The 111,445-nt window shown below is 73.1% G+C and carries 109 protein-coding genes and 1 pseudogene (2 of these 110 cut by a window edge); 63 read left to right on the top strand and 47 right to left on the bottom strand.

Annotated features, from left to right (window positions below):
• Positions 1-1,143: the 3' portion of an NAD(P)/FAD-dependent oxidoreductase gene (locus ACTWO6_RS18660; RefSeq protein ID WP_446215112.1), read on the top strand. The gene continues 102 nt to the left of window position 1, outside the view; 1,143 of the gene's 1,245 nt are visible here — the last part of the coding sequence; its start codon lies beyond the left edge, outside the window; its stop codon occupies positions 1,141-1,143.
• Positions 1,144-1,183: 40 nt separating this feature from the next.
• Here the strand turns inward: ACTWO6_RS18660 and ACTWO6_RS18655 are convergent, their stop codons facing one another.
• The 9 genes from ACTWO6_RS18655 to ACTWO6_RS18615 form a co-directional block, all read right to left on the bottom strand.
• Positions 1,184-1,828, bottom strand: a complete 645-nt coding sequence (locus ACTWO6_RS18655) for a helix-turn-helix transcriptional regulator (protein ID WP_446215111.1) — start codon at positions 1,826-1,828, stop codon at positions 1,184-1,186.
• Positions 1,801-2,373 carry an N-acetyltransferase family protein gene (locus ACTWO6_RS18650; RefSeq protein WP_446215110.1) on the bottom strand — a complete coding sequence of 191 codons (573 nt, stop codon included), beginning with the start codon at positions 2,371-2,373 and terminating at the stop codon, positions 1,801-1,803. The genes ACTWO6_RS18655 and ACTWO6_RS18650 overlap by 28 nt, the downstream gene beginning before the upstream one ends.
• Positions 2,370-3,359, bottom strand: coding sequence for an ABC transporter ATP-binding protein (locus ACTWO6_RS18645; protein WP_446215109.1), 990 nt, complete (start codon positions 3,357-3,359; stop codon positions 2,370-2,372). The genes ACTWO6_RS18650 and ACTWO6_RS18645 overlap by 4 nt, the downstream gene beginning before the upstream one ends.
• The gene (locus ACTWO6_RS18640) at positions 3,359-4,330 is read right to left on the bottom strand and encodes an ABC transporter ATP-binding protein (RefSeq protein WP_446215108.1); all 972 of its coding nucleotides are present in this window, start codon (positions 4,328-4,330) and stop codon (positions 3,359-3,361) included. Before ACTWO6_RS18640 ends, ACTWO6_RS18645 begins: the two co-directional genes overlap by 1 nt.
• Positions 4,330-5,490 (bottom strand): anhydro-N-acetylmuramic acid kinase, encoded by a 1,161-nt coding sequence (locus ACTWO6_RS18635; RefSeq protein WP_446215107.1) that lies wholly within the window; start codon positions 5,488-5,490, stop codon positions 4,330-4,332. The genes ACTWO6_RS18640 and ACTWO6_RS18635 overlap by 1 nt, the downstream gene beginning before the upstream one ends.
• An 11-nt stretch (positions 5,491-5,501) precedes the next feature.
• A complete protein-coding gene (gene murQ, locus ACTWO6_RS18630) occupies positions 5,502-6,404 on the bottom strand; it encodes an N-acetylmuramic acid 6-phosphate etherase (protein WP_446215106.1) in 903 nt (300 codons plus the stop codon).
• Positions 6,401-7,291: an ABC transporter permease gene (locus tag ACTWO6_RS18625; RefSeq protein WP_446215105.1), complete on the bottom strand. Its 891-nt coding sequence runs from the start codon at positions 7,289-7,291 to the stop codon at positions 6,401-6,403. Before ACTWO6_RS18625 ends, murQ begins: the two co-directional genes overlap by 4 nt.
• Before the next feature lie 34 nt (positions 7,292-7,325).
• Entirely contained in the window at positions 7,326-8,294 is a 969-nt protein-coding gene (locus ACTWO6_RS18620) for an ABC transporter permease (RefSeq protein ID WP_446215104.1), read from the bottom strand.
• A gap of 62 nt (positions 8,295-8,356) precedes the next feature.
• Complete coding sequence (locus ACTWO6_RS18615; protein WP_446215103.1) at positions 8,357-9,904, bottom strand: ABC transporter substrate-binding protein; 1,548 nt, start codon at positions 9,902-9,904, stop codon at positions 8,357-8,359.
• Positions 9,905-10,088: 184 nt separating this feature from the next.
• Between ACTWO6_RS18615 and ACTWO6_RS18610 the strand changes: the two genes are divergently transcribed.
• Positions 10,089-11,249 carry a serine hydrolase domain-containing protein gene (locus tag ACTWO6_RS18610; RefSeq protein ID WP_446215102.1) on the top strand — a complete coding sequence of 387 codons (1,161 nt, stop codon included), beginning with the start codon at positions 10,089-10,091 and terminating at the stop codon, positions 11,247-11,249.
• A 344-nt stretch (positions 11,250-11,593) separates the two neighbouring features.
• On the opposite strand, the gene ACTWO6_RS18605 is transcribed toward ACTWO6_RS18610, so the two are convergent.
• A complete protein-coding gene (locus ACTWO6_RS18605; protein WP_446215101.1) occupies positions 11,594-12,514 on the bottom strand; it encodes an NADP-dependent oxidoreductase in 921 nt (306 codons plus the stop codon).
• 430 nt (positions 12,515-12,944) lie between these two features.
• Positions 12,945-13,637, bottom strand: coding sequence for a L,D-transpeptidase family protein (locus tag ACTWO6_RS18600; protein WP_446215100.1), 693 nt, complete (start codon positions 13,635-13,637; stop codon positions 12,945-12,947).
• A 229-nt stretch (positions 13,638-13,866) separates the two neighbouring features.
• On the opposite strand from ACTWO6_RS18600, the gene ACTWO6_RS18595 reads away from it, so the two are divergent.
• Positions 13,867-14,796: a diacylglycerol/lipid kinase family protein gene (locus ACTWO6_RS18595; protein WP_446215099.1), complete on the top strand. Its 930-nt coding sequence runs from the start codon at positions 13,867-13,869 to the stop codon at positions 14,794-14,796.
• A gap of 49 nt (positions 14,797-14,845) precedes the next feature.
• Here the strand turns inward: ACTWO6_RS18595 and ACTWO6_RS18590 are convergent, their stop codons facing one another.
• On the bottom strand, positions 14,846-15,775 hold the full coding sequence (locus ACTWO6_RS18590) for a LysR family transcriptional regulator (RefSeq protein ID WP_446215098.1): 930 nt from the start codon (positions 15,773-15,775) through the stop codon (positions 14,846-14,848).
• Here ACTWO6_RS18590 and ACTWO6_RS18585 point away from each other — a divergent pair.
• Positions 15,753-17,162: an MFS transporter gene (locus ACTWO6_RS18585; RefSeq protein WP_446215097.1), complete on the top strand. Its 1,410-nt coding sequence runs from the start codon at positions 15,753-15,755 to the stop codon at positions 17,160-17,162. The two genes, ACTWO6_RS18590 and ACTWO6_RS18585, sit on opposite strands and share 23 nt — an antisense overlap.
• Before the next feature lie 118 nt (positions 17,163-17,280).
• Here ACTWO6_RS18585 and ACTWO6_RS18580 read toward each other — a convergent pair whose 3' ends face one another.
• Together ACTWO6_RS18580 and ACTWO6_RS18575 are read right to left on the bottom strand one after the other, a co-directional pair.
• The gene (locus ACTWO6_RS18580; RefSeq protein WP_446215096.1) at positions 17,281-18,069 is read right to left on the bottom strand and encodes a DUF427 domain-containing protein; all 789 of its coding nucleotides are present in this window, start codon (positions 18,067-18,069) and stop codon (positions 17,281-17,283) included.
• Positions 18,070-18,122: 53 nt separating this feature from the next.
• On the bottom strand, positions 18,123-18,524 hold the full coding sequence (locus ACTWO6_RS18575) for a DUF2267 domain-containing protein (protein ID WP_130335672.1): 402 nt from the start codon (positions 18,522-18,524) through the stop codon (positions 18,123-18,125).
• 196 nt (positions 18,525-18,720) lie between these two features.
• On the opposite strand from ACTWO6_RS18575, the gene ACTWO6_RS18570 reads away from it, so the two are divergent.
• On the top strand, positions 18,721-19,908 hold the full coding sequence (locus ACTWO6_RS18570) for a CaiB/BaiF CoA transferase family protein (RefSeq protein ID WP_446215095.1): 1,188 nt from the start codon (positions 18,721-18,723) through the stop codon (positions 19,906-19,908).
• Here ACTWO6_RS18570 and ACTWO6_RS18565 read toward each other — a convergent pair.
• Positions 19,895-20,683 (bottom strand): enoyl-CoA hydratase/isomerase family protein, encoded by a 789-nt coding sequence (locus ACTWO6_RS18565; RefSeq protein WP_446215094.1) that lies wholly within the window; start codon positions 20,681-20,683, stop codon positions 19,895-19,897. The genes ACTWO6_RS18570 and ACTWO6_RS18565 overlap by 14 nt on opposite strands.
• 74 nt (positions 20,684-20,757) lie before the next feature.
• On the opposite strand from ACTWO6_RS18565, the gene ACTWO6_RS18560 reads away from it, so the two are divergent.
• Entirely contained in the window at positions 20,758-21,726 is a 969-nt protein-coding gene (locus ACTWO6_RS18560; protein WP_446215093.1) for a GNAT family N-acetyltransferase, read from the top strand.
• Positions 21,727-21,730: 4 nt separating this feature from the next.
• On the opposite strand, the gene ACTWO6_RS18555 is transcribed toward ACTWO6_RS18560, so the two are convergent.
• Positions 21,731-22,144, bottom strand: a complete 414-nt coding sequence (locus ACTWO6_RS18555; protein ID WP_446215092.1) for a ribosomal maturation YjgA family protein — start codon at positions 22,142-22,144, stop codon at positions 21,731-21,733.
• 31 nt (positions 22,145-22,175) lie between these two features.
• On the opposite strand from ACTWO6_RS18555, the gene ACTWO6_RS18550 reads away from it, so the two are divergent.
• Positions 22,176-22,307, top strand: coding sequence for a hypothetical protein (locus ACTWO6_RS18550; protein WP_446215091.1), 132 nt, complete (start codon positions 22,176-22,178; stop codon positions 22,305-22,307).
• 39 nt (positions 22,308-22,346) lie between these two features.
• Here the strand turns inward: ACTWO6_RS18550 and ACTWO6_RS18545 are convergent, their stop codons facing one another.
• The 3 genes from ACTWO6_RS18545 to ACTWO6_RS18535 form a co-directional block, all read right to left on the bottom strand.
• Entirely contained in the window at positions 22,347-22,718 is a 372-nt protein-coding gene (locus ACTWO6_RS18545) for a hypothetical protein (protein ID WP_446215090.1), read from the bottom strand.
• 82 nt (positions 22,719-22,800) lie between these two features.
• Positions 22,801-23,325, bottom strand: coding sequence for a GNAT family N-acetyltransferase (locus ACTWO6_RS18540; protein ID WP_446215089.1), 525 nt, complete (start codon positions 23,323-23,325; stop codon positions 22,801-22,803).
• An 88-nt stretch (positions 23,326-23,413) separates the two neighbouring features.
• Positions 23,414-23,683 carry an SRPBCC family protein gene (locus ACTWO6_RS18535; RefSeq protein WP_446215088.1) on the bottom strand — a complete coding sequence of 90 codons (270 nt, stop codon included), beginning with the start codon at positions 23,681-23,683 and terminating at the stop codon, positions 23,414-23,416.
• 121 nt (positions 23,684-23,804) lie between these two features.
• On the opposite strand from ACTWO6_RS18535, the gene ACTWO6_RS18530 reads away from it, so the two are divergent.
• The 3 genes from ACTWO6_RS18530 (at position 23,805) to ACTWO6_RS18520 (ending at position 26,712) form a co-directional block, all read left to right on the top strand.
• Positions 23,805-24,557, top strand: coding sequence for a dienelactone hydrolase family protein (locus ACTWO6_RS18530; RefSeq protein WP_446215087.1), 753 nt, complete (start codon positions 23,805-23,807; stop codon positions 24,555-24,557).
• Positions 24,558-24,639: 82 nt separating this feature from the next.
• Positions 24,640-25,953 (top strand): FUSC family protein, encoded by a 1,314-nt coding sequence (locus tag ACTWO6_RS18525; RefSeq protein WP_446215086.1) that lies wholly within the window; start codon positions 24,640-24,642, stop codon positions 25,951-25,953.
• Between the two features lie 45 nt (positions 25,954-25,998).
• Positions 25,999-26,712 (top strand): RraA family protein, encoded by a 714-nt coding sequence (locus ACTWO6_RS18520; protein ID WP_446215085.1) that lies wholly within the window; start codon positions 25,999-26,001, stop codon positions 26,710-26,712.
• 4 nt (positions 26,713-26,716) lie between these two features.
• Here the strand turns inward: ACTWO6_RS18520 and ACTWO6_RS18515 are convergent, their stop codons facing one another.
• Both ACTWO6_RS18515 and ACTWO6_RS18510 read right to left on the bottom strand, forming a co-directional pair.
• A complete protein-coding gene (locus tag ACTWO6_RS18515; protein WP_446215084.1) occupies positions 26,717-28,291 on the bottom strand; it encodes an FMN-binding glutamate synthase family protein in 1,575 nt (524 codons plus the stop codon).
• A 35-nt stretch (positions 28,292-28,326) separates the two neighbouring features.
• Complete coding sequence (locus ACTWO6_RS18510; protein ID WP_446215083.1) at positions 28,327-28,563, bottom strand: hypothetical protein; 237 nt, start codon at positions 28,561-28,563, stop codon at positions 28,327-28,329.
• A gap of 141 nt (positions 28,564-28,704) precedes the next feature.
• Here ACTWO6_RS18510 and fdh point away from each other — a divergent pair, with 141 nt between their 5' ends.
• Positions 28,705-31,980 (top strand): formate dehydrogenase, encoded by a 3,276-nt coding sequence (gene fdh / locus ACTWO6_RS18505; RefSeq protein WP_446215082.1) that lies wholly within the window; start codon positions 28,705-28,707, stop codon positions 31,978-31,980.
• Between the two features lie 151 nt (positions 31,981-32,131).
• Here fdh and ACTWO6_RS18500 read toward each other — a convergent pair whose 3' ends face one another.
• From ACTWO6_RS18500 to dinB, 3 genes are read right to left on the bottom strand one after another with little or no spacing between them, the layout of a single operon-like run.
• Positions 32,132-32,974, bottom strand: a complete 843-nt coding sequence (locus ACTWO6_RS18500) for a TIGR02452 family protein (RefSeq protein WP_446215081.1) — start codon at positions 32,972-32,974, stop codon at positions 32,132-32,134.
• Between the two features lie 42 nt (positions 32,975-33,016).
• Positions 33,017-33,406, bottom strand: coding sequence for a VOC family protein (locus tag ACTWO6_RS18495; RefSeq protein WP_446220696.1), 390 nt, complete (start codon positions 33,404-33,406; stop codon positions 33,017-33,019).
• Positions 33,407-33,442: 36 nt separating this feature from the next.
• Positions 33,443-34,630, bottom strand: a complete 1,188-nt coding sequence (dinB, locus tag ACTWO6_RS18490; protein ID WP_446215080.1) for a DNA polymerase IV — start codon at positions 34,628-34,630, stop codon at positions 33,443-33,445.
• 133 nt (positions 34,631-34,763) lie between these two features.
• Here dinB and ACTWO6_RS18485 point away from each other — a divergent pair, with 133 nt between their 5' ends.
• The 4 genes from ACTWO6_RS18485 to ACTWO6_RS18470 all read left to right on the top strand — a co-directional run bounded on the left by ACTWO6_RS18485 (position 34,764) and on the right by ACTWO6_RS18470 (position 39,310).
• Complete coding sequence (locus ACTWO6_RS18485; protein ID WP_446215079.1) at positions 34,764-35,063, top strand: hypothetical protein; 300 nt, start codon at positions 34,764-34,766, stop codon at positions 35,061-35,063.
• A 184-nt stretch (positions 35,064-35,247) separates the two neighbouring features.
• The gene (locus tag ACTWO6_RS18480) at positions 35,248-36,588 is read left to right on the top strand and encodes a nicotinate phosphoribosyltransferase (protein WP_446215078.1); all 1,341 of its coding nucleotides are present in this window, start codon (positions 35,248-35,250) and stop codon (positions 36,586-36,588) included.
• A gap of 82 nt (positions 36,589-36,670) precedes the next feature.
• Positions 36,671-38,272, top strand: a complete 1,602-nt coding sequence (locus ACTWO6_RS18475) for an FAD-dependent monooxygenase (RefSeq protein WP_446215077.1) — start codon at positions 36,671-36,673, stop codon at positions 38,270-38,272.
• A gap of 99 nt (positions 38,273-38,371) precedes the next feature.
• Positions 38,372-39,310 carry a MerR family transcriptional regulator gene (locus tag ACTWO6_RS18470; protein ID WP_446215076.1) on the top strand — a complete coding sequence of 313 codons (939 nt, stop codon included), beginning with the start codon at positions 38,372-38,374 and terminating at the stop codon, positions 39,308-39,310.
• 34 nt (positions 39,311-39,344) lie between these two features.
• Here ACTWO6_RS18470 and ACTWO6_RS18465 read toward each other — a convergent pair whose 3' ends face one another.
• The 7 genes from ACTWO6_RS18465 to ACTWO6_RS18435 all read right to left on the bottom strand — a co-directional run bounded on the left by ACTWO6_RS18465 (position 39,345) and on the right by ACTWO6_RS18435 (position 47,684).
• Complete coding sequence (locus ACTWO6_RS18465) at positions 39,345-39,851, bottom strand: DUF2231 domain-containing protein (protein ID WP_130335707.1); 507 nt, start codon at positions 39,849-39,851, stop codon at positions 39,345-39,347.
• A gap of 94 nt (positions 39,852-39,945) precedes the next feature.
• A complete protein-coding gene (locus ACTWO6_RS18460; RefSeq protein WP_446215075.1) occupies positions 39,946-42,096 on the bottom strand; it encodes an amylo-alpha-1,6-glucosidase in 2,151 nt (716 codons plus the stop codon).
• 78 nt (positions 42,097-42,174) lie between these two features.
• Entirely contained in the window at positions 42,175-42,921 is a 747-nt protein-coding gene (locus tag ACTWO6_RS18455) for an ABC transporter permease (RefSeq protein WP_446215074.1), read from the bottom strand.
• 143 nt (positions 42,922-43,064) lie between these two features.
• Positions 43,065-44,147, bottom strand: a complete 1,083-nt coding sequence (locus ACTWO6_RS18450) for an endonuclease/exonuclease/phosphatase family protein (protein WP_446215073.1) — start codon at positions 44,145-44,147, stop codon at positions 43,065-43,067.
• A gap of 114 nt (positions 44,148-44,261) precedes the next feature.
• Positions 44,262-44,675, bottom strand: coding sequence for a VOC family protein (locus tag ACTWO6_RS18445; protein ID WP_446215072.1), 414 nt, complete (start codon positions 44,673-44,675; stop codon positions 44,262-44,264).
• 185 nt (positions 44,676-44,860) lie between these two features.
• The gene (locus ACTWO6_RS18440; protein ID WP_446215071.1) at positions 44,861-45,994 is read right to left on the bottom strand and encodes a peptidoglycan recognition protein family protein; all 1,134 of its coding nucleotides are present in this window, start codon (positions 45,992-45,994) and stop codon (positions 44,861-44,863) included.
• A 307-nt stretch (positions 45,995-46,301) separates the two neighbouring features.
• On the bottom strand, positions 46,302-47,684 hold the full coding sequence (locus tag ACTWO6_RS18435; RefSeq protein WP_446215070.1) for an RNA-guided endonuclease InsQ/TnpB family protein: 1,383 nt from the start codon (positions 47,682-47,684) through the stop codon (positions 46,302-46,304).
• A gap of 130 nt (positions 47,685-47,814) precedes the next feature.
• Between ACTWO6_RS18435 and ACTWO6_RS18430 the strand changes: the two genes are divergently transcribed.
• Positions 47,815-47,991: a hypothetical protein gene (locus ACTWO6_RS18430; RefSeq protein ID WP_446215069.1), complete on the top strand. Its 177-nt coding sequence runs from the start codon at positions 47,815-47,817 to the stop codon at positions 47,989-47,991.
• Positions 47,992-48,018: 27 nt separating this feature from the next.
• On the opposite strand, the gene ACTWO6_RS18425 is transcribed toward ACTWO6_RS18430, so the two are convergent.
• Positions 48,019-48,444: an SRPBCC family protein gene (locus ACTWO6_RS18425; RefSeq protein ID WP_446215068.1), complete on the bottom strand. Its 426-nt coding sequence runs from the start codon at positions 48,442-48,444 to the stop codon at positions 48,019-48,021.
• Between the two features lie 73 nt (positions 48,445-48,517).
• Here ACTWO6_RS18425 and ACTWO6_RS18420 point away from each other — a divergent pair, with 73 nt between their 5' ends.
• The 11 genes from ACTWO6_RS18420 (at position 48,518) to ACTWO6_RS18370 (ending at position 61,181) form a co-directional block, all read left to right on the top strand.
• A complete protein-coding gene (locus ACTWO6_RS18420) occupies positions 48,518-49,372 on the top strand; it encodes a sigma-70 family RNA polymerase sigma factor (protein ID WP_446215067.1) in 855 nt (284 codons plus the stop codon).
• Between the two features lie 65 nt (positions 49,373-49,437).
• Positions 49,438-50,601, top strand: coding sequence for a LacI family DNA-binding transcriptional regulator (locus tag ACTWO6_RS18415; RefSeq protein WP_446215066.1), 1,164 nt, complete (start codon positions 49,438-49,440; stop codon positions 50,599-50,601).
• Positions 50,598-51,530 (top strand): carbohydrate ABC transporter permease, encoded by a 933-nt coding sequence (locus tag ACTWO6_RS18410; RefSeq protein ID WP_446215065.1) that lies wholly within the window; start codon positions 50,598-50,600, stop codon positions 51,528-51,530. The genes ACTWO6_RS18415 and ACTWO6_RS18410 overlap by 4 nt, the downstream gene beginning before the upstream one ends.
• Entirely contained in the window at positions 51,530-52,369 is an 840-nt protein-coding gene (locus tag ACTWO6_RS18405) for a carbohydrate ABC transporter permease (RefSeq protein ID WP_446215064.1), read from the top strand. The genes ACTWO6_RS18410 and ACTWO6_RS18405 overlap by 1 nt, the downstream gene beginning before the upstream one ends.
• 43 nt (positions 52,370-52,412) lie before the next feature.
• Positions 52,413-53,711, top strand: coding sequence for an ABC transporter substrate-binding protein (locus ACTWO6_RS18400; RefSeq protein ID WP_446215063.1), 1,299 nt, complete (start codon positions 52,413-52,415; stop codon positions 53,709-53,711).
• 2 nt (positions 53,712-53,713) lie between these two features.
• Positions 53,714-54,847, top strand: coding sequence for an ADP-ribosylglycohydrolase family protein (locus ACTWO6_RS18395; protein ID WP_446215062.1), 1,134 nt, complete (start codon positions 53,714-53,716; stop codon positions 54,845-54,847).
• Positions 54,844-56,298: an ADP-ribosylglycohydrolase family protein gene (locus ACTWO6_RS18390; protein WP_446215061.1), complete on the top strand. Its 1,455-nt coding sequence runs from the start codon at positions 54,844-54,846 to the stop codon at positions 56,296-56,298. The genes ACTWO6_RS18395 and ACTWO6_RS18390 overlap by 4 nt, the downstream gene beginning before the upstream one ends.
• Entirely contained in the window at positions 56,295-57,233 is a 939-nt protein-coding gene (locus ACTWO6_RS18385) for a ribokinase (protein WP_446215060.1), read from the top strand. Before ACTWO6_RS18390 ends, ACTWO6_RS18385 begins: the two co-directional genes overlap by 4 nt.
• Positions 57,230-59,179: an SUMF1/EgtB/PvdO family nonheme iron enzyme gene (locus tag ACTWO6_RS18380; protein ID WP_446215059.1), complete on the top strand. Its 1,950-nt coding sequence runs from the start codon at positions 57,230-57,232 to the stop codon at positions 59,177-59,179. The genes ACTWO6_RS18385 and ACTWO6_RS18380 overlap by 4 nt, the downstream gene beginning before the upstream one ends.
• On the top strand, positions 59,176-60,363 hold the full coding sequence (locus ACTWO6_RS18375; protein WP_446215058.1) for a CaiB/BaiF CoA transferase family protein: 1,188 nt from the start codon (positions 59,176-59,178) through the stop codon (positions 60,361-60,363). Before ACTWO6_RS18380 ends, ACTWO6_RS18375 begins: the two co-directional genes overlap by 4 nt.
• Positions 60,363-61,181, top strand: a complete 819-nt coding sequence (locus ACTWO6_RS18370; RefSeq protein WP_446215057.1) for an HpcH/HpaI aldolase/citrate lyase family protein — start codon at positions 60,363-60,365, stop codon at positions 61,179-61,181. The genes ACTWO6_RS18375 and ACTWO6_RS18370 overlap by 1 nt, the downstream gene beginning before the upstream one ends.
• Before the next feature lie 13 nt (positions 61,182-61,194).
• Here ACTWO6_RS18370 and ACTWO6_RS18365 read toward each other — a convergent pair whose 3' ends face one another.
• Positions 61,195-63,228: an amylo-alpha-1,6-glucosidase gene (locus tag ACTWO6_RS18365; RefSeq protein WP_446215056.1), complete on the bottom strand. Its 2,034-nt coding sequence runs from the start codon at positions 63,226-63,228 to the stop codon at positions 61,195-61,197.
• A complete protein-coding gene (locus ACTWO6_RS18360; protein WP_446215055.1) occupies positions 63,225-63,602 on the bottom strand; it encodes an SCP2 sterol-binding domain-containing protein in 378 nt (125 codons plus the stop codon). The genes ACTWO6_RS18365 and ACTWO6_RS18360 overlap by 4 nt, the downstream gene beginning before the upstream one ends.
• A 189-nt stretch (positions 63,603-63,791) precedes the next feature.
• On the opposite strand from ACTWO6_RS18360, the gene ACTWO6_RS18355 reads away from it, so the two are divergent.
• From ACTWO6_RS18355 to ACTWO6_RS18330, 6 genes are all read left to right on the top strand, one after another.
• Positions 63,792-64,169: an SCP2 sterol-binding domain-containing protein gene (locus tag ACTWO6_RS18355; RefSeq protein WP_446215054.1), complete on the top strand. Its 378-nt coding sequence runs from the start codon at positions 63,792-63,794 to the stop codon at positions 64,167-64,169.
• Entirely contained in the window at positions 64,166-66,199 is a 2,034-nt protein-coding gene (locus tag ACTWO6_RS18350; protein WP_446215053.1) for an amylo-alpha-1,6-glucosidase, read from the top strand. Before ACTWO6_RS18355 ends, ACTWO6_RS18350 begins: the two co-directional genes overlap by 4 nt.
• A 174-nt stretch (positions 66,200-66,373) precedes the next feature.
• Positions 66,374-68,161, top strand: a complete 1,788-nt coding sequence (locus ACTWO6_RS18345) for a hypothetical protein (protein WP_446215052.1) — start codon at positions 66,374-66,376, stop codon at positions 68,159-68,161.
• A 274-nt stretch (positions 68,162-68,435) separates the two neighbouring features.
• Positions 68,436-69,338: an SPFH domain-containing protein gene (locus ACTWO6_RS18340; RefSeq protein ID WP_446215051.1), complete on the top strand. Its 903-nt coding sequence runs from the start codon at positions 68,436-68,438 to the stop codon at positions 69,336-69,338.
• Between the two features lie 42 nt (positions 69,339-69,380).
• Complete coding sequence (locus ACTWO6_RS18335) at positions 69,381-69,728, top strand: PadR family transcriptional regulator (protein ID WP_446215050.1); 348 nt, start codon at positions 69,381-69,383, stop codon at positions 69,726-69,728.
• Entirely contained in the window at positions 69,725-70,807 is a 1,083-nt protein-coding gene (locus ACTWO6_RS18330) for a hypothetical protein (protein ID WP_446215049.1), read from the top strand. The genes ACTWO6_RS18335 and ACTWO6_RS18330 overlap by 4 nt, the downstream gene beginning before the upstream one ends.
• A 208-nt stretch (positions 70,808-71,015) precedes the next feature.
• Here ACTWO6_RS18330 and ACTWO6_RS18325 read toward each other — a convergent pair whose 3' ends face one another.
• Together ACTWO6_RS18325 and shbA are read right to left on the bottom strand one after the other, a co-directional pair.
• Entirely contained in the window at positions 71,016-71,870 is an 855-nt protein-coding gene (locus ACTWO6_RS18325; protein ID WP_446215048.1) for a hypothetical protein, read from the bottom strand.
• A complete protein-coding gene (shbA, locus tag ACTWO6_RS18320) occupies positions 71,867-72,445 on the bottom strand; it encodes an RNA polymerase sigma factor ShbA (RefSeq protein ID WP_446215047.1) in 579 nt (192 codons plus the stop codon). The genes ACTWO6_RS18325 and shbA overlap by 4 nt, the downstream gene beginning before the upstream one ends.
• A gap of 163 nt (positions 72,446-72,608) precedes the next feature.
• Here shbA and ACTWO6_RS18315 point away from each other — a divergent pair, with 163 nt between their 5' ends.
• The 15 genes from ACTWO6_RS18315 to ACTWO6_RS18245 all read left to right on the top strand — a co-directional run bounded on the left by ACTWO6_RS18315 (position 72,609) and on the right by ACTWO6_RS18245 (position 88,685).
• Positions 72,609-73,616, top strand: coding sequence for an ABC transporter ATP-binding protein (locus tag ACTWO6_RS18315; RefSeq protein ID WP_446215046.1), 1,008 nt, complete (start codon positions 72,609-72,611; stop codon positions 73,614-73,616).
• Complete coding sequence (locus ACTWO6_RS18310; protein WP_446215045.1) at positions 73,613-74,383, top strand: MlaE family ABC transporter permease; 771 nt, start codon at positions 73,613-73,615, stop codon at positions 74,381-74,383. Before ACTWO6_RS18315 ends, ACTWO6_RS18310 begins: the two co-directional genes overlap by 4 nt.
• Before the next feature lies 1 nt (position 74,384).
• Positions 74,385-75,188: an MlaE family ABC transporter permease gene (locus ACTWO6_RS18305; protein WP_446215044.1), complete on the top strand. Its 804-nt coding sequence runs from the start codon at positions 74,385-74,387 to the stop codon at positions 75,186-75,188.
• A 2-nt stretch (positions 75,189-75,190) separates the two neighbouring features.
• A complete protein-coding gene (locus ACTWO6_RS18300) occupies positions 75,191-76,477 on the top strand; it encodes an MCE family protein (protein WP_446215043.1) in 1,287 nt (428 codons plus the stop codon).
• A complete protein-coding gene (locus tag ACTWO6_RS18295; protein ID WP_446215042.1) occupies positions 76,474-77,508 on the top strand; it encodes an MCE family protein in 1,035 nt (344 codons plus the stop codon). The genes ACTWO6_RS18300 and ACTWO6_RS18295 overlap by 4 nt, the downstream gene beginning before the upstream one ends.
• A complete protein-coding gene (locus ACTWO6_RS18290; RefSeq protein ID WP_446215041.1) occupies positions 77,505-78,488 on the top strand; it encodes an MCE family protein in 984 nt (327 codons plus the stop codon). Before ACTWO6_RS18295 ends, ACTWO6_RS18290 begins: the two co-directional genes overlap by 4 nt.
• The gene (locus ACTWO6_RS18285) at positions 78,488-79,732 is read left to right on the top strand and encodes an MCE family protein (protein WP_446215040.1); all 1,245 of its coding nucleotides are present in this window, start codon (positions 78,488-78,490) and stop codon (positions 79,730-79,732) included. The genes ACTWO6_RS18290 and ACTWO6_RS18285 overlap by 1 nt, the downstream gene beginning before the upstream one ends.
• The gene (locus ACTWO6_RS18280) at positions 79,729-81,141 is read left to right on the top strand and encodes an MCE family protein (RefSeq protein WP_446215039.1); all 1,413 of its coding nucleotides are present in this window, start codon (positions 79,729-79,731) and stop codon (positions 81,139-81,141) included. The genes ACTWO6_RS18285 and ACTWO6_RS18280 overlap by 4 nt, the downstream gene beginning before the upstream one ends.
• Entirely contained in the window at positions 81,138-82,379 is a 1,242-nt protein-coding gene (locus ACTWO6_RS18275; RefSeq protein ID WP_446215038.1) for an MCE family protein, read from the top strand. The genes ACTWO6_RS18280 and ACTWO6_RS18275 overlap by 4 nt, the downstream gene beginning before the upstream one ends.
• Positions 82,376-83,179 (top strand): hypothetical protein, encoded by an 804-nt coding sequence (locus ACTWO6_RS18270; RefSeq protein ID WP_446215037.1) that lies wholly within the window; start codon positions 82,376-82,378, stop codon positions 83,177-83,179. The genes ACTWO6_RS18275 and ACTWO6_RS18270 overlap by 4 nt, the downstream gene beginning before the upstream one ends.
• A 17-nt stretch (positions 83,180-83,196) precedes the next feature.
• Positions 83,197-83,703, top strand: coding sequence for a hypothetical protein (locus ACTWO6_RS18265; protein WP_446215036.1), 507 nt, complete (start codon positions 83,197-83,199; stop codon positions 83,701-83,703).
• Between the two features lie 108 nt (positions 83,704-83,811).
• Positions 83,812-84,813 carry a mechanosensitive ion channel family protein gene (locus ACTWO6_RS18260; protein WP_446215035.1) on the top strand — a complete coding sequence of 334 codons (1,002 nt, stop codon included), beginning with the start codon at positions 83,812-83,814 and terminating at the stop codon, positions 84,811-84,813.
• Positions 84,814-85,000: 187 nt separating this feature from the next.
• Entirely contained in the window at positions 85,001-86,287 is a 1,287-nt protein-coding gene (locus ACTWO6_RS18255; protein ID WP_446215034.1) for an MFS transporter, read from the top strand.
• Positions 86,288-86,336: 49 nt separating this feature from the next.
• Complete coding sequence (locus ACTWO6_RS18250; protein ID WP_446220695.1) at positions 86,337-88,208, top strand: transketolase; 1,872 nt, start codon at positions 86,337-86,339, stop codon at positions 88,206-88,208.
• A 69-nt stretch (positions 88,209-88,277) separates the two neighbouring features.
• Positions 88,278-88,685 (top strand): DUF2267 domain-containing protein, encoded by a 408-nt coding sequence (locus ACTWO6_RS18245; RefSeq protein ID WP_446215033.1) that lies wholly within the window; start codon positions 88,278-88,280, stop codon positions 88,683-88,685.
• A gap of 11 nt (positions 88,686-88,696) precedes the next feature.
• Here ACTWO6_RS18245 and ligD read toward each other — a convergent pair whose 3' ends face one another.
• Positions 88,697-89,650 (bottom strand): non-homologous end-joining DNA ligase, encoded by a 954-nt coding sequence (ligD, locus tag ACTWO6_RS18240; protein ID WP_446220694.1) that lies wholly within the window; start codon positions 89,648-89,650, stop codon positions 88,697-88,699.
• Between the two features lie 193 nt (positions 89,651-89,843).
• On the opposite strand from ligD, the gene ACTWO6_RS18235 reads away from it, so the two are divergent.
• The gene (locus ACTWO6_RS18235; RefSeq protein ID WP_446215032.1) at positions 89,844-90,233 is read left to right on the top strand and encodes a DUF2267 domain-containing protein; all 390 of its coding nucleotides are present in this window, start codon (positions 89,844-89,846) and stop codon (positions 90,231-90,233) included.
• A gap of 208 nt (positions 90,234-90,441) precedes the next feature.
• Here the strand turns inward: ACTWO6_RS18235 and ACTWO6_RS18230 are convergent, their stop codons facing one another.
• The 3 genes from ACTWO6_RS18230 to ACTWO6_RS18220 form a co-directional block, all read right to left on the bottom strand.
• Complete coding sequence (locus tag ACTWO6_RS18230; protein WP_446215031.1) at positions 90,442-90,828, bottom strand: VOC family protein; 387 nt, start codon at positions 90,826-90,828, stop codon at positions 90,442-90,444.
• Entirely contained in the window at positions 90,825-91,556 is a 732-nt protein-coding gene (locus ACTWO6_RS18225; RefSeq protein ID WP_446215030.1) for a hypothetical protein, read from the bottom strand. Before ACTWO6_RS18225 ends, ACTWO6_RS18230 begins: the two co-directional genes overlap by 4 nt.
• Positions 91,557-91,785: 229 nt before the next feature.
• On the bottom strand, positions 91,786-92,544 hold the full coding sequence (locus tag ACTWO6_RS18220; protein ID WP_446215029.1) for a FadR/GntR family transcriptional regulator: 759 nt from the start codon (positions 92,542-92,544) through the stop codon (positions 91,786-91,788).
• 186 nt (positions 92,545-92,730) lie between these two features.
• On the opposite strand from ACTWO6_RS18220, the gene ACTWO6_RS18215 reads away from it, so the two are divergent.
• The 8 genes from ACTWO6_RS18215 (at position 92,731) to ACTWO6_RS18180 (ending at position 100,324) form a co-directional block, all read left to right on the top strand.
• Complete coding sequence (locus ACTWO6_RS18215; RefSeq protein ID WP_446215028.1) at positions 92,731-93,972, top strand: ABC transporter substrate-binding protein; 1,242 nt, start codon at positions 92,731-92,733, stop codon at positions 93,970-93,972.
• Positions 93,973-94,049: 77 nt separating this feature from the next.
• Complete coding sequence (locus ACTWO6_RS18210) at positions 94,050-94,997, top strand: carbohydrate ABC transporter permease (RefSeq protein ID WP_446215027.1); 948 nt, start codon at positions 94,050-94,052, stop codon at positions 94,995-94,997.
• Positions 94,994-95,809 (top strand): carbohydrate ABC transporter permease, encoded by an 816-nt coding sequence (locus ACTWO6_RS18205; protein ID WP_446215026.1) that lies wholly within the window; start codon positions 94,994-94,996, stop codon positions 95,807-95,809. The genes ACTWO6_RS18210 and ACTWO6_RS18205 overlap by 4 nt, the downstream gene beginning before the upstream one ends.
• 2 nt (positions 95,810-95,811) lie before the next feature.
• Positions 95,812-96,960, top strand: coding sequence for a galactonate dehydratase (gene dgoD / locus ACTWO6_RS18200; protein ID WP_446215025.1), 1,149 nt, complete (start codon positions 95,812-95,814; stop codon positions 96,958-96,960).
• Positions 96,961-96,962: 2 nt separating this feature from the next.
• Positions 96,963-97,586, top strand: coding sequence for a bifunctional 4-hydroxy-2-oxoglutarate aldolase/2-dehydro-3-deoxy-phosphogluconate aldolase (locus ACTWO6_RS18195; RefSeq protein ID WP_446215024.1), 624 nt, complete (start codon positions 96,963-96,965; stop codon positions 97,584-97,586).
• Entirely contained in the window at positions 97,583-98,536 is a 954-nt protein-coding gene (locus ACTWO6_RS18190; RefSeq protein ID WP_446215023.1) for a sugar kinase, read from the top strand. The genes ACTWO6_RS18195 and ACTWO6_RS18190 overlap by 4 nt, the downstream gene beginning before the upstream one ends.
• A 23-nt stretch (positions 98,537-98,559) precedes the next feature.
• Positions 98,560-99,789 carry a D-mannonate dehydratase ManD gene (gene manD, locus ACTWO6_RS18185; protein ID WP_446215022.1) on the top strand — a complete coding sequence of 410 codons (1,230 nt, stop codon included), beginning with the start codon at positions 98,560-98,562 and terminating at the stop codon, positions 99,787-99,789.
• Positions 99,779-100,324 (top strand): gluconokinase, encoded by a 546-nt coding sequence (locus ACTWO6_RS18180; protein WP_446215021.1) that lies wholly within the window; start codon positions 99,779-99,781, stop codon positions 100,322-100,324. Before manD ends, ACTWO6_RS18180 begins: the two co-directional genes overlap by 11 nt.
• Before the next feature lie 44 nt (positions 100,325-100,368).
• On the opposite strand, the gene ACTWO6_RS18175 is transcribed toward ACTWO6_RS18180, so the two are convergent.
• The 3 genes from ACTWO6_RS18175 to ACTWO6_RS18165 all read right to left on the bottom strand — a co-directional run bounded on the left by ACTWO6_RS18175 (position 100,369) and on the right by ACTWO6_RS18165 (position 101,774).
• Positions 100,369-100,788 carry a YchJ family protein gene (locus tag ACTWO6_RS18175; protein WP_446215020.1) on the bottom strand — a complete coding sequence of 140 codons (420 nt, stop codon included), beginning with the start codon at positions 100,786-100,788 and terminating at the stop codon, positions 100,369-100,371.
• A 22-nt stretch (positions 100,789-100,810) separates the two neighbouring features.
• The gene (locus tag ACTWO6_RS18170) at positions 100,811-101,392 is read right to left on the bottom strand and encodes a histone (RefSeq protein WP_446215019.1); all 582 of its coding nucleotides are present in this window, start codon (positions 101,390-101,392) and stop codon (positions 100,811-100,813) included.
• 208 nt (positions 101,393-101,600) lie between these two features.
• Positions 101,601-101,774 (bottom strand): hypothetical protein, encoded by a 174-nt coding sequence (locus ACTWO6_RS18165; RefSeq protein ID WP_446215018.1) that lies wholly within the window; start codon positions 101,772-101,774, stop codon positions 101,601-101,603.
• Between the two features lie 429 nt (positions 101,775-102,203).
• Between ACTWO6_RS18165 and ACTWO6_RS18160 the strand changes: the two genes are divergently transcribed.
• The 4 genes from ACTWO6_RS18160 (at position 102,204) to ACTWO6_RS18145 (ending at position 105,926) form a co-directional block, all read left to right on the top strand.
• Positions 102,204-102,395, top strand: a complete 192-nt coding sequence (locus ACTWO6_RS18160; protein WP_446215017.1) for a hypothetical protein — start codon at positions 102,204-102,206, stop codon at positions 102,393-102,395.
• Between the two features lie 83 nt (positions 102,396-102,478).
• The gene (locus ACTWO6_RS18155; protein ID WP_446215016.1) at positions 102,479-103,096 is read left to right on the top strand and encodes a DsbA family protein; all 618 of its coding nucleotides are present in this window, start codon (positions 102,479-102,481) and stop codon (positions 103,094-103,096) included.
• A gap of 173 nt (positions 103,097-103,269) precedes the next feature.
• The gene (locus tag ACTWO6_RS18150) at positions 103,270-103,761 is read left to right on the top strand and encodes a hypothetical protein (protein ID WP_446215015.1); all 492 of its coding nucleotides are present in this window, start codon (positions 103,270-103,272) and stop codon (positions 103,759-103,761) included.
• Positions 103,761-105,926 carry a bifunctional polysaccharide deacetylase/glycosyltransferase family 2 protein gene (locus tag ACTWO6_RS18145; protein WP_446215014.1) on the top strand — a complete coding sequence of 722 codons (2,166 nt, stop codon included), beginning with the start codon at positions 103,761-103,763 and terminating at the stop codon, positions 105,924-105,926. Before ACTWO6_RS18150 ends, ACTWO6_RS18145 begins: the two co-directional genes overlap by 1 nt.
• Before the next feature lie 7 nt (positions 105,927-105,933).
• Here the strand turns inward: ACTWO6_RS18145 and ACTWO6_RS18140 are convergent, their stop codons facing one another.
• A complete protein-coding gene (locus ACTWO6_RS18140) occupies positions 105,934-106,908 on the bottom strand; it encodes a glycoside hydrolase family 6 protein (protein ID WP_446215013.1) in 975 nt (324 codons plus the stop codon).
• Positions 106,909-106,965: 57 nt separating this feature from the next.
• On the bottom strand, positions 106,966-107,736 hold the full coding sequence (locus ACTWO6_RS18135) for an SGNH/GDSL hydrolase family protein (RefSeq protein WP_446215012.1): 771 nt from the start codon (positions 107,734-107,736) through the stop codon (positions 106,966-106,968).
• Between the two features lie 245 nt (positions 107,737-107,981).
• Here ACTWO6_RS18135 and ACTWO6_RS18130 point away from each other — a divergent pair.
• Both ACTWO6_RS18130 and ACTWO6_RS18125 read left to right on the top strand, forming a co-directional pair.
• A pseudogene (locus ACTWO6_RS18130) lies at positions 107,982-108,752 on the top strand (transposase); the annotation flags it as partial.
• Between the two features lie 325 nt (positions 108,753-109,077).
• Entirely contained in the window at positions 109,078-110,076 is a 999-nt protein-coding gene (locus tag ACTWO6_RS18125) for a phosphotransferase (RefSeq protein ID WP_446215011.1), read from the top strand.
• Positions 110,077-110,095: 19 nt separating this feature from the next.
• On the opposite strand, the gene ACTWO6_RS18120 is transcribed toward ACTWO6_RS18125, so the two are convergent.
• Together ACTWO6_RS18120 and ACTWO6_RS18115 are read right to left on the bottom strand one after the other, a co-directional pair.
• The gene (locus ACTWO6_RS18120) at positions 110,096-111,208 is read right to left on the bottom strand and encodes a magnesium and cobalt transport protein CorA (RefSeq protein ID WP_446215010.1); all 1,113 of its coding nucleotides are present in this window, start codon (positions 111,206-111,208) and stop codon (positions 110,096-110,098) included.
• A 61-nt stretch (positions 111,209-111,269) separates the two neighbouring features.
• Positions 111,270-111,445 carry the 3' portion of a class F sortase gene (locus ACTWO6_RS18115; protein WP_446220693.1) on the bottom strand. It continues 475 nt past the right edge of the window, so 176 of the gene's 651 nt are visible here — the last part of the coding sequence; the start codon falls outside the window, past its right edge; the stop codon is at positions 111,270-111,272.

The raw sequence follows: 111,445 nt of genomic DNA, 5'->3' as shown, positions 1-111,445 counted from the left end.
GAACCCGAACGGCCCTACGAACGGCCACCGCTGTCCAAGGGCCTGCTGCTGGAGACCACGCCGCGGCGTGACGTGTACGTGCACGACGCCGGCTGGTACGAGGCGAACAGCGTCGACCTGCGGACCGCGACCCGGGTCACCGGCATCGACCGCGACGCCCGCCAGGTCGTCCTGGCCGACGGCGAGCGGCTCGGGTACGACAAGCTGCTGCTGACCGCCGGCTCGACGCCCCGCCGCCTGGACGTTCCCGGCGCCGACCTGGACGGCGTGCTGTACCTGCGTACCCTGGCGGACTCCGATCGGATCGCCGAAGCCCTCACCGACCAGGCCCACCTCGTGGTGATCGGTGCCGGCTGGATCGGCCTGGAGATCGCCGCCGCCGCCCGCCGGCACGGCGCCGCGGTGACCGTGGTGGAAACCGCCGACCTGCCGTTGCAGCGGGTCCTCGGCGACGAGGTCGCCCGGGTCTTCGCCGACCTGCACGGCCGCCACGGCGTCACCTTCCACTTCGGCGTCGGGGTCCGGCAACTGCGCGGCACCGGGCGGGTGTCCTCGGTCCTGCTGACCGACGGCACCGAACTGGCCGCCGACACCGTCGTCGTCGGCGTGGGCATCCAGCCCAACGTGCAGTTGGCCGAGACGGCGGGCCTGAAGGTGGAGAACGGCATCCTCACCGACGCCCGGCTGCTCACCTCCGACCCGCACATTTACGCCGCGGGTGACGTGGCCAACGCCTACCACCCGCTGCTTGGCCGGCACATCCGCGTGGAGCACTGGGCGAACGCGCTCAACGGCGGGCCGGCCGCGGCGCGGTCGATGCTGGGCCAGCAGGTCGAGTACGCCCGCCTGCCGTACTTCTTCTCCGACCAGTACGACCTGGGGATGGAGTATTCGGGGTGGGTGGCACCGGACGGCTACGACCGGGTGGTGTTCCGCGGCGATCCGGCCGGGGTGGACGGCAGGGTGCCGGAGTTCATGGCGTTCTGGGTCTCCGACGGTCGGGTCCTGGCCGGGATGAACGCCAACGTGTGGGACGTGACCGACCAGATCCAGACGCTGGTGCGGGCCGGCCATGGGGGCAGGGCCGTCGACCTGGCCAGGCTTGCCGACCCGAGGGTGCCGCTCGGCGATGTGCTGAGCTGAGGAGGCGTGCCGCTGAGCGGGGGAGCGGCGGCGAGCCGGGTCAGGCCGGATGGATCTGTACGCAGCAGGCGCCGGGGCTGGGCGCCAGCCGCGCGTGGAGGTCCGTCCGGCCGAGCCCGTCGAGCAGACCGGCGATGAAGGCCTGGTTCAGGCCGCACACCAGCTCGGTCTGCTGGGCGGCGAGTTCGTGGAAGGGGCAGTTCCGCAGCCGGATCAGCTCGTCGTCGTCGGCCGGTTCGAAGCCGAGCTCGGCCAGCACGGCCGCGACCGGCCCGCCGCCGGCGACCTGACGGCCGATGGTCACGCCCCGGTGCTCCGCCAGGCGGAGCGCCGCCGCCCTGGCGTCGGTGGGATCCTCGGCGACGGCCTGGGCGAGGATCTCGCCGATCAGGTCGTAGCGGCGCTCCGGGATGGTCAGTGCGATGCAGCCCGGCGCCGCCTCGTACACCTTCGGCGTTCGACCACGGCCGCGCGGCTGGTCGGTCGGCGCCTCGTACCGAGCCTGCAGCAGCCCGGCGCCGACCAGCTTGTCCAGGTGAAAGGCCGCCAGGTTGCGCGAGATGTGCTGTGCCTCGGCGGCCTCGTCCCGCGTCACCGGGTGGTCCTGGCTGCGGACGTAGTCATACAGCGCCCGTCGTACCTGGTCGACGAGGGCCGTCACCGCCTGCCAGGGGGCCGTTGCCATGCCGGAAGTTTATCACCAGCAGGTCTTGTTGAAATTACCTCGGCCAGACTCCCGCGCAGCCGCACCTCCGGCTCGCCGTACGCCTCCTCGACCCGGGTACCGCCGTCGGGCCTCCAGCCCTGCACCGCGTAGAAAGCGCGAGCGGCATGGTTTCCGGCGAACACCCACAACGTCGCCGTGGCGTAACCGGCGGCCCGCAGCTCCCGGGATGCGGCGTGCAGCAGCGTTCCACCCAGCCCGAGGCCGTGCGCGTCCGGGTGCACGTACAGGCTGAACACGTGTCCGTGACGCGCGTCGTCCGGGTCCGCGCCGAAGCGCACGACACCGCGAACCCCGTGCCCCGCCACGTCGGCGACCAGCACGCCGTCGGGCGCAGCCGCGAGGATGCGTCGCCACAGCGCCACCGCGCTCGCCTCGTCGTAGCGGGCCCGCACCTGCGGCGGCAGCAGGTCGGCGTACGACCGGTGCCAGCAGGCCAGGAAGACGGCGCCGGCGGTGTCCGCGTCGGCCGCCACCCCGGGCCGGAGCCGCACCGGTGCGGTCACGAGCCGGACGGGGCGAGCTGCGCGGACCGGTCGGTCACCTGCCCGGCGGCCACGTGGCAGGCCACCTCGCGGCCGGTCGCGAGCGGCAGCAACGCCGGGTCGAGCTGACGGCAGGCGTCCTGTGCCAGCGGGCAGCGGGGGTGGAACGGGCAGCCGGACGGCGGGGCGGCCGGGTTGGGCACCTCACCGGAGACGGTGGCCTCGATCGGCTGGGACAGCTCCGGGTTGGGCGCCGGAACCGCGGCGCACAGGGCGGCGGTGTACGGGTGCTGCGGGTTGTCCAGCACCGACTTCCAGTCGCCGATCTCGACGACCCGACCGAGGTACATCACGGCGACCCGGTCGCTGATGTGCCGCACCATGGCCACGTCGTGGCTGATGAACACGTAGCTGAGGCCCAGGTCGCGGCGCAGGTTGACCAGCAGGTTCATGATCTCGGCCCGGACCGACACGTCGAGCGCCGACACCGGCTCGTCGAGCAGCAGCACCTTCGGCTCCACCGCGAGGGCCCGGGCGATGCCGACCCGCTGCCGCTGCCCGCCGGAGAGCTCGTGCGGGTAGCGCGCGGCGAACGCCGCGCCCAGCCCGACCATCTCCAGCAGCTCGCCGACCCGCCGCTCGCGCTGTCGGCCGTCGGCGAGCCGGTGCACGGCCAGCACCTCGCCGAGCGCCTGGCCGACGCGCAGCCGCGGGTTGAGCGAGGAGTACGGGTCCTGGAACAGCATCTGGATGTGCCGGCGCTGCTGGCGCAGCGCCGGGCCCCGCAGCGCGGTCAGGTCCACCCCGTCCAGCTCCACCCGGCCGGACGTCGGATCCTCGAGCCGCACCAGCAGCTTGGCCAGGGTCGACTTGCCGCAGCCGGACTCGCCGACGATGCCGAGGGTCTCGCCGTCCCCGACGGTCAGCGAGACCCCGGCGAGGGCGTGCACGACGGCGTCGCCGCCCCGCACCGGGTAGTCCTTGACCAGGTCGGTCGCCGTGAGCATCAGTCTCTCCACTCGTGCGGGGGCACCCAGCACGCGGCTCGTCCCTGCATCCGCGTCTGCAGGGGAGGGCGGGTCGCGCACGCGTCGACGGCCTGCGAGCACCGTGGCCGGAACGGGCATCCCTCGACCGGGTCGGTGGCGGCCGGCGGCCGTCCGGGGATCTGGGCCAGCGGCGGCCGGTCGTCGTCGCTCGGGTCGGGCAGGGCGGCCAGCAACGCCTTCGTGTACGGGTGCTGCGGAGCGCTGAACACCTGCCGCACGGGCGCGTCCTCGACCACGTGGCCCGCGTACATCACCACCACCCGGTCGACCAGGCGCGCCACCACACCGAGGTCGTGGGTGACCCAGATCGTGGTCATGCCGAGTTCCCGGCGCAGTTCGTCGATCAGCGCCAGGATCTGCTGTTGGATGGTCACGTCCAGCGCGGTGGTGGGCTCGTCGGCGATGAGCAGCCGGGGGCGCATCGCCAGCGCGCAGGCGATCATCACCCGCTGCCGCATCCCGCCGGAGAACTCGTGCGGATAGGCCCGCGCGGTGCGCTTCGGATCGGGGATGCCGACCCGGGCCAGCAGGTCGAGCATCCGCCGGCCCGCCTCGGCCTTCGGCACGCCGTGCGCGGTCATCGCCTCGATGACCTGGTCGCCGACGCGCATCAGCGGGTTGAGCGACGTCATCGGGTCCTGGTAGATCATCGCCGCGTCGTTGCCGCGGATCGCGCGCAGCTCCCGCTCGGACAGCGCGGTCAGGTCGCGGTCAGCGAGCCGCACGGTCCCACCGGAGACGCGCAGCGGCTCGGCGAGCAGGCCCATCACAGCCAGCATGGTCAGGGACTTGCCGGAGCCGCTCTCGCCGACCACGGCGACGGTCTGCCCGGCCTCGACGGTCAGGTCGACCCCGTGCACGATCTCCCGGTCGGCGCCGCCGGACCGGGCCGACACGCGCAGGTCCGCCAGCTCGAGAAGGGCGTTCATCAGGCGGCTCCGGTCAGGCGCAGCCCGGTGGGGGCGGTGGGCAGCGGCTCGGGCAGGCGCAGGGGAGTGGCGCCGGGCACGATGGCGCCGAGCACCCGGGCGCCGGTGGCGCCGGTGCACGACGGGACGGTGCCGGGCAGGCCGTGCGCGGTGTGCCAGCCGATCAGCGCGAAGGCGATGGCCTCCTTGGTGTCGGTCGGCGCGCCGAACTCGGCGGTGGTCGTGACCCGCACCCCGGTCAGCCGCTCCCGCAGCATCGCCATCAGCGTCGGATTGGCGCATCCCCCGCCGGAGGCGACGAGGGTGTCGACCCGGTGGCGGCGAACCTGGTCGGCGACGGTCTGCGCGGTCAGCGCCGTGAGGGTCGCGGCGATGTCCGCGTCCGACAGACCGGGGTGCGTCGTCAGTGCTGTCTCCAGGTAGTCGGCGTGGAAGAGTTCCTTGCCGGTGGTCTTCGGCGGGTCGAGCCGGTAGTACGGCTCGGCGAGCAGCTCGGTGAGCAGGGCGTCGTCCACCCTGCCGCCGGCGGCGAGGCCGCCGTCCTCGTCGTATCGCAGCCGGCCCCGGCTGGCCCGCACGACGGCGGCGTCGATCAGCGCGTTCGCCGGCCCGGTGTCGTAGGCCACCGGGCCGCCACCACTAAGCGGCCGCAGCACGGTCATGTTGGCGATGCCGCCCAGGTTGAGGCCGGCCGGCCGGCCCGGCAGGCCGGACAGCAGCATGACGTCCATCATCGACACCAGCGGCGCGCCCTGACCCCCGGCGACCACGTCCCGCACCCGCACGTCGGCGACGACCGGAACGCGGGTGCGCTCGGCGACCCAGGCCGGCTGCCCGATCTGCAGGGTGCCGCGCACCTGTCGCCCCTCCACCCAGTGATAGACGGTCTGTCCGTGCGAGCAGATCAGGTCGATGCCGCCGGCCCGCTCGGCCGCCTCGGCGGCCACCTCGGCGAACGCCTGACCGATCAGCGTGTCCAGTTCGCACGCCTCGGCGAAGGTCAGCGCCGACGGGGGCAGGGCCCGCATCAGCCGGACGCGCAGGTCCTCCGGGTAGGGCGAACTCCCCGCGTACTCGACGGTGCCGTGCAGCACACCGTCGCGCAGCGTGAAATCGACGGCCGCCACGTCGATGCCGTCGTGGGACGTACCGGAAATCATGCCCAGGACCTTCACGCCCCCGCCTCCAACGCCTCGCGCAGCCGACCGCCGCTCGCCGCCAGCCGCTGCCGTGGATCCGCCCCGGTCGAGCGGTCGAGCATCAGGATCGCCGTCTTCACATCGAGCCCGGCGCGGTCGAGCGCCGCCTCGGCAGCGGCGCGGGAAACCCCGGTGACCCGCCGGATGATGCGGACCGCCCGATCGCGGAGCTTCACGTTGGTCACCCGCAGGTCGACCATCAAATTCCCGTACGTCTTGCCCAGCCGGACCATCGAGATCGTCGAGATCATGTTGAGCACCAGCTTCTGGGCCGTGCCCGCCTTCAGCCGGGTCGAGCCGGCCAGCACCTCGGGGCCGACGAGCACCTCGATCGCCCGGTCGGCGGCGGCGCTCAGCGGCGTGCCGGCATTGCATGACAGCCCGACCGTCAGCGCGCCCCGCGCGCGGGCCGCCCGCACCGCCGCCAGGACATAGGGCGTACGGCCGCTCGCCGAGACACCGACCACCGCGTCGGCGGCCGTGACCTCGCATTCGGCGATCACCGCCGCACCGGCCGCCTCGTCGTCCTCGACGCCCTCCTGCGAGGCGACCAACGCCTGCATGCCGCCGGCGATGACGGCGCGCACCAGTTCCGGCGGGGTGCTGAACGTCGGTGGGCACTCCGACGCGTCGAGCACCCCCATCCGGCCGGCGGTGCCCGCCCCGACGTAGAGCAGCCGACCGCCGGCCGCCAGCCGGTCGGCGACCCCCTCGATGGCCGGCACGATCTGCGGCAGCGCCGCACGCACGGCGCCGGGCACGGTCGCGTCGGCGTCGTTCATGACCACCGCCAACTGCGCGACCGACGCGGTGTCGAGGCCGGCGTACCGGTCGTCGACCTGTTCGGTCAGCAGGTCACCAAGGCGATCCGTCATGCGTTGCGTCCATTTCTCGGGTCGAGTGCGTCGCGCAGCCCGTCGCCGAGCAGATTGAGCCCGACCACGAAGGTCACGATGACGGCGCCCGGCGCCGCCAGGTTCCACCAGGCCGTACCGGCCAGGATCTTGGCGTCGAAGACCATCGACCCCAGCGACGGCGCGGGCGGCGGGCTGCCCAGGCCGAGGAAACTCAACGCGGCCTCGGTGAGCACCGCCCACGACAGCGACAGGGTCACCTGCACGATGACGATGGCGGCGAGGTTCGGCAGCAGATGACGCAGCAGGATCCGCCAGGTCGGGATGCCGAGCACCCGGGCCGCCTTGATGAAGTCGGTCTCGCGCAGCGACAGCACCGGCCCGCGGCTGACCCGGACGAAGATCGGCACGTAGACGATGGCGATCGCGATCGCGATGGTCAGCCAGTTGCGGGTGAACGTGGCCGCGAGAGTCAGCGCCAGCAGCAGCGGCGGGAAGGCGAAGAGCACGTTCGTCACGGCCAGCACCGGCCCGCGTACCCGGCCGCCGTAGAAGCCCGCGCAGATGCCGGCGGTGGTGCCGACGAGGGCGGAGAGGAAGACCGCGACGACGGCGACGCGCAGCGAGTTGCCCACGCCGGCCAGGGAACGGGAGAAGACGTCGCGGCCGAACTGGTCGGTGCCGAACCAGTACTGGGCCGACGGCGGCTGCAGGCGGGCCTGCGGGTGCTGGGCGATCGGGTCGTACGGGGTCATCCCGAGCAGGGCGGTGCCCGCGGCGACGACGACGAGCGCCACCAGCACCGCGCCGACCAGACCGGCGGGGCTGCGCAGCAGTCGCCGCCACGCCGCCGTGCGGGTCGGCGGTGCGGCGACCGGCACCTGCTGCCCGGCGACGGCGGCCGTCATGCCGGCACTCCGCCGCGCCTCGTGCCGGGCTCGTTCATGCGGCACGCACCCGGGGGTCGATGACCCGGTAGAGCAGGTCGGTGAGGAGGTTGACCACGACGAACGTGGTCGCGATCACCAGCACGGTGCTCTGCACCACGGCGTACTCCTTCTGTTGGATGCCCGCGAGGACCTGCCGCCCGAGGCCCGGCACGGAGAAGATCTGCTCGACCACGACGGCGCCGCCGAGGAGGTAGCCGAACTGGATGCCGGTCATGGTGACGATCGGGTTCAGCGCGTTGTGCAGCACGTGGCGCACCCGCAGCCGCCGCGGTGCGACGCCCTTGCCGCGGGCGGTGCGGACGAAGTCCTGGGTCTGCACCTCCAGCAGTGCCGACCGTGCGGTGCGCATGATCGGGGCCGCGAGTCCGAAGCCGAGGACCAGCGCCGGAAAGAGCATCTGCTGCAGGTTCAGCAGCGGGTCCTCGGTGAAGTGGGCGAAACCCTGGGCATTGGGGTTGTAGTGCGCGTACTTGGAGATCAGGGTGAGCAGCGCGGCGCCGAGGAGGAAGTTCGGCACGGACAGGGCCGCCAGGCCGACGACCTGACCGAACCCGTCGCGGATGCCGTTGGGGCGCGACGCGGAGAGCATGGCCAGCGGCACCCCGATCAGCAGACCGATGATGGTGGCCAGGACCGCCAGCTCCATCGTCACCGGCAGAGCGCTCGCGGTCATCTCCAGGACGGAGGCGCCCGCTCGGCGGGAGAAGCCGAGGTTGCCGGTGAGCACGTTGCCCAGCCAGGAGAAGAACTGCAGGATCAGCGGCTGGTCGAGGCCGTAGTACGCGCGCAGGGATGCCTGCTGCTCGGGGCTGAGCCCGGCGGCCTCGGTGCCGAGGGTGGCGGTGATCTCGTCGCCGGGAATCGCCCGCAGAGTGGTGAAGACCAGCACCGCGACCCCGAAGAGGGTGAGCACCGTCTCCACGAGCCTGCGGATCAGCGGGTGACGTGCGATGGACCGCACCGGCACCTCCTTGGGTGAGGGTCCTGCCGGGCGGTGCGTGCACCGCCCGGCAGGTCGTGCGGTCACTGCAGCGAGATCTCGCGCAGGTTCTGCAGGGAGCCGTTCGCCAGGGGGGTGAAGCCCGAGACGCCCTGGGTGGTCGCGGTGTAGCCGTAGCTCGAGAACAGCCACACCCAGACCGCGTTGTCCTCCAGGTGCCGGGAGACCTGGGTGTAGATCTCCTTACGCTTGGCGGGGTCGGTGGTCGCCTTGCCCTCCGCGAGGAGCTTGTCGAGCTCCGGCGAGGAGTAGCCGGCGACCTTGTTCAGGTTGCCGGTGCTGGTGAAGTAGCGCCCGTACATGCCGTCCGGGTCCGGGCGGCCGCCGTTGAGCGCCACGGCCGCGCTGAAGTCGGCGGCGATCCACTTGTCCACGAACGCGCCGGACTCCAGCGTCTGGAGGTCGAGGTTGATGCCGGCCTCCTTGAGCTGGGCCTGCAGGTTCTGCGCCTCGTTGACGGAGGTGGCGTACTCGCCCTGGGAGACGATCGCGGGGATGGTGACGCCGTTGGCGAGGCCGGCGCCGGCCAGCAACTGCTTGGCCTTGGCCACGTCGCGGGTCGCGCAGGGGCGCGCGTTCGGGTCGGACTTGTACGCGGGGGAGGTGATCGGCCCGGTCACCTCGCCCTCACCGAGCGCGGCCGTGTCCAGCACCTGCTTCCGGTCGATCGCGCAGGAGATGGCGAGCCGTACGTCCCGCTTGTCCAGCGGCGCCTTGCGGGCGTTGAGCTGCAGCACGTGGTACGACAGGCTCGGCGTCTTGGTCACCTTGAGCCCGCTGCCCTCGGCCGACCTGGCCACCAGCGGATCGTCGAGCGTGGCGAACTGGACGTTGCCCGACTGCAGGGCCGCGACGACCGAGGTCTGGTCCGGGATGATGCGGAACTCGAGGCCGCCCAGTTTCGGCTTGCCACCCCAGTAGTCGCCGTTGGCGGTCAGCTTCACCGACTGGCCGGCGGTGCGGCTGTCGAACTTGAAGGCGCCGGTGCCGTTGGGCTTCTGGGCGACCGACTCCGAGGTGTCGTCCTTGGACAGCATCGCCAGGTTGGTGGTGGCGAGCCCGGCGAGCAGGCCCGCGTCCGGTGCCGTCAGGTGCAGGACGGCGGTCTGCGGGTCGGGCGCGTCGACCGACTGGATCGACTTGACCGTGGCCGCGGCCACCGCCGCGGTCTCCGGCTTCTGGATGCGCTCGATCGACGACTTGACGTCCGCGGAGGTGAACGGCTTGCCGTCGTGGAACTTCACGCCCTGACGCAGCGTCAGGGTCAGCGTCTTGTTCTCGTCGGCGTACTGCCACTTCTCGGCCAGGCCGGGCTTGACGTTGAGGTCACCGTCGAGCTCGGTGAGCGTGCCGTACATCTGCTCGAGCAGGTGCACCGCCTGGAACTGGGTGGCCTTCCACGGGTCGAGCGTGTTGGGGTCGGCGGTGTAGCCGACCACCAGCGTGCCGCCGCCGGTCGACCCTTCCTTGCCGGGTGTGCCGCTGGAGCAGCCCGTCGCGACGAGGGCGGCGGCCGCGACGGCCACCAGACACCTGGTCGCTGGTGAGCTCAGCGTGCTGGGGAGCTTCACGTTCCTTCCCTCCGGTATGCCACGGCCGCATCGCCGCGAGTGCCACTGGCGCCGCATTTCCGCCGTCGTCGGCAGCCGTACGCCTCGGCGACCGAGTATCAGTCGGTTACGAAAGCGGTGTCAATAGTTTCCGGCGCAACGGTGCAGGATGAAAGAAGTTGCCGGCTACGCTATGGTCATTTCCGTGTCCAGACTGAAGACATTGCTGCTCAGCGGCTTGGATGCCGGACACCGCCCGCTCTACAGCGCGGCCGTCGCACTGATATCGCGAGGCGGCCGGACGGCTGACCTGGTTACTGTCGGTGAGCTGTCCCGGTACGCCGACGCGGACGGCACGCCGGCGCCACCGGAGACCCGCCAGCCCGCGTCGGAATCCACGATCTTCGACCTCGCCTCGCTGACCAAGCTGTTCACCACGACCGTGCTGCTCACCCTCGTCGAGGAGGGCAGGCTGGGCCTCGACGAGCCGATCGCCAGGTGGCTGCCGGCTTTCGGCGACGGCGAGCGCCGGCGGATCACCCTGCGCCACCTGCTCACCCACACCTCCGGGCTGCCGGCCCTGCTGCAGCTGTGGACCGACTGGCCGGACCGCGAGTCCCGGGTGCGGGCGGTCTTGCACGCCCCGCTGGTGAACCCGCCCGGCGCAGCCTTCGAATATTCCTGCGTGGGGTTCATGGTCGCCGGACTGCTGGCCGAGCGGGTCACCGGTAACCGGCTGCCCGACCTGGTGCACGAGCGGGTCTGCCGGCCGCTGGGACTGACCGACACCGGCTTCCGGCCCGACCCCGCACGCGCGGCCCGGGCCGCAGCCACCGAGCACCAGCCGTTCATCGGTCGGGGCATGCTGCGCGGCAGCGTCCACGACGAGAACTCGTGGTCCCTCGGCGGGACGGCGGGCAACGCCGGGTTGTTCGGCACCGCCGCCGACGTCGCCCGTTTCGGCGAGATGCTGCGGCAGGGCGGCGTCCTCGACGGGGTCCGCGTCCTGCGCCCGGACACCGTGGCGGAAATGACCCGCGATCAGCTGCCGCTGGCCATCGACCCGGGCTTCCGGCACGGCCTCGGCGTACGCATCGGCGACCCGCACTGGATGGGCGAGCTGGCGGCGGCCGGGGCCTTCGGCCACACCGGTTTCACCGGCACGTCCCTCCTGGTCGACCCCAGCCGGGACCTCGTGGTGGTCCTGCTCACGAACCGCGTGCACCCCAGCCGCGAATGGTCCGACATCGCGGAGATCCGCCGGGCCGTGGCCGAGTTCGCGGCGGACGAACCAGCGAGGCGGACGAGTCCGGGCTGCCGCAACGGTGGCTGTCCTGGCACTACCGCAGCCACGACGAGTCACTGATCGCCTTCTCCAACCGCTACTACTACGACAGCAAACCCTCCAGCCGGCCCTCGCCGGGCGCCGCCGACTCGGCCGGCATCAGCTGGCGCCGGGTGAACGGCCACTACGCCCGGGGCGGCGCGAGGAGCACCTGTTGCGGGCCGCATTGGAACTCCTGGGCTACCGGCGGCGAACCGAGAAGATCGACAAGCTGCTCCGGTACGGGCTGCACATCGCCGTGACGAGTGGCCGCATCCGGCGAGACAACGGCGGAGGCCTTTCGCTCGGTTGACGTTCGATCGACTCGGTCCCGTAGGCGGTGAGGATTTGGGGCGGCCCGGGCAGATCAGCCAGCGCGTGCCCGTTCAGGGAACGGTGATGCCGAGTTTGCCGAGTGCACCGGAGAAGTCGGCGAGTGCCTGGGGCACCTCGGCGAGGTCATAGCGCTTCGTTACCGGTACGCGCAGTCGACCGGCTACGACGTCGCTGGCGAGCCGGTCGAGGGTTGCCGGTTCCGGGCTGGCCATGATCGAGGTGGCGGCCGGGTGCTGGTCGGGGCCGAAGCCGATGGTGGAGGCGAGGCGCCCGTCGGGGGTGAGCAGCCCGGCCAGCTGCGCGCCGTCGCCGGCCAGGTGCACCACCGCGGGTACGCCGTCCGGGGCGAGCGCCCGGACCTGGCCGCTGAGGTCGGCGGTGTAGTCCACCGCTTCGGCGGCGCCCAGCTGTCGTACGAAGTCGGTGGCGGCGCCGGGGCGAGCGGTGGCGATGACGCGGGCGCCGGCCGCCGCGGCGTACTGGATCGCGAGCGCGCCGACGCCGCCGGTCGCGCCGGCGATCAGGACGGTTTCGCCCGGCCTGGGGGCGACGGCGTCCACCGCGTCGACCGCGGCGGTGCCCGCCAGCCCGAGCGCGCCCGCGATCGTCAGGTCCAGGCCCTCGGGGATCCAGGTGATTCCGTACTGGTCGCCCACGGCCAGGAGTTCGGCCCACGCGCCGTCTCGCAGGTACGGCTTCATGACCACCCCGAACACCGTGTCGCCGATGCCCAACCGGGTGGGCCCGTCGCCGACCGCCTCCACGGTGCCGGCGAAGTCCTTGCCGAGTACGACCGGGAAGCGGTACTCCATCCTGCCCTTGAGCTTTCCGGCCGCCGCCATCTTGTCGAAACCGTTGACGGAGGAGGCGCGCACCCGCACGAGCACCTCACCGGGGCGAGGGCCGGGCTGGGGCAGGTCGCCGGCCAGGGCCGGTGCCGCTTCAAGCTCCTGAAGTGTGATCGCCCGCATACGCTGGTCCCTTCGCAGAGCGCCTGTCCGGATTGCATGGGTCTCCGCCTGTTGACGTCTCGGTCCGCGGTCCGGGTTCCGGCCTTCCCGTACCGACCGCACCCAAACTGCGTCGCGACCACCGCTCCGGATCGGCGGCATGAGGTCCGCAGCTGACCGGCCAGCGTCGCTGGACATGCCGGTGGCCGGACGCTGGTGCGCGCCCGGCCACGCGCGCCTGGTCCAACCGTGGTTGGCCAGCGACTCCGCCTTCTCCTCTGTGGTGGGGCAGCATGGTGGCGGCGATGGCGGGCTTGCTCACGGTCGTACGGCCCGCACGGCTGGCGGAGGTAGAGCCGGGTGCGGTGGCGGTAGCCGCGCGTTGACCGGAACTGGCCCGCGACTGACGACGGCCCCCGGGGTGAACCCGGGGGCCGCTGTCTTGCTGCCATCAACGGTAGATGTGCGTCGGTGTGCCGATGCCGATGATCGACCACAGTCGGTTCATGGCCGGTATGGGCACCCGGACGCAGCCGTGACTGGCCGGGTAGGTCGGGACGGACGTGGCGCCGTGCACCGCGTAGCCGTAGTAGAAGTAGTTCGGCCGCCACAGCAGACCGAGCGAACTCTGCCGCCAGCCGTCGATGCGGCGCTGGATCTTGAAGTTGCCGGTCGGCGTCGGCGTGCTGGCCTTGCCGCTGGAAGCGTCCAGGATGCGTACCACGGACCCCTGGCGCGCCAGGTACACGACCTGCTTGGTCAGGTTCGCCTCGACGGAGTAGCCCGAGTGCGTGTACTTCGGCTTCGGGATCACCGGCCGGGCGAGGGCCCCCCAGGTCTGCGGCCCCACGATCCCGTCCCGGACCAGGTTGTTCACCTTCTGGAAGGCGACGACTCCGTGGTACGTGGAGGGTCCGAAGATCCCGTCGATGGGGCCCACGTCGTAGTGCAGCGCGGCGAGCCGGCGCTGAAGGGTTGTCACCGCCGTGCCGCGCGAGCCCTGCCGCAGTACCGGCTGAGCCGTTGTCGCGGCCACGGTCAGGGCGGCGGCATGAGCCGTATTCACCTCTGCCGTGGTGCGGACGCCGGCCGACGCCGAACTGGCGGGGATGGCCAGGCTGCCGGTGGCGACCAGGACTGCCACCCCGAGAGCGGTACGTGAACGGCGGTGGCGTTGATGAGTGGTGGATCGTGCGAAGGAAATCATCGTCCCTCCTTTCCGAACTGCCAGGATTTGACGGTAGTCGGCGGGGGCAAAGGATGGCTGTAGATGCGCCGCCATCGATATTGATATGACGCCTTCCCGGCTGACCCGCGGTCACGGTCACGTATCGGCGGTTCCTGCCCCCGGATACGGCGATAGGGTCTGGCCTGTGCGGACGAAGCAGGAGCTCGGGACGGTCATCCGGCGGGAGCGGCGTGCCGCGCTCGTCGTCAACGCCCACTCCCGCCGGGGTCGCCGGCTCTACGAGGGCGCCCGGTCGCGGCTGACGGCGGCCGGCTTCACCCTGCTCGGCACGTACCCGGTCGACCGGCCCGACGAGCTCGAGCGGAGCCTTGCCGAGGCCGCCGACCTCGGGCCGGACCTGCTGATCGCGGGCGGTGGCGACGGCACGATCGGCACTGCCGCGCGTCTGCTCGCCCACCGCGACATCGCGCTCGGCCTGCTGCCGCTGGGCACCACCAACAACTTCGCCCGCACGGTGGGCATCCCGCTCGACCTGGACGCCGCGGTCGCGGTCCTGACCGACGGCAAGGTGATCGACGTCGACCTCGGGCTCGTCGGCGACATGCGGTTCACCAACCACGTCGGCATCGGCCTCTCCGCCGACGTGATGCTCACGGCGCCGCCGCGCCTCAAGCGGGTCTCCGGCCGGCTCGCGTACCCGGTCACCGCCCTGGCGCTGCTGCGTCGGCACCGGCCGCTGCGCGCCACCATCCGCGCCGAGGGGCGGGAGCACGAGTTCGTCACCCACCAGCTGTACGTGGCCAACGGTGGGTTCCACGCCGGCCGGCCGATCACCGCCGACGCGAACGCCGACGACCGGCTCCTGGTCGCGTACCCGGTGGGCGGCCCGAGCCGCCGCGAGCTGCTGCGCGACACGGCCCGCAACGCGGCGACCGGGCACCGCCGCACGCTCGGCGACGACCCGTTCCTCGCCGTCCGCCAACTCTGGCTGGAGACCGACCCACCGGCGCGCGTCGAGGTCGACGGCGAGCCGTACGGGGAGACGCCGATCCGGATCGGCCTGGACCCCAACGCGCTGCGCGTCATGGCCGCCGCCGACAGCCCGGACCGCTAGGTGCCGCGGCTCACGACGTTGTTGCCGCCGGGTTGACCCGACGGTGTGATCACTGTGCCCATGTCGGTGTCCATGTCTCGGCGTCGCGGTGGTCGGGCCGGTTGGAGCCGAGGTAGTTGCGGAGCGTGGTGAGCGCGGGGTGCGGGTTGTCGCTGCGCCAGATCAGTGAGTGCGGGTAGACCGGTGTCGGGTGGTGCACGGCGACGCGCCGCAGGTCGTCGTCGGCGGGCCAGACGAAGCGGGTCTGTTCGCCGACGAAGGTCGCCAGCACAGCGGAGTCGGCGATCGTGTCGAGGAGCGGCTCGGTGCCGAAGTCGGGGCCGGTCGCCTCGATGGTGAGCCCGAACGCGGCGGCGAGGTCGTCGTAGTAGGCGGCCCATTCGGTACCGGCGACGATGCCGGGCATCCAGATCCTGTGCCCGGCGAGCTGGGCGGGTGCGACCGCGCGGGCAGCGGCGAACTCGTGGGCCGGTCCGGTGAGGAGCTGGATGGGCTCGTCGAGGACCCGGGCGGCCTCGATGCCGTCGGGGAGCTGCCGCGCGGGCAGGGTGACAGCGCGGAACGACGCATCGATCGTGCCGGCGCGGACAGCGGCGATGGCCGTGTCCGCGTCGAAGAGAGTCACGACGTCGAGTTCGGTCTCGGGGTGCGCGCGGTGAAAGCCGCGCAGCAGACCGGCTGGCGCGAGCCGCCGGCCGATCACGTCGACCCGCAGCGGGCGACTGCCGGGCCGCACGGAAGCGGCTGCCCGCTCTTCGGCTTGGAGGAGATCGCGGGCGTGGGGCAGGAACGCCTGCCCGTCGATGGTGAGCTGGGCTCCGCGCGCGGTGCGGGTGAACACCCGCACACCAAGATCCTTCTCCAGGGCGGCGATGCGCTTGGAGACGGCCTGCTGGGTGATCGACAGGTGGGCGGCGGCTTCCTGAAACTGCCCCGCGTCCGCGACGGCGACGAACGTGCGCACGGCGTCGAGATCCACGCCGAGCAGCATAACTGCACAACTTCTGGTTGTGCCTTGCCCGGCGGATCGGTTGTTTGATCAGCCAGTCCCTGTTCGCTTTGATGTCACTGGTCAACGCGAAGTTGTTCGGGTGAGACGGCGAGAGGGTGCGCTGGGCGTGGCGGGTGGGCGGTCGCTGGGGTGGCGGTTCGGGTGGCTGTGGGCGTCGTACGCGGTCAGCACGTTCGGCACGCGGCTCGCGTTCGGCGCGTTCCCCTTGATCGCGATCCTCGTGCTGCACGCCGGGCCGACGGAGGTGGCCGTCCTCGCGGCTGCCGGGCTGGCGGTGGGGGCGGCGGTGGCGGTGCCGCTCGGCCCGTGGGTGGAGTTCCGCCGCAAGCGGCCGGTGATGGTCGCGATGGACCTGGCTCGGTTCGTGGCGTTGATGAGCGTCCCCGCCGCGTTCGCGCTCGGCTGGCTCAGCTTCGTCCAGCTCCTGGTCGTGTCGGTCATTGTTGCCGCGGCCGACATCACCTTCAACGCGGCCAGCGGCGCATATCTGAAGGCGCTCGTACGGCCGCGGGACCTGCTCGTCGCGAACGGGCGGTTCGAGGCCACGAACTGGACCGCGACCGTGCTGGGACCGCCGCTCGGCGGGGCCGCGATCGGGCTGTTCGGCCCGGTGATGACCGTGGTGGCCGATGCGGTCAGCTACCTGCTCTCGGCGGTGGGGATCCGGGCGATCGGCGGCAGCGAACCGCGCGCCGTGCGAGCCGACGCACCGCCACGGCTCCGAGCCGGCGATCTGCTCGACGGGTGGCGGCACATCCTCACCCACCCGGCGTTGCGTCCGCTGTTCTTCAACACGATCCTGGTCAGCAGCCTGATCATGGCGACCTCGCCGCTGCTCGCCGTCCTCATGCTCGGCCACCTCGGGTTTGCCCCCTGGCAGTACGGCCTGGCCTTCGCGCTGCCGTGCGTCGGCGGTCTGATCGGCTCACGACTGGCCCGCCGACTTGTCGCGCGGTTCGGGCAGCGCAACGTCATGCTCACCGCGGGGGCGCTGCGCGCGTGCTGGTCGCTCGGGTTGGCCTTCATCCGCCCCGGCGCCGCCGGGCTGGTGCTCGTCATGGCCGTCGAGCTTGGGCTGATCACCTGCATGGGCGTGTTCAACCCGGTGTTCGCCACCTACCGGCTCGACCACACCGCGGCGGACCGGGTCGCCCGCACCCTGACCGCGTGGTCGGTCACCAGCAAAGCCACCATCGCGGCCATGACCGCCCTGTGGGGCCTGCTGGCCGGTATCACCAGCCCCCGGACCGCGATCGCGATCGCCGGTCTCCTGATCCTGACAACCCCGCTCCTGCTCCCTCGACACGACCACGTGCCGCAGCATGAGCGGGAACTGGTCCAGAGTCACCGATGACACACCGCGATTCGCCGCCCCGGTCCGAGGTGGTCCGCCGTCCTCCTCTGTGGACGGGACTTCGGTGATCGGACCGCAGGCCCGCTCCACGGCGGGCGACATCCGCCGGCACGGTTGATCAGGAGAAGTGCGTCTTCGGGCGGGCGAGCCGCTCCCCGTCGACGGTCAGATCGACCTTCTCGTTGTAGAAGGCGATCAGTCCGGCGATCGGCAGGAGTGCCCCGGTGGGGAAGTCGTACGACCAGGCCAGGTCCGGGTGGTCCGTGCCGTCGACCCGCACCGACCAGTAGGCGCTGGTCCGGCCCTTGTACGGGCAGGCGGTCGTCGTCGCCGACGGCACGAGGTGCCGGAAGTTCACGTCGGTGCGGTTGAGGTAGTAGCGGGTCGGCAGCCCGGTCTCGAAGACCAGCACGGGCGACGTCGACTCGGCCAGCACCGTCCCGTTGAGCTCCACCCGTACGGTGCGGGTGGAGCGCAGCGCGTCCACCCGGGCGTACGGGTTGCGGGGGTGGACGAAGACCTCCTCGTCCTCCTCGAACCAGCGGTCCATCGCGGCCCAGTCGAACCGGACCGTGTCCCTCAGCCCGGGCAGCGCGTCGTCCCCGTACCACCGCCCGCACGACGGACGGGCGGTCTCGCCGACCCGCAGCCCGTGCAGCCGGGCGGTGCCGCGCCGGGACCCCTCCGTGCGCTCCTCGTCGACCAGGAGACCCCGGGCCACGTCGGCGATCGGGATGTAGTACTGCGGGTAGAACGACGACTCCCACACGTACCGGGCATGGGTGCTGTCCAGTACCTGCTCACCGGCGAGGAACGCGCGGATCCGGCGGGGCGCCGGCTCGATGTGGTCGACCGGGGTGATCGCCTTGGGATAGTCCGGCACCTCGTCCTCCCGCCGCAGCAACATACCTCTGCCCGGCCCGCACCGGCGCGGGCCGACCCCGCACGTCCGTCCCGGTGCTAGCCGCGCGTGCGCTGCACGAACGGCGCGGTCGGGTCGGCGACCTCCCCGAACTCCGCCGGGAGCTGGGACACGACGTCGTCGTACCCCTCGGGTGTGAGGGCCTCGCGGAGGACGTCGAACACCGTGGTCACCCCGTCCTTCGCCTGTGTCACGTCCACGTCGGCGCGCCCGCTGACCCGTGCCAGGAACACGTCGAGTCCGAACCGCTCGGCGGTCTCGCCGGAGCCGAAGGCGTACGCCCGCAGCCCCTCGGGAAGCTGGCCGGCGAGGTCACGCGCCTCGCCGCCGTCGATCCGTTCCGCCAGGGTCGTCAGCGTGGCCCGCGTGACCGCGGTCGCCTGCTCCGATGACGTCCCTGAGCGCTTCGCCACCAAGCCGATGAACTCGTTGTCGTCCACCTTCAGGGCCTTTCTCTCGGATGTCAGCGGCGTCTTCCCGCGCACCGCCGCCTCAAACGGGAAAGCGCGCCGGCGCCACCGGGCGGCGGGGCGACCCGTTCCGGGATCCCGTGCGGACCTCACTAGGGTGGGCGACTGCGCCAGGACGGCGCCGCCGATGACGCCACCACGTCGCAGTCGTGAGGGAGTGGGCCGCATGACCGGGTCTCTTGACGGGGTGCTCGTCGCCGACTTCAGTCGGGTTCTCGCCGGGCCGTACGCCACCATGCTCCTGGCCGACCTCGGCGCCGACGTGGTGAAGGTGGAACGGCCCGGCGCGGGTGACGACACCCGCGCCTGGGGTCCGCCGTACGACCACGACGGCACCGCTACCTACTACCTGTCCGTCAACCGCAACAAGCGGTCGGTGACGTTGGATCTGACCGATCCGGAAGACCTGGCCGTCGCCCGGGACCTGGCGTACCGGGCGGATGTGATCGTGCAGAACTTCCGTCCCGGCACGATGGAACGCCACGGCCTGGGTCACGCCGACATCGCCGCCGCCAACCCGCGTGCCGTCTACTGCTCGATCACCGGCTTCGGCTCAGGAGCGGGCGCCGACCGGCCCGGATACGACCTGCTCGTCCAGGCCGTCGGCGGGCTGATGAGCGTCACCGGCGCCCGGCCGGGCGAGCCGGTCAAGGTCGGGGTCGCCCTGGTCGACGTGATCACCGGGCTGCACGCCACCGTCGGCATCCTGGCCGCGCTGCGCCACCGCCAGGCCACCGGCGCCGGCCAGCACGTCGAGGTCAACCTGCTCTCGTCGTTGCTGTCCGCGCTGGTCAACCAGGCATCCGGCTACGTCTCGGCCGGCGTGGTCCCGGGCATCCTGGGCAACTCGCACCCGAGCATCGTGCCGTACGAGCTGCTGCCCACCGCCGATCGGCCGCTCGCGGTGGCGGTCGGCACCGACGCGCAGTTCGGCGCGCTGTGCCGGGCCCTCGGCATCCCCGCCGTCGCCGAGGACCCGCGCTACGTCAGCAACGCCGACCGGGTACGCCACCGGGAAACGCTCATCACCACCTTGTCCGAGCGAACGTCGCTGCGCTCCGCCGACGACCTGGCCGCGGCGCTCAGCCGCCTCGGCGTGCCGTGCGGGCCGGTCAACGACCTCGCCGGAGCCTTCAGCCTCGCCACCGAGCTCGGGCTGGCGCCGGCCGTGGAGATCCCCGGGCCGGAACGGCCGCAACCGGTGCGTCAGGTCGCCCACCCGATCACGCTCTCGGCCGCGCCCGCGGTCTACCACCGGCCACCGCCCCGGCTCGGTGAGCACACCGCGGAGGTGCTCACCTGGCTGGCTTCCGGCAAGCCGAGCGGCCCTGCCTCCCAGGTCAGCGGCCGGTGAACGTCGCCCTGCCCGGGCCCTCGTCGAGGAACGAGCGCACCGCCCCGCGCAGGTCCGCCGTGCGGTACAGGTCGGCGGCGATTCCCGTGACGTGCCGGTTGGCCTCGGGGACGCCACCCTCGGCGAAGTGGTCCAGCACTCTCTTCGTGGCGGCGTGGGCGCGCGTCGGGCCGGCGGCGAGCTGCCCGGCGAACGCCCGCGCCGCCGCGTCGAAACCCGCGTCCGGGAGGACCCGGTTGACCACGTTCCACCGCTCCAGCGCGGCGGCCGAGTAGCGCTCGCCGGTCATCACGAACTCCTTCGCCCGGCCGACGCCGGCCCGCGCCGCGAGGCGCTGGGTGCCGCCCATGGTGGGGGTCAGCCCGACCACCTTCTCCACCAGGCCGAAGCTCGCCCGCTCGGCCGCCAGGATGATGTCGCAGGCAACCGCCACCTCGAACGCCCAGGTCAGGCAGAGCGCGTGGGCGGCGAAGACGGTGGGGAACTCCAGCGCGGCGATCCGGTCAGGCAGCGTGAGCATCCGGTCGAAAAGGATCTTCGCCTGTTCCGGTGACTGCTGGGCGGCGAAGAGGCTGACGTCCACGCCGGCGCTGACCACCCGGCCGTCGAAGCGGATCAACAGGGCCCGCGTGTCGACCGGCAGCCGGTCGAGTGCCGCGTCGAGCTGTTCGTGCAGGTCGAGGGTGTAGAGATTGAGCGGCTCGGCGTCGATGGTCAGCACGGCCAGCCCCGAGGGCTGGATCTCCAGGCGGGTGAGGGCAGGCTGTTCGGTCATCGACGCAGCCTAACCGCGGCAACGGGCTGCCTCCGGGACAGCCGCCGGTGGGAGAGCCGGGCTAGGCTACGGCGGTGACGCGTTGGCGCCCCGCCGCTACGACGGATGTCGATCGTCTGACGGCGCTCCTCGCCGCCTGCGAGCAGGCCGATCCCGTCGGCCTCGAAGTCGAGCCCGACCAGGTCCGCGCCCGGCTGGTCCGGCCCGGCCTCGACCTCGCCCGGGACACCCTCGTCGCCGAGGACGCCGCCGGCCGGCTCGTCGCCTACGTCGAGGTCGCCGACATGGGCCTCGGCCCGGGCGTGCTGCGCATCCGGCTCACCGGCGCGATCGATCCGTCGGCGCGCGACACCGCCACCCGGCGCGTCCACGACTGGCTGAACGACCGGGCCGCGGAGCTGCGGCGGGAGCGCCGGCCGGACCTGCCCGCGATGCTCGGCACCCGCTGCGGCGCGAGCGACCGGCGCCGCCTCGACCTGCTCACCGCGGCCGGCTTCGCCGTCGTGCGCTGGGAGCAGACCCTCGTCCGGGACCTGGACCAGCCGGTCTTGTCGGCGCCGGCCCCGGCCGGCGTATCGCTCGTCCCCTTCGACCCCCGGTACGACGAGCAGACCCGGCTCACCCACAACGAGGCGTACGCCGACAGCCCGACGGCGATGATCCCCGACCGGGAGAGCTGGCCGGCGCACGCCACCGGCCTGCCGACCTTCCTGCCGGAGGCCTCCGTCCTGGCGCTCGCCCCGGACGGGCCGGACGGCAACCCCGTCGTCGGCTTCCTGTTCACCCTCGACCATGTGGACGTCCGCGGTCGGGCGGCCGCGCTGCTGCACTGCCTCGGCACCCGGCCGACGTGGCAGGGCCGGGGCGTGGCCAGCGCCATGCTCGCCCAGACCCTGGTCACGTCCCGCGAGGCCGGTCACCGGCGGGCGGAGCTGCACGTGGGCAGCGACAACCCGGTGGCCGGCCGCCTCTACACCCGGCTCGGCTTCAGCGACACCGGCCGGGGACACGCCATCCTCACCCGGCAGCTCCCGGCCGACTGATCCGTCACGTCGCCGTCACCCTGCGGGCGGCTGGCCGAAGACGGGCCGCCAGCATCCAGTGGGCCGCGACCAGGGGTGCCACGCCGACCGGGTACCAGAGCAGGTCCGTCGGGTCGAACTGGACACCCAGCACCAGCCGGGCCAGCAGGCTGCGCGCCGACAGCGCGGCCGGGATGCCGGTCAGCTGCGCGCACTCGACGGCCCAGCAGAAAGCGACCGCGACCGCGCCCGCCGGCAGCGGGGACATCCGTGGCCACAGGAACAGCACCCCGGCGTAGACCATCGACGCGTAGAGGGCGGTGCCGGAGTACTGCTCGAGCCGGCCGCCGGAGAGGGCCCGGATGGTGAGCGCGACCCCCAGGAACAGGGCCGCCGCCACCAGCATGAGCACCCGGACCAGCGCCGGCCTGATCGACATCCGGCCGATGCTACCGGCGGGGCCGGGCCCCATGCCGCCCAGGCGACCCGGCGACCCGGGTCCCTACGGCGCGTCCGAGGCGGCCCGCCGGCCGGCGCTGAAGGTGGCCAGGGTGAGCGCCTACATCAAGGACGGCATCGCGGGCAGTTCGCGCAAGAGCTGACCACCCTCCAGACGTCCCTGCGTCAGCTCCGCCCCTGAGCTAGGCCACCCGGGGCGCGGGCAGGATCGGCAGGGCCGCGCGGTGCGTCGTACCCGAGACGTCGCCGGTCTGGTCGACGGCCGGCTCCGGCAACGCGGCCTCGACCGCGACGGCGGCCCCCGCCGCGGGCCCGTCGCCGGCCGGCGCGACCGACGGCCCCGCCACCGACGCCTCGATCCCGGTGAGCAGGGTCGTCAGTCGCCGCACATCGTCGACGGGCATCCGGAAGGAGCCGCGGCACAGCGTGCCGCTCCACAGGGACACCACCACCGCGCCGCGGTCCGGGTGGTAGCTGACGCGCATCGTCCGGTCCTCGCCGCGCAGGTCGGTGAACAGGTCACCGAAGCTGGGCATCGGTCGCACCTCTCCCATCCACCCAGCATGCCCGAGGCTGCTGTGCGGGGCTAGTGCGGTGTCCCCACCGCAAACCCGGTGAACGTTAGTGGACACCGCACTAGAGGGCGTCGAACGGCTTCGCGTACGCGAACTCGCCCCGGATCGTCGGCTGCCAGGCGCTCAGCGGGCGGGCCATGAAGAAGCGCGGCCCCCACGGACCCGGCGGCGTCACCGCCAGGTCCACCGCCGGCCGGAAGCCGAACCGCGGGTAGTACTCCGGGTGCCCGAGCAGCACCACCAGGGGCTCGTCCCGCGCGTCGGCGGCGCCCAGCACCGCGTGCATCAGCGCCGAGCCGACACCGCGGCGCTGCCAGGCCGGCAGCACGCCGAGCGGCCCCAGGCCGAGCGCGACCGGCGCGCCGGCGACCGTGCCGCGGGTGCAGACCACGTGGCCGACGACCTCGCCGCCCGCGTCGGTGGCGACGAGGGAGAACGCGGGCAGCCAGCCGTCGTCCGCGCGGAGCGCGTCGACCAGGGTTGCCTCCACCGGTACGGCGCCCGGGGCGTCGCCCTTCGCGAAGGCGGCGGTGTGCACGGCGCGGACGGCGTCGACGTCGGCGGGGGTTTCGCGTCTGATCAGCATCGCGGACACGATAGGCGCACCGGGACGTGGCACGCGCCCGAATTTCGGCGGCGGGCGGCTCAGTCCCCGAGCCCCTCCAGCAGGGCCTTCAGCCGGGCCAGGTCCTTGCGGTTCGCCCGGCGCCCGACACCAGCTCGACGATCTCGTACGTGTAGGCGAGCCGCCGGCCGAGGAAGTGCGCCACGAAGGCGACCCGGGAGCCGACCCGCAGCGGCGGCGGCGTCAGCCACTGCACGGACCTGATGTTGACGTACCAGTCCGGGGCGTTCGACGGGTCGCCCGCGTACGCGGCCACCTCGGCGACCGGGCGGTCGATCACCACCTCCGACACCACGTCCACCGGCACCGGAGCTCCCATCTGTCGTACGGACGGCTGCATCCAGTGTGAGCGCCCGCCGCTGGCCCCGCCGGCCGAACCGGGCGGACCGGCAGGGCGGCGGGTAGCGTGCAAGGCGGGACGATCAGCGAGGAGGCTCCGGGTGGAAACCACGACCGTGGACGTGCCGACCAGCGACGGTGTCGCGGACGCGTATCTCGTCCGGCCGGACGGGGACGGGCCGTTCCCGGCGGTCCTGGTCTTCATGGACGCGTTCGGGCTGCGGCCCCGGCTGGCCGAGATGGCCGAGCGGATCGCCGCCCGGGGCTACGTCGTGCTGGTGCCCAACCTGTTCTACCGGGCCGGCCGGGCGCCGCTGGTCGACCTGTCCGGGCTCGCCGACCCGGAGCGGCGGGGCGCGATCTTCGGCCAGCTCATGCCGTTCATCGGGGCGCTGACCCCGGACGCGGTCGCCCGTGACGCCGGCGCGTACCTGGACTTCCTGGAGGCGCGGGAGGACGTCGCGGCGGGGCCCGTCGCCATCACCGGCTACTGCATGGGCGGCACCAACGCGCTGCGCGCGATCGAGGCGTACCCGGACCGGATCGCGGCGCTGGCCAGCTTCCACGCCGGCCGGGTCGTCACCGACGCGCCGGACAGCCCGCACCTGGGCGTCGGGTCGGTCACCGGCGAGGTGTACTTCGCCCACGCCGACAACGACCAGTCGATGACCGCCGAGCAGATCGCCACCCTGGAAAAGGCGCTCGAAGCCGCCGGGGTCACCTACCGCTCCGAGCTGTACGCGGGCGCGCCGCACGGCTTCACCATGGCCGACACCGCGATGTACGACGAGCCGGCGACCGAGCGGCACTGGACCGCCCTGTTCGACCTGCTCGAACGCACGTTCCGCCGCTGACCCGCCCTGCCTCCGGCCGGGACCCGGCGGCAACCACCCGACCGGGGACGATTCACCCGCCCCCGGCCGGGTAACCGCCCCCGTGCCCGACGACCGTCCCGCCGACTCCGTCCGGTCGCCGCTCGACGAGGTCGTCGAGCGGGGCGGCCGGGTGGTGGACCGGGCCCGGCGGCAGGGCGGGCAGGCCGGTCGGATCCGGCTGCGCCAGCTGGAGGTCACCATCGTGATCGCCGTGCAGGCGGGGCTGGCCGCCGCGCTGGCGGCGCTGGTCGCCCAGCATCTGCTGGGCCCCGGCGCGCACGTCTTCGCCCCGGCCGCCGCGGTCGGCACCATCGCCACCGCCCTCGGCCAGCGGGCCCGCCGGACGTTCGAGCTGCTCGTCGGCGTGGGACTCGGCATCGTCGTCGGGGACCTGCTGCGCTTCGTCCTCGGCTCCGGGCCCTGGCAGACCGGTCTGGTCGTCGCCATCGCCATCGCCACCGCGCTGCTGGTCGCCGGCCGGGGCGGCGCACTGGTCGGCCAGGCCGGCGGTACGGCCGTGCTGATCGCCACCCTCGCCCCGACGCAGCCCGGCCTGGAGTGGCCCCGGATCTTCGACGCCCTGGTCGGCGGCGTGGTCGGCATCCTGGTGGTGGCCCTGCTGCTGCCGATCAACCCGATGCGGGTGCTGGACCGGGCGGTGGAGCCGGTCATCGCCGGCCTGACCGACCAGCTGGACGCGGTGGCGCGGGCCCTGTCCGCGCGCGACGCCGACGCGGCGATCCGGGCGCTGGAACAGCTCCGTGGCCTCGACGCCGACGTGGCCCGGCTGAACGATGCGCTCAGCGGCGCCGACGAGGTGGTCACCCTCGCGCCGGTCCGCTGGCACCGCCGGGCGCAGTACCAGCGGTACGCCCTCGGCGCGGAACACCTGGAACGGCTGATCTTCTACGCCCGGTCCGTGGCCCGCCGATCGGCCACCGCCCTGCAGTACGGGGAGCCGGTTCCGGCCCAGCTTCCCGCCGCCATCGAGCGGCTGAGCGAGGCCGTTCGGGCGATGCACCAGGAGCGCCGGAAGGGTCGGGACCCGGAGCGTGCCCGGCAGCTCACCCGGGAGAGCGCCGAACTCGCCGGCCGGGCCTGGGCCGAGGGGGTGCGGTCCTACGGCGACGCGATGGTCACCGACCTGCGGACGGGGGGCAGCGAACTGCTCCGGGCGACCGGGTACGAACCGGACGACGCAAACCGGATGGTGCGGCAGGCGGCCGGCCGGGGGCAGGCGGCGGTGCGACCGCTGGCCCGGGTCCACCTGCACCGGCCGCGCCGGCGCCCCGGGGCGGCCCGCACCCGGCGGCACCGGCGGTCGACCGCGCGAACCCACGGCCGACGCTGGGGCTCGCGCAGTCCACGAGTCTGAAAGTGGCCCGCCACCGGGTCCGGCCCGGCTGACTACCGTCTGGCCATGAGCCTCGATCCGCCCGAGTTGCGCCGTCGGTTCGCATCGCTGACCACCGCACACGTGGCCGACGCCTGCCTGCGGGCGGCGGTTCCGGTCCGCTGCGCGCCCGCCGCCGTACGGCCCGTCCTGCCCGGTGCCCGGCTGGCCGGCCGGGTCGCACCCACCCGGCACGTCGGCAGCGTCGACATCTTCCTGGAGGCGATCGACCGGGCGACCCCGGGCGAGGTGCTGGTCGTCGACAACGCCGGCCGTACCGACGAGAGCTGCGTCGGTGACCTGGTGGTGCTGGAGGCGCAGGCCGCCGGCCTGGCCGGCGTGGTGATCTGGGGCCTGCACCGGGACACCGCCGACATCCGGGCGGTCGGGCTGCCGGTGTTCAGCCTCGGCGCGATCCCCACCGGCCCGCAGCGCCTCGACGCCCGTCCGCCGCAGGCGTTGACGTCGGCGGCGGTGGGGGAGTGGACGGTGGACGCCGACGACGTCGCGCTGGGCGACGATGACGGGGTGCTGTTCGTGCCCGCGCGGCGCGCCGGTGAGCTGCTCACCCTCGCCGAGTCGATCCGGGACGCCGAGCGGCGGCAGGCCGAGCGCATCCGCGCCGGCGTCCCGCTGCGGGACCAGGTGCGCTTCGCCGCCTATCTCGCCGGGCGGGCCGAGGACCCCGCGCTGACCTTCCGCGCGCACCTGCGCGCGGTCGGCGGGGCGATCGAGGAGTGAGGGGTCAACCGCACGCGGTCGGGGACGGCGGGGCGCTGCCGCCCTGCGGCGCCTCGGCGGTCATCAGCCGGACGATCTCCGCCCGGTCGGCCGCCGACGGCAGGCCCCACCCGGGCCGGTAGCCGTAGACCTCGCGCAGCGGGGTGGAGGCGGTCCGGCCGTCGAGGATCTCCACCGCGTCGGTGTCGATCAGGCCGGGATGTTCGACGCCGCAGGCCTCGGCGACCTTGACCAGGTCGCGGCGCAGCGTACGGAGGTAGTTGGCGGCGCGTACCGACTTCAGCGTCGGGTCGAGGCCCCGGGCCAGCCAGGGGTTCTGGGTGGCCACGCCGGTCGGGCAGGTGTCGGTGTGGCACTTCTGCGCCTGGATGCAGCCGATCGCCAGCATCGCCTCCCGGCCGACGTTGACCATGTCGCAGCCGAGGGCGAACGCGACCACGGCGTTGTCGGGCAGGCCCAGCTTGCCGCCGCCGACGAAGACCGTCCGCTCGTGCAGGTCCTTCTCCGCGAAGGCCCGGTAGACCCGGGTGAAGCCCTGCTGGAACGGCAGCGACACCGAGTCGGTGAAGATCAGCGGCGCGGCGCCGGTGCCTCCCTCGCCGCCGTCGACGTTCACGAAGTCCACGCCCCGGCCGGTGTCCCGCATCAGCGTGGTCAGCTCGTCCCAGAAGCCCAGGTCGCCGACGGCGGACTTGATGCCGACCGGCAGTCCGGTCTCGGCGGCGAGGAGCTCCACCCAGTCGAGCAGGCTGTCGCAGTCGGAGAACTCGGCGTGCCGGGACGGGCTGACACAGTCCTGGCCCTGCGGGACGCCCCGGGTCGCGGCGATCTCCGCCGACACCTTCGCCCCGGGCAGCAGCCCGCCGAGGCTCGGCTTCGCCCCCTGGCTCAGCTTGACCTCCAACGCCCGCACGGGCGCGCCGGCCACCAGGTCCCTGAGCCGGTCCAGGCTGAACCGCCCCCGCTCGTCCCGGCACCCGAAGTACGCGGTGCCGAGCTGGAACACCAGGTCACCGCCGTTGCGGTGGTACGGCGACAGGCCGCCCTCGCCGGTGTTCTGCAGGCAGCCGGCCAGCGCGGCGCCCTTGTTGAGCGCCTCCACCGCCCGGCCGGAGAGCGAGCCGAAGCTCATCCCGGAGATGTTGACCACCGAGCCGGGCCGGAACGCCTTCGCCCGGCCGCGCGGGCCGCCGAGGACCTTGGCGCAGGGCAGCTCCACCTCGTGTCCGGCGGTCGGCGTCGACGGCGGCACCGCCCGGCCGAACGTCCGGTGCTTGATGATCGGATACCCGGGGGTGTACTCGATGTCGTTGTCCGTGCCGAAGCCGAAGTAGTTGTTCTCCTTCTTCGCCGAGGCGTAGATCCAACGGCGCTGGTCCCGGGTGAACGGCCGCTCCTCGTTGTTCCCGGCGACGATGTACTGCCGCAGCTCCGGCCCGATCGCCTCCAGCAGGTACCGGGCCCGGCCGATGACCGGGAAGTTGCGCAGCAGCGCGTGGTCGCGCTGCAGCAGGTCGCGCGCGGCGAGGGCGGCGACGGCGGCGGAGACGACGGGTACGGCACGACTGGCCCACTTCATGCCCGCCTCTCTCCCCGGCCGGCGTGTGCGCGAAACTACCGGGCGTCGTGCGCGGCCACCAGCCGCCTGGGTGCCTTGTTGCGCCACGCGTGCTCGACCAGTTCCAGGAGGCGCTGCTCCGAGATCTTCGCCAGGTCTACCCGGAGGCCGACGAAGATCATGGTGGCGGACCTGCGCGACACCTCTTCGTACACGGTGGGGTCGTCCGCGACCGCGACTGCGGCCTCCTCCCGGCTCACCGACAACAACCCGGTCCGCTCGCCCTTCTCCACGCCGGCGAAGGGCTTTCCTTCCTGGTCAGACCGCGCACCGCTGGGCAGCGGTCGCCGTTGTCAACGCGCTGCGCCCGGCTGGCAACTCACCTAGTGTCGAACCGTTCGCGTTCCAGTCCGTTTCGTCGGAAAGATTCTGAGATGGGTGTGCGCACCTGGATCGAGGGCTGGCCGGTCTATCGCCAGCTCACCGGCACCGATCCGCTTGGCCGGGGCGCCGCGGCCAAGTCCGCGCGCTCCACGTCGCTGACCGCCCGCACCGAGACCGCCGATTCGGTGGCCAGGTCGGTCTGCCCCTACTGCGCCGTTGGCTGCGGGCAGCGGGTGTACGTCAAGGACGGGCAGGTCACCCAGATCGAGGGCGACCCGGACAGCCCGATCTCCCGGGGCCGGCTGTGCCCGAAGGGCTCCGCGAGCAAGAACTACGTGACCAGCGAGCTGCGCCAGCAGAAGGTGCGCTACCGCCGGCCGTACGGTACCGAGTGGGAGGAGCTCGACCTCGACACGGCGATGCACATGATCGCCGACCGGGTCCTCGCCGCCCGTGACGTGACCTGGGAGGACGTCGACGACTCCGGCCGGCCGCTGAACCGGACGCTGGGCATCTCCAGCCTGGGCGGGGCGACGCTGGACAACGAGGAGAACTACCTCATCAAGAAGCTGTTCACGGCGATGGGGGCGCTCCAGATCGAGAACCAGGCCCGGATTTGACACTCCGCCACCGTTCCCGGTCTGGGGACCAGCTTCGGTCGCGGCGGCGCGACGGACTTCCAGCAGGACCTGATCAACTCGGACTGCGTCATCATCCAGGGCTCCAACATGGCCGAGGCCCACCCGGTGGGCTTCCAGTGGGTGATGGAGGCCAAGGCCCGCGGCGCCAAGGTCTTCCACGTCGACCCGCGGTTCACCCGGACCAGCGCGGTCGCCGACACGTACCTGCCGATCCGGGCGGGCACCGACATCGCGCTGCTCGGCGGCGTGGTGCGGTACATCCTGGAGAACGAGCTGGACTTCCGTGACTACGTGGTCGCCTACACCAACGCGGCGACGATTCTCACCGAGGGCTACCGCGACACCGAGGATCTGGACGGGTTGTTCTCCGGCTTCAAGCCGAACAACGCCAGTTACGACCAGGCGAGCTGGCTGTACGAGGGGCACGAGCCCATCGGCGCGGTGCGCGACACGGAGACCCAGCGGGAGACCGCGGCCGGGTTGGAGCACGAGTCGCACGGCGCACCGATCGGCGGGCAGGCCGAGCGGGACGAGACGCTGCGGCATCCGCGCTGCGTCTACCAGATCCTCAAGCGCCACTATGCCCGCTACACCCCGGAGATGGTCGAGCGGGTCTGCGGCATCCCGCCGGAGAAGTTCCTGGAGCTGGCGCGCGCCTGGACGGAGAACTCCGGCCGGGACCGGACCAGCATGCTCGTCTACTCGGTGGGCTGGACGCAACACAGCTTGGGGGTGCAGTTCATCCGCATCGGCGCGATCATCCAGCTGCTGCTGGGTAACGTGGGCCGCCCGGGCGGCGGGATCATGGCCCTGCGGGGACACGCCAACATCCAGGGCTCGACGGACATCCCGACGCTGTTCAACCTGCTGCCCGGCTATCTGCCGATGCCGCACCACGCCGACCACCCGACGTTCGACGACTGGATTGAGAGCATCCAGCATCCGGGCCAGAAGGGCTTCTGGGGCAACGCGAAGGCATACGGGGTCAACCTGCTCAAGGCGTACTGGGGTGACGCGGCCACCGCCGAGAACGATTACTGCTACGACTACCTGCCGCGGATGACCGGCGACCACGGGACGTACCAGCAGGTGCTGGACATGATCGACGGCAAGGTGAAGGGCTACTTCCTGCTCGGCCAGAACCCGGCGGTCGGCTCCGCGCACGGCCGCGCGCAGCGGCTAGGCATGGCCAACCTGGACTGGCTGGTGGTCCGCGACCTGTTCATGATCGAGAGCGCGACGTTCTGGAAGAACGCCCCCGAGATCGAGACCGGTGAGATCGTGACCGAGCGGTGCCGCACCGAGGTCTTCTTCCTGCCGGCGGCCTCGCACGTCGAGAAGGAGGGCACGTTCACCCAGACCCAGCGGCTGCTGCAGTGGCGGGAGAAGGCCCTCGACCCGCCCGGCGACTGCCGCTCCGAGCTGTGGTTCTCCTACCACCTCGGCCGCATCATCCGCGAACGGCTGGCGGGCTCGACCCGGCCGCGCGATCGGGCGCTGCTCGACCTCAACTGGAACTATCCGACGCATGGCCCGCACGCCGAGCCGAGCGCCGAGGACGTGCTGCGCGAGATCAACGGTTACGAGGTGGCCACCGGCCGGCCGCTGTCGCTGTTCACCGAGATGAAGGACGACGGTTCCACAGCCGGCGGGTGCTGGATCTACTCCGGGGTGTTCGCCGACGGTGCCAACCAGGCTGCCCGCCGCAGGCCCGGCTCGGAGCAGACCTGGGTGGCCCCGGAGTGGGGCTGGGCCTGGCCGGCCAACCGGCGGATCCTCTACAACCGTGCCTCGGCCGATCCCGATGGCAAACCGTGGAGCGAGCGGAAGAAGTACGTCTGGTGGGACGAGGGAAAGGGCGAGTGGACCGGCTACGACGTGGCGGACTTCGAGAAGACGAAGCCGCCGTCCTATCGGCCGCCCGAGGGAGCCACCGGTGTGGAGGGGCTCGCCGGCAACGACCCGTTCATCATGCAGGGCGACGGCAAAGGCTGGCTGTACGCGCCGACCGGGGTGCTCGACGGGCCAATGCCCACCCACTACGAGCCGGCCGAGTCGCCGGTGAGTAACCCGCTCTACGGCCAGCAGGCCAACCCGACCCGCAAGGTCTATACGCACCCGGTCAATTCGCTCAACCCGAGCCCGCCGGAGCCGCACAGCGAGATCTTTCCGTACGTCTTCACGGTCAGCCGGCTCACGGAGCACCACACGGCGGGCGGGATGAGCCGGACGGTGACACACCTCGCCGAGCTGCAGCCAGCGATGTTCGTCGAGGTGTCGCCGGAGTTGGCGGTCGAGCGGGGGTTGACCCACCTGGGCTGGGCCCACCTGGTCAGCGCGCGCGCCGCCATCGAGGCGCGCGTCATGGTGACCGACCGGCTCACGCCGCTGCGGATCGACGACCGGATCATCCACCAGATCTGGCTGCCCTATCACTGGGGATATGAGGGCCTCACCCGAGGCGACTCGGCCAACGACCTGTTCGGGATCACGCTCGACCCCAATGTACTGATCCAGGAGAGCAAGGTCGGTACCTGCGACATCCGACCCGGTCGACGGCCGAGGGGTCGGGAGCTGCGCGACCTCGTCGCCGATTACCGGCGGCGGTCGGGGGACCTCTTCTCGCACTACCCGCCGATCGTCACCACCGGCGCTGCGGACAGCGGCGGCGACCAGGAAACCTGATCGATGCTCCATGCCAACAGCCGGTACGGCCCGGTGGGCCCGGCGCCTCACGCAGGCTCGGAAGCCCCACCGCGGATGGGGTCGACACCAGCGCCCGCATCGGATGCAGCGCCGTTGTCGTCGGCCGCCGGCCGGCGACGAACTGGCACGCTCAAGCTGGTCCGCTACCAGGATGCGGGCCAGTGGGCGCGGCGCCGAAGCGGGCGGCGAAGGCGGCGTACACCGGACCATCGGCCCGGTCGAGCACCGCGAAGCTCACCTGGTCGAACCAGCCGGCCGCGTCGGCCAGGGCCAGCGCGAACGCCTCCGCCACGGTGGCCGGGTCGTTGCGGAACACTCCGCAGCCCCACGCGCCGAGCACCAGCCGCCGGTGTCCGTGCGCCGCGGCGACCGCGAGGACCCGGCGCGCCCGGGTCCGCAGCACCGGCGCCACCCGGTCGATGTCGGCGGGCTGGTTGCGCAGCACCGCGCCCCGATTCGGCGCGGCCGCGGTCAGGAAGGACACCTCGTGGGCGGCGTCGAGCAGCCGGCCCTTGTCGTCGCGGAACACCGGCACCCGGGGGGATTGGATGACCCGGTCGCTGTAGAGCAGGTCCCGCTGCTCGCGGTGGAACTCGTAGAACTCGCCGACGGCGGTGAGGCAGGGGAAGAGCGCGGAGGCCCGCGCGATGCTCTCCTCCTGGGCCTGGGCCCCGGTCCGGAAGCCGCCGCCAGGGTTCTTCGCCGAGGCGAAGACCAGTGCGGCGACGGCCCCGTCCTCGACGAGCCGCCGGGCGGCCACCAGGGCGCTCTCCCCGGTCACCTCGACGGCCGGCGCGCCGCCGCCGGTAGGCGGTGTGGGCAGCGGATCGTCGGGCAGGTGCAGCCGGGTGCCGGCGACGGCGGCACGCACCCGGCCCGCGAGGTCGACCCGTGCGCCGGCGGTGTTGCGGTAGTGGCCGGCGTCGAGGATGTCCAGGGTGTCGCGGGCGATCGCCCGCAGCCGCGTACTCATGATCGCCGATTGTGCGGCAGTGGCGTGGGTGGCGACGACCGGTTATCGGGCCGGCAGGTGCTGGACGACCTGGATCGGGTTGCCGTCCGGGTCGGCCGTCCAGGCGATCAACAGCCGGTCGAGCCAGATGTGCGGCGCCGCGAGGGCGGGCGCACCGTCGCCGGTGACCTTCTCGTACGCGGCGGCGGTGTCGTCGGTCCACAGGACGACCGCCGCGCGCTGGCCCGACGGTACGGGGGCGAGGCCGTGGTCGTCGCGGGTGGAGTCGACCGACGCGATGCCGATCCGGTAGCCGTCGAGGGTGAGGTCGACGTGGATCGGCTCGCCCTCGGTGGGCACCCGGAAGGTCTCGGTGAACCCGAGGCGCGCGTAGAAGGCGGCCGCCCGGGTGACGTCCTCGCTGAACAGGATGACCTGCGGCGTGCGGAACATCGACACCCGTGGACCATACAACGTCCGCTCGGGGGGTCAGTCCGGCAGGCGGGGCATCTCCAGGCCGGGGTCGCGGCCGAGCAGCACCGCCCGGGTCAGCGCCGCCGACCCGAACCGGTCCCGGACCGCGTCCACCGCGGCGTCGAGGTCGGCGCCGGGATCACGGTCGAACGGCAGCGGCAGCTGCTCGTGCCCGTCGTCGAGGTTGCCGACCGACACCCCGATCAGCGTGACGCCCCGGGCGTCGATCTCCGGCAGCGCCGTCCGCAGCAGCGCCCGCGCCGCCGCCAGCAGCGGCCCGGTCTGCGCCGTCGCCTTGGACAGGGTGTGCGAACGGGTCGCCCGGGTGTAATCGCCGAACCGCAGTCGCAGCATCACCGTGCGGCCGGTCCGGCCGGCGCCACGCATCCGTCGGGTCACCCGGTCGACGAGCCCGGCCAGGACGGCGTCGAGGTCCGCGGGGGAGTGCGGCTCCCGGCCGAGGGCGTGCTGCGCGCCCATCGAGGACCGCCCCCGGCCGACCTGCACCGGGCGCGGGTCGCGGTTGTGCGCCAGGGCGTGCAGGTGCCGACCGGCGCCCGGGCCGAGCAGGGAGACCAGGGTCGCCTCGCCCAACCGGGCCACCTGCCCGACGGTACGGATGCGCCGGTCGCGCAGCTTCGCCGCGGTGACCGGGCCGACGCCCCAGAGCCGCTCCACCGGCAGCGGGTGCAGGAACTCCAACTCGCGGTCCGGCGCGACGACCAGCAGGCCGTCCGGCTTCGCCACCCCGCTGGCCACCTTCGCCAGGAACTTCGTCCGGGCCACCCCGACGGTGATCGGCAGGCCGACCCGTTCCCGGACCTCGCGGCGCAGTCGGACGGCGATGTCACGTGGCGGGCCGGCGAGGCGGCGCAGGCCGCCGACGTCGAGGAACGCCTCGTCGATGGAGAGCCCCTCGACCAGGGGAGTGGTCCCTCGGAAGATCTCGAACACGGCCCGGCTCGCCGCCGTGTACGCCGCCATCCGCGGCGGCACGACGATCGCGTCCGGGCAGAGCCGGCGCGCCTGCCGCCCGCCCATCGCGCTGCGCACCCCGCGCGCCTTCGCCTCGTAGCTGCACGCCAGCACCACCCCACCGCCGACGATCACCGGCCGGCCGCGCAGCCGTGGGTCGTCCCGCTGCTCGACCGACGCGTAGAACGCGTCCAGGTCGGCGTGCAGGATGGTGGCGTCGCCCGACACGAACACATGTTCGCATGGCCGGCTCGCCGTACTTCAGTGACCTGCCGAAACGGTGACTGCCGGACGCCCTTTCTCAGGCCGGTCGGGCGGCTCGTGCCGCGACGCGCGGACGCCGGAGTCCTATGATCGGCGCATGGCGATGTACCTCGTCACGCTCCGCCGGTCCGGCCCCCGGTGGGACCCGGCGCGGCCGGTGGAGGAGCAGCTCGACTGGTCGGCGCACGCCGCGTTCATGGACGGGCTCGTGGCGTCGGGCTTCGTCGTCCTCGGCGGCCCGTTGGCCGACGAGCGCCGCGTGGCGCTCGCCGTCGAGGCCGAGTCGGAGGGCGCCGTGCGCGCGACGCTCGCGCGTGATCCGTGGAGCGGTTCGCACCTCGAAATAGACAGCGTCGAGCCGTGGACCGTCCGGCTCGACGGGCGCCGGCCCGCCTAGCGGCGGGACCGCGGACGGGCGCCGGAACGGCCACCGCTGGAGACGTCGCCCGCGAGCGCCGACGGCGATGTTCCATTTCCCGCACGCACCGTCACCGGATCGCAGACAGTGGGAGCGAGGCCGGGCGGGGATCGGGTCGACGTCGCCGGTCCGCCGGTGGCGGTGCCGAGCGGGTGGAGGTGGCATGACCGGGTTGCGTACCGACCTGTACGAGCTGCGGATGGCGGCCAGCTACCTGCGCCGCGACATGGTGGAAGCCGCCACGTTCAGCCTCTTCGTCCGCCGCCTGCCGCCCCGGCGCGGCTTCCTGGTGGCCGCCGGGCTGGCCGAGGCGCTGGCGTTCCTCGAGGGCTTCGCGTTCGACGACGACGAGCTGGGCTACCTGCGCGACGTCGTCGGCCTCGACCACCCGACCGTGGCGGCGCTCGCCGGGCTGCGGTTCACCGGGGACGTGCGGGCCGTGCCGGAGGGCCGCGTGGTCTTCGCCGACGAGCCGCTGGTGGAGGTGACCGCGCCGATCGCCGAGGCGCAGCTGGTGGAGACCGGCGTGCTGAACCTGATCACCTTCCACACCACGGTGGCCAGCAAGGCCGCCCGCTGCCGGCTCGCCGCCGGGGACGCGGAGCTGGTCGATTTCGCCTTCCGCCGTACGCACGGGATCGAGGCGGGGGCGGGGGTGGCGCGGGCGTCGGCCATCGCCGGCTTCGCCGCCACCAGCGACGTCGAGGCAGCCCGACGCTACGGCCTGCGACCGTCCGGGACGATGGCCCACTCGTACGTCGAGGCGTTCCCCGACGAGCGGGCCGCGTTCCGCGCGTTCGCCGCCGACTTTCCCACCAACCCGATCTTCCTCGTCGACACCTACGACACGCCCGCCGGCGTGCGGGCCGCCGTCGACGTCATCACCGAGCTCGGGGTGACCGGGCCGCTCGGCGTCCGGCTCGACTCGGGCGATCTGGCCGACCTGGCCGAGCAGACCCGCGCGATCCTGGACGGCGCCGGGCTCACCCAGGCGAAGATCGTGGCCAGCGGCAGCCTCGACGAGGACGTCATCGCGGCCCTCGTCGCGCAGGGCGCACCGATCGACGCCTACGGCGTCGGCACCCGGATGGGCGTCTCCTTCGACGCCCCGTCCCTGGACAGCGCCTACAAACTCGTCGCCTTCGGCGACCGGCCGGTGCTCAAGCTGTCGCCCGGCAAGGCCACCCTGCCCGGCCCCAAGCAGGTCTTCCGTGACCCCACCGGGGCGAGCGGCGACGTGGTCGGGCTGCGCGACGAACCGCCACCGGCGGGCCGCGAGCCGTTGCTCGTGCCGGTCATGCGCGGCGGACGTCGCGTCGAGGCCGCCGATCCGGCCGGTGAGGTGCAGGCCGCGCGCCGCCGGTTCGACGCGGACCTCGCCTGGCTGCCCGAGGCTGCGCGCCGGCTGGCCGACCCGACCCCGCTCACCGCGACGGTGAGCCCCGGCCTCACCGAGCTGCGGGACCGGGTGACCGCGCAGGTGGGGCGGGCCGGCGCGTACTGATCAGGCGGCAGGTGCGACCCGAGGCAGCAGCCGAACCGTGGCGCGGCCCCCACCAACCCCGACCAGGCCGTAGGTTGACGCCATGACCGCCTCGGTGGATGTGCTGATCGTCGGTGCTGGCCCGACCGGCCTGGCGTTGGCGGCGCAACTCGCCGCGGACGGCGTCCGGCCACGCCTGGTCGACCGCAGCACCGACCGGGTCCACGAGTCACGGGCCCTGGCGATCCAGCCGCGCACCCTGGAGGTGCTGGCGCGGTTCGGCGTCACCGACCAGCTCATCGCCGACGGCAACCCGGCGGTGCGGCTGCACCTGCACGTCCGGAACCGGGTGCTGACCCTGCCGATGTTCGACCTGGGCCTGGCCGACACCGCCTACCCGCACCTGCTGTTCCTGTCCCAGGCCGAGACCGAACGCATCCTCTGCGAACACGTGCGGACCTCGGGGGTGACCGTCGAGCGCGGCGTGGAGCTGGTCGACCTGCGCAGCACGACCGACCAGGTGACCTGCCGGCTGCGCCACCGCGACGGCCGGGAGGAGACGGTCGGCGCCCGGTACGTGGTCGGCTGCGACGGCGCGCACAGCGCCGTTCGCCGCGACGCCGGGATCGCCTTCGAGGGCAGCTCCTACCCGCAGACGTTCGTGCTGGCCGACGTCGAGGCCGACGGTCTCACCACCGGAGCGGCGCACGCGTTCCTCTCCGATACCGGGATGCTGCTCTTCTTCCCGCTCGGCCGGCCGGCCAGCTGGCGGCTGCTGGTGATGCGGCCACCGGCCGACCCCACCCCACCGGACGCCACGGTCACCCTCGATCAGGTGCAGGCGCTGACCGACGGGTACACCGGCGGGGCCGTGCGGCTGCACGACCCGGTGTGGATGACCAACTTCCGGCTGCACCACCGCGCCGCCCGGCACTACCGGGCCGGGCGGATCCTGCTGGCCGGCGACGCCGCGCACATCCACAGCCCCGCCGGGGCGCAGGGGATGAACACCGGCATCCAAGACGCGGTCAACCTCGGCTGGAAGCTCGCCCACACCCTCCGCGGCGGCGGCGCGGCCGGGCTGCTGGACACCTACGAACCCGAACGCGCCCCGATCGGGCGGATGGTGCTGCGCTTCACCGACCGGGCCTTCACCATCGCCACCTCCACCAACCCGCTCGTCCGCTTCGCCCGTACCCGCGTGGCCCCCGCCGTCATCCCGCTGGCCGCACGGGCCCGGGCCGGCCGGGCGTTCGCGTTCCGTACCGTCGCCGAGCTCGACATCCGGTACCGGCGCAGCCCCCTGTCGGTGGAGGGGCCGCGCCCGCCCCGGCGCGGGCCCCGGGCCGGCGACCGGCTGCCCGACGGGCCCGTGGTGCGCGACGGGCGATCCACGACACTGCACCAGGTCACCGGCGCGCCGGGCTGGCACCTGCTGCTGTGCGGGCCGGGTCGGACCTGGGCCGCCGAACGGGTCGAGCAGCTGCGCCGGGGCCGCGGTCTCACCGTCCACCGCCTCGGCGCCGGCGACGAGCCCGGCACCCTGCACGACCCGGATGGCCGCGCCCTGCACCGGCTCGGCCTCGGCGCCGACGCCGCCGCGCTGTACCTGGTCCGACCTGACGGCCACATCGGGTTCCGATCCGGCGCCGAGGGCTGGACCGCGCTGGTCGGCTACCTCGACCGGTGGCTCCCACCCTCCTGAACAGCCCGTACCCTCAGCCGCGGCGCGGAGGCCACCGACCGGACCGGGCAGGACCGGACGGGTTGCGTCTCCGGTAGGGGGAGGCGCGAGGGTGGGGGCATGAACGGCGACACGCTCTACTCGATCGGTGAGCTGGCCCGGCGGACCGGGCTGACGGTCAAGGCCATCCGCTTCTACTCCGACCGCGGGATCGTGCCGCCGACCGGCCGCAGCCCGGCCGGGTACCGCCGCTACGACCTCGACGCCCTCGCCCGCCTGGAGCTCGTGCGGACCCTGCGCGACCTGGGACTGGACCTGACCACCATCCGGAAGGTCGTGGACCGGGAGGTCACGCTCGCCGAGGTCGCCGCGGCGCACGCCGAGGCGCTGGCGGTGCAGATCCGCACGCTGCGGCTGCGGCGCGCGGTGCTGACGGCGGTGGCCAGGCGCGGGTCGACCCCCGAGGAGATGGATCTCATGCACCAGCTGGCCAAGCTCTCCGAGGAGGAGCGCCGGCGTCTCGTCGGCGAGTTCCTCGACACCGTCTTCGGCGGCCTGGACGCCGACGCGGGATTCGTGGGGATCAGGCGCTCGATGACCCCCGAACTGCCCGACGAACCCGGGGCCGAGCAGGTCGAGGCGTGGGTGGAGCTGGCCGAACTGTCCCAGGACCCGGATTTCCGCGCGAGCATGCGACGCATGGCCGAGCAGCACGCGGCCGAGCGCGCCCGGGGTGACGACCCGGTCGTGCGCCGCGACGCCGCCGCGCTGGTCCGTGACCTGGTCGGCCCCGCCCTGGCCGCCGGCCTCGATCCGGCCTCGCCCGAGGCCGATCCGGTCGTCGCGGCGGTCACGGCGCGGTACGCGCAGCTCTCCGGTCGTCCCGACGACGTCGACCTGCGGCGCCGGCTGACGACCCTGCTGGAGACCGCGAACGACCCGCGCCGGGAGCGGTACCTCCAACTGCTCTCGGTGATCAACGGCTGGACGACCCCGGAGAGCCTGGGGCCGGCGCTCGACTGGTTCATCCGGGCCCTGCGCGCCCGGATTCCGCGGTAGCGCCGTGAGCGGGCCGGCCACCCGCCTGACCGGGTCAGACCCCGCGGGCGCGGGGCCGGCCGGTGGACCGGCGCGACAGCGAACTCGGCGCATTGACGCCCGCCTCGTCGCTCACGCTGACCCCGAGCCGCTCGACCAGTTCACCACCGAGCCAACCGGTCACCCCGGCGAGCAGGATCCCCGCGAAGCTGCAGATCAACGCCAGCGCGTTCGGATCCCAGTTGTCGGCGGCGCGCCGCAGCAGCCAGCTCACCGCGAACAGCAGCAGGACCACCACGTTGCCCAGACCGTGCGCCGCGCCGACCCGCTTGGCCCGCGTACCGCTGGGGATGGCCCGCCAGTCGATCAGGCCGAACACCGCGGCGATCAGGCCGCCGACGATGCCGGCGCCGATCGTGTACGCGGCGGAGATCTGGAAACCCGGCCGGTCGGTGATCAGGTACAGGATGTCGAAGATCACCGAGGTGGCGAGCAGGCCCAGCGGGAACACGATCAGAATGGGGTGGATCCCGTGGCCCATGGCCTTCGCGCGACTTTCCATGGCAGCACTCCCTGTCTCCTCCCCAGGCGGGGCCGGATTCCCCGTCCCGGCGGCGCCACACCTGTGGGTGACGCCGACGTCCCGCCCGGGCCGGTCAGCGCCGGTGGCGGGTGGCGAACGCCTGCAGCGTCGGGCGGCGGACCACGGCCAGCCGGTCCCCGCGCGCGGTGATCGACGTCCGCCCGCCGCGCCGGCGCCGCACCGTCAGGTCGACGGTGGCCCCACCGACCTGCACGCCCTCCAACCGGAGGTCGGGCAGCCACTCGGGCAGGTGCGGATCCACGAAGATCGTCCGCAGCGACGCGGCCGGGCGCAGCGCGAGCAGCGCCTGCACCAGCGCGATGATCGAACTGGCCGACCAGGCCTGCGGGGAGCACGAGTTCGGGTACACGCCGGGGTGCGGGTGGGCGGCGTCGCGGGGCAGGCCGCTGAGCACCTCGGGCAGGCGGTGCTCCTCGAACAGCGCCGCCGCGGCGAACATCCCCTCGGCGAGCCGGTGCAGGTGCGGCCAGCAGCCGTACCGGGCCAGCCCGAGGCCGATCGTGCCCGCCTCCACCGGCCAGACGCTGCCCCGGTGGTAGCTGAACGGGTTGTACGCCGGATGCTCGGCCGACAGCGTCCGCACGCCCCAGCCGCTGAACATGTCCGGCGCGAGCAGCCGGCCGGCGACCACCGGGGCGACCCGCGTCGGCACGATGCCCGTGGTGAGCAGGTGCCCGTCGTTGGAGTTGACCGAGCGGACCGGGCGCTTGTCCGGCCCCAGCGCCATCGCGTAGCAGCCCCGCTCGGGCAGCCAGTACGCGCGGTGGAAGCGGCGGCGCAGGGCGTGGGCCCGGGCCAGCAGGGCGGCGCCCCGGGCGGGGTGACCGGCCGCGGTGAACACCACGGCGGCGTGCCGCAGCGCGGCGTACCAGTAGGCCTGGAGCTCGCTGGTCGCGATCGGGTTGGGCACCACCCGCCCGTGCTCGTCGACGATGGCGGTGTCGGAGTCCTTCCACCCCTGGTTCTTCAGCCCCGCGCGGGAGCGGCAGTGGTACTCGAGGAAGCCGTCCCCGTCGATGTCGCCGTACCGTTCGATCCAGTCCAGGGCGCGCCGCGCCGTCGGCAGCAGCTCCCGTACGGTGCGCAGGTCACCGGTCCAGGCGAGGTACTGCCCGAGGAAGACCAGGAAGTCCGGCGCGGTCGACCAGTCGCCGTAGTAGCCGGCGAACGGGTCCAGCCCCAGCACGGAGACCGGTCCCCGGCGGGCCTCGTGCAGCGGCTTGCCGGGCTCCTCGTCCCGCCAGTCGTCGATCCGCCGCCCGAGGTGGCGGGCGTTGAGCCGGAGGCTGTCGGCCAGCATCGTCGGCCCGGCCAGCAGCGCCTGCCAGGACGCGGTCATCGTGTCCCGCCCGAAGATCTCCTGGTAGATCGGCAGCCCCGCGATCGGCGCGGTCGGGCCGGCCGGCTCCCCGAGCGGCAGCACCGACAGGTCCTCCACCGCGCACCGCCAGGCGGCCGTGACGTCGAAGTTGCTGCTGCTCAGCCGGGTCAGCTCACCGGCGAGCCGGGCGCGCGCCGCCCCGGCGGCGTCGGCCGGCTCGGTGAAGTTCGCCGGCGGCGCGACCAGCCGCTCCCCGTCGAAGACCGGCTCCACGACCACGTCCAGCCGGACGCTGCCGCGCGGCGGCACCACGACCTCGACGGCGAAGGCGCCGTCGGCGTACCGGACGGGGACGCCGTCGGCGCGGACCCGGACGGCGACCGCGCGGTCGATGTCGTCGCGCAGGTAGCTCAGCCGCAGCTCCCCGGTCGCGGCGTCCCAGCTCGTGCCGACGCCGCCGACCTGCCGCCGGCGGCCCTGCTCCGCCTCGCCGGTGTCCGCGAAGTCGGCGCCGAGGCGGAGCTCCACCGCCATCGGCAGCGGCTGCGGGGCGTAGCTGGCCACGGTGAGCCGGGTACGCAGCCCGTCGCCGACGAACCGCTCCGTCAGCAGGTACGCCGCCCGCGACGGCAGCGTCTCACCGTCGCCCAGCTCGGCGTAGGAGAGCTGGGCGTGTCCCTGCACGTTCGCCGTGCTGAACGAGACGGGCTCGCGGCCGTCGACGGTGATCCGCTCGACGCTGAGCACCCGGGTGTTGCGGGCGAAGAAGCCCTGCGGGTCGGTGCCGGTGATCCGGCCCCGCACGTCGGTGACCAGCGTGCTCCACCCGCTCGCCACGTACAGCAGGTCGGGCCGCACCCGCAGGTTACGGACCCTGGTCATCGCGCACGCGGCCGTCGGTCACCCCGCGCCGGTACCCCTTTGCCGCGCCGGTACACCCCGGGGCGGGTGCGTCGCCCGTCAGGGCTCGCTGCGGGCCCGGGCGCGGACGAGCAGCTCGACGGCGATCGCGATCGCCACCGCCTCCACCGCCAGCAGGGTCAGCAGGATCAGCAGCTGGGTCGCGCCGGCCTGGATCGGCCCCGCCCCGCCGAGCAGTACCCCGACGAACGCCCCCGGCAGGGTGACCAACCCGACCGTGCGGGTCTGGTCCAGCGCCGGGATCAGGGCCTGCCCGGCGGCCGGCCGGCAGATCTCCAGCGCGGCGTCGCGGGGGAGCAGCCCCAGGGCCAGCCCCGCCTCGTACTCGCCGTGCCGGGTGCGCAGCTCGTCCAGGGTCCGCCGGCCCGCCAGGCTCGTCGCGGTCATCGCGCCGCCGATCAGGATGCCCGCCGTCGGCAGCACCACCAGCGGCGTCGCGGGCAGCGCCCGGCTGGCCAGCAGTACGCCGAGACTCGGCGCCACCCCGGCCGCGATCGCCAGCGGGGCGACCCGGGCCGGGCAGCCGGCCCCGATCCGCCGGCGCGCGGTGACGCTGGCGACCGCGTACATGAGGAGGATGAACGCGCCGGTGCTCCACCACTGGCGCAGCACGGCGACGATGACCAGCGAGACGACGCCGAGCTGAACGGTGGCCCGGGCGGCCGCGCCCAGGATCGCGCGGGCCCGGCCCAGGCCGCTCAGCCGGAGCACCGCGGCGCCCGCGAGGGTGAGCCCGAGCAGGGCGGCGACCAGCGCCGGTCCGATCGGTACCGCGCCGCCGGTCATCGCCGCCCCGCGGACCGGGCCAACCGCTCGTCCCTGATGTCCCCCGCGCCGGTCACCTGCGGATCTTATGCGCGCCGCCCCGGATCCGGGCCGGATCGGGCGCCGGCCGGCCGCCGGGAGGCGCCGGGTTCCGGGACGAGGGTCTACGGCAGCGCGAGCACCGCCAGATGACCCAGATGATCCGACGCCCAGCGGCCGTCGGGGGTCTGCCGCTCCGTGCCGAAGACCTCACTCGCCACCGGTACGACCACGCCACGGACCATGACCATGTCGATCCGGTGCTCGACGTCGTCGGCGGGCTCGGTCAGGTCGTCGCCCAGCCCCGCGGTGTATCCGGGCTCGCCGGGGTGCAGGATCGGCCAGGTGTCGACGAGTCCGCCGGCCACCAGGGTGAAGTAGGCGATCCGGTTGTTCGGATCGGGCAGCTCGGGACCGGTGTTGAGATCCCCGACGAGGATCACCCGGCCGGGTACGTTCAGCGGGCCCCGGAGCAGCTCCTGCGCCTGCAGCACCCGGACGCCGGGGTGGAAGGCCTCCAGGTGGGTGTTGACGAACCGGAACGCCCGGGTGCCCAGCACCGCGTCCACCGCCGTCCAACCGCGCGTGCTCGTGGCGGTGCCACCGGTGGCCCCGAGCGGCAACACCAGGTTCTGGACGAAGTTCCCCGATGACGTGTCGGTCACCTTCACCCGGCCGCCGTGCCGGACCAGGACGACGTCGCGCATGGTGAGCCGGACATCCACGTTGTACGGCGCGCCGGCCGGGGCCTCCAGATCCGCCTCGTCCTGCACCACGGCGACGTCGTACGGGTGACCGGACGCGGCCAGCTCGGCCGTCAGCAGCGCCAGGTAGTCGTACCGGACCTCGGTGGCCGGGGCCGGGTCGCCGATCCGCCCGGTACGCCAGAGCGCCACCTCCTGCAGGCCGACCAGGTCAGGCTTGCGCTCGCGGATCTCCTCGGCGAACAGCCCGGCCCGGGCGGGAAAGTCGACCAGGTCCACGTGGCCGAGCAGGGCCGAGTTCGCGGCCAGGAACGCTGGCAGCGTCGGCGCGCCGATCGACGGCGTGAGGTCCCCGCCCAGGTAGAGGTTGCGGGTCATCACGGCGACCTCGGGCCCGGCCTCCGCGTGCGCGGGCGGGGCGAGGAGCCCCAGGCTGGCCACCACGAGGGCGGCGGTGACCAGCCGGGCCAGTTGCCGGCGGTGCGTGCGTCTGCTGCCGTCCATGCCTCTGGTCCTCTCCGGCGGGGTCCGCTTCGGCGGGAAGCCTGCGTACGGTAACGCCGGGGAGACCACTGTGGATACCGCCGTTCGGGCGACATCCGTCCTGGCCGCAGCCGATCAGGCCTGCGGCTGGGCGATGTTGACCAGCCAGTTGATGCCGAACCGGTCCACGCACATGCCGAACTCGTCGCCCCATATCTGCTTCTCCAGGGGCATCTGCACCGTGCCGCCGCCGGACAGCTTCTCCCAGTAACCCCGCAGCTCGTCGGCGTCGTCCCCGCTCAGGCTGATCGCGATGTTGTTTCCGGGGCGGTGTTCCATTCCCGGCGGGGTGTCGGAGGCCATCAGCGTGTAGCCACGGTCGGTCTCCAGCATGCCGTGCATGATCTTGTCGGCGAGTTCGGGCTCCGGGTTGCCGAACTCACCGAACGTGCTCAGGGTGAGATTGCCGCCGAAGACCTCGCGGTAGAACTCCATCGCCTCACGGGCGTTGTCGCGGAAACTGAGGTACGGGTTGAGCCGAGACGCCACAGCGTCCTCCTCAATCGGAGACCAGGTCGTGGTCGTGTCCTGACCCGGGTCATGCTCGCAGACCGGACAGCGATGGACAACGAGGCTCGGCCGGGTGTCGGCGCTGTTGTCGGCGGTGCGGCGCGCCGAACGGTGCGGTGGGGGTGGCGCCGTTGCCACCCCCACCGGTCCCCGCCGGTGCGCCGTCAGTCCACCTGGAACGACTGACGCACCACACCGCCCACCAGCGCACACCAGGTGGTGGTGCTGACCTTTCCGTTCGCGTCGAGACCGTGCAGCTCCTGGAGGTCCTTCAGGGCCTTCTTGGTCGCGTAGTCGTACTCGCCGGTGACCGTGACCTCGGCGTAGCCCTTGGAGTTGAGCATGAACTGCACGGCGCCGACCGGGATGCCGGTGGCGTCCTTGTCCAGTTCCGGCGCGAGGGTCTCCCAGGTCGGCGCGGTGAGCGTGGCGTCGATGTCGACCGGGATGCCGTTGCGGGCCTGCCAGTCCTGCACGGCCGCGACGGTGGCGGCGTCGAAGACACCGGTGACCGGCACGGTGTAGCCGCGGAAGGTGAGCAGGTACTGCGCGACGCGGACGACCGGGCCGCCGACGAAGCGCCAGATGTCCGGCCAGCGGCGGGCCGGCACGTCGGCCAGGTCGGTGCCGAGCTTGGCGAAGACCCGCCGGCGCAGGGCGGGGAACTCCCGGTAGAACATCGCGCCCGGGCACTGGGTGGCCCGGAAGTCCCAGTGGCCGAAGATGTCGTGGGCGTGCAGGCCGTACTGCTCACAGACGGTGGTGCAGAGCTTGACCAGCGAGTCGAGCAGCTGCTCCGGCGGGGTCTCGGTGACGTAGGTGCCCTCGTTCTCGATGCCGATCGCCCGGCCGTTCTCGCCGGGGCAGTGCGCCGAGATCATCTGTCGGTCGCCGGCCTGGAGCCGCTCGAGGCTGCCGTGCCGGCCCTCCAGGACGTGACCGCCGCGGCTGACCGTGAAGTGCTGCCCGGTGTCCGACCAGTGGTTGACGTCCAGGTGCAGGTCCTGGCAGTCGCGGGCGAGCTGCTTGGCGTGCTCCTCCGAGTAGTCGGTGCTGTTCGGGAACGCCATGTGGTGCACGATGATCTTGTTGGTGGCGATCGCGCTGATCGACAGCGGGTCCGCCGGCGGGCGGGCTCCCCACTCGTCGCAGCTGATGATCCAGTCGAGGTTCGCACCCGGCGCGGCCTGCGCGGCGGCCGGGACGGCGAGTTCGGTCCCGACGACCGCGACCGCGGCGGCGCCGAGGCCGGCCCGCAGCAGCGTACGGCGGTCCAGCTCGGGGTGGTTGAAGAGCATGTCGTCTCCTTCGCGGCGGGCGAGGATCAGCAGTGAAAAGGAACTTCAGAAGCCGCGCGTGAGACGGAGGATATTGCCACGGATGCGCGAAGCGCTAGGGGTGACGGCGACAAGAATCAATCCGTGTCCGCCCGCCGCCGTCCAGGTCGGAGGGTCGAATGCGAACCAGTGTGGTCAACCCGGACGGTGGCGGGTGACGCCACCAAGAGGCCGCCGGGAAGACGAAGAGACCGAACTTCGGCGTTCTGGACGCACAGCGTTGCCGGACCGCAATGCTGCACGTATGCGAGACGTAGTGCGGTGTCCACTAACGTTCACCGGGTTTGCGGTGGGTGTTGTGGATCCTCGCCTTTTGGGCGAGCGACTCCCCACCGGGTGGTGGGGCGGGCCTCCGCGGGCCAACTGGTCCTCGCGCTGCCCGGGGTGGGCGGCGGGGGTCACGTCGGGACTGGCCGGCACCGGGTAGGTGCCGGCCGGCTCGGCGGTGCGTGACCACCTGCGGCAGCACGACGGCTGTCGGGGTGGTGGATCCGCCGCCCGGGACACGGGTGGCGATGCTGGCGGCCGCGACCAGGTCACGGTGCCCGGAGAATGCGCAGTGCGGGCAGGACAACGTCCTGCCCCGGGGTTTCGGCACCCGCCTTCGGCAGGTGGGGCAGGTGGAGGAGGTGCCGCGTTCGTCGACCAGCCGGACGGTGATCCCGGCCAGGGTGGCTTTGTCGGTGAGAACTTGGAGGAGCCGGCCGACCTGCCACTGCCGCAGCCGAAGGTTGTGCCGCCGCCCGGCAGGAATGTCGAGCACCCCGCGGGGGTCACCGACGTGCAGCACACCGACCCGCTGCCGCACCGCCCACGAGACGACGCCGCGGGCGGCCTCGTGCTGGGCCTGGCGGACCCTGCGCCGGTGCCGGCCCTCGACCAGTCGTGCCCGGCGGCGGTACTGCCGCCACCGCCGCGACCCCTTCTGGCCAGGTTTCGGCGCCCGGCGGGCCACGGCACGGCGGCGGGCCTTGGTGTCGGCGAGGTGCATGCGGTGTTCGGCGCGGATCGCCCGCCCGGACACCAGCAACCCCTCCCCGTCGGGGCCGGCCACGGCGTAGGGGTGGATGATCCCGAGATCCACCCCGGCCACCCTGCCGGGATCCGGTTCCTCGCCGGGCGGGTAGACGGCCACCGGCACCTCGGCGGTCACGTCGAGGAACAGGCGGCCGCCCTCGCACAGCAGGGTGATCGACCGGACCTGCTCGGCCGGATACGGCACCTCCCGCGCCAGACGCACCCACAACGGCGACGTGCCTCTGGCGGTCGGGACCCGGACCCGGCGCCCGTCGAGGGTGAACGTGCCGTGGTACCAGCGCACCGGCATCAACCCTCGCCGGCGACGGGGGAACCGGGCCGACAGGTCACCGGCGCTGCGGCGTTTCGCCGCCGCGAACCACGCATCGGAGAACCGGCGCAACACCGACCGCGCACCGACGGAGTCCAGTTCGGCGAACGTGCCCGGCCCGGACGTCGCCAACTCCCGGCACAACTCCTGATAACCGGACAGGGGTACGTCCCGGCGGCGGCGCCGCCACGCGTTCACCTCCAGCACACACGCCCACACGTCACCGGCCGAGCGCAGCAGCCCGAAACAACGGCGCCGCTGCCCGGGCGTCACCCGCAACGCGACGCGCGCGGTGCGATGCACGACCCGCGGAGCGGCGGGATCCCGACGGCGAGGCACGAACCGAAGCCAACACCACCCCTACGACACTTTCCCCAACCCCGACCAACCCGGCCAACGTTTGTGGACACGGCACCTAGCTGATGTGCCGATCGTGGGCGGACCGGCCGACGGACGTACCGCGACCGTCGAGCTCGACGAGCGCGGTGCACCGCCGGCCGAGTTGCCTCCGGGCGAGGTCGACGTTGTGGGCGACGGCCTGTACGTGCGCGAACCGGTCACCGGTTCCGGGCCGCCGTGGGCCTATCAGTGGCAGGCGGCGACCTCGTAACCGCAGGGGCAACCCACGAGAGGCCGCCTAGTGGCCCCGCTCGAGGAGTCGCTTGAGATTCTGGTAGCTGGTCGGTGCGGCGTGCCGCGCCTGCCGGCGCACCAGCGGCACCAGCGGCACACCGAGCCCGTGGCCCTCGAAGTCGAGCGTGAACGTCACTCGGGACCGGGTGCCGTCCTCGATCGGCTCCACGGTGATCGTGGCGTGCGGACGGATGGGCCCGTCGATGCCCCGGGCCGCCCAGCTGTGCGGCGCCTCGTTCTGGGTGATCTGCTGGCTCATCGTGCGCTCGGCTCCCCTGATCCTCCGGATGGTGGTGAACCGTGAGCCGTCGAGAAGGCGCACCCGCACCACATCGGGCTGCCACTCGGCGAACCGCGAAGGATCGGTGGCGTAGGCGAAGACCTCGTCCGGTGGACGCGCGATCTCGATCGTGGAAACCAGTGGTGCCATCGCCCCTCCTTTGTTACCGGTGCGTGCTCGCAGCCGTCAGTGGTAAGACGAAGAGCGCGGCGAAAGGGTAACGGTGGACGATTTCGAGGCGCATCGGCGCCACCTGCACGCGGTGGCCTACCGCATGCTCGGCTCGCGAACTGAGGCCGACGACGCGGTCCAGGAGGCGTGGGTGCGGACGGCCCGTGCGGACACCGGCGAAGTCCGGAACACCCGCGCCTGGCTCACCACCGTGGTGACACGCGTGTGCCTGGACATGCTGCGGTCGCGCACGGCACGTCGTGAGGTCTCCCTCGCCGGACCGTTCCCCCTGGACGGTTCGGACCCGGAGCAGGAGGCGGTGCTGGCCGACTCGGTCGGGCTCGCCCTGCTGGTCGTGATGGACACGCTGACGCCGGCGGAACGGATGGCGCTCGTCCTGCACGACATCTTCGCCGTGCCCTACCGGGAGATCGCACCGATCGTCGGGCGCTCGACCGACGCGACGAAAATGCTCGCCAGTCGCGCACGTCACCGGGTGCGGGCCGCCGAACTGCCCGACACCGATCCGGCCCGTCAGCGGGCGGCCGTCGATGCCTTCCTGGTTGCTGCGCGCAAGGGCGACTTCGCGGCGCTGCTCAACCTGCTCCACCCCGATGTCACCGTTTCCGCCGACGGCTTCGCGGCACCCTCCCCGGGCCCGACACACGTGCGCGGTGCCCGTGCCGTCGCCCGGCAGGCGCTGCTGTTCTCGCACCGGGCCGAGCACGCCCACACCGGGCTCGTGAACGGCGCGCCGGGAATCCTGGTGACACCCCGTGGACGTCTCGTCACGGTCATGACCTTCACGATCTCCACCGACCGGATCACGGCGATCGAGGTGATCGCCGACCCGCAGCGCCTGGGCCGGCTCTCCGTGGTTGGAAACGTTTTCGTAACGAGCCCTTGACCTGACCGTCGGCTCAGGCGCAGACTCCCGGAAACGTTTACAGCAAGCAGGCGGAGGTGGCGGGCGTGGGTCGTAAACGTTTACAGGAGACGGGAGACGGTCGACCCACCGTGCACACCGTCGCCGCCCGGGCCGGCGTCTCGATCGCCTCCGCCTCCCGGGTGCTCAACGGCGTCGGCGGCAGCCCCGAGACCATCCGCAAGGTCCGCGCGGCGGCGGCCGAGGTCGGCTACGTGCCCAACGCCATCGCCCGCTCGCTCCAGTCGCAGCGCACCGGCCTGATCGCGCTCGCCGTCGAGGACATCGGCAACCCGGTGTACGTCGAGATGATGCGGGCCATCGAGTCGGTGGTCGCCGCCTCCGGCCGGCAGCTGCTGGTGCACGCCACCGGCGGCCAGGTCGCCAACGAGACGGCGCTGCTGCGCCGGCTCGCCCACCGCTACGTCGACGGGATGATCGTCTCGCCGATCCGGGTCACCGACGATCACCTGGCCGCGCTGGTCGACAGCCCGGTGCCGGTGGTGGTGGTCGGTCAGCTGGGCGCCGACGCCCCGGTCGACAACGTCCGCACCGACTCGCGCGCCGGTGTGGGGCTGGCGGTCGACCACCTGGTCGTCGCCGGACGCCGGCGGATCGGCTTCGTCAACGGCCCGCTCGACACCGTCCCCGGCGCCGCCCGCGACGCCGGCTTCCGGGCCGCCCTCGCCGGCCACGGCATCGACCTCGACGAGCGGCTCGTCGAGGTCGGCGACTTCCAGTACGTCGCCGGCCGCGCCGCCGCCGAACGCCTGCTCGCCCGGGCCCGCCCGGACGCGCTGGTCTGCGCCAACGACCTGATCGCCGTCGGGGCGCTGCACGCCCTGCTCGCCGCCGGCCGCCGGGTCCCCGAGGACGTGGCGCTGGTCGGCATGGACGACACCGAGCTGGCCCGGATGATGTTCCCGCAGCTCTCCAGCGTCTCCCTCGGCTCCGCCGAGCGTGGTCGGCGCGCCGCCGAACTCCTCCTGCAGCGGATCGCCGATCCGGCCCTGCCGCCCCGCCGCGAGCAGGTCGCCCCCCAACTCGCCGTCCGCGCCTCCAGCGCCGCACCGCTCTTCGTGCCCGCGCCGGATGCGGGAGCGGACGCCCGGCCCGCCGGGGGAGCCATACCGCCGGTGCCCGTGCAGCCAGACCAGGACCCGACCGCGCCGCAGCCGCCCGCGCCGCGTACCCCGGAGGTGACCGCATGACCACCGTGGCCGAACGGCCGGACGCCGCGCGCGCCGAGGGCCCGCGGGCCGCCCGGTCCCGCTCCGACCGGATGGGCATCTACCTGCTGCTCCTGCCGTCGCTGCTGCCCATCGTGGTGCTCTCGGTCTTCCCGCTGCTGCGCGGCATCTACCTCGGCTTCACCGACGCCCGCGCCGGCCGCCACGTCGAGGTGAGCTTCACCGGGCTGGCCAACTACCGGGAGCTGCTCGGCGACGAGCTGTTCTGGAACTCGTTCAAGATCGGCCTGCTCTGGGCGGTCGGAGTGACGGTGCTGCAGTTCGTGCTCGCCCTCGGGCTGGCCCTGCTGCTCAACCAGCAGCTGCGCTTCCGGGGCGCGGCCCGGGTGCTCGCCGTGGTGCCCTGGGCGATGCCCCCGGTGGTGGTCGGCATCCTGTGGAAGCTGGTCTACCACCCGGACGCCGGCCTGCTCAACGAGCTCTTCCACCAGGTCGGCGCGGACGGGATGCGCACCAACTGGCTCGGCGACTTCAGCACCGCCCTGCCGGCGGTGATCATCGTGGGCGTCTGGGCCGGCATGCCGCAGACCACCGTCGTGCTGCTGGCGGGGTTGCAGGGCGTGCCGCGCGAGCTGCACGAGGCGGCCGCGGTGGACGGCGCCAGTACCTGGCACCGGTTCCGCAACGTCACGCTGCCCGCGCTCGCCCCGGTGATCGTCGCGATCACCTCGCTGGACTTCATCTGGAACTTCAACTCGTTCGGACTGGTCTACGTGCTGACCGCGGGCGGGCCGGGCGGCAAGACCATGCTGCCGATGCTCTTCGCCTACGAGGAGGCGTTCCGCTACGGCAACTACGGCTACGCCGCCGCCCTCGGCAACGTCATGGTCGTGATCATCGTCGCGCTGCTCGCGATCTACCTGCGGCGCCGACTCCGGGAGGCGAACTGATGTTCGGAAAGCCGAGCCGCGCCGGGCGGACGCTGCAGTACGTCGCCCTGACCGGCTACCTGATCTTCCTCGGGTTCCCGCTGGTCTGGCTGGTCTCCACCGCGTTCAAGCCGCCCCGGGAACTGGTGCGGCTGCACCCCACGCTGATCCCCGAAAACCCGACGGTGCAGAACTTCGTGCAGGCCTTCACCGAGCAGGAACTCGGCCGGGCCGCGCTGAACAGCCTCCAGGTGTCGCTCGCCTCGGCGGTGCTCACCGTGCTGATCGCGCTGCCCGCCTCGTACGCCCTGGCCCGGTTCCGCACGAAGCTCGGCACCGCGGCGCTGGGCTGGGTGCTGCTGTCGCAGCTCTTCCCGTTCGTGCTGCTGATCATCCCGATCTTCCTGATCCTGCGCGAGGTCGGGCTGGCCAACAGCCACGCCGGGCTGGTGCTGATCTACGTGGTCTGGGCGCTGCCGTTCGCGCTCTGGATGCTGCAGGGCTTCGTCCGCAACATCCCGCGCGAGCTGGAGGAGGCGGCCAGCGTCGACGGGGCCAACCGGCTGCAGATCCTGCGCCGGGTGGTCTTCCCGCTGCTCGCGCCCGGGATCGTCGCCACCGCGCTGTTCTCCTTCATCTCCGCCTGGAACGAGTTCTTCTTCGCCCTCGTGCTGCTCAAGACCCCGGAGCTGGCCACCCTGCCGGTCACCCTGGCCCGGTTCGTCGGCATCGAGGGCACAGCCCGGCTCGGCCCCCTCGCCGCCGGATCCCTGCTGGCCACCCTGCCCAGCCTGATCTTCTTCGCGTTCATGCAACGCCGACTCTCCTCCGGCTCGCTCGCCGGCGCCGTCAAGGGCTGACGAGCGGCACCATCCCCCACCCACCACCAAGGAGGTAACCCCCATGCCCCGCACAGGTTTCCGCCGTCGACTCGCCGTGGCCGCCGCGGTCGCGGTCGTCGGACTCGGCGCCCTCACCGCCTGCGGTGACGGCGGCGGCACGGACGAGGCGTCGTCCGGCCCGGTGAAGCTGCGCTTCCTCAGCCTGGCCTGGCAGAAGGAGTCGCTGCAGGCCAACAAGGACTTGGTCGCCAAGTGGAACAGCGAACACCCCGACATCCAGGTCGAGTACGTCCAGGGTGACTGGAACTCCGTCCACGACCAGCTGCTCACCTCGTTCGAGGGCGGCGACGCCGCCGACATCGTGCACTACGAGGCCTCCGCCATCGGCGAGTTCAGCAAGCAGGGCTACCTGGCCGACGTCTCCAAGCTGCTCAGCGACGACTTCAAGGGCCAGATCGACCCGGGCGTCTGGGACACCGCCACCTCCGACGGCAAGGTCACCGGCGTGCCGTTCCTGCTGGAGTCGCAGGTCGTCCTCGCCAACAAGAAGCTGCTCGACGCCGCCGGCGTCGCCGTGCCGCCGGCCGACGGCGGCTGGACCTGGGACGAGTTCCAGGCCAACGCGCAGAAGCTCACCAAGCCCGGCCAGTACGGCGTGGCCTGGGCGCTGAAGTCACCCACCAACCGGGTGATGAACCTGGCCCTCAACTACGACGGCAAGTTCTTCTACAGCGACGGCGGCAAGACCGAGGTCAAGGTCGGCGACGCGGAGAAGGAGGTGCCGAAGCGGATCCACGACATGATCTACACCAGCAAGTCCGCCTCCCCGGAGGCGCTGGGCATGAGCGGCGCGGACACCCTCCCCGGCTTCTTCGGCGGCAAGTACGCCATGCTGCCCGGCTCGGTGTCGCTGCGCCAGCAGATGGTCGAGCAGGCGCCCGCCGGCTTCGACTGGGTCACCCTCCCGCCGATCAAGGGGCTGTCGACCAAGCAGGCCGCCAACCCGCAGACCCTCTCCGTCTCCGAGGACAGCAAGCACAAGAAGCAGGCCGCGCAGTTCATCGAGTGGTTCCTCAACCCGACCAACATGGCCACCCTCGCCAAGGGTGACTGGCTGGTGCCGACCGGCAAGCAGGCCAACGCGGAGCTGGTCAAGGCCACCGGCGGCAAGCAGGGCTGGGACGTCGCCGCGGACAGCGCCGCCGACCTGACCGTCGCCCCGTTCCAGCAGGTCGACGGCTACCCGGAGTGGAAGACCAAGTACGCCACCCCGGCCCTTCAGCAGTACTTCGCCAACAAGATCACCCTGGACCAGCTCGGCACGCAGCTGGTCGACGGTGGCAAGCAGGTTCTGAGGTAACCATGTCACTCTTGCTCGACACGTCGGTCGGTTGCCTGGTCGGCGCCGCGGTGGGCGACGCCCTCGGCGGTGCCACCGAGACAGCGCTCCCCGAGCAGATCCGCGCCCGCTTCGGCGGCTGGGTCGAGGGCATCGTGCCCCCGTACCACGCCGACTGGGCGACCGCGCGGCCACTCGCGCCGTACCACAAGGGCGACGGGCACATCACCGACGACACGTTGATGACCCACGCCCTGGTCCGGGCGTACGCGGCCAAGCGGGACCACCTCGACGCGTACGACGTGGTTGAACTGCTCGTCCCCGACCTGATCGAGCGGGTGGTGTACATCCCCGACCTGGAGCGGGAGGGGGTGACCTTCCACCGGCTGGCCGCGGCCGAACGGTGGTTGGTCACCCGCCTGCACCACGCGCACGCCGACCCTCGCGAGGCCGGCGTGGGCAACATCGTCAACTGCGGCGCCGCCATGTACATGGCCCCGGTCGGCATCGTCAACGCCGGCGACCCGGCCGGGGCGTACGCGGAGGCGGTGGAGGTCGCCGGGGCGCATCAGCACAGCTACGGGCGGGAGGCCGCGGCGGTCTTCGCCGCCGCGGTCGCCGCCGCCGCGGCCCCCGGCGCGGGCGTCGACGACGTCCTCGCCGCGACGCTCGACCTGGCCCGCGACGGCACCCGCGCCGCCATCGACGCGGTGGTCAAGGAGGCTCGGGGGTACGACGACTGGAAGGCGGCCATCCCCGCGCTGCGCGCCGCGGTCGCCCCCTACGACACGGTGGGGGAGGAGTACCGCAGCCCCGGCCTGGGCGCCCGCCGGCCCAGCCGGCTGCACGCCATCGAGGAGCTGCCGGTGGCGCTGGGCATGCTGGTGGTGGCCGGCGGCGACTACCGGGCGGCGGTGCTCGGCTCGATCAACTACGGCCGCGACGCCGACTCCACCGCCACCATGGCCGGCGCCATCGCCGGGGCGCTGGGTGGCGCGGCGGCCGTGCCCGCCGAGTGGGCCGAGACGGTGGCGGGCGCGTCCCGCACCGACCTGGTCGAGCCGGCGCGCCTGCTCGCCGAGGTGGCCACCGAGGTCTTCGAGCGCGACCGGGAGCGCTTCGCCCGCCGCGCCGAGCGGTTCGGCGGGCTGGCATGAGCGCTGCGGGTGCCCCGGCCACCGGCGGCCCGACGGCTGCCGGTCGTCCGGCCGGCCCGGCCCGGTCCGGCGCGGGGGGCGGGCTGCGGCTGACCTGGGTGCAGCCGGAGGACCTGCTGCCGCACGAGCTGGCGGCCAGCCGGGACGAGGGCCGCGACGTCACCGCCCTCGCCGACCGCTGGACCGCGGCCGGCGGCGACGTCACCGCCCCGGTCGGCGGGGCGTCGGCGGCGCCCGCGCCACCGGAGCTGCGCGCCCTGGCCGTCGAACTGCTCGACGCCGCCGACGCCCTCCCCGTGCCCCACGCCGGGGACGAGCCGGACGACCTCGCCGCCGTCCGGGCCGGCTGGCCGGCGGCGTGGGACCTGCCGACCACCACCACGCGGGACCGGCTGCACGGCGCCTGGCTCGGCCGGGCCGTCGGCTGCCTGCTCGGCAAGCCCGTGGAGAAGATCCCCCGACCCGGGATCCGGGAGATCCTCACCGCCACCGGCCGGTGGCCCCTGCGCGGGTACTTCACCGCCGAAGGGCTGCCCGTCGACGTCGCCGCCCGCTGGCCGTGGAACCGGCGCAGCGCCCCCACCAGCCTGGCCGAGAACATCGCCGGCATGCCGGAGGACGACGACCTCAACTTCGCGCTGCTGGCCCTGCGCATCCTGGAGACCCACGGTCCGGACTTCACCAGCGCCGACGTGGCCCAGGCCTGGCTGGACTGGCTGCCCGCCGGGCGGGTCTTCACCGCCGAACGGGTCGCCTACCGCAACCTGCTGCTCGGCCACGCCCCGCCGGCGACCGCCCGCCGGCACAACCCGTTCCGGGAGTGGATCGGCGCGCAGATCCGCACCGACGTGTACGGCTGGACCAACCCCGGCCGCCCCGACCGGGCCGCCGAGGCGGCCTGGCGGGACGCCGCCGTCAGCCACGTCCGCGCCGGGGCGTACGGGGCGATCTGGGTGGCCGCGCTCGCCGCGGCGGCGCCGGTCGCCGGGACCATCGACGAGGTGCTGGACGCGGGCGAGTCGGTGCTGCCCCCGGGTAGCCGGTTCACCGCCGCCGTCCGGGAGGCGCGCGCGCTCGGCGCCGGCACCGACGACTGGGAGACCATCGTGGACACCCTCTACGAGCGGCACGGCCACCTGCACTGGGTGCACGTGCGCAACAACGCCGCCCTGGTCGCGGCGGCCCTCGCGTACGGGCGCGGCGACCTGGAGCGCTCCATCTGCGCCGTGGTCGGCGGCGGCTGGGACACCGACTCGACCGGCGCCACCGTCGGCGCGGTCACCGGGGCGCTGACCGGCGCGTCCGGGCTGCCCGACCGCTGGGTCGCGCCGCTGCGCAACCGGCTGGCCAGCAGCGTCGCCGGCTTCGACGGGATCGGCTTCGACACCCTCGCCGACCGCACCCTCGCCCTGGCCGAGGCCACGGTGCCGGCGGACGGCGGTGCGGCGTGAGCGCCCGGGTGATCGTGGTCGGCAGCGCCAACCTGGACCTGGTGGTGACCACGCCGCAGCTGCCCAGGCCCGGCGAGACGGTGCTCGGCGGCGACTTCCGCACCGTGCCCGGCGGCAAGGGCGCCAACCAGGCGGTGGCCGCCGCCCGGGCCGGCGGGGACTGCGCCTTCGTCGGCGCCGTCGGCACCGACGACTTCGGCATGCTGCTGAGTGACAACCTGATCGCCGCCGGCATCGACGTACGGGGCATGCGCACCGTCGACGGGCCCTCCGGCGTCGCGCTGATCGCCGTCGACGGCGCGGCGGAGAACTTCATCGTCGTCGCCCCCGGCGCCAACGCCGCCCTCACCACGCTGGACTCCGCCGACCGGACGGCGGTGGCCGCCGCCGACGTGCTGCTGCTCCAGCTGGAGGTGCCGCTCGCGGCGGTCACCCAGGCCGCCGAGTGGGCCAGCGCCGACGGCACCACGGTGGTGCTCAACGCCGCCCCGGCCCGGCCGCTGCCGGCCGAGCTGCTCGACCTGGTCGACGTGCTGGTGGTCAACGAGCACGAGGCGGCGGTGGTCGGCGGTGTCTTCACCGAAGAGCCGGGCGCCCTGCTCGACGCCCTGGTGACCCTGGTGCCCCGGGTGGTGCTGACCCTGGGCGCGCGCGGCGCCGCGTACGTCGACCGGGACGGCGCCCGCGTCGAGGTCCCCGCGCCGAAGATCGACGCGGTCGACACCACCGCGGCCGGGGACGCGTTCACCGGCGCGCTCGCCGTCGCCCTCGCCGAACGCGGCAGCGCCCTCACCGCCGACACCGCCCCCGCGGTCCTGCGCTGGGCGTGCGCTGCCGGTGCGGCCTGCGCGCAGCGCCCCGGCGCGTCCACCGCCCTGCCGCGGCGGGCCGCGATCGACGCCCTGTACGTCGCGACCTACGGAGATGACGCGTGAGCTTCAACGCCTACGTGCCGCGGCCGATCGACCGGCCGACCGACGTGCCGCTCGGCTCGCACGCCGACCTGACCACCCTCGACGAGGCGAAGATCTTCGCCGCCCCCGCCGACCCGGCCGACTGGCCCGCCTGGCGGGACCAGCTCGCCCGGTGGCGGGTCGACGCCCGGGCCCGCCTCGCCTACACCGGCAGCCACTACGACGAGATCACCGGCGACTGCTTCACCGTCTGCCTCGCCTGGCTCTGGGACGAGACCCTCTACGACCACGAGCGGGGGGTCTTCACCGTCGAGTCCTTCCTGGAGTCCGCCCGGCGCGACTTCGGCGGCTTCGACGGGGTGGTGCTCTGGCACGCGTACCCGGTGATCGGGCTGGACGACCGCAACCAGTTCGACTGGTACCGGGACGTGCCCGAGCTGCCCGAGGTGGTGCGCGCGTTCCAGGCGCACGGCGTACGGGTGTTCGTCGACTACAACCCCTGGGACACCGGCACCCGGCGGGAGCCCGGCACCGACGCCGAGGAGGTGGCCGCGCTGGCCGCCACCCTCGGCGTCGACGGGGTCTTCCTGGACACCCTCAAGGAGGGCGCCGGCGAGCTGCGCAAGGCCCTCGACGCGGTCCGTCCCGGCCTGGTGCTCGAAGGGGAGAGCCGGGTGCCGCTCGCCCGCGTCGAGGACCACGCGATGTCCTGGGCGCAGTGGTTCGCCGACTCCGAGGTGCCGGGCGTGCTGCGCGCCAAGTGGTTCGAGCGGCGGCACATCCTGCACCACACCCGCCGCTGGCACCGCAGCCACCTCGACGAGCTGCACTCCGCCTGGCTCAACGGCTGCGGGGTGCTGGTCTGGGAGAGCGTCTTCGGCGTCTGGGTCGGCTGGAACGACCGGGACCGGGCCGTGCTGCGGGCGATGCGCCGGGTGCAGGCCAGCCACGCCGCCTGGCTGCGCGCCGAGGACTGGGTGCCGCTCGCCGACCACCCCGGCGCCGGCCAGGTGTACGCGTCCCGCTGGACCCACCAGGGCGAGCCCCTGTGGACCGTGGTGAACCGGGGCGACGATCACGACGGTCCGTGGCTGCTCACCGACGCCCGCCCGGGCCGGCGCTTCGTCGACCTGGTGACCGGGGCGGAGCTGACCGTCCGCGAGGCCGGCGCCGGCCGGGTCGCCGTCGGCGGCCCGCTCCCGGCCGGCGCGATCGCCGCCGTGGTCGCCACCGACGCGCCCGTCGCCCGGCACGAGCCGCCGACCGGTGACCCGTCCTTCCCGGCCCGGGCCGCCGTGCGCGCCCGCACCCCGTGGGCGCCCCTCGCCGCCCTGCCCGGCGGGATGGTCACCGTGGACGGCGGCCACCACGACCTGACCGTCCGGCACCGGGTCCGGGAGACCGGGCTGTACGGGGAGGCGCCCTACGTCGACGAGTGGAAGCCGCTGCCGCCCCGGCTGCACCACACCGGCAACCTGCGCCGGCCGGTCCGGCTCGGCCGCTTCGCCATCGACACCCACGAGGTCACCCACGGCCAGTACGCGCGCTTCCTCGCCGCCACCGGCTACCGGCCGGTGCGACCGGAACGGTTCACCGCCGGCCGGGGACCTGCCGACGCCCCGGTCACCGGCGTCGACCTCGCCGACGCCCGCGCGTACGCCGACTGGGCGGGGCTGCGGCTGCCCACCGAGGACGAGTGGCAGGTCGCCGCCGAGGCGGGGCTGCTCAGCAGGCGGGAACCCCTCGTCTGGAACCTGACCGAGAGTGAACACTCCGACGGTCGTACCCGGTTCGTCATCCTCAAGGGCGGATGCGCGTACCGGGCGGAGGGCTCCGACTGGTACCTCGGCGGCGGCCCGCAGCCGCCCGACGTGTCGGTGAAGCTGCTGCTGACCGGGGCCGGGCTGACCCGCTCCGACTCGGTCGGCTTCCGCTGCGCCGCCGACCTGCCAGAGGAGCTCCGATGACCGCGCCGCTGCACGGGGTCAAGGTCGTCGACCTGGCCACCCTCTTCGCCGGTCCGCTCGCCGCCGCGTTCCTCGGCGACTTCGGCGCCGACGTGGTCAAGGTCGAGCACCCGGCCAAGCCCGACCCGTCGCGCGGCCATGGCCCGGCCAAGGACGGCGTCGGCCTGTGGTGGAAGGTGCTCGGCCGCAACAAGCGGACCGTCACCTGCAACCTCTCCGACCCGCAGGGCGCGGAGCTGCTGCGCCGGCTGATCGGCGACGCCGACGTGCTGGTGGAGAACTTCCGCCCCGGCACCCTGGAGCGCTGGGGGCTCGGCCCCGACGAGCTGCACGCCGTCAACCCGCGCCTGGTCATCGCCCGGATCAGCGGCTTCGGCCAGCTCGGCCCGTACGCGTCCCGGCCCGGGTTCGGCACCCTGGCCGAGGCGATGAGCGGCTTCGCCGCCGCCACCGGCGAACCCGACGGGCCGCCGACCCTGCCCCCGTTCGGGCTGGCCGACTCGGTGACCGCGCTCGCCGCCGCGTACGCGGTCATGCTGGCCCTGCGCGGCCGCGACCTCACCGGCCGGGGCCAGGTCGTCGACCTGGCCATCATCGAGCCCATCATGGCGATGCTCGGCCCGCAGATCACCTGGTACGACCAGCTCGGCTACGTCCAGCCCCGGCTGGGCAACCGGTCCAACAACAACGCCCCCCGCAACACCTACCGGTGTGCCGACGGGCGGTGGGTGGCCGTGTCGACCAGCGCGCAGAGCATCGCCGAGCGGGTGCTGCGGCTGGTCGGCCGCCCCGAGCTGATCGACGAGCCGTGGTTCGCCACCGGCAGCGGCCGGGCCGCGCACGCCGACGAGCTCGACGCCGCCGTCGCCGCCTGGGTGGCGAAGCGGGACCGGGACGAGGTCGTCGCCGCGTTCGAGGCCGCGCAGGCCGCCGTCGCTCCCGTCTACGACGTCCGCGACATCCTCGCCGACCCCCAGTACGCGGCGCTCGGCACCGTCGCTACCGTCCCGGACGAGGAGCTCGGCCAGGTGCGGATGCAGAACGTGCCGTTCCGGATGTCCGCCACCCCGGGGGAGATCCGGCACGCCGGCCGGCGGCACGGCCAGGACACCGACGAGGTGTTCCAGGCGCTCGGCATCACCGACGACGAACTGGCGGCGCTGCGCGCGCGGGGGGTGATCTGATGCTCACCTGGCTCTACGTGCCCGGCGACCGGCCGGACCGGTTCGCCAAGGCGGTCGCCTCGGGCGCCGACGCGGTCATCCTCGACCTGGAGGACGCCGTCGTCGCCGGTCGCAAGGCGTACGCCCGCGCCGCCATCGCCGACTTCCTCGCCGCGCCGCTCCCGGTGCCGGTCCAGGTCCGGGTCAACGAGCTGACCGGCCCGGACGTCGACGCCGACCTGGCCGCCGTCGCCGGCGCGCCGGGGCTGGCCGGGCTGCGACTGCCCAAGGTGGAGTCACCGGTGACCGTCGCCGCGCTCGCCGCCCGGACCGACACGCCGCTGCACCCGCTGATCGAGTCCGCCGCCGGGCTGGAGGCCGCGTACCCGATCGCGACCGCGCATCCGGCGGTGGCCTCGCTCGGGCTCGGCGAGGCCGACCTGCGCTCGGACCTGGGCGTCGCCGACGACGACGGTCTGCTCTGGGCGCGCGGCCGCGTCGTGGTCGCGGCCCGCGCGGCCGGCCTGCCGCCGCCCGCCATGTCGGTGTACGCGAACGTCGCCGACCTCGACGGGCTGGCCGCCTCCTGCGCCGCCGGCCGGCGGCTCGGCTTCCTCGGCCGGGCGGCCATCCACCCGCGCCAGCTCTCGGTGATCGCCGAGGCGTTCCGGCCGGCCGAGCGCGAGGTGGCCCGGGCCCGGGAACTCCTCGCCGCGGTCGCCGACGCGCAGGCCCGCGACTCCGGCACGGTGGTGCTGCCCGACGGCCGGTTCGCCGACCGCGCGATGGTGGCCGCCGCCCGCCGCGTCGTCGACCTGGCCACCCGGTACGCCGCCTGAGCGCCGCCGGCTCTCAGCCGATGCGCCCGCGTCCGAAGGCGTCGGCGCGGCCCCACCGCCCCGGGATGTCCCGCAGTTCGATCCGACCGATCTCTCGGGGCACCGCCGGTCTGGTCACCATGTGCTCCCCGCGCGGCTCCATCCCGAGCATGGTCCGCAGCAGCAACAAGGGGGTGCCCGTCGACCACGCCTGCGGACTGCAAGCCGTCGGATATCGCACGGGATACCTGGTCAGCTCCCGCTCATGTCCGGCGAAGGCCTCCGGCAGTCGACCCTCGAAGTAGTTGGCTGCGTCGATGATGCCCTGGGCGATGTGTGCGGCTTCCTGGGCGAAGCCGTAGCGGCGGAGTCCCCAGGCGATGAAGGAGTTGTCGAAGGGCCAGACGGTGCCGACGTGGTAGCCGAGCGGGTTGTACCGGGCCTCTCCCTTGGCGAGGGTGCGCACGCCCCAGCCGGAGAAGAGTCGGGGGCCGAGGAGGTGTTCGGCGATCTTTGCGGCTCGGGACTCTTCGACGATGCCGCTCCACAGCAGGTGGCCGATGTTGGAGGACAGCGCGTCGACCTGGCCGCCGTCGGCGTCGAGAGCGAGGGCGTAGTACTCGCCGTCCTCCACCCAGAAGTCCCGGTTGAACCGTTCCTTCAGTTCGGCGGCTTCGCGTTCGAGGCGGTCGGCGTACGCCGGGTCGTTCCAGAACTCGCGGGCCAGGCGGGCGCCGCGGATCTTGGCGTCGTAGGCGTAGCCCTGCAGCTCACAGGTGGCGCGGGGCAGGCCGGGCAGCCTGCCGTCGCGGTAGGAGATCGCGTCCCAGGAGTCCTTCCAGCACTGGTTTTCCAGGCCATTGACCTCGTTGCGGCGCTGGTACCAGATGTAGCCGTTGCCCATGATGTCGCCGTACTCGTCGATCCAGTCGAGGGCGGCCCGCGCAGAGCGCTCGAGAAGCCGCACCGTATTGGCGTCTCCGGTCCAGCGCTCATATTCGTCGATGAGGATCACGTAAAGGGGCGTCGCGTCGGCGCTGCCGAAATACGGTGAGTGCGGCTGCTCCTCGAACCCGACCGTCTCCCCGTAGCGCAACTCGTGCATGATCTTTCCAGGCTCTTCTTCGCGGAAATCGCCCAGGACGACGCCCTGCAGCAGCGTAAGAAGGCGCAGCGTCGTAGCGGCGAGATCCGGCGCGAACGGCAGCGCCTGCAGGCTGGTGAAGATGCTGTCACGACCGAAGATGGCCATGAACCACGGCAGACCGGCGGCAGGAAGGCTTCGTCCGCCGGCCGTCAGCGGCATGAAACGCAGCGCGGCGAGGTCGATGAGGCTGCGCTGGTAGGTCATCATCAGTGGCTCGGAGTCGCAGGTCAGACGCGGTGTCTCACCGAGCCACCGGTCCAGGTCCCGGCGCATCTCCGTTTTGACCCGACCGGGTCTGCCCTGAAGGCTCTCCCGGAGATCACGCCCGTCCACGCCCAGTGTCGCCACGTGAAGTTCGGTTACCCATTCGCCGTGTGGTTCGATCCGGACGTCGTACGTCAGCCCGTGTTCGTCGACCTGTGCAGGCTCGGTGCTGGAGATCAGTGTCTCCCGCTGGAACTCCTTGCGCTTGTAGCCCAGACGCAGGCACCCGTTTTCGACCCGCGTGTAGTGCTGTCCCTTCTTCTCCCGCACGTCCTTGATCTCGAACAGATCGGCAAAGTCGCTGTCGACCTCGAACCGGATCCGTAGGTCGACCGGCTCACCCTGGTGGTTGACCACCGTCAACCGCTCCTGAAAGCTGCCACCGATCGAGCGCTCGCGGATGGCCGAAACCTTGGGGTCGACCAAGGGAGTCGGAACAAACGGGACGACGAAGAACCGCGTTTCGAAGTACTCGATGTCGTCGACGGTGATCGCGCTGAGCCGATCCCCGTCGATGCTCAGTAGCCACTTCGACAGGAACCGGGTGTCAAACGAGAACAGTCCGGTCGGGATGGTGGGAGACGCGTCGATATCGCCGCTGCCATCACTGACCACGAACGTGTTGCCGTCCAGAAGCCTGACGAGGCCCTCGGTCATGCCTGCCGTCCCCGCTCGCGGGCGAACCCCCGCGGGTGGTGCGCACCCGGCGGCCCCGGAAAAACCCGCTCGAAGAGGCGGGCCAGCCGCACGTCGCCCTCGGCCCTGAGTTCGTTACGCACCCACGCCGTGTACAAGTGCGCCTCGCCGCTGACGAATCTGCCGAAGAGCGCCTTGTCGGTGCGGATGACGCAGTCGGCGTCGCTCTTCTCCCTCGACACCTGGAGATCACCATTCATGATCGTGACGAGCCAATGGTCGACCCCGTGAGCGTGCTCGAGGTCGAAGCGTGTGGTGCCGGTCGCCTCCTCGAGCAGGGGTTCGTGGCCGCGCCGGCCGAGCCTGTCGAAGAACTCCGCCGCAGGATCGGACATTCGGACTCCCTCGGTCAGTCCTGACCAGCACAGCATCGCCCGGGCCGGGGCGCGTCGGCATCACCCGCATCGGATGAGATTGGCGTAGCCCACAGGGTCTTTCAATCTCATCCGCTCCGGGTGATGCCACGGCACCACGGTCTGAGCGACGCTGCACCTTGAGCCGGTCGACTTCCAAGGGGTGGCGATATGTCGAATGCGACCAGAGACTTTTTCGACGAACTCGGCCGCCGCGGGTCCGAACGCCTGCTGAAAAGGACCACCGGCACAATACGCTTCGACCTCCAGCACGATCACGGGATCGACCATTGGTTCCTCACGATCATGAATGGTGATGTCCAGGTGTCGAGGGAGAAGCGCGACGCCGACTGCGTCATCCGTACAGACAACACGTTCTTCGACCGCATGACCCGGGGCGAGGCCAAACCACTTCCGGCGTGGCTGAGGAACGAGATCACGAGCGAAGGCAAATTTCGGTTCATAGTGCTCCTGGAGCGGCTCTTTCCCCAGACGCCCGGCGCGCGCCATCCGCGGACCCTTGCCCGCGATCGTGGGGGGCGGAGATGAGTGCGGACCTCGTCAGGATCCTGGACGGCAACATCTTCGTGCTGAGCTATGACAGCGGCGACCTCGAAGCGACGCCCACTGTCCCGTGCGGGTTCTTCTCGTTCGACACCCGATTCCTGTCGCTGTGGCGGCTGAGCGTCAACGGTGAACGGCTGCACCCGCTTGCCATGGACGACTCGCGCTACTTCGAAGTGCGTTTCTTCCTGGTGCCGGGCGCACCGACCCATTACATGGACGCCAAGGTGTCGGTCATCCGTGAACGGTCGGTCGCTGGCAGCTTCGAGGAGCGGTTGACGGTCCTCAACCATGCCGGGGAACCGGCCGAGTTCACCGTACGCATCGAGGCGGACTCTGACTTCATCCCGCTGATCGCGGTCGGACAACAATGGGAGCGAGCTGGCCGGGTTTACAAGCGCGTCGAGGACGGGTGCCTGCGTCTCGGCTACGAGCGGGAGAAGTTCCGGCGCGAGACGCTTATCTCCACGACCGAGCCGGCGCAGGTCGACGAACACGGGCTGACGTACAACATCCGCCTCGGCCCGCACGAACAGTGGACCACGACACTGCACGTTCGAGGACTGGTGCTGCGCCCGGACGGCCAGGATTCTCGCGAGCATGTGCATCCCGGCCGCCGCAGGCGAAGCAAGCCGCAGCTCGAGCAGGACCTTAAACAGTGGCTCGACAAGGCGCCGCAACTGAACTGTGACTGGGAGCCGCTGACGAAGACGTACCGGCGTAGCCTGGTGGATCTTGCGGCGTTGCGGTACTCGCCGCTGACGCTGCCGGACGAGTCGATGCCCGCCGCCGGCCTACCGTGGCTCGCGACCCAAACTGGGCGTGACCCCATTCTCGCCAGCCTGCAGGCACTGCCCTTCGTCCCGGACCTCTCCGTCGCGACGTTGCGCATGCTGGGGATTGACCAGGGCTCCGTGCTGGACGACTTCCGCGACGAGGAGCCGGGAAAGATCCTGCGCGAGTTTCGCTACGGCGAGCTGGTCGCGTTCGAGGAACGCCCACAGTCGCCGTATTACGGCAGCGCCGATGTCACCCCGCTCTACGTGATCCTGCTCGACGAGTACGAGCGGTGGACCGGAAACGCTGTCATGGTGCGGGAGTTCGAGGACGAGGCCCGGGCGGCCCTGCACTGGATCGACGAGTACGGCGACATCATGGGCAACGGCTACATCTGGTACCAACGCCGCAACGAGCAGACCGGCCTGGAGAACCAGTGCTGGAAGGAATCGTGGGACGCGATCTCCTACCGCGACGGCAGGCTGCCCGGCCTGCCCCGCGCCACCTGTGAGCTGCAGGGCTACGCCTACGACGCCAAGATCCGCGGCGCCCGCCTGGCCCGCGAGTTCTGGAACGACCCGGCGTACGCCGACCGCCTCGAACGCGAAGCCGCCGAACTGAAGGAACGGTTCAACCGGGACTTCTGGGTGGAGGACGGCGAGTACTACGCCCTCGCTCTCGACGCCGACGGCGGCCAGGTCGACGCGCTGTCCTCCAACATCGGCCACCTGCTGTGGAGCGGCATCGTCGAAGAGTCCCGAGCCGCGAAGATCGCCGAGCACCTGCTCGGCCCCCGACTCTTCTCCGGCTGGGGCGTGCGCACCCTCGCCAAGGGAGAGGCCCGGTACAACCCGCTCGGCTACCACGTCGGCACGGTCTGGCCGTTTGACAACTCGCTCATCGCCCTGGGACTGCGCCGCTACGGCTTCACCACAGAAGCGGCACTCATCGCCGACAGCATCATCGAGGCAGCCCACTACTTCAAGGGGCGCTTGCCAGAGGCCTTCGGAGGGTACGACCGCGAGCTGACGACGCACCCCGTCCAGTACCCCACAGCGAACAGCCCTGAGGCCCGGTCCACCGGTGCGCCATTCCTGTTGTTGCGAACCGTGCTCGGCATGGAGCCGTACGGAGATGACCTGGTGGTGGCGCCGAGGCTGCCCGAGAGATTCGGTCGGATCGAGCTTCTCGACATTCCTGGGCGCTGGGGCCGGATCGACGCCATCGGGTACGTGTAGCTCGGAGCGTAGAAGAGCGGCTGCCGCGCCCGAAGAAAGCGGCTGACCTGACAGGCCCCGTTCAGATCCACGACGGCGAGGGCGGGGTCGGGGCACTCCACATCGAGCGGATCCTGGCGATCGTCGCCGCCTCCGGTCCCGTAGGCTCGCGGCACCCCCCTTCCTGGAGTCGTCATGTCCCAGCCACCGCCTCGCCTCCGCCGCCGGACGGTGCTCGCCGCAGCCGGTGGCCTGGCGGTGGTGGGTGTCGCCGGCCCTGCCGGCCTCGCCCTGTCGTCCGGGACGGCGCCGGCACCCCCAGCCCTCGGTCGCCGGCCGATCAGCATGGCGATGCACATCCACGCCTCGTTCAGCGAGGGCATCGCCAGCTACGCCGCCCACCTCGACCAGGCCCGCCGCAACGACGTCGACGTGATCTGGTGGACCGACCACGACTTCCGGGTCGCCGCGCACGACCACCGCCGGATGGTGCACTTCGACGGCGCGGAGGAGCTGGAGGGCGGGCTGGCCTGGACCTGGCAGGCGTCCATCGAGGGCCGGCTCACCGCGTCGGCCGCCGACTTCGTCGACAGCCCGCACGCCACCGACCCGGCGAATGCCCTGCGCCTGACCGCCACCGGCGACGGCACCCTCTGGTACGCCGGCAAGGCCTGGAACTGGACGCACACCGCCAACATCTCGGACACCACGCTCCACCTCGACGTGCTGCCGGAGACGTCCGGGCCGGACGCGCTGCTGCTCGTCGAGATCGCCCTCTCGCACCACCCCGCCCGCGCCGGTCGGCCCGCCGGCCAGCACATCCTGCGCTACCGCATCGGCGCCGGGCACGCCGGTCACCAGACTGACGGCCTGGTCGGCACCGTCGACCTGCCCGCCCCGCCCGGGCAGTGGCGGCGGCACACCCTCCCGCTGGTGGCGGATGTCCGGCGGCTCTGGCCCGACCTGGTCGCCGGGGACAACTCCCTGCGCGGGCTGCGCCTCGGCGTCGGCGTGACCGGATCAGCGCGCGGCAGTTTCGTCGTCGACCGGCTGGCCTTCGACCGGGCCCGCCGCGCCGGCCAGGCCGGCGAGGAGCTCCGGGCCGAGGTGCTGCGTGCGTACGACGGCGTGTACCCGGGTGTCACCCACCACCGGGCGTACGAGGTGTCGATGGTGCGGCACCTCAACTGGTTCGGTGGGGACCAGACCCTGCCGGAGTTCCCGTCGCCGCCGTACCGGGACAACGACGTGACCCGCACCGAGCAGATGATCGAGTTCCTGCACTCGCATGGTGGCGTGGTCTGCTGGAACCACCCGCTCGACGTGGAGAGCCGGGAGTCGCTGGCCCGGCTGATGGTGGAGCGGAACAACCTCGGCGCCGACCTGGTCGAGATCGGTCGCGGCCCCCTCGACGACCACCTCTGGGCGCTCGACGTCGCCGCCCGCAACGCCGTCTTCTTCACCGCCGTCGGGGTCACCGACGACCACGACGGCACCGACTGGCGGGGACGCGGCGACCGGCACATCACCTACGTCTGGGCGTCCTCGATGGAACGTGACGACCTGGTGGCCGCGCTGCGCGCCGGCCAGGCCTGGTTCACCGACCTGGCCCGCTACCGGGGCGCGCTGGACATCGAGGTCGACGGCCGTACGGCGATGGGCGCGGTCGCCGTCACCGACGCGCCGGAGCTGACGGTACGGCTCCTCGCCACCGACCTGCCGTCCGGCGCGTCCCTGGAGGCAGTCGTCGGAACGGTCGACCTGGCCGGCGTCCGCGACCTGACCCCGGCCACCCGGACCACCCGGATCTCCAGGCGGCAGCTTCGCCAGGGCTGGTACGACCTGCGGGTCACGCCCGGCGGCGGCACCTACCTCCGTACCCAGGTCAGGGGCAGGGACGGGGCGCTCCTGGGGGTGAGCAATCCCGCGTGGTTCCTGTCCGGTACGCAGACCCACGACGTACCGCCGGCCCGCCGCTTCTGATTTTCGGACGGGGAGGAGATGCTAAGGGAGGTCTCCCTTGCCCAGTGCGGGACCTCGCGGTCACGCCTGACCGCCAGCGTCGTGCTGAGGCTCTGTACTGGGTATCTCGCCCGAGATCGGCAGCCAGCAGGTTCACCAGCACCGCCTCCCGCCGCCGGATGGGGTGCGGACCGCGATGGCGCGCTCCCGCTCGGCCAGGCCCGGGGGAGTGAACGGCGCCGGAACGGGTAGGCGCGGCGCCGGGAGGCGGGCGCCTCCGGGATCGAGGGGGACAATGGGAGCCGCCGTCGTCGTCGGCCTGGTCATCGTCATCGCGATCGTGGTGTTCGTGCTGGCGCTCAGCGTCCGGCTGGTGCAGCAGTACCAGCGCGGCGTCGTGTTCCGCTTCGGCCGGGTGCTGGATCGCATCCGGCAGCCCGGCTTCCACCTGATCATTCCGGTCGCCGACCGGATGGTCCGGGTCAGCATGCAGACCACGGTGATCGGGGTGCCCGCGCAGGGCGTCATCACCCGGGACAACGTCACGCTCACTGTCGACGCGGTCGTCTACTACCGGGTGGTCGACCCGGTGAAGGTACTGGTCAACGTGCGGGACTACCCGTCGGCGGTGCTCCAGGTGGCCCAGACGGCGCTGCGGTCGGTGATCGGCAAGGCGGACCTCGACACCCTGCTGCGTGACCGGGACCGGATCAACGCCGAGTTGAAGGCGGTGATCGACGCGCCCACCGAGAAGCCGTGGGGGCTGCTCATCGAACGGGTCGAGGTTAAGGACGTGTCGCTGCCCGAGGGGATGAAGCGGTCGATGTCCCGCCAGGCCGAGGCCGAGCGGGAACGGCGTGCCCGGGTGATCGCCGCGGACGGTGAGTTCCAGGCGTCCCGCCGGCTCGCCGACGCCTCCCAGGCGATGGCGAACACGCCGGGGGCGTACCAGCTGCGGTTGCTGCAGACGGTGGTGGAAGTCGCGGCGGAGAAGAACAGCACTCTGGTCATGCCGATCCCGGTGGAGCTGCTGCGCTTCTTCAGCGAGTACACCCGGGCCGCCCGTGAGCAGGCGGCTCCCGGTGGGCCGGGGCCGAAGGAGCAGGCCACGCCGGTCGGGCCGGTGCTCGGTCCGGTCACCGAGAACGTCGCCGCCGCGGCGGAGGGGACCGACGGGCACCGCCGATCCCCGCGCTGACGGGGCAGCGTATATACCGGCTGGCTGCATATACTGCTGCGCATGACCGACAGCCCGCTCCGGGAACCGACGTTCCTGGTCCTCACCGCGCTGGCCGAGACACCCCAGCACGGCTACGCCGTCATCGAGGACGTCCTGCGCATCTCCGAAGGGCGGGTGCGACTGCGCCCCGGCACCCTCTACGCCGTGCTGGACCGGTTGCGCGCCGACGGCCTGATCGAGGTGGAGCGGGAGGAGGTGGTGCAGTCCCGGCTGCGCCGCTACTACCGGCTCACCGCGCTGGGCGCGACCCGGCTCGCCGACGAGGCCGCCCGGCTGCGCCGCAACGCCGAGGCCGCCGGCCTCCGGCTGCGCCGCGCCGGCCTGCTCCCCGAGGGGGGAGCGGCGTGAGCGACGCGGAACTGGAACGCCGCTACCGCCGGCTGCTCGCCGTCTACCCGTGGGAACACCGCCGGGCGTACGAGGAGGAGATGCTCGCGGTCCTCCTCGCCGACGCCCGACCCGGGCAGCGCCGGCCCACCGCCGCGGACACGGCCAACCTGATCGGCGCCGGCCTGCGGGCCCGGCTGCGGGTGAGCGCACGGGGGTTCACCGAGCCGGCCTGGGCCGACGCCGCCGCGGTGACGGGCCTGGTCGTCGCGCTGGCCCTGTTCGCGCTCGCCGCCAAGGCCCTGGTCGACCAACTGATGCCCGACCCGTCCCTGCCGCCTCCGCTCCGGTCGGTCGGACCCGACCTGGTCGACTGGGCACGGGTGGCCGGCTGGGCCGGGATCGCCGTCGCCGCGCTGGTCGGGCCGCGGTGGCTCGCCGCCGGGCTCGCCTGGGCGGCCGTCGCCGCCTGGGCGGTGCTGGTGGGGCCGCAGGCAGCCGACAACCCGGCGTACGTGGTGGACACCCTGCCGCAGTTCGCCCTCGCGATGGTGGCGGCCGCCGCCCTCACCGTTCCGGCGCCGCGACGTCGGGCGGTGGCGGTGCTGGGGGTACGCCGGCTGGCGGCAGTATTGCTGGCGGTGCTGGCGGCGGCGTCGGTCCTGGAGACCGCGCGGCTGACCGCGCCGGGCTTCCCGGAACTCCGCCCAGGCGACAGCTACACCTCCTATGTCCTGTACGACCTGGAGGCCGGCAGCGAGGTGGTGCTCTGGCTCTACGTCGCCGGGCTCGCCGTCGCCGCCCTGGTGGTGCTGGTCAGCCTGGTCGGCCTCGCCCCGGAGATCCGGCGGCGGGTCGCCGTCATGCTGGCGCCGGTCGCCGCGCTGGCCCTGGTGATCGACAGCGCGCTGGCCGGCTGGGCGGTGTCCACCGTGCACATGGGGCACACCATTCCGCTCGTACCGGCGCAGTGGGCGATGCTGGTGCTCGTGCCGGCGGTGACGTTCCTCGCCGGGGTGCTGCTCGTCCGCCGCCGGGAGGAGACGCTGCGGATGGTCGCCCTCGGCCGCGACGCCGACCGGGAGCGACCCGCGGCCTGAGCCGCCGTCGGCGGTCCCGCGCTCAGGCCGGGACCGCCGGCGCCCGCACAGCGTGCGGCGTCGTCGCGGGTCCGGCCGTCCGGCCCGCGCTCTCCTCGGTGCGCCGAGCCGGGAGCCGCCAGTCCACTCCGGTCGTCGTCGCCGCCGAACAATGGGTTCGTCGGAGCACCCGGCCCGCGCCGGGCGGCGGGGGGTGGGACGCGGACGCTCAGCCGAGCAGGCCGCTGGTGGGCAGGGGCAGGGGCAGGCCTGGCAGCGGCGGCAGCAGCGACGGGCTGGGGGCCGGCGGCAGCGGCAGCCGGGGCAGCGGCAGCACCGGGTCGTCACCGCCCCCGGTCGGCGAACTGCCCGGCGCCGGTCCGGTGCCCGGCTCCGTCGGCTCCGGCGGTGGCGCCGGGGCGCGCGTCGCCGCGCTTTCGGTGGGGCCGGGCCGCGGCGCCGACGGTGCGGGCGAGACCGGAGCGGTGGCGGGCGGCACGGCGTCGGCCCGGGCGGCGCCGAGCTGGCGGGCCAGCGCGTCGAGCTGCGCGCGGAGCCGGTCCACGGTGGCCGGGTCGGTGATCGCGGTCAGCTCCCGGCGGGCCTGGTCGACGAGGCGTTGGGCCTCGTCGAAGCGGCCGGCGCCCAGCGCCGCGCGGGCCCGCGCGATGGTCTCCTCGACGCCGCGCACCTCGGCCTGCTGCGGATAGAGCAGCTTGGTCAATGTCCACAGCGGGCTGCTCGGCCCGGCGTTGCGGCTGCCGATCGCGAGCCCCGACACCAGGGCGAGCAGCACGACCACCGCGGCAGCCAGGCGCAGCGCCCAGGGGCGGGAGCGGGCGGCCGGACGCAGGGGAACCGGCGGCTCGGGCGCCCCGCCGTCCCCGGTCGGGGTGGGGGGCCGCACCTCCGCCGGCTCGGGGGCGTCGGCGGCGACGTCGGCGTGCCACGCGGCGAGCATGGCGGCGACGTCGTCGTCGGCCGGCGCCTCCTCGCCCCGGCCGAGCGCGTCGAGCAGCAGATCGTCGCGGGCGATGACCTCCAGGTCCATCGCCTCCTCGCCGCCGGGCGTGCGCTCACTCATGCCGCCACCTCGTCCAGTGCGTCCCCGGCAAGGGTACGGAGCCGGGCCAGGGCCCGGGACTGGGCCACCCGTACCGCGGCCGCCGTCATCCCGACGATCGCCCCCACCTCGTCGGCGGGAAGCCCCACCGCGACCCGCAGCAGGATGATCTCCCGCTGCGTCTCCGGCAGCTTCTTCAGCAGCACCGACAGCCGCCGGGCCAGGTCGGTGGCGACCGCCTGCTGCTCCGGCCCGGGAGCGGCGTCGGGCTGTTCCAGCGGCGCGTCGGTGGGGGTGACGGCGGAGTCGCGGATCGCCGCGCGTTGCGCGTCGGCCACCTTGTGCGCGGCGATGCCGTAGACGAAGGCGGCGAAGGGCGAGCCCTGGTCGCGGTAGCGGGGCAGCGCCCGCAACACCGCGAGACAGACCTCCTGGGCGACGTCGTCGGCGGTGGCGTACGCGCCGCCGATGCGACCCAGGCGGGCCCGGCAGTAGCGGACGAGGCCGGGGCGTACCTCGGTGAGCAGCGCGGACGTGGCCGCCCGGTCGCCCGCGGCGGCGCGACGGACGAGCTCTGGCTCGATCACTCTGGTCATGGCGTTCGCGAGGCACCTTCATTACCGGCCGGTTACCGGCACGCTATCGAGCCCACCCCGTTTTGCCTAGTTCGCCGAGGGTGACGGAGGGCTGACGCAAAGAAAGGTGTTGCGCCGGCGGTCGCTCCCGCGATGTCCCAGATGACGACGGAGGGAGGGGTCGATGGGTGTCGAGGTGACCGTGCAGGGGCTGACCAAGTCCTTCGGCGGGCAGCCCGTGTGGTCGGACGTCTCCCTCACCCTGCCGGCGGGGGAGATCTCCGTCCTGCTCGGACCGTCCGGCACCGGCAAGTCGGTCTTCCTCAAGACGCTGGTCGGCCTGCTCCGCCCCGACCGGGGCTCCATCGTGATCGAGGGCCAGGACCTGCCCCGCCTCTCCGAGCGGGCGCTGTACGAGGTGCGCAAGCTCTTCGGCGTGCTGTTCCAGGACGGCGCGCTGTTCGGCTCGATGAACATCTACGACAACGTGGCGTTCCCGCTGCGCGAGCACACCCGCAAGTCCGAGTCGCAGATCCGCGCCGTGGTCACCGAGAAGCTGGACATGGTCGGCCTGGTCGGCGCCGAGAAGAAGCTGCCCGGCGAGATCTCCGGCGGCATGCGCAAGCGGGCCGGGCTGGCCCGGGCCCTCGTCCTCGACCCGCAGATCATCCTCTTCGACGAGCCCGACTCGGGGCTGGACCCGGTCCGCACCGCGTACCTCAACCAGCTCATCATCGACCTCAACCAGCGCACCGAGGCGACGTTCCTGATCGTCACCCACGACATCAACACCGCCCGGACCGTGCCGGACAACATCGGCCTGATCTACCACGGTCACCTGGCCATGTTCGGCCCCCGGGAGATGCTGCTGTCCAGCACCGAACCGGTGGTGCGGCAGTTCCTCAACGCCCAACGGGTCGGGCCGATCGGCATGGCCGAGGAGAAGGACGCCGAGGAGCTCGAGGCCGAGGCGCAGGCCGGCGTCGAGCTGCCGCCGCTGCCGCCCATCCCGGTGCAGCTCCCGCCCTCCGACGGGCTGCCCCGGCGGGCCGAGCGCCCACCCGGCCAGTGGTGCCGGGAGCACGGCGTCACCCCGCCGCCCGGGTCGTTCGAGGGCCGTCGGGACGCGGAGCGCCCCACCGTCGAGCTGGACGGCGTGGACCTGCGCAGCCACCGGGAGGTGGCCGGATGAGCGCCCCGGTGGCCGCGCTGCGCCGCTCCGGCGAGTTCTTCGCGTTCTGCCTGGACACGCTGCGCGGCCTGGGCCGCCGGCCGGTGCAGGTCCGCGAGTTCGTCCAGCAGGCGTGGTTCATCAGCTCGGTGTCGATCCTGCCGGCCGCGCTGGTCTCCATCCCGTTCGGCGCGGTCATCGCCCTGCAGCTCGGCTCCCTGGTCCGGCAGCTCGGCGCGCAGTCGTTCACCGGCGCCGCGTCGGTGCTCGCCGTCGTCCGCGAGGCGGGCCCGATCGTCACCGCGCTGATCATCGCCGGCGCGGGCGGCTCGGCGATCTGCGCCGACCTGGGCTCCCGCAAGATCCGTGAGGAGCTGGACGCGATGCAGGTCCTGGGCATCGACCCGATCCAGCGCCTCGTGGTGCCCCGGGTGCTCGCCTCGGTGCTGGTCGCCGTGCTGCTCAACGGGCTGGTCAGCGTGGTCGGGGTGACCGGCGGCTACACCTTCAACGTGGTGCTGCAGGGCGGCACCCCCGGGGCGTACCTGGCCAGCTTCCAGGCCTTCGGGCAGCTGCCCGACCTGCTGGTCGGCGAGGTCAAGGCGGCGCTCTTCGGCGCCACCGCCGCGCTCGTCGCCTCCTACCAGGGGATGAACGCCAAGGGCGGCCCCAAGGGCGTCGGCGACGCCGTCAACCAGAGCGTCGTCATCACCTTCATGCTGCTGTTCGCGCTGAACTTCGTCGTCACGGCCGTGTACTTCCAGGTCGTACCGCAGAAGGGGAGCTGACGTGGCCGTGCTGCGCCACCTCGACGACCTGGGCGGGCAGCTCGCCTTCTACCTGCGCGCCTTCGCCTGGACGCCGCGCACCCTGCGCCGCTACAAGCGCGAGGTGGTCCGGCTGCTGGCCGAGGTCAGCTTCGGCTCCGGCGCGCTCGCCGTGCTCGGCGGCACCGTCGGCGTGATCTGCTTCCTGACCTTCTTCACCGGCACCGAGGTCGGCCTGCAGGGCTACCAGGCGCTCGACCAGATCGGCAGCAGCGCCTTCACCGGCTTCGTCTCGGCCTACTTCAACACCCGGGAGATCTCGCCGCTGGTGGCGGCGCTGGCGCTGTCGGCCACCGTCGGCTGCGGGTTCACCGCCCAGCTCGGCGCGATGCGGATCTCCGAGGAGGTCGACGCGCTGGAGGTGATGGGCGTGCCGTCGCTGCCGTTCCTGGTCACCACCCGGATGATCGCCGGCTTCGTCGCGGTCGTCCCGCTGTACGTGGTGGGCCTGCTCGCCAGCTACCTGGCCACCCGCACCATCGCCGTGGGCTACTTCGGACAGTCCGCCGGCACCTACGACTACTACTTCCACCTCTTCCTGCCGCCCGGGGATGTGCTCTGGTCCTTCGGCAAGGTGCTGGTCTTCAGCGTGATCGTGGTGCTGGTGCACTGCTGGTACGGCTACACCGCCAAGGGCGGGCCGGCCGGGGTGGGCGTCGCCGTCGGGCGGGCCGTCCGCACCGCCATCGTCGCGGTCAACCTCGTCGACTTCTTCCTGTCGCTGGCCATCTGGGGCGCCACGACCACGGTCCGGATCGCGGGGTGAGCATGAGACATCGCATCCTCGGCATCGTCTTCATCGCCGTGCTGACCGCGGCGCTGACCGCCTCCGTGCTCCAGTACCGCAAGGCGTTCACCCCGGTCGAGCGGGTAACCCTGCGCGCCGACCGCGCCGGCCTGCAACTGCTCGACGGCGCCGACGTCAAGGTCCGCGGCGTCGTCGTCGGCGACGTCCGCTCGGTACGCAGCGACGGCGGCGGGGCCGTCATCGGGCTGGCCCTCGACCCCGCCGTCACCGACCGGATCCCCGCCGACGTGACCGCGCGGCTGCTGCCCAAGACCCTCTTCGGCGAGCGGTACGTGGAGCTGGTCCCACCGCCCGCCAGCACCGCCGGGCCGATCCGCGACGGCGCGGTCATCACCCAGGACCGCAGCCGCACCGCCGTCGAGCTGGAACGGGTCCTCGACCAGGCGCTGCCGCTGCTGCAGTCCATCCGGCCCGACCAGCTCGCCGCCACCCTCGGCGCCATCTCCACCGCCCTGGAGGGGCGCGGCGACCAGCTCGGGGCGAACCTGACCCGGCTCGACGCGTACCTGCGACAGCTCAACCCGGAGCTGCCCACCATCGCCGAGGACGTCCGCCAGCTCGCCCTCGCGCTGGACGGTTACGACGCCGCGCTGCCGGACCTGCTCGCCCTGCTGCGCGACGTCACCGTCACCGCCGCCACGGTCACCGACCAGCGCACTCAGCTCGCCGCGTTCCTCGCCGACACCACCGACACCGCCGACACCACCCGGGGTTTCCTCGGCCGGCACGGCGACCAGCTCATCCGGCTCGGCCACGTCAGCCGCCCGGTGCTGGAACTGCTCGCCACCTACGCCCCCGAGTACCCGTGCCTGGCCCACGGCCTGGTCGCCCTGCAACCCCGGGTCGAGGAGGTCTTCGCCGGCGGGCGGATGCACATCACCCTGGAGGTGACCCGCGACGGCGGCCCGTACGAGCGGGGCCGCGACGAGCCGGTCTACGCCGCCCACGACGGCCCGGACTGCCGGGGCCTGCCCGACCCGAAGGTGCCCGCACCCGAGGTGCCGGTCGCCGACGGCTACGACCACGGCGGCACCCGTACCCGGGCGCCCCTGCCGGTCGGCACGCCGGCCGGCCCGGCCGCCCCCGCCGCCGGCCCCGAGATGGGGCGGGCCGGCACCGGCGAGGAGAGCGCCCTGGTCAAACCGCTCGTCGGCGGGCTCACCGGCACGCCCCCGGCGGAGGTGCCCGACATCGCGGTGCTGCTCTGGGGGCCGCTGCTGCGCGGAGCGGTGGTGAACGCCCGATGACCGGGAAGACGACCGGTTCGCTGGTGAAGCTCGTGGTCTTCGCCGTGGTGACCCTGCTCGCCACCGCGCTGCTGGCCCAGACCCTCGGCGCGTTCCCGCCCGACGGCGTCACCTACCGGGCCCGGTTCACCGACGTGACCGGGCTGCTGCCCGGCGACGACGTCCGGATCGCCGGGGTGCGGGTGGGCAAGGTCAGCGACATCGCGGTGGTCGACGACACGGTCGCCGAGGTGGCCTTCACCATCGACCGCGACGTGCCCGTGGCCACCAGCGTCCGCGCGAAGATCCGCTACCGGAACCTGGTCGGCCAGCGGTACGTGGCGCTGAGCGAGGGCCCGGGGGAGGGCCGGCCGCTGCGCGCCGACGGGCTGATCCCATTCACCCAGACCACGCCCGCGCTGGACCTGACCGTGCTGTTCAACGGGTTCCGGCCGCTGTTCACCGCGCTGAACCCGGACGACGTCAACAAGCTGGCGTACGAGATCATCCAGGTCCTGCAGGGCGAGGGCGGCACCGTCGCCAGCCTGCTGCACCGCACCGCCTCGCTGACCAACACCCTCGCCGACCGCGACGCGGTGATCGGCCGGGTGGTCACCAACCTCAACCGCGTCCTGGCGACGCTGGCCACCCGGGACCGGGAGCTGGACCAGAGCATCGCGCAGCTGCAGCAGTTCGTCTCCGGGCTCGCCGCCGACCGCACCGCCATCGGCGACGCCCTGGTCAACCTGGGCGAGCTGACCACCACGACCTCCTCGCTGCTGGGCCAGGTGCGGCCGCCGCTGGCCGCCGACGTCCGCGCCCTCGACGACCTCTCCGGCACCCTGAACCGCAACTCCGCCGTCATCGACGGCACCCTGGGCCGGCTGCCGCAGCGCTACGAGTCGCTGACCCGGGTCGCCTCCTACGGCTCCTGGTTCAACTTCTACCTCTGCGACTTCGACGGGCGGGTCGCCGTCGCCGGCCGGGCCCCGCTGAACCCGGCCACCTTCAGCGCGCCCGCCGCCCGCTGCGCCACCGGAGGCAGCCAGTGAAACCGTTCCGCGAACGCAACCCGGTCGTCCTCGGCGCGACCGCGCTGACCCTGATCCTCGCCGCCCTGCTCGGCGCCTTCCAGCTCGACCGGCTGGCCGCCCTCACCGGCCGCACGTACCAGGCCGCGTTCCACGACGCCAGCGGCCTCGCCACCGGCAACGAGGTCCGGGTGGCCGGGGTCCGGGTCGGCCGGGTGACCGGGGTGGAACTGGCCCACGGCACCCAGCCGTACGTGCGGGTCCGGTTCCGGGTCGACGACGACGGCGTACGGCTCGGCCGCGATACCGGCGCCACCATCCGGATCAAGACGGTGCTCGGGCAGAAGTACCTCGCCCTGTCGCCGGCCGGACCGGGGAAGCTGCCCGAGGACGGGCAGATCCCGCTCGCCCGCACCGCCGCCCCGTTCGACGTGGTGCAGGCGGTCACCGGGCTCGCCGACACCCTCGACAAGGTCGACACCGACCGGCTCGCCCAGGCGTTCGACACCCTCTCCCGGACCTTCGCCGACACCCCGGCCAGCGTCACCACCTCGCTGACCGGGCTGTCCCGACTGTCCCGGACCGTCGCGAGCCGCGACACCGAGCTGCGCACCCTGCTCGCCCGGACCCGGGACGTCACCGGCGTGCTCGCCGAACGCGACGAGGAGTTCCGCAAGCTCGTCACCGACGGCGAGCGGCTGCTCGCCGAGGTCAGCCGCCGCCGCGACGCAATCCACCGGCTGCTCGTCGGCACCAACGACCTCAGCGTCCAGCTCTCCGGACTCGTCGCCGACAACCGCGCCCAGCTCGAACCGGCGCTGCGCAAGCTGCGCGACGTGGTGGCGATCCTGCAACGCAACCGCGACGACCTGGAGCGGACCATCCGGCGGATGGCCCCGTTCGTCACCGCGTTCGCCAACGTGGTCGGCAACGGCCGCTGGTTCGACTCGTACGTCGACGGCCTGCTCCAGCCGTACCTGCCCACGACGGGAGGACGCTGATGCCCGGCCCGATCCAGCGCTGGCGCCGCCCCCTGGCCGCCGCGACCGTGCTGCTGACCGCCGTCGCCGCCGGGGTGGTGCTGTGGCGCCACGAGCCGCCCCAGCGGCGGGTGGTCGCGTACTTCACCAAGGCGGTCGGGGTCTACCCCGGCTCGGACGTGCGGGTGCTCGGCGTCCGGGTCGGCGAGGTCGAGGCGGTCACCCCGCAGGGCCGCACCGTCCGCGTCGAGATGCGCTACGACCCCGAGGTGGACGTCCCCGCCGACGCCCAGGCGCTGATCGTCCCGCCCAGCGTGGTCAGCGACCGGTACGTCCAGCTCACCCCGGCGTTCACCGGCGGGTCGGCGCTCGCCGACGGCGCGCAGATCCCGGTGGAGCGGACCGCCGCGCCGATGGAGATCGACGACATCTACCAGGCGCTCGACGAGTTCAACCGCACCCTCGGCCCGCAGGGCGCCAACGCCGACGGCGCCCTCTCCGACCTGGTCGCCACCGGCCGGGCCAACCTGGAGGGCAACGGCGGGAACCTGCACGACACCCTCGACGGGCTGTCCCGCGCGCTGACCACCCTCGCCGACGGGCGGCAGGACCTGTTCGGCTCGGTGGCCAACCTGCAACGCTTCACCACCGCGCTGGCCCGCAGCGACCAGCAGGTACGCGGCTTCAACCAGCAGCTCGCCGACGTCGCCGAGCAGCTCGCCGGCGAGAAGGAGGAGCTGGCCGCCGCGCTGCGCAACCTCTCCGCCGCGCTGGCCGAGGTCACCACCTTCGTGAAGCAGAACCGCACCGCGCTGGCCTCGAACGTGGCCGCGCTGACCGACGTCACCGGCGTGCTGGTCCGCCAGCAGCAGGCGGTCATCGACATCCTCGACGTGACGCCGCTGGCGGTGAACAACCTCAGCCTCGCCTACAACCCGCGCTCGGGCACCCTCGACACCCGCGACAACGCCCTCGGCCCCTACGACCCGGCCACCTTCGTCTGCTCGCTGATGGTCGACCAGCTCCCCGCCGGCGAGGTGCCGGCGAAGTGCTCCGCGCTGGCGCAGACCCTGCGCTCCCGCGGCCTGCCCCTGACCGACCAGCTGCGCAAGCTGCTCAAGCTGCCGCCCGGCGCCCCGGCGGCCGGCGGGTCCCCACCGGGCTCCGTCAGCTCCCCCGGTGCCCCGACCGCCGATGTGGCGCCGGGCGGCTCCGCCATCACCAGCGACCCGACCCTCGGCGGCATCCTGCGGGGCCCAGCATGACCGCCCGGGCGCTGCGGATGCTGGCCGGCGTCGTCGTGGCGGCCCTGCTGCCCGCCGGCTGCGGGCTGCCCGAGCTCGCCGACCTGCCGCTGCCCGGCGGGGCGCCGACCGGCGACGGCTACACCGTCACCGCCGAGTTCAGCGACGTGCTCGACCTGGTGCCCCGGGCCGCCGTCAAGGTTGACGACGTGACCGTCGGCACCGTGGAAAAGATCTCCCTGTCCGGCTGGCACGCCCGGGTCCGGCTGCGCATCGACCGCGCGGTGCGGCTGCCCGCGAACGCCACCGCCGCCGTACGCCAGAGCAGCCTGCTCGGGGAGAAGTACGTGATGGTGGCGGCGCCGCCCACCGGGCCGGCCAGCGGGCGCCTCGGCGACGGCGACGTCATCCCGCTGTCCCGCACCACCCGCGGCGCCGAGGTGGAGGAGGTGCTCGCCGCCCTCGGGCTCCTGCTCAACGGCGGTGGCCTGGCCCAGCTGCGGACCATCAACCAGGAGCTCGGCAAGGCCCTCGCCGGCCGCGAACCCGACGTCCGGGACACCCTGCGGCAGCTCGACACCTTCATCGGCGGGCTCGACCGGCAGAAGACTGACATCGTCCGCGCCATCGACGCGCTCGACCGGCTGACCGGCCGGCTCGACCGGCAGCGGCAGGTCGTCGGCGACGCGCTGAACTCCCTCGCCCCCGGCCTGACCGTGCTGGCCCAGCAACGCGCGCAGCTCACCGGGGCGCTGACCGCCCTCGGTGAACTCGGCGAGGTCGGCACCCGGGTGGTCGACCGCAGCCGCGACGACACCCTGGCCAGCGTAAGGGCGCTGCAACCGATCCTGGAGCAGCTCGCCCGGGCCGGCGACGACCTGCCGAAGTCGCTGGACTTCATGCTGTCGTACCCGTTCCCGCCCAACGTCACCGGCGCGATCGTCGGCGACTTCGTCAACCTCTCCGTCACCGCCGACCTCGACGCCGCCAGCATCCTGGCGAACCTGGTCGCCGCCGCGCCGGCCCCGGTCCGGCCGGCCACCCGGCCGAACGCCCCCGCCGCGCCCCGGCCGCCCGCCGTCGGAGGCGCGAAGCCCGCACCCGGCGGCCTGCCCGGCGACACCGGGCTCCCTGACCTGCCGCTGACGAAGTGCCTGCCCGACCCGAAGGACTTCCCGGCCCGCTGGACGCCGCCGAAGGAGTGCGGGCTGCCGGAGGGTTGCGTACTGCTCAAGCCCGGCTCGGCGGTACCCCTCGGCGGGCTGCTGCTGCCCAAGGGGATCGTGCCGCCGGGCACGGTCTTCCCGGCCGGCACCGAACTGCCGTCGGGCACCGTGCTGACCGCCGAGTGCGTGCTGCCGGTGACCGGGGCGGTCACCGGGCAGGTCGGCGGCCTGCCGGACGTCCTGGGAGGAGGGCTGATCCCGTGATCGGACGCACCGCGAAGCTCCAGGTCATCGCCTTCGTGCTGGTGAGCGTGCTGGGCATCGGCTACGTCGGGTTCCGCTACGTCGGACTCGGCGACCGGCTCTTCGGCGGCGGGTACGTCGTCCACGTCGACCTGGCCCGGGCCGGCGGCATCTTCGCCAACGCCCCGGTCACCTACCGCGGGGTTCCCGTCGGCCGGGTCACCGCCGTCGCCCTGCGCGCCGACGGTGTCCGCGCCGACCTGCGGATCGACCGGGGCGTACGGGTGCCGGACGCCCTGCGCGCCGTGGTCACGCAGCGCTCCGCCGTCGGCGAGCAGTACCTCGACCTGCGGCCCGACCGCGACGGCGGCCCCTTCCTCGCCGACGGCGCCGTCATCCCGGCCGACCGCACCGGCGTCCCGCTCGCCCCGGAAACGCTGCTGACCAACCTCGACGCCCTGGTCCGCTCGATCGACCCGGACGACCTGACCGTGCTGATCAGCGAGCTGGGCACCGCGTTCGAGGGCAACGAGCGGGCCCTCGCGCGGATCCTCGACGCCGGTGACGCGCTGCTCGCCGAGGCCGACGCCCGGCTGCCCGAGACGGTGACCCTGATCCGCGACGGGCGGACCGTGCTCACCACCCAGGCGGAGTCCGCCGAGGCGCTGCGCCGCTGGTCGGCCGGGCTGGCGCAGCTCGCCGCCACCGTCCGCGCCGCCGACCCCGACCTGCGCCGGCTGCTCGCCACCGGCCCGCCGGCCGGCGCGGAGCTGCGGGCCCTGCTGCGCGGGCTGGAACCCAGCATCGGCACGCTGCTCGGCAACCTGGTCACCGTCAACGGGATCGCCGCCCGCCGGCTGCCCGGCATCGAGCAGCTGCTGGTGGTCTACCCGGTCGCGGTGGCCGGCGGCTTCACCGTCACCCCGGGCGACGGCACCGCGCACCTCGGGCTCGTGGTCAACGTGAACGACCCGCCGTCCTGCGTCTACCGCGGCGCCGGCACCAGGTGCAGCGCCCAGGAGCGGGTCGCCGGCGCCGGCGTACGCGGGGCGCAGAACGCGCCGCGACCGTCCGGACGCGAGCCCACGCCCGCCCCGGCCCCGTCGGACCAGGCCGGCCCGGGCGGGTACGACCCGGCGACCGGCCTGGTGCTCGGCCCGGACGGGCGACCGTTGCAGTTCGGCGGGACCGGCGGGCAGTACCGGACCGCCGGCGACCAGTCGTGGAAGCAGTTGCTGCTCGCCGGGGTGACCCCGTGACCGGCCTACCGGAGGAGGTGGCGGTGCCCAACCGTAGGAACACCACGCTGAAAGTGATCAAGGGAGCGAAGTCCGGCGGACCGGCGCCCGCCCGACGCCGCCTCGTCACCCGTCCGGTGCCCCGACCGGCCGAGCCGATCGAGGAGGTGCTCGAACGCCTCGACCGGGAACCGGTCGACGACCCGACCGAGCCCGGTGACCTGACCGTGCTCGGCGACCCGGCGGAGGTCGACGACCTGCCGGACCCCGACGAAGCTCCAACGGGGACGAAGGCGCGGACCGCCGGGGCCGCCGACCACGACGCCGGCACGCCGGGTCGCCGGCGGGCGCTGGCCGCGCTGCTCGCGGTGCTGCTCGCCGCCGCCCTCGCGGCGGCTGGCGTCTTCGGGCACCGCTGGTACGTCGACCGGGCCACCGACCAGGCCCGGCGGGACGCCGTGGCCGCCGCCCGGCAGGCCAGCGTCAACTTCGTCTCGGTCAGCGCCGCCAGCGTCGACCGGGACCTGCAACGCATCGTCGGCGGGGCCACCGGCGACTTCAAGGACGAGTTCACCCGCGGCCAGGCGCAGGTGCGCAAGGCGGTGGTGGAGAACAAGGTCCAGTCGCAGGGGTCGGTGCTGCGCGCCGGACTGGTCTCCGGGGACCGCCGGCACGCCGTCGTGCTGGTCGCCGTCGACGCCACCGTCCGGAACGTCAAGGCACCCGACGGCCGCCCCTCGCACTACCGCATCCAGGTGGACCTGGTCCGCGACCAGGACTCCGGCGACTGGCTGGTGTCCCGCCTGCAGTTCGTCGGCTGACCCGGAGGAGGAGTCCGATGCGTGTCCCCACAGTCCTGCGCCGACGGCCCGGACGGCCCCCGCTGCTGCCGACGCTCGTCGTCGCACTCCTGGTCGCGACGGCCGTCGCCGCCGCCGGCTGGTCCGGCGACCACCGCGCCGGCCAGCGCGACCGGGCCGTACGCCAGGCCCTGGCCGCCGCGCCCGCCGCCGCGAAGGCGATCTTCTCGTACGACTACCGCACCTTCGACGACAGCGTCGCCAACGGACGTACCTTCGCCACCGGCGACTTCGCCGACGAGTACGCCCGGACCACCGCGACGCTCAAGGAGACCGCCACGAAACAGCAGGCGGTGGTCCTGGCCGAGGTCTCGGCCACCGGGGTGGTCACCTCAGACACCGACCGGGTCGAACTGCTGGTCTACCTCAACCAGTACCGGCGCAACGTCAGCACGGCGGGGGAGAAGGTCGACCAGAACCGGGTCGTGCTCACCATGGTCCCGGTCCACGGGGAATGGAAGGTCGTCAAGGCGACAGCGATCTGACGCCGCCCAGGCGCTACCGCTGCAGGCGAGCCTGAGTCCGTTTCCCGGTCACGCCGTTCGGGTAGGTCTCGGGCGGACCGACTTGAACACGTGTGTGGAGGCCCTTCGATGAAAGACAACTTCGGGAACGCGGTGGGCGACGCGTTCCGTTCGGTGATGCTGTTCCTGCCCAAAGCCGTCGCGTTCATCGCGATCCTGGTGGTCGGCTGGCTGATCGCCAAGGCCGTGCTGAAGATCGTGGACAAGGTCCTGGAGCGGGTGCACTTCGACAAGGCGGTCGAGCGCGGCGGCATCAAGACCGCCCTGGCCCGGTCGAAGTACGACGCCAGCGACATCGTCGCGAAGCTGGCCTACTACGGGGTGCTGCTGGTGACCCTGCAGCTCGCCTTCGGCATCTGGGGCCCGAACCCGATCTCCGACCTGATCGCCGGGGTCATCGCCTGGCTGCCCCGCGCTTTCGTCGCCATCGTCATCGTGGTGGTGGCCGCCGCGATCGCCAAGGCGGTCAAGGACATCATCTCCAGCGCCCTCGGTGGCCTGTCCTACGGCCGGGTGCTCGCCAACATCGCCTCGGTGTTCATCCTGGGCCTGGGCGTCATCGCCGCCCTGAACCAGATCGGCGTGGCCACCGCGGTGACCACCCCGGTGCTGATCGCGGTGCTCGCGACCGTCGGCGGCATCCTCGTGGTGGGCGTCGGCGGCGGGCTGGTCCGGCCGATGCAGAGCCGCTGGGAGACCTGGCTGGCCCGCGCCGAGCAGGAGTCGCAGACCATCGCCACGCACGCCCGGGCGTACCAGGCCGGCCGGCGCGACGTCGAGGCCCGGATGAGCCAGCCGGTCACCCCGTACGCGGAGGCCGAGCTGACCCAGCCGGTCGCCCGGGACGCCGACGCCGACCGCACCCAGCCGGTCGCCCCGTACGGCGGCGCGGAGCCCACCCAGCCGGTCGCCCCGTACGGCGCGGTGGAGCCCACCCAGCCGGTCCCGCCGTACGGCGAGTCGGAGCGCACCCAGCCGACCGCGCCGCGGCAGCCCACCGCCGAGCAGGCGGCGGACAACGAGTCCACGATGGTCATCCCGCAGGCGGACGTGGAGAAGTTCCGCCGCTGACCGTTCGCACGCGCACCGGGGTGGGGCCCAGCCGGGTCCCACCCCGACGTGTGTTCCGGTCCGACCTTACGAGCACTAGCATCGGCGGCATGACCTGGCGATGTTGATCCTGCCGTAGAGGCCGTGGCCGCGGGCCGCCGCGGACGCCGTACGTCCGGTGTCCGTTCCGTCCCCGTGGGAAGGCCTCATGATCATCTCTCCTGCGCGCGTACCCGCGACCCGCCGGCTGGCGGGCGCGCTCTACGGCTACGCGTTCCTCACCGACCTCGTCCTGCTCTACCCGGTGTACGTGCTGCTGTTCAGTGACAGCGGCCTGTCGGTCGGGCAGATCTCCTCGCTCTTCGTGATCTGGTCGGCGACCAGCATCGCCCTGGAGGTCCCCTCCGGGGCGTGGGCCGACGCCGTCTCCCGGCGGCTGCTGCTCGCCCTGGCGCCGCTGCTGCCCGCCGCCGGCTTCGCCTGCTGGGTGCTCGCCCCGTCCTACCCGGCGTTCGCCGTGGGTTTCCTGCTCTGGGGCGCCGGCGGGGCGCTGCGCTCCGGGGCGCTGGAGGCGCTGGTCTTCACCGAACTCGACCGGCTCGGCGCCACCGACCGGTACGCCCGCCTGATGGGCCGGGCGCAAACCGCCGGGGTGCTGGGCGCCGCGGGCTCCGGGGCGCTGGCCGGGCCGGTCCTCGCCGTCGGCGGCTACCCGGCGGTGGGCGCGGCCAGCATCCTCGCCTGCCTGCTCGCCGCCGCCGCGGCGACCCGGTTCCCGGAGCACCGACCGGCCCGGCCCGCCGGGCCCGCGGCGGTTCCCGGACCGGCCACGGCCGAGCGGCGGGACCAGGCGGACCAGCCGGACGGCGGCGACGAGCTGGGGTGGCTGGCCACCCTGCGCGCCGGGCTGGCCGAGGCCCGCGCCGATCGCACGGTACGCGCCGCCGTGCTGCTCGTCCCCGCGGTGACCGCGATCTGGGGCGGGCTCGACGAGTACACCGCCCTGCTGGCCCGGGAGACCGGCGTCGCCGACGCGGCCGTGCCGCTGCTGCTCCTGCTGCTCTGGGCCGGGATGACCGCCGGCGGGCTGCTCGCCCCGGCGGGGGAGCGGCTGACCACCCGCGGGTACGCGGGCCTGCTGGTGCTCGCCGCCTCGGCGCTGGCGGTGGGCGCCCTGGTCGGCCGCCCGGTGGGCTTCCTGCCGCTCGCGGTCGCCTTCGCCGCGTTCCAGCTCGCCACGGTGCTCGCGGACGTGCGCCTGCAGGCCCGGATCACCGGCCCGGGCCGGGCGACGGTCACCTCGGTGGCCGGGATGGCGACCGACCTGACCATCATCGCGTTCTACGGCGGGTACGCCGTGGTGGCCGGCGCGGCCGGCAACGCGGTGGCCTTCGCGCTGGCCGCCGTGCCGTACCTGGCGGTGGCGGGCTGGCTGGTCGGCTCCCGATCGTGGCGGGACCGGCCGGCACCCGGCAAATCGGTGGTTACCGGGTAATGCGGTTTTTTTCCTGACTACGGTAAGTGCGGAGGCGATGCCGGTGACGATGGAAGCAGAGCGCACGTTGCGCGAGGAGGAGCTCGCCGGGCTGGGTGAGCTCGCCGCCCAGCTCCGGGTGGACGCGATCCGGTGCAGCACCCGGGCCGGGTCCGGGCACCCGACCTCCAGCCTCTCCGCCGCCGACCTGCTCGCGGTGCTGATCTCCCGGCACCTGCGCTACCAGTGGGCGGACCCGCGCGGCCGCGCCAACGACCACCTGATCTTCTCCAAGGGGCACGCGTCGCCCCTGCTGTACGCGGTCTTCAAGGCCGTGGGCGCCATCACCGACCAGGAGCTGGTCGAGACCTACCGCCAGTTCGGGTCGCGCCTGCAGGGGCACCCCACGCCGGCGCTGCCCTGGGTCGACGTCGCCACCGGTTCGCTCGGTCAGGGACTGCCCGTCGGCGTCGGGATCGCGCTCGCCGGCCAGTACCTCGACCACCTGCCGTTCCATGTGTGGGCGCTGTGCGGCGACAGCGAGATGGCCGAGGGCTCCATCTGGGAGGCGCTGGACAAGGCCGGCCACTACGGCCTGCACAACCTCACCGCGATCGTCGACATCAACCGGTTCGGGCAGCGCGGCCCGACCGAGCTGGAATGGGACCTGGACACCTACCGGCGGCGGGCCGAGGCGTTCGGCTGTCAGGCGCTCGTCGTCGACGGCCACGACCTGGCCGCCATCGACGAGGCGCTGGGCCGGGCGCGGCGGGCGACGGGCCCCACGGTGGTGCTCGCCCGGACGGTCAAGGGCAAGGGGGTGCCGGAGGTCGAGAACCAGCCGGGGTGGCACGGCAAGCCGCTGAAACCCGACATGGCCGAGCGGGCCGTGGAGGCTCTCGGCGGGGTGCGCCAGATCCGCGTCACCGGGCCGCAACCCGAGCCCGCCCCGCCCGCCGGCGCCCCCGCCGGCGAGCCGCCCAAGCTACCCCGGTACGACAAGGGCACGAAGGTGGCCACCCGGAACGCGTACGGTGACGCGCTGCGCGCGCTGGGCTCGCGGCCGGACGTGGTCGCCCTGGACGGCGAGGTCAGCGACTCGACCCGCGCCGACAAGTTCGGCGAGGCGTACCCCGACCGGTTCTTCGAGATGTTCATCTCCGAACAGCAACTGATCGCCGCCGCGGTCGGGCTGCAGGTACGCGGCTATCGGCCCTTCGCCGCGACCTTTGCGGCGTTCTTCTCCCGCGCCTACGACTTCGTGCGGATGGCCGGCATCTCCCGGGCCGACATCGCCCTGTCCGGGTCGCACTCCGGGGTGGAGATCGGGGCGGACGGTCCCTCGCAGATGGGGCTGGAGGACCTGGCGGCCATGCGCGCGGTGCAGGGGTCGACGGTGCTGTATCCCAGCGACGCCGTGTCGTGCGCCGCCCTGGTCGCGCAGATGGTCGACCGCAAGGGCGTCAACTACCTGCGCACCACTCGAGGCAAGTACCCGGTGCTCTACGACAACGACGACGCCTTCCCGGTCGGCGGCAGCAAACTGCTCCGCAGCGGCGACCACGACGACATCGCGCTGATCGGCGCCGGGGTGACGGTGCACAACTGCCTCGCCGCCGCCGACGAGCTGGCGCGCGAGGGGATCAAGGCCCGGGTCATCGACCTGTATTCGGTCAAGCCGCTGGACCGGGACCGGTTGCTGGACGCCGTCCGGGCCACCGGCGGTCGGCTGCTGGTGGTCGAGGACCACTACCCGGAGGGCGGCGTGGGGTCGGCGGTCCTCGAGTCCCTGGCCGACCTCGCCGAGCCGGTGCGGGTGAAGCACCTGGCGGTACGGGGCCTCCCCACCTCCGGTACCCCGAGCCAGCTGATGGACCAGGCCGGGATCGGGGTGAGCGCCATCGTCGCGGCGGCACGCGCCGCGGAGGCCCCCAGCCACTGACGCGGCGGGCGCCGTTTCACCCCCGGACGCGCGGGTAGACGCAGCATTCGCGGTAGGAGGGGGTCCGAGGTGAAGTACGCGGAGTTCATCCAGTCGGTGGCGACGCGACCGAAGATGTCACCGACGCTGGCCGAGCCGATCACCCGTGCCACGCTCGCGACGTTGGCGGAGCGGCTCAGCGGCGGCCAGGCACGGGATCTCGCCGCGCAGCTTCCCGAGGAGCTGCGGGGAGACCTACGCAAGCCCGACGAGGAGGCCGAACCGTTCGAGCTTCCCGAGTTCTTCGAGCGGGTGCAGCAACGCGCCGCGGTGGAGTTCCAGGCGGCGACCGACGGGGTGCGCGCCGTGCTGGACACGCTGCGGGACGCGGTCAGCGCGAAGGAGTACGAGGACTCCATCGCCCAGTTGCCGAAGGAATTCTGGCAGCTGACGGGGCCGGCGGCCAGCCGGCTCGAACCCCGCCGGATCGGCACGTAGGCCCGACCGGGTCACGCCCGCAGCCGGACCTCGGCGGGTTCGCGGTCGCTGCGCAGCCCCTTCCAGGAGGGGTGGCGCAGCCTGCGGTCGGGGGTCCAGGACCGGAAGGTGACGTCCCCGACCAGGGCCGGTTCGACCCAGACGGCGTGCCGGGCGTGTTCACGCGGCACGGGCGAGTCGAACGGCGAGTCCGGCCGGCTCAGCGGCTGTAGGCGTTGCTGGAGATCGCGCAGCACGGTCTGGGTGAAGCCGGTGCCGACGTGGCCGATGTAGGTCAGCCGGTCGTCCGCGTCGTACATGCCGAGCAGCAGGGAGCCGATGGTGCCGGCCCGCCGGCCGGCGCCCGGCTTGTAGCCGCCCACGATAACCTCGATGGTGTCGTTGAGCGGCACCTTGACCCACGCCGGTGAGCGGCGGCCCGGCTCGTACGGCGAGCGGAGCTGCTTGGCCATGACCCCTTCGAGGCCGAGGTCCGCCGCCGCGCCGGCCAGGTCCCGGCCGGCGTCGCCGGTCCAGTGCGGCGGCGTGTCGACGGCCTGCCCGCTGAGCTCCAGCTCCTGCAGCGCGGTGCGGCGCTCGGCGTACGGCAGGGAGGTGAGGTCCCGCCCGTCGAGGTGCAGCAGGTCGAACAGGTACATCCGTACCGGGGTGGCGGCGACCAGCGCGGCGCTCGGCGCGCGAACGTGCATCCGGTGTTGCAGCGCCGAGAAGCTGGGCCGCCCCTTCGCGTCGAGCGCCACGATCTCCCCGTCGAGCACCGCCCGCCGCCCGGCGAGCAGTTGCGTGAGCTCGTCCAGCTCCGGATACGCCCGGGTGACGTCTCGGTCGTTGCGGCTGAGCAGCCGCAGCCCGTCGCCGACGTAGGCGATCGCGCGAACGCCGTCCCATTTGAACTCGTACGCCCAGCCGGGCCCGCTGGGCAGCGCGCCACTGGACGCCAGCATCGGCGGCACGAGACCCGGCATCCTGGCACTCACGCCTCGATCATGGCCAATCCCGCGCGCGGAGACGCAGGTTTCCGGTCATTCCGCTCGGGCCGGCACGTCTCGACCGCGGGCGCCCGTCGCCGCATGGCGTCGGGGGAGCGAGAGGCCGCCGATCGTTTGCGGCCGGTGGCGGCGGGTAGCCACGCGGTCTCCGGGACGGGAAGGACGGGGCATGGCTGAGCTGGAGTTCTTCGAAAAGGTGGCCGCGCGGGCGGGTGTTCCGCCGGAGACGGCGCAATCCCTGACCGAGGCCACCCTGCGCACCCTCGCGGAGCGGATCAGCGGCGGCCAGGCGGCGGACCTGGCCGACCACGTGGCGCACGAGCTGCGCCCGTTCCTGACCCGGGCCCGCCCGGAGGAACCGCAGGCCTTCGGGTACGACGAGTTCCTCCGCCGGGTGGCGGCGCGCGCGGGGGTGGCGGACGACCTCGCCGAGCGAGGCGCTCGGGCCGTCCTGCAGACCCTGCACCGCGTGGTCGGGCACCGGGAGTTCGAGGACGCGATGTCGGAGCTGCCCGCGGAGATCGGCGCCCTGGCCCAGCCCGTGCCGCGCGGGGCCTGACCGGCACGCACGGTCTCCGGCCGGCGCGCGACTCCCCAGCGGGTGGACCGGCGGCGGTTACGGTGGCGTGATGACCCGGCTCAGTTTCGACCGACACTGCACCGAGATCGACGTGCTCGGCGACGACCAGCTGCTCGACTTCTGGCTCAAGCGGGTGGCCTTCGGCTGACCGGGTTCCCGGCGGTCGGCGACCGCCGGGACAGCACGGTCAGCCGGGCAGGTGCAGGAACGACCACTGGTGGCCGTCCAGGTCCCGGAACCCGCGCATGTACATGAAGCCGAGGTCCCGCCCCGGGCCCAGCGACTCGCCGCCGCCGGCGATCGCCCGCTCGACCAGCTCGTCCACCTGCTCCCGACGGTCGACCCCGAGGCCGACGATCACCTCCCGGCTGGTCGAGGTGTCGCAGACAGCCGTCCCGGCGTACGCGGCGAAGGCCGCGCCGGTGTGCAGGATGAGGTGGGTGCTCCCGACGGTGAGCTGGGCGGTGTCGCCGCCCGGCTGCCGCTGCCCGGCGCAGAACCCCAGCGCGGTGAAGAATTCGACCGCCCGGTCGAGATCCCGCACCGGCAGGTTGACGTACGTCGCGGCGCTCATCGGGCCCCCTCCGGCGACTCCAGGAACTCCTTGAGGACGGCGAGCCGCTCCCGCCAGTACGCCCTGAACCGCTCGGCCTCGTCGGCGTCGGTCAGCTTCTCGTGCAGGACCGCCACCCGCGCCTTCGCCTCGCCGAGCGGGGTGAAGCCGACGGCGATCCGGGTCGGGCCGCCTGCCCAGTCCGCCCGGAAGGTCTTCGGCGCGGTCGCCGTCCTGAGCCGGAGCTCCACCTCGGGCAGCCAACGCGCGCGAAGTGTCTCGTCGGCGAACGCGTCGAAGAGCACCGCCACCGGCATGGCCACCGTCCGGCTGGCGGTCGCCTCGAAGCCCCCGCCGCGCCGTTGGCCGGGGACGCGCAGCCCGCGCGCCTGTTCGTACCCGACGGTGATGGTCTGCGCCCACCAGCCCGGCACCTCGTGCGCGGTGACCAGCCAGCGGGCGGTCTCGGTGTGCGTACGGTCGACCGCGCCCCAGGCGTCGAGCAGCGCGAACCACTCGTCCCAGTCGCGTCCGGTCCGCTCGCGCAGCAGCGTCGCCGAGATCCGGTCCAGCTGGGTCCGGCCGCCGGACGACGTGCCGACCTTGGCCGTGGTGACCTCCGGGTCGGCGGCCGCTGGGGCGCTGGTCGCGGCGCGGGCGAGCAACTGGCGGCGGGCGGTCGTGTAGCTCTCGCCGGTCTTCGTCATCCGGGTCCGCACCCGGGACTTGAACGACTTCTGATGCGTCATCACATGCTCCCTGTCGACGGCACGGTCGCAGGGACTCACGCTTCCGGCGACCTCGCCGTGCTGGGACGCAGGTGGCGTGTCGGTGGGCCAGCTGGCACCGCGCCCCGAGGACCCGAGGTCCCCTTTGCCTCCGCGAGGCCGGCGGCGTGAGCACCGGGAAGGAGGTGGGGCGCAGGGCTGCGCCGAGCACAGCTTACGCCTCCGGCCGCCCGGGGTGGGGGAGGTCAGGTCACCGGTCGGGCTCGCCGGTCTGCTCCCACATCGACTTCATCTCGTCGAACGCCTGCTCCATGATCCGCACCATGGCCTCCCGGGCCCGCTCGCCGTCCCGCCGCTGGATCGCCTGGGCGACGTCGGCGTGCAGTTGCAGGGCCTGCTCGTCGGGGTAGTGCGGCATCAGGTGGTAGTGGTGCCGGCCGGTGAGCACCTCGGCGACCAACTCCTGGAGCTTCACGAACATCTCGTTGCCGGAGGCGGCCAGCACCCGGCGGTGGAACTCGATGTCCAGGCTGAGGAAGCGCTCCTCGTCGCCGGCCTTGCCGGCGGCCCACATCTTGGCGGCGAGGCCGACCAGGTCGCTCGCCTCGTCGTGGTCGACCCGGCCGGCGGCCAGCCAGGCGGCGTGCGGCTCGACCGCGGTCCGCAGCTCGGTGATCGAGCGCATCTGGGCCATCCGCCCGGCCGACGCCAGTCGCCAGCGGATCACCTGCGGATCGAAGACGTTCCACGCCTCGGCCGGTCGGATCATCACCCCGACCCGGCGGCGGGTCTCGACGAACCCCATGGACGCGAGCACCCGCAGGACCTCGCGGATCACGGAGCGGGAGACCCCGTACCGCTCGACCAGGTCGTCGATGTTGAGGACGGAGCCGGCGGCCACCTCGCCGCCGCAGATGGCGGTGCCGAGGTGGTCGAGAACGCGGGCGTGCAGCCCGGCCTCGGCAGGGGCGTGCTGGGCGGGTGCGACCCCTGAGGAGGACTGATCCACGGCTCGGAGCATATCAGTTAGAGATCAGCTCTTGAATAAGTCAGCTTTTTGGGCCTAGCATCCGGTCGTTAAGCGGACGTTACAACGATGTGGCGCCCCTCCCCCCGGGCGGCGGCCACGACAGAAGGAGAGATGGACGTGCGGCGTCGATCGATATTCGGTACTTCTCTGGCTGTGGTTGTCGCCATGGGCCTCTCCGCGTGCGGCGGCGGTGGCGACGACAGCAGCGCGTCCAAGACGGTCCGGGTGACCCTGGCGAACCACGTGTGGACGGAGAACATCAAGCAGGCCCTGCCCGAGTTCGAGAAGCAGACCGGCCTCAAGGTCGAGATCACCCAGCTCGGCGAGGACCAGCTCTCCGACCAGTACAACGTCAAGCTCAACGCCGGCTCGTCCGACATCGACGTGATGATGTACCGCCCCCTGCAGGAGGGGAAGCTCTTCGCCAAGAACAAGTACCTCGCCGACCTGTCGGAGCAGGTGAAGTCCAACAAGGACTGGGACTTCGCCGACTTCCAGGCCGGCCCGGTGGAGGCCACCTCGTACGAGGGCAAGCCGGTCGGCGTCCCGATCATCACCGAGCAGGAGGTCCTCTACTACCGCAAGGACCTGCTCGCCAAGGCCGGCCTGAGCGCTCCGCCGAAGACCCTCGACGAGCTCAAGGCCGCCGCCGCCAAGATCAAGGCCGCCGAGCCGGGCGTCGCCGGCTTCGTCGCCCGGACCGGCAAGTCACCGGCCGTCACCCAGTTCTCCAGCTTCCTGTACAGCTTCGGCGGTGACTTCGTCGACGGCAGCGGCAAGGCCGGCGTCAACAGCGACGCCGCCAAGCAGGCGTACGCCTACTACGGCGGGCTGATCAAGGACTCCGGCCCGGCGAACGTCAGCACCGACATGAGCTGGCCCGAGGCGATGGCCATCTTCACCCAGGGCAAGGCGGCCTTCTACACCGAGGCCGACTCGCTCTACAAGAACGCCACCGACCCGGCCAAGTCCAAGGTGGCCGACACCGTCGGCTTCGCGCCGTTCCCGGCCGGTCCGGCCGGCTCGAAGCCGTACAACATCCCCTCCTGGGCGCTGGGCGTCAACGACAGCTCGGAGAACAAGAGCAACGCCTGGAAGTTCATCGAGTGGGCCACCGGCAAGCAGCAGACGCTCGCCCAGCAGAAGTCCGGCGTGCCGAGCGCCCGTACCTCCGTCTGGGCCAACCCGGAGGGCACCGCGACCTACCCGAAGGACCTGGTCGAGGCCATCGCCGCCAGCACCAAGGTCGGCGTGGGCCACGACCGGCCGCTGGTCGTGAAGGTCGCCGAGGCCCGCGAGATCGTCGGCCAGCCCATCGTCGACGCGATCGCCGGCAAGGACGCCGCGGCCGCGGCCGACACGGCGAACACCGCGTTCCAGAAGTTCCTGGACGACGAGGCCAAGTAAGCCGCGCGCGGGTGGTGGGGCCGGTCGGCCCCGCCACCCGCGTCTCCCCGCCGGCCCCGCCCACCCCCGGAGATCCCATGGCAACCGTCACCACTCCCGCCCGAGCGCCCGGCGGCGCCTCGGCCATGCCCGACACGCCCGGCTGGGCGCGCTGGGCCAACGACCATCGCAAGTGGCTCTTCGCCGCGCCGGCGATGATCTTCGTCGCCGCGCTGATCGTCTTCCCGCTGGCCTGGACCGGCTACCTCAGCCTCACCGACGCCGAGGGTTCCGTCCGCGCCGAGAGCGAGTTCATCGGCTTCCAGAACTACGTCGACGTGCTGTCGGACACCGAGCGGTTCTGGCCGGCCGTCGGGCGGACCGCCGCGTTCACCGTCGTCGCGCTGCTCTTCGAGGTCGTCATCGGCATGGCGGTCGCCCTGCTGCTGTGGCGGCCGTTCCGCGGCCAGAAGTGGGTCCGGGTAGCCATCCTGATGCCGCTGGTCGCCACCCCGGTCGCCGTCGGCATGATGTGGCGGCTCATCTTCGACCCCAACATCGGCCTGGCCAACCAGGTGCTCGGCTGGGTCGGCATCGGCCCCCAGCCGTGGCTCGCCGGCCAGCACTCGGCGCTGCCCACCACCATCTTCATCGACGTGTGGCAGTGGACGCCGATGGTGGTGCTGATCCTGCTCGCCGGGCTCACCTCGCTGTCGGAGGAGCCGCAGGAGGCCGCCCGGATCGACGGCGCGAGCACCTGGCAGCGCTTCCGGCACGTCACCCTGCCGCTGCTGATGCCCACGGTGATCGTGGCGATCCTGCTGCGCGGCATCGACGCGCTGAAGACCTTCGACATCCTCTACGCCACCAAGGGTCGCGGCGGCGGATCGTTCCACGAGGTGGAGACCCTCAACGTGTACGCCTACGGCCTCAGCTTCGACTACAACGAGTACGGCGTCTCCTCGACCGTCCTCATCATCTTCTTCCTGATCATCATCGGGTCGATGTGGGCGTTGACCGCCCGCCGCAAGGAGGCCAAGCGATGAAGCCCCGTCCCGCGTACCGGGTGTTCCGGGTGGTGGCGCTCGCCGTCGTGGTGCTGTCGCTGCTCGCGCCGCTGCTCTGGATGATCGCGGCGTCGTTCAAGACCAACGTCGACATCTACGACACCGGCAAGGCGCTGGTCTTCTCGCCCACCATGGACAACTACGCCACCGTGCTCAAGCGGGCGGACTACGTCCAGTTCATCGGCAACAGCCTCTGGGTGGCCTTCGCCGCGACCGTGGCGTCGCTGATCCTGGGCGTGCCGGCCGCGTACTCGATGAGCCGGTTCAACATGCGGAAGTCCGCGCTGGTGGTGCTGATGGCCCGGGTCATCCCCGGCGTCTCGCTGCTGGTGCCCTGGTACTACGTCTTCTCCAACCTGAAGATGGTCGGCGGCTTCGGCGTGCTGATCCTCAGCCACATGTTCGTCTCGCTGCCGCTGGTGGTCTACATCATGATGGGCTACTTCGACGGCCTGCCGGAGGAGCTGGAGGAGGCGGCGCTGGTCGACGGGCTGACCCACATCGGCGCGTTCCGGCGGATCACCCTGCCGCTCTCCGTGCCGGGCGTCGCCACCGCCGGCATCCTCTCCTTCATCTTCTCCTGGAACAACTTCATGTTCGCCCTGGTGCTCTCGGGCGCCGACACCAAGACCCTGCCCGTGGCGATCTTCGACTTCGTCGGCTACGCCAGCATCGACTGGGGCGGGCTGATGGCCGCCGCCACCGTGGTCACCCTGCCGATCATGCTGATCGCCCTGTTCGTGCAGAAGTACGTGGTCTCCGGGCTCACCGCCGGCGCGACGAAGGGCTGAACATGACGACGATCGCACGCATCGAGACCTTCCTCGTCGCACCCCGCTGGCTCTTCGTCCGCGTGGAGACCTCCTCGGGGGTCGTCGGCTGGGGCGAGGCCACCTGCGAGGGGCGCTCCGAAACCGTCCGGACCGCCGTCGAGCAGCTCGCCGAGCTGCTGGTCGGCCGGGACGCGCTGCGGATCGAGGACCACTGGCAGGTCATGACGAAGGGCTCGTTCTACCGGGGCGGCCCGATCCTGGCCAGCGCCGTGTCCGGCCTCGACCAGGCGCTGTGGGACATCGCCGGCAAGCACTTCGGGGCGCCGGTGCACCAGCTGCTCGGCGGCCCGGTCCGGGACCGGATCCGGGTGTACGGCTGGGTCGGCGGCGACGAGCCGAGCGAGGTCCGCGACCACATCGCCGCCCAGGTCGAGGCGGGGCTGACCGCGGTCAAGATGAACGCCTCCGGCCGGATGAGCCCGATCGCCTCGGTGGCCGAGCTCGACGGCGTGGTGGCCCGGGTGGCCGCGGCCCGCGAGGTGCTCGGCGACGACCGCGACGTGGCCGTCGACTTCCACGGCCGCTTCACCCTGGCCAACGCCCGCCGGGTGGCGCCGCTGCTGGAGCCGTACCGGCCGCTGTTCCTGGAGGAGCCGGTGGTCCCGGAGAACTCCCACCTGATCGGCGACTTCGTCCGGTCGACCACCACGCCGGTCTCCACGGGGGAACGGCTCTACAGCCGGCAGGAGTTCCTGCCCGTCTTCCAGGCCGGCATCGCCGTCGCGCAGCCGGACCTGTCGCACGCCGGCGGCATCACCGAGGTCCGCAAGATCGCCGCGCTCGCCGAGGTGTACGACGTGCAGCTCGCCCCGCACTGCCCGCTCGGGCCGATCGCCCTCGCGGCCTGCCTCCAGGTCGGCTTCGCCACGCCGAACTACCTGATCCAGGAGCAGAGCATCGGCATCCACTACAACCTCGGCGCCGAGGTGCTCGACTACTGCCTGGACAAGACCCCGCTGACCTTCGTGGACGGGTACGTCGAGCGGCTCACCGCGCCCGGGCTGGGCATCGAGATCGACGAGGCGGCGGTCCGCGCCGCGGACAAGCGCGGCCACGCCTGGCGCAGCCCGATGTTCCGGCACCTCGACGGCTCCTACGCGGAATGGTGACCATGACCCTCGACCTCACCGCCGAACTCGCCGCCACCCGCCTGCTGGCGGTCATCCGCGGCTCCGACACCGCCGCCGCCATCGCCACCGGCACCGCCCTGCTCGCCGAGGGCGTACGGGTGGTGGAGGTGGCCCTGACCACGCCGGGGGCGCTCGACGCCATCGCGGCGATCCGGGCGGCGGCCCCGGCCGGCTCGCTGGTCGGCGCGGGCACGGTGCTCACCCCGGCCGCCGTCGCCGACGTGGCCGCCGCCGGGGCGCAGTTCGTGGTCACCCCGGCCGTCGTCGACTCCATCCCCGAGGCGGTCCGCCGCGGCCTGCCGGTCGCCGCCGGGGCGCTCACCGCGACCGAGGCGTACGCCGCGGTCCGGGCCGGGGCCGCCGCCGTCAAGCTCTTCCCGGCGTCGGTGGGCGGGCCGGCGTACCTGAAGGCGCTGCGCGACCCGTTCCCGCAGATCCCGTTCGTCGCGGTCGGCGGGGTGGGCCTCGCCGAGCTGCCCGGCTACCTTGCCGCCGGCGCGATCGCCGTCGGCGTCGGTGGCCCGCTGGTCGGCGACGCCGCCTCCGGCGGTGACCTCGACGCGCTGCGGGAGCGGGCCCGGGCCTACCTCGCCGCGACGTCGTGACCGCCGTCGACCTGCTCACCTTCGGTGAGGCGCTGGTGTCGCTGCGGTCCGCCGGGCCGCTGACCGCGGGCGGCGCGCTGACCATGCGCCTGGCCGGCGCGGAGTCCAACGTCGCCATCGGGCTGGCCCGGCTCGGCCACCGGACGGCCTGGGCCGGCCGGGTCAGCGACGACGAGCTCGGCGGGTACGTGCTGCGGCAGTTGCGCGCCGAGGGCGTCGCCGTCGACCACGCGACCCGGGACCCGGACCGCCCGGCCGGGCTGATGTTCCTGGAACGGCGCACCGCCGACCTGACCCGGGTGCGCTACCACCGGGCCGGCTCGGCCGGCTCCGCGCTCACCGTCGACGACCTGCGTCCGGCGCTGGCCGCCGGCGCCCGGGTGCTGCACCTGACCGGCATCACCCCGGCGCTCTCCGACAGCGCGCGCGAGGCCACCCGGTGGGCGGCCGAGACGGCCTCCCGGGCCGGGGCGCTGGTCTGCCTCGACGTCAACCACCGGGCGAAGCTGTGGAGCCGGGACGACGCCCGCGCGGCGCTCACCCCCCTCGCCGGGTCCGCCTCGGTCGTCGTCGCCTCCGCCGACGAGCTGGACCTCGTCGGCGAACCGGGCGCGGCCGAGGAGACCACGGTGGCCGGGCTGCTCGCGCGGGGCGTGGCGACCGTGCTGGTCAAGCTCGGCGCCGACGGCGCCCGGGCGTACACCCGCGAGGGCGTCCGGCACGCGGCGGCGCTGCCGGTCACCGCAGTGGACACCGTGGGCGCCGGCGACGCCTTCACCGCCGGCTACCTCTCCGGTCACCTGGACGGCCTCGACCTGGCCGGGCGGCTGCGCCGCGCCGTCACCCTCGGCGCCTTCGCCGTCGCCGGAGACGGCGACTGGGAGGGCCTGCCGCGCCGCGACGAACTGTCCCTCCTGGACGACCTCCAGCCCGGCAGCACCCTTCGCTGAATCACCCCGAGAAAGGCACCCGCGTGAAGATCGTCGCAGCGGACGTCATCGTCTCCAGCCCCGACCGCAACTTCGTCACCCTCAAGATCACCACCGACGAGGGGCTCACCGGGCTGGGGGACGGCACCCTCAACGGGCGCGAGCTCTCCGTCGCCTCCTACCTGGCCGACCACGTCGTGCCCCTGCTGATCGGCCGGGACCCGCACCGCATCGAGGACGCCTGGCAGTTCCTCTACCGGTCGGCCTACTGGCGGCGGGGGCCGGTGACCATGGCAGCCATCGCGGCTGTGGACGTCGCCCTCTGGGACATCAAGGCCAAGGCCGCCGGGATGCCGCTCTACCAGCTGCTCGGCGGCGCGTCGCGGACCGGGATCATGGCGTACGGCCACGCCTCCGGGCGGGACCTGCCGGAGCTGTTCGACTCCATCCGCCAGCACCTCGACCTCGGCTTCCGGTCGATCCGGGTGCAGACGTCGGTGCCCGGCATCAACGCCGTCTACGGCGTCGCCGCCCAGCCCGGCGTCGACGGCAAGCGGTACGACTACGAGCCGGCGCAGCGCACCCCGCTGCCCGCCGAGGAGGACTGGGACACCCGGGCGTACCTGCGCCACCTCCCCGGTGTCTTCGAGGCCGTCCGCAACGAGTTCGGCCCCGAGCTGCCGCTGCTGCACGACGGGCACCACCGGATGACCCCGATCCAGGCGGCCAAGCTCGGCAAGGCCCTGGAGCCGTACGACCTGTTCTGGCTGGAGGACTGCACGCCGGCGGAGAACCAGGAGGCGCTGCGCCTGGTCCGCCAGCACACCACCACCCCGCTGGCCATCGGCGAGGTGTTCAACACGGTCTGGGACTACCAGACGCTGATCCGGGAACAGCTCATCGACTACGTCCGGTCCGCCGTCACCCACACCGGGGGCATCACGGCCATGCGCAAGCTGCTCGACTTCGCCGCCCAGTACCAGATCAAATCCGGCATCCACGGACCGACCGACATCTCACCGGTCGGCATGGCCGCCGCCCTCCACCTGGACCTCGCCATCCACAACTTCGGCATCCAGGAGTACATGCAGCACGGCGCGCTGACCAACGAGGTCTTCCGGCAGTCGTTCACCTTCACCGACGGTTACCTGCACCCGGGGGAGCAGCCGGGTCTCGGTGTCGAGCTCGACGAGGAGGCCGCCGCCCGGTTCCCGTACCAGCCGGCGTACCTGCCGTTCAACCGGCTCAAGGACGGCACCGTCCATGACTGGTGATCGGCGGCCCACCCGGCACATCGTGGTGATGGGGGTGTCCGGGGCGGGCAAGACGACGGTGGCCCGGGGGATCAGCGAGCAGACCGGGCTCCGGTTCGCCGAGGCGGACGAGTTCCACTCCGAGTCCAACGTGGCGCGGATGCGGTCCGGCGTACCGCTGGACGACGCCGCCCGCTGGCCGTGGCTGCGCGACCTCGCCGACTGGATGGCCGCCCGGCACGCCGAGGGGGTCTCCACGGTGCTGGCCTGCTCGGCGCTGAAGCGGTCCTACCGGGACGTGCTGCGGCAGGGCCCACCGGACGTGGAGTTCGTCCACCTGGCCGGGGCGGCGGAGCTCATCCGGGACCGGATGAGCCGCCGCGCCGGGCACTACATGCCGGCCAGCCTGCTCGACTCCCAGCGGGCGATCCTGGAACACCTGGACCCGGACGAGCCCGGCGTCGTCCTGGAGATCACCCTGCCGCCGGACGAGCTGGCCACCGCGGCGGTCGACCGGCTCGGACTGCGGGCCGGCAGCGCGGTCGGCGGCCCGTAGGGTCAGATCACTGGGCCCGGGCTCGCCGTCCGGGCCGGTGGCGCTCACCCGGGCAGCGCGTCCAGGTAGACCCAGCGGCCGTCCTCGCGGACGAAGTGGCTGCGCTCGTCGAGCGTGCCGGGGCGCCCCGCCTCCCGGTAGTGGGCCCGGAACTCGACCGTGCCCTCGGAGTCGAAGATTCCGCCCCGGTCGGTCCCGAGGATCTCCAGGCGGGTCCACCGCTGCCCCGGGTCGAGTCGGAGCCGGGCCGGCCGGGTCGAGGAGTGCCAGCTGCGTACCAGGTAGTCGGCGTCGCCGACGGCGAAGGCGCTGAACCGGGAGCGCATCAGCGCCTCGGCGGTCGCGGCGTCCGCCTCGCCCCGGTGCAACCGGCCGCAGCAGTCGGCGTACGGCAGGCCGGAGCCGCACGGACAGGCTCCGGTCGTCTGGTCGGCCGCGCTTCCGCGGGCACCGCGTTTCGCCATCCGGTCATTCTCGCCGATGGGCTCAGCGCGCCGGGCGACCAGCCCCGCGAATCGGCCCGCGGCTCGGCCGGCGAGCCGTGTTCCGCCTGCCGAACGACTCCATGGTCGTCGTCTTCTTCGCCGGCGCCCGGGTTTCCGCGGTGGCCCGGTCCAGGGCCGCCGCCGTCGCCTTCCTGGCCGGCGCCTTCTTCGCCGCGACCCTCGTGGCCGGCGCCTTCTTCGCGGCGGCCCTCTTGGCGGGTGCCTTCTTCGCGGCGGCCTTCTTGGCCGGTGCCTTCTTCGCCGGGGCCTTCGCCGCGGGTGCCTTCTTCGCGGCGGCCTTCTTGGCGGGTGCCTTCTTCGCGGCGGTCGCCTTGGCGGTCGGCTTCCGGGTGGGGGTCGCCGTCGTGGCGGCGGTGGCCTTCTTGCGGGCCACCCGGGCCGTCGTCGGGGTGGGCTTCCCGCCCGGGGTCTTGGCCGCGCTCGTCCCGGTGGCCCGCTTCGTGGCGGCCGCGACCTTCTTCGCCGCCGCCGCCCGCTTCGGCGGCGCCTTGCGGGCCCCCGTCGCCTTCTTCGCGCCGGTGGGTCTGGTGGCCCGGGTGGTACCCCTCGCCGCGTCCGCCATCGTCGCTCCTCCTCGGGGATCTGCCCCGACCCCGGCCGGCAGTGCCGCCGACGGGGGAGGGTGCTGGCCAGCCGCGTCGGACCGGCCGACGCGGCGGGCACCTGTCTTCCCCCGTCCCCGACCCCCAAACTCCCGGGCGCCGGCGCGCCCACCCGGTTCGTGCTGCGCGCGGTGCCCCACTACGCCACCGGACCCGGCGGCGGCAATCTCACCGCGACGGCGTCTCGGCAAGGTCGGCCGGATCGAGGTTCAGCGTCGCGAGCAGGCCCGCGTGCTTGCCGACGTCGACCTCGTCGGGCAGCTCCCGCCTGATCCAGTCGGCCCTGACATGCTGGCCGCGGGCGCGCAGGACGTCGATGATCCGGTGTCTGGCGATCTTCATCGTTGCTCCCTCATGAGGCTGTTGCGAAGGTCCCGGGCGTCGCCCGGGGTCGGGGTCAGAGACGTGGAGCCGCGAGCAGGGCACGGCGCAGTCGCGACCGGGTTGACAGCGAGGACGGGGCTGGGCGGCTCCGCCGCCGGGGCCCGTCGACCGGGGGCCACCCAGCGGCCGCGGGGGAGCGTAGGGGTGGCACCGGTACGGCACCGGAAGCTCCGCGACTGGCGGGATGCGTCGGTCAGGTCGGCGGCTGCGGTCCGGGCACGGTGCGGTACGGACATGACGTCCCCTGGGTGGGTCCGGCGTGGCGGCCACCTCGAGAGTGGGATGTCGTCGATTCCGGGATGACCCCAGCCTACGCCCCGTCAGTCGGGCGCCACCGCGCGACGATCAGGAGGCCGGGACGGGCCCGGGTCGGGCGTTGCGCCGGGCGTGTGCAATGGCGACGCGGACGAGGAGAGCGAGCGACGGCTCGCCGAGGCTGTGGACCGGCTCCGCGAGTACGAGGCGGTCGGCCGGCGTACCGAGGACCTGCGCCGGCGCATCGACGACGCCGAGCGGCTGCACGCCGCGGTCGGACGGGAACACGCCCGGCAGCGCCCGGAGCGTCGATTGGCCCAATGATCGGGGTCTTGATCGGCTCTCACGATGGGCCGATACGCTGCCTACCGTCGTCTCGTAACCGCTCAGGAAGGACCGAGACGACGATGACGAACGCCGACATGTGGTTCGACCCGCGCTGCCCGTGGGCCTGGAACGCCTCCCGCTGGCTGCTGGAGGTGGAGCGGGTCCGCGCCGTGCGGATCCGGTTCAACGTGATGAGCCTCTCCGTGCTCAACGAGGGGCGCGAGGGGCTGGAGGAGTGGTACCGGGAGTGGCTGAAGCCCGGCATGGGCCCGGTCCGGGTGGCGATCGCCGCCGAGCAGAAGTTCGGCAACGAGGTGCTGGGCGACCTCTACACCGCGCTGGGCACCCGGATCCACGACGACCGGGCCCCGATCGGCCGCGAGCTGTACGTCGCGGCGCTGACCGAGGTCGGACTCCCCGTCGAGCTGGCCGACGCGGCCGGCTCCACAGAGCACGACGAGGCGCTGCTGGCCAGCCACCGCGCCGGGCTGGAACCGGTCGGCGAGGACCTGGGCACCCCCACCATCCACCTCACCGACGACGCCGGTCGGCGCACCGCCTTCTTCGGGCCGGTGGTCGCGCCGATCCCGCGCGGCGAGGACGCCGGGCGGCTCTGGGACGGCGTGCTGTTGGTCGCCGGCACCGACGGCTTCTTCGAGCTGAAGCGGGGGCGTACCCGCCGGCCGATCGAGCACTGAGTGGTGGGCGGGGCGTGGCTGGCGGCTCACCGCGCATCCTGTCGCCACGGCCGCTCGGAGCACAATGGCCACGAGATGATCCATTACGGACGGCGCGTCGGCGGAACCACCGCGCGTTGAGCGACCGCTTAGTTGATCATGCGTGGGACGAAGATCCTGCGTAGCGTGAGGACATGAAGAAGCGGTATGTCGCCAGAATCTCCATGCCCGGCCGCTTCGCGCGGGGGCCATCGCGGACTGACGGACCACCCGTCGCCCGGGGAAGGGCGACACCGCCCGGCGCCGACACCGCTGCCGCGTCGGACGTCGGCGTGGCGGCCGTCGCCGCGCCGGGCGGCGCCCCGCCACCGCCGCAGCCCCCGGTCACGGCGCCCACCGGCGTGGCTCCGCTTCCGTCCGGCTCGGCGCCGCCGACCAGCGGGCCCGGGCCCGTCCGGGGAGTGGCGCCGCTGCCCGATCCGCCCGACGGGGCCGGGATCGACGGCGCCACCCAGATGCTCCAGGCCCCCGACGTCACCGCGGCCATCTTCGTGGATGGCTCCGGGCGGCGGGCGCGGACGCTCCGCCGCGTCGTCTCCGCAGTGGTGCTGCTGGCCCTGCTCCTGATCGTGGCGCTCTGGGCGAGCCAGGGCGCGGAGGCCCTCGGACTGCGGGTGCCCGCCTGATGGCGCTCTGGCGCGGCGGGCAGCGGATCGGCGACCTCGACCCCCCGCCACCGAAGAACACCCGACAGCGTAGGCGGGGCCGCCAGCGGTGGATGTTCGCCGCGGTGGCCACCTTCATCCTGGTCAACGTGCTCGCCGTCGGCGCGTACGCCAACTCGCGCTTCACCCCGGACAACCAGCGCACCGGGCCGGAGAGCGCCGCGTCGGTGCCGGCGGCGGTACGCGACGGCGGAACGGTCGTCGACTTCCGGAGCGGGCGGCTCGACGCGCGCCGGATGCCGGCGCGGACCATCGCGCTCACCTTCGACGACGGCCCGGATCCGGTGTGGACACCGCGGGTCCTCGACGTGCTCGCCCGGCACCACGTGCCGGCCACGTTCTTCGTCCTCGGCTCCCAGGTCAGCCGGCACCCGGACATCACCCGGCGGATGATCCGCGAGGGTCACGAGCTGGGCATCCACACCTTCACCCACCCGGAGTTGACCGACCTGCCGTCCTGGCGGCGCCGGTTGGAGTACTCCCAGACCGAGGCGGTCATCGGGTACACCACCGGGGTCGGCACGCCGCTGGCCCGGCTGCCGTACTCCAGCGGGGTCGACGCCGTCGACGACGCCGACTGGCCGATCGTCCGGGACGCCGGCCGGTGGGGTTACGTCACCGTCTTCGAGGACACCGACAGTCAGGACTGGGCCCGACCCGGCCCGGACGCGATCGTCCGCAACTCCACCCCGAAGGGGGACCGGGGCGCGGTCGTCCTCCTGCACGACAGCGGCGGCGACCGCGCGCAGACCGTGGCTGCCCTGGACCGCTTCATCCCCGAGATGCAGGCCCGCGGCTACCGCTTCACCACCGTGTCCGGCGGCCTCGGCTGGCCGGCCGCCGCTGCCGCCTCCACCGGCGACAGGTTCCAGGGCGGCCTGCTCGTGTGGGCGGTGCGGATCGCCGACGCCACGGTACGCGGGCTCTGGCTGCTGCTGATCGTCGTCGGCCTGCTCACGCTGGCCCGCACCATCCTGCTCTTCGGCTACGCCGTCCGACACGCCCGGCGGCGCCGTGCCCCGACCTGGTCCTGGGGTGGCGAGGTGAACGACCCCGTCACGGTCATCGTGCCCGCGTACAACGAGCGCACCACCATCGCGGCGGCGGTGCGGTCGTTGGCGTCGGGACGTCACCCCGGCGTGGAGGTGCTGGTCGTCGACGACGAGTCCGACGACGGCACCGCGGCGGAGGTGGAGCGGCTCGGGCTGCCGGACGTCCGGGTGGTCCGGGTGCCCGGCGGCGGCAAGGCCGCCGCGCTCAACGCCGGCGTTGCGCTGGCCCGGCACGACCTGCTGGTCATGGTCGACGCCGACACCGTCGTCGACCCCGACGCCATCCACCGCCTGGTGCAGCCCTTCGCCGACCCGCGGGTCGGGGCCGTCGCCGGCAACGTCAAGGTCGGCAACCGCCGTCGGCTGATCGGCCGCTGGCAGCACATCGAGTACGTCATCGGCTTCAGCCTCGACCGGCGGCTCTACGACACGTTGCGCTGCATGCCCACCATCCCCGGCGCCCTCGGCGCGTTCCGTCGGGAGGCCGTCCACGGCGCCGGCGGGCTGAGCCGGGCGACGCTCGCGGAGGACACCGACCTCACCATGGGCATCCACCGGGCCGGCTGGCGGGTCGTGTACGAGGAGACGGCCGTGGCCCGCACCGAGGCGCCGAGCACCCTGCCGCAGCTGTGGCGGCAGCGCTACCGGTGGAGCTACGGGACCATGCAGGCGCTCTGGCGGCACCGGCGGGCATTGATCGAGCGCGGTCCCTCCGGTCGCTTCGGCCGGCGCGGCCTGCCGTTCATCGCCCTCTTCTCGGTGCTGTTGCCGCTGCTCGCGCCGGTGGTGGACATCTTCGCCGTCTACGGGCTGTTCTTCCTCGACCGGGTGGAGACCGTCGTCGCGTGGCTCGCCGTCCTGACCCTCCAGGTGATCACCGCGATCCTCGCGTTCCGCCTCGACCGGGAACCGCTGCGTCCGCTCTGGGCGCTGCCGTTGCAGCAGTTCGTCTACCGCCAGGTCATGTACCTGGTCCTGGTGCACTCGGTGGTCACCGCGCTCAGCGGGGGCGCGCTGAAGTGGCAGAAGCTGCGCCGTACCGGGGAGGTGGTGGCCCAGCCGACGGCCGGATGACGGCGGATCAGGTGAGCGGCGCCGTCGCGGTCCGGGCCGCCCGCCGGGCCGCCGCCGGCAGCCAGGGCGCCGCCGCGATCAGCGCACGGGCCTGCGCCGGGGAGAAGACCCCGGCGGCGGGCTCGCCCCGACCGCACGGGCCGTCCGACTCGCCGGGGCTCTTCACCCACAGCAGCGCCGCCACCCGCTCCAGGCGGGGATCGGTGGTCGGCGGTACGCCCAGCGCCTGCGGCGTGGCGTTGCACCACCGGTCGTCGGGCGGCGCCGGCAGCCCGTTGCGGGAGGTGTCGATGACCATTTCCCGGCCGCCGACCAGGTCGGACACCGCCAGGCCCCAACGGTGGCTGTCCGCCGTGGACTGCCGGTTGGAGACGTTGACCGAGAAGCCCTCCGCCCGGGCGACGCCCGCCCGGCGCAGCCGCTCGGCGGTCTCCTGCGGACCGCGCCAGCGCGGGTGGCCGGCGTCGAGGTAGACGTGGTGACCGGCGTCGGCCAGCACCCGGACCGCGCGGGACAGCAGCTCCGCCCGGGCGTCGGTGAAGCACTCGGCGACGACGGCGTCCGGTTCGAGGATCACCGCCGCCCGCTGGTCGCCGAGTGCGTCGACCACCTGGTCGATGAAGCGCGCGTACGCCGTGGCGTCCCGGGCGCCGCCACCGGCGCAGTCCAGGTTCGGGACGTGATAGATCACCACCACCGGCAGCGCGCCCTGGCTGCGGGCGGCGGCCAGCACCTCGGCCAGGTCGGGCAGTTCCGCCGGGCCGGTCAGCCAGCGCGCCTGCGGGGTGCCGGCGATCGGGTCCAGCCAGGCGGCGTCATGGTCGCGCCGCCAGTGCGCCGCCGGGCTGTCCGTGTCCACCAGCAGCCGCGCGCCGCGGAACGGGTGGCGCAGCGGCGCGTACGCCTCGTCCCCCTCGCCGCAGCCGCCGAGCGTCGCGAGGAGCGCGGCGGCGAGAGCACCGGCGAGCAGAGGGACGCCCATCCGGCCAACCTATGCGCCCCCGCTCTCCGGCGCAGCGCTGCCGCGACCGCGCCGCCGCTACGGCAGCTCCACCGGCAGCGGCACCGGGCGCTTGGCCACCCGGTCGTCCCCGGAGGACCGGCCGCGCAGGTGCCGGGCCAGCCAGGGCAGCAGGTGCCGCCGGGTCCAGGCCAGCTCGGCCCGGACCACCTCGTGGCGGGGCCGCCGGGCGGGCACGGGCAGCGGGTGCGACCACGAGTCGTCGTAGCCGGGCAGGCCGGCGGTGTGCGCCAGCGCGGCGGCGATCCGCTCGTGCCCGGCGCTGTTGGCGTGCAGCCGGTCGTCGCTCCACAGGCGCGGGTCCGAGGCGACCGGGTGCGCCCCCAGGTCCAGCAGGGTGGCGCCGGTCTCGGTGGTGACCGCCCGGACTGCCGCGTTGAGCGCCACCACCCGGCCGCGCAGCGGCCGGGCCAGCGGCATCACCGGCGCCGGATCGGGCAGGGTGAAGGTCAGCACGGTGGCGCCCTGGCCGACCAGGGCCCGCTGCATCGCGCCGACGTCCTCGGCGATCCGGTCCGCGTCGAACGACGGCCGGAGCACGTCGTTCATCCCGGCCACCACAGTGGCCAGGTCCGGCGCCAGCTCCAGCGCCACCGGCAGCTGCTCGGCCCGGATCCGCGCGGTGGTACGACCGCGGATGGCCAGGTTGGCATACTCCAGGCCGCCCTGCGCGCGGGCCACCGCCAGGGCGAACCGGTCCGCCCAGCCCCGGTAGCCGCCCGCGTCGTCCGGGTCGTCCAGCCCCTCGGTGGTGCTGTCGCCGATCGCCACGTACCGCTGCCACAACATGGTCGCCAGCTTAGGGCGGTCCCGCGCCCGGGACACCGGACGCCCACCGCGGCTGCTAGTGCTCTGACCACAAACGTTGGCCGGGTGGTCGGGGTTGGGAAAGTGTTGTACTGGTGGTGTTGGCTTCGGTTCGTGCCTCGTCGTCGGGATCCCGCCGCCCCGCGGGTCGTGCACCGCACCGCGCGTCGCGTTGCGGGTGACGCCCGGGCAGCGGCGCCGGTGTTTCGGGCTGCTGCGCTCCGCCGGTGACCTGTGGGCGTGTGTGCTGGAGGCCAACACGTGGCGCCACCGCCGTGGCGACGCGCCACTGGTCGGCTATCAGCAGCTATGCCGGGAGTTGGCCGCGTCGGGGCCGGGCACGTTCGCGGAACTGGATTCCACGGGTGCGCTCGATCACCCTGCTGTGCGAGGGCGGTCGGCTGTTCCTCGACGTCACCGCCGAGGTGCCGGTGGCGGTCTACCCGCCCGGCGAGGAGCCGGATCCGGCCCGGGTGGCCGGGGTGGACCTGGGGATCATCCACCCCTACGCGGTGGCCGGCCCCGGCGGGGAGGGGTTGTTGGTGTCCGGGCGGGCGATCCGCGCCGAACACCGCATGCACCTGGCCGACACCAAGGCCCGCCGCCGTGCCGTGGCCCGTCGGGCGCCGAAACCTGGTCAGAAGGGGTCGCGGCGGTGGCGGCAGTACCGGCGTCGGGCACGACTGGTGGAGGACCGGCACCGGCGCAGGGTACGTCAGGCCCAGCATGAAGCCGCCCGCACCGTCATGTCGTGGGCGGTGGAGCAGCGGGTCGGTGTCCTGCACGTCGGCGACCCCCGCGGGGTGTTGGACCTTCCTACCGGGCGGCGGCACAACCTGCGGTTGCGGCAGTGGCAGATCGGACGGCTCCTGCAGGTCCTCACCGACAAGGCCGCGCTGGCCGGTATCACCGTCCGGCTGGTCGACGAGCGAGGCACCTCGTCCACCTGCCCCGCCTGCGGAAGGCGGGTGCCGAAACCCCGTGGCAGGACGTTGTCCTGCCCGCACTGCGCATTCTCCGGCCACCGCGACCTCGTCGCGGTCGCCAGCATCGCCACCCGCACCCCGGGCGGCGGATCCACCACCCCGGCAGCGGTTGTGCTGCCGCAGGTGGTCACGCACCGTCGAGCCGGCCGGCACCTGCCCGGTGCCGGCCGGTCCCGGCGTGACCCCCGCCGCCCACCAGGGCGGCGCGAGGATCAGTTGGCCCGCGGAGGCCCGCCCCACCACCGGTGGGGAGTCGCTCGCCCTTCAGGGCGAGGATCCACAACACCCACCGCAAACCCGGTGAACGTTAGTGGACACCGCACTAGCCTGGTGCCGGATGAGCCCCACCCGACGCCGCCTCGACCCCGAGCAGGTCCGCCGGTACGTCGCCGCGTCCCTCGGCCCGTCGCCTCGGGTGACCGACTGCGGGCCGCTCGACGGCGGCGGCTTCGCCGCGGTGTGGTGGGTGAGCCTGGACGACCGGCGCACCGTCGTCCTCAAGGTCGGGCCGCCGCCGCAGGTGCCGCTGCTGCGGTACGAGCGTGGCCTGATCGCCGCCGAGGCCCGCTACCTGCGCCGGGTCGCCGCGCAGGCGCCCACCGTTCCGGTCCCGCCGCTGCTGCACCACGGCAGCGACCCGGAGCTGGGGGACTGGCTGCTCACCGGCCTGCTGGCGGGCCGCACCCTGCACGACCTCGCCGGGGCCGGCGTGGACACGCGGCGGGCCCGGGCCGAGTTCGGGGCCGCACTCGCCGCGCTGCACCGGGTGACCGGCGACCGGTACGGCTACGACGGTGACCGTGCCGGCGGCGCCACCTGGCGGGCCGCGTTCACCGCGATGCTGGACGACCTGCTCGCCGACGCGGCGGACTGGCGGGTGCCGCTGCCCGTGCCGGCGCGGCGGATCCGGGAGCTGGTCGACCGGCACGCGCACGTCCTCGACGCGGTACGCCGCCCGGCGCTGCTGCACTTCGACGGCTGGGCCGGCAACGTCCTCGCCGTGCCCGGCCCGGACGGGGCGCCCCGGCTCAGCGGCCTGGTCGACGGGGAGCGCCACCTGCACGGCGACCCGCTGCTGGATCTGGTGTCGCCGTTGCTGTTCCGGCGTACCGAGGACGAGCCGGACGACCCGTTCCTGCGCGGGTACCGGACGGTGACGCCGTACCCGCTGGACGCCGGGGCCCGCCGCCGGCTGGGCCTCTACCGGCTGCACCTCTACCTGCTGATGACCGTGGAGATGCCCAGCCGTGGCATGACGGCCGGGTCGCATCCGGGCCGGAGCGCCCGGCTCGCCGAGCTGCTCGACCGGGAGCTGGCCGATCTCGCCAGGCCCTGACCGTCGCCGGGGACGCGGGTCAGAGCCAGCCGGAGCGGCGGAACAACCGGTACAGGGTGACCGCGGCCAGGGCCATCACCAGCAGGACCCCCTGGTAGCCGTAGCGCCAGTCCAGCTCGGGCATGTGGGCGAAGTTCATGCCGTAGATGCCGGCCACCGCGGTCTGGGTGGCGGCGATCGCCGCCCAGGCGGCGATCTTGCGCATGTCGTTGTTCTGGTCCACGGCGAGCTGCGCCAGCCGGGACTGCAGGATCGAGTTGAGCAGGTCGTCGTACCCGCCGATCCGGTCCACCGCCCGGGTCAGCCGGCCCTCCACGTCGACGAACCAGCGCTGCAACGCCGGCGGCGGCCCGCCGTCGCGCTGCTCGACGAGGCTGCGCAGCGGCGCCTGCAACGGCAGCACCGCCCGCTTGAACTCCACCACCTCGCGTTTGAACTGGTAGATGTGCTGGATGTCGGCGCCGCGGTCGCGGGCGAAGACGCTCTCCTCGACGCGTTCCAGGTCCCGCTCCAGGTGCCCGGAGACCTCCAGGTACAGCTCCACCATCCGGGCGCAGACCGCGTACGCCACCGCCCACGGCCCCTCGGCCAGCACCCCCGGGCGGCGCTGGATGTCCTCCCGGACCGGGGCGAGGGCGCCGGCCGCGCCGTGCCGCACGGTGATCACGAAGCGGTCGCCGAGGAAGACCATCACGTCTCCGGTGTCGATCACCTCGGAGGTGTCGGTCAGCTCGGTGTGCTCGACGTAGCTCGCGGTGCGCAGCACCAGCAGGGTGACGTCGCCGTGCCGCTGGACGGTGGGGCGGTGCCCGTCGGCGAGGGCCTGCGCCACGCTCAGCTCGTCCAGCCCGAAGGTGCGGCCGACCGCCGCCATCACCGCCGCCCCCGGCTCGTGCAGCCCGAGCCAGACGAAGGAGCGCCGGGTGCGGCGGCTGCGCGCGTACGCGTCGGCGTAGTGTGGCCGCCCCGGCTCCCGCCGACCGTTGACGTAGACGGCGCAGTCGACCACGGCGTCCGGGTTGGACCGTCGGGCGGCGGGCGGGGCCGCTTCGTCGGCCGGGCGGCCGAGCAGCCGGCCGAGCAGGGCGGGGAGCCGCGGCCCCCGCCGGGTCCGTACCGCCGTCCGGTCCACCGCGCACCTCCGCCCCGCCGGGAACTGACGGCCTACCGTACGGCACGTGCCGTCGGCGCGGTCAGCGTGTGGCCGTGGCGAAGACGACGATGTTGTCCGGGTAGTTGCCGGTGCGGGGGTTGAACCGGCCGCCGCAGGTGATCAGCCGCAGCCGGGCCGCCGCGTCGCCGCCGTAGACCCGGTCGGTGGGGAACCGCTCCTTCGGGTACGCCCCGACACCGTCCACGGTGAACGTGG

This window comes from Micromonospora sp. IBHARD004 (genome assembly GCF_052814115.1).
This window is presented reverse-complemented; position numbering and strand designations above follow the sequence as displayed.

Excerpts from the sequence above, each read along its gene's own strand:
- ACTWO6_RS18655 (WP_446215111.1), bottom strand. The coding sequence starts at position 1,828 with ATGGCAACGGCCCCCTGGCAGGCGGTGACGGCCCTCGTCGACCAGGTA.
- ACTWO6_RS18485 (WP_446215079.1), top strand. The coding sequence starts at position 34,764 with ATGGCGATGTACCTCGTCACGCTCCGCCGGTCCGGCCCCCGGTGGGAC.
- ACTWO6_RS18570 (WP_446215095.1), top strand. The coding sequence starts at position 18,721 with ATGACCGGGTCTCTTGACGGGGTGCTCGTCGCCGACTTCAGTCGGGTT.
- ACTWO6_RS18470 (WP_446215076.1), top strand. The coding sequence starts at position 38,372 with ATGAACGGCGACACGCTCTACTCGATCGGTGAGCTGGCCCGGCGGACC.
- ACTWO6_RS18625 (WP_446215105.1), bottom strand. The coding sequence starts at position 7,291 with ATGACGGCCGCCGTCGCCGGGCAGCAGGTGCCGGTCGCCGCACCGCCG.
- ACTWO6_RS18495 (WP_446220696.1), bottom strand. The coding sequence starts at position 33,406 with ATGTTCCGCACGCCGCAGGTCATCCTGTTCAGCGAGGACGTCACCCGG.
- ACTWO6_RS18405 (WP_446215064.1), top strand. The coding sequence starts at position 51,530 with ATGTTCGGAAAGCCGAGCCGCGCCGGGCGGACGCTGCAGTACGTCGCC.
- ACTWO6_RS18410 (WP_446215065.1), top strand. The coding sequence starts at position 50,598 with ATGACCACCGTGGCCGAACGGCCGGACGCCGCGCGCGCCGAGGGCCCG.
- ACTWO6_RS18125 (WP_446215011.1), top strand. The coding sequence starts at position 109,078 with ATGAGCCCCACCCGACGCCGCCTCGACCCCGAGCAGGTCCGCCGGTAC.
- ACTWO6_RS18395 (WP_446215062.1), top strand. The coding sequence starts at position 53,714 with ATGTCACTCTTGCTCGACACGTCGGTCGGTTGCCTGGTCGGCGCCGCG.
- ACTWO6_RS18280 (WP_446215039.1), top strand. The coding sequence starts at position 79,729 with ATGACCGCCCGGGCGCTGCGGATGCTGGCCGGCGTCGTCGTGGCGGCC.
- ACTWO6_RS18480 (WP_446215078.1), top strand. The coding sequence starts at position 35,248 with ATGACCGGGTTGCGTACCGACCTGTACGAGCTGCGGATGGCGGCCAGC.
- ACTWO6_RS18335 (WP_446215050.1), top strand. The coding sequence starts at position 69,381 with ATGACCGACAGCCCGCTCCGGGAACCGACGTTCCTGGTCCTCACCGCG.
- ACTWO6_RS18145 (WP_446215014.1), top strand. The coding sequence starts at position 103,761 with ATGGCGCTCTGGCGCGGCGGGCAGCGGATCGGCGACCTCGACCCCCCG.
- ACTWO6_RS18140 (WP_446215013.1), bottom strand. The coding sequence starts at position 106,908 with ATGGGCGTCCCTCTGCTCGCCGGTGCTCTCGCCGCCGCGCTCCTCGCG.
- ACTWO6_RS18425 (WP_446215068.1), bottom strand. The coding sequence starts at position 48,444 with ATGGCACCACTGGTTTCCACGATCGAGATCGCGCGTCCACCGGACGAG.
- ACTWO6_RS18350 (WP_446215053.1), top strand. The coding sequence starts at position 64,166 with ATGAGTGCGGACCTCGTCAGGATCCTGGACGGCAACATCTTCGTGCTG.
- ACTWO6_RS18540 (WP_446215089.1), bottom strand. The coding sequence starts at position 23,325 with ATGCTGATCAGACGCGAAACCCCCGCCGACGTCGACGCCGTCCGCGCC.
- ACTWO6_RS18135 (WP_446215012.1), bottom strand. The coding sequence starts at position 107,736 with ATGTTGTGGCAGCGGTACGTGGCGATCGGCGACAGCACCACCGAGGGG.
- ACTWO6_RS18205 (WP_446215026.1), top strand. The coding sequence starts at position 94,994 with ATGAAGCCCCGTCCCGCGTACCGGGTGTTCCGGGTGGTGGCGCTCGCC.
- ACTWO6_RS18640 (WP_446215108.1), bottom strand. The coding sequence starts at position 4,330 with ATGAACGCCCTTCTCGAGCTGGCGGACCTGCGCGTGTCGGCCCGGTCC.
- ACTWO6_RS18460 (WP_446215075.1), bottom strand. The coding sequence starts at position 42,096 with ATGACCAGGGTCCGTAACCTGCGGGTGCGGCCCGACCTGCTGTACGTG.
- ACTWO6_RS18360 (WP_446215055.1), bottom strand. The coding sequence starts at position 63,602 with ATGTCCGATCCTGCGGCGGAGTTCTTCGACAGGCTCGGCCGGCGCGGC.
- ACTWO6_RS18300 (WP_446215043.1), top strand. The coding sequence starts at position 75,191 with ATGAGACATCGCATCCTCGGCATCGTCTTCATCGCCGTGCTGACCGCG.
- shbA (WP_446215047.1), bottom strand. The coding sequence starts at position 72,445 with ATGACCAGAGTGATCGAGCCAGAGCTCGTCCGTCGCGCCGCCGCGGGC.
- dgoD (WP_446215025.1), top strand. The coding sequence starts at position 95,812 with ATGACGACGATCGCACGCATCGAGACCTTCCTCGTCGCACCCCGCTGG.
- ACTWO6_RS18520 (WP_446215085.1), top strand. The coding sequence starts at position 25,999 with ATGAGCCTCGATCCGCCCGAGTTGCGCCGTCGGTTCGCATCGCTGACC.
- ACTWO6_RS18500 (WP_446215081.1), bottom strand. The coding sequence starts at position 32,974 with ATGAGTACGCGGCTGCGGGCGATCGCCCGCGACACCCTGGACATCCTC.
- ACTWO6_RS18225 (WP_446215030.1), bottom strand. The coding sequence starts at position 91,556 with ATGACGCATCAGAAGTCGTTCAAGTCCCGGGTGCGGACCCGGATGACG.
- ACTWO6_RS18175 (WP_446215020.1), bottom strand. The coding sequence starts at position 100,788 with ATGGCGAAACGCGGTGCCCGCGGAAGCGCGGCCGACCAGACGACCGGA.
- ACTWO6_RS18265 (WP_446215036.1), top strand. The coding sequence starts at position 83,197 with ATGCGTGTCCCCACAGTCCTGCGCCGACGGCCCGGACGGCCCCCGCTG.
- ACTWO6_RS18515 (WP_446215084.1), bottom strand. The coding sequence starts at position 28,291 with ATGAAGTGGGCCAGTCGTGCCGTACCCGTCGTCTCCGCCGCCGTCGCC.
- ACTWO6_RS18355 (WP_446215054.1), top strand. The coding sequence starts at position 63,792 with ATGTCGAATGCGACCAGAGACTTTTTCGACGAACTCGGCCGCCGCGGG.
- ACTWO6_RS18390 (WP_446215061.1), top strand. The coding sequence starts at position 54,844 with ATGAGCGCTGCGGGTGCCCCGGCCACCGGCGGCCCGACGGCTGCCGGT.
- ACTWO6_RS18565 (WP_446215094.1), bottom strand. The coding sequence starts at position 20,683 with ATGACCGAACAGCCTGCCCTCACCCGCCTGGAGATCCAGCCCTCGGGG.
- ACTWO6_RS18165 (WP_446215018.1), bottom strand. The coding sequence starts at position 101,774 with ATGAAGATCGCCAGACACCGGATCATCGACGTCCTGCGCGCCCGCGGC.
- ACTWO6_RS18465 (WP_130335707.1), bottom strand. The coding sequence starts at position 39,851 with ATGGAAAGTCGCGCGAAGGCCATGGGCCACGGGATCCACCCCATTCTG.
- ACTWO6_RS18580 (WP_446215096.1), bottom strand. The coding sequence starts at position 18,069 with ATGTTGCTGCGGCGGGAGGACGAGGTGCCGGACTATCCCAAGGCGATC.
- ACTWO6_RS18295 (WP_446215042.1), top strand. The coding sequence starts at position 76,474 with ATGACCGGGAAGACGACCGGTTCGCTGGTGAAGCTCGTGGTCTTCGCC.
- ACTWO6_RS18370 (WP_446215057.1), top strand. The coding sequence starts at position 60,363 with ATGCTCACCTGGCTCTACGTGCCCGGCGACCGGCCGGACCGGTTCGCC.
- ACTWO6_RS18535 (WP_446215088.1), bottom strand. The coding sequence starts at position 23,683 with ATGGGAGCTCCGGTGCCGGTGGACGTGGTGTCGGAGGTGGTGATCGAC.
- ACTWO6_RS18605 (WP_446215101.1), bottom strand. The coding sequence starts at position 12,514 with ATGCGGGCGATCACACTTCAGGAGCTTGAAGCGGCACCGGCCCTGGCC.
- ACTWO6_RS18150 (WP_446215015.1), top strand. The coding sequence starts at position 103,270 with ATGAAGAAGCGGTATGTCGCCAGAATCTCCATGCCCGGCCGCTTCGCG.
- ACTWO6_RS18155 (WP_446215016.1), top strand. The coding sequence starts at position 102,479 with ATGACGAACGCCGACATGTGGTTCGACCCGCGCTGCCCGTGGGCCTGG.
- ACTWO6_RS18365 (WP_446215056.1), bottom strand. The coding sequence starts at position 63,228 with ATGACCGAGGGCCTCGTCAGGCTTCTGGACGGCAACACGTTCGTGGTC.
- ACTWO6_RS18170 (WP_446215019.1), bottom strand. The coding sequence starts at position 101,392 with ATGGCGGACGCGGCGAGGGGTACCACCCGGGCCACCAGACCCACCGGC.
- ACTWO6_RS18550 (WP_446215091.1), top strand. The coding sequence starts at position 22,176 with ATGCCGCCCAGGCGACCCGGCGACCCGGGTCCCTACGGCGCGTCCGAG.
- ACTWO6_RS18645 (WP_446215109.1), bottom strand. The coding sequence starts at position 3,359 with ATGCTCACGGCGACCGACCTGGTCAAGGACTACCCGGTGCGGGGCGGC.
- ACTWO6_RS18635 (WP_446215107.1), bottom strand. The coding sequence starts at position 5,490 with ATGATTTCCGGTACGTCCCACGACGGCATCGACGTGGCGGCCGTCGAT.
- ACTWO6_RS18340 (WP_446215051.1), top strand. The coding sequence starts at position 68,436 with ATGGGAGCCGCCGTCGTCGTCGGCCTGGTCATCGTCATCGCGATCGTG.
- ACTWO6_RS18545 (WP_446215090.1), bottom strand. The coding sequence starts at position 22,718 with ATGGGAGAGGTGCGACCGATGCCCAGCTTCGGTGACCTGTTCACCGAC.
- ACTWO6_RS18285 (WP_446215040.1), top strand. The coding sequence starts at position 78,488 with ATGCCCGGCCCGATCCAGCGCTGGCGCCGCCCCCTGGCCGCCGCGACC.
- ACTWO6_RS18260 (WP_446215035.1), top strand. The coding sequence starts at position 83,812 with ATGAAAGACAACTTCGGGAACGCGGTGGGCGACGCGTTCCGTTCGGTG.
- ACTWO6_RS18310 (WP_446215045.1), top strand. The coding sequence starts at position 73,613 with ATGAGCGCCCCGGTGGCCGCGCTGCGCCGCTCCGGCGAGTTCTTCGCG.
- ACTWO6_RS18230 (WP_446215031.1), bottom strand. The coding sequence starts at position 90,828 with ATGAGCGCCGCGACGTACGTCAACCTGCCGGTGCGGGATCTCGACCGG.
- ACTWO6_RS18555 (WP_446215092.1), bottom strand. The coding sequence starts at position 22,144 with ATGTCGATCAGGCCGGCGCTGGTCCGGGTGCTCATGCTGGTGGCGGCG.
- ACTWO6_RS18315 (WP_446215046.1), top strand. The coding sequence starts at position 72,609 with ATGGGTGTCGAGGTGACCGTGCAGGGGCTGACCAAGTCCTTCGGCGGG.
- ACTWO6_RS18235 (WP_446215032.1), top strand. The coding sequence starts at position 89,844 with ATGGCTGAGCTGGAGTTCTTCGAAAAGGTGGCCGCGCGGGCGGGTGTT.
- ACTWO6_RS18450 (WP_446215073.1), bottom strand. The coding sequence starts at position 44,147 with ATGGACGGCAGCAGACGCACGCACCGCCGGCAACTGGCCCGGCTGGTC.
- ACTWO6_RS18345 (WP_446215052.1), top strand. The coding sequence starts at position 66,374 with ATGTCCCAGCCACCGCCTCGCCTCCGCCGCCGGACGGTGCTCGCCGCA.
- ACTWO6_RS18210 (WP_446215027.1), top strand. The coding sequence starts at position 94,050 with ATGGCAACCGTCACCACTCCCGCCCGAGCGCCCGGCGGCGCCTCGGCC.
- murQ (WP_446215106.1), bottom strand. The coding sequence starts at position 6,404 with ATGACGGATCGCCTTGGTGACCTGCTGACCGAACAGGTCGACGACCGG.
- ACTWO6_RS18325 (WP_446215048.1), bottom strand. The coding sequence starts at position 71,870 with ATGAGTGAGCGCACGCCCGGCGGCGAGGAGGCGATGGACCTGGAGGTC.
- ACTWO6_RS18455 (WP_446215074.1), bottom strand. The coding sequence starts at position 42,921 with ATGACCGGCGGCGCGGTACCGATCGGACCGGCGCTGGTCGCCGCCCTG.
- ACTWO6_RS18255 (WP_446215034.1), top strand. The coding sequence starts at position 85,001 with ATGATCATCTCTCCTGCGCGCGTACCCGCGACCCGCCGGCTGGCGGGC.
- ACTWO6_RS18250 (WP_446220695.1), top strand. The coding sequence starts at position 86,337 with ATGGAAGCAGAGCGCACGTTGCGCGAGGAGGAGCTCGCCGGGCTGGGT.
- ACTWO6_RS18475 (WP_446215077.1), top strand. The coding sequence starts at position 36,671 with ATGACCGCCTCGGTGGATGTGCTGATCGTCGGTGCTGGCCCGACCGGC.
- ACTWO6_RS18400 (WP_446215063.1), top strand. The coding sequence starts at position 52,413 with ATGCCCCGCACAGGTTTCCGCCGTCGACTCGCCGTGGCCGCCGCGGTC.
- ACTWO6_RS18195 (WP_446215024.1), top strand. The coding sequence starts at position 96,963 with ATGACCCTCGACCTCACCGCCGAACTCGCCGCCACCCGCCTGCTGGCG.
- ACTWO6_RS18375 (WP_446215058.1), top strand. The coding sequence starts at position 59,176 with ATGACCGCGCCGCTGCACGGGGTCAAGGTCGTCGACCTGGCCACCCTC.
- ligD (WP_446220694.1), bottom strand. The coding sequence starts at position 89,650 with ATGCCGGGTCTCGTGCCGCCGATGCTGGCGTCCAGTGGCGCGCTGCCC.
- ACTWO6_RS18180 (WP_446215021.1), top strand. The coding sequence starts at position 99,779 with ATGACTGGTGATCGGCGGCCCACCCGGCACATCGTGGTGATGGGGGTG.
- ACTWO6_RS18215 (WP_446215028.1), top strand. The coding sequence starts at position 92,731 with ATGGGCCTCTCCGCGTGCGGCGGCGGTGGCGACGACAGCAGCGCGTCC.
- ACTWO6_RS18440 (WP_446215071.1), bottom strand. The coding sequence starts at position 45,994 with ATGCTCTTCAACCACCCCGAGCTGGACCGCCGTACGCTGCTGCGGGCC.